Here is a 113,848-nt window from a genome sequence, read left to right on the forward strand (position 1 = left end):
GCCTTGCATGGGACCGGACTAAGCGCTAAAGCGCTAACTCCGGTCGACCGCCTTGCATGGGACCGGACTAAGCGCTAAAGCGCTAACTCCGGTCGACCGCCTTGCATGGGACCGGACTAAGCGCTAAAGCGCTAACTCCGGTCGACACAGGAGAATTGCTTGAGCCGCTATTGGAGTGACATCGTTCACCGTCTGACGCCATATGTGCCGGGCGAACAGCCCGCGGTCGCGCATCCGGTGAAGCTGAATACCAACGAGAATCCGTATCCGCCGTCGCCGCGCGTACTCGAGGCGATCCGGCAGGAACTGGGCGACGCCGCCGAATCGCTGCGGCGCTATCCTGATCCGACCGCGCAAAAGCTCCGCGAAACGGTTGCCGCGTATCACGGCATCCGCGCTGAACAGGTGTTCGCGGGCAACGGCTCGGACGAAGTGCTCGCGCTCACGTTCCAGGCATTGCTCAAGCACGACAAACCGTTGCTGTTCCCGGACATCACCTACAGCTTCTACCCGACGTATGCGCGACTTTTTGAAGTCGACTACCGGACCATCCCGCTCGACGACAGCTTTGCGATCAACGTCGACGATTACGCGTCGCCGAATGGCGGCATTCTGTTTCCGAACCCGAACGCGCCGACCGGACGTCCGCTGCCGCTCGCCGATATCGAGCGCCTGGTGGCGAGCAACCCCGATTCCGTGGTGGTGATCGACGAGGCCTACGTGGATTTCGGCGCCGAATCGGCTATCAGTCTGATCGACCGCTATCCGAATCTGCTGGTCGTTCAGACTGTGTCGAAATCGCGTTCGCTGGCGGGAATGCGCGTCGGCTTTGCGTTCGGCAACCCGGAATTGATCGGCGCGCTGAACCGCGTGAAGGACAGTTTCAACTCGTACCCGCTGGACCGCCTGGCGCAAGTCGCGGCCACGGCGGCATACGAAGACGACGCGTGGTTTCGCGACACCCGCGCCAAGGTCATTGCAAGCCGCGAGCGACTGGCCGCGGGGTTGACGGCGCTGGGCTTCGAGGTGGTGCCGTCGGCGGCGAATCTGCTGTTCGCTCGTCACGAAGGCTACGACGCCGCAACGCTTGTGCTGCGACTGAGGCAAAAGGAGATTTTCGTGCGCCATTTCAAGGCGCCGCGCATCGACCAGCATCTGCGCATCTCGGTCGGCACCGACGCCGAATGCGACATTCTGCTGGACGCATTGCGCGAGATCTTCAGCGCATACGTCGGATAGCACGGCGCAAAGCGTTCCCGCAAAAAAACGGCGAGGCCAAAAGCCTCGCCGTTTTTTTAGACTCCGTACTTCACGCGCCCTTCGCAGCCTGCAGCGCGTGGTACTTCGCCATCAAGCCATCGGGCGTCTCCAGATGGTCCGGGTCGCGCGGAATGCACTCGACCGGACACACCTGAATACACTGCGGCTCGTCGAAATGCCCGACACACTCGGTACATTTCTTCGGGTCGATCACGTAGATTTCCGGGCCCATCGAAATTGCGTCGTTCGGGCACTCGGGCTCGCACACGTCGCAATTGATGCACTCGTCGGTAATCATCAAGGCCATACTTCTCTCACTTCACGCCGGCCGCAGCCAGCTTTGATCCGTCAAACCGACAGTTTACGCCGGTTACGGCTGTCCCGCCGACGCGCCGCTAGCCGGATCCATCGCGGCGACCTTTTCCGTCAGCCATTTTTCGACCGACGGGAACACGAACTTGCTGACATCGCCGCCGAGTTGCGCGATTTCACGCACGATCGTGCCGGAGATGAACTGGTATTGATCGGACGGCGTCATGAACATGGTTTCGACGTCGGGCAGCAAATAGCGATTCATGCCGGCCATCTGGAACTCATATTCGAAGTCCGATACGGCGCGCAGCCCGCGCACGATCACCCGCGCGTTATTGGTGCGCACGAAATCCTTCAGCAGCCCCTTGAAGCTCATCACCTGAACGTTCGGGTAGTGCCCGAGCACTTCGTGAGCGATGTCGAGGCGCTCTTCGAGGGTGAAAAACGGCTTCTTGTTGCGGCTGTCGGCAACGCCGACCACCAGCGTGTCGAAAATGCTCGACGCGCGCCGAACGAGGTCTTCGTGACCGCGCGTCAGCGGGTCGAACGTGCCCGGGTACACGGCGACTACCATGAGACTTCTCCTCTCTTCAGACAAAGGGGCACGTCAAAGCGTCCACGCGACGCATTTGGCACCGACCGCGCCCGTGACGGCAAACCGCCCGGCGCTTGTTTTGGAACGCGCATTATTCCTTATTTTCGCGCTGCAGCAAATGAAAGTGGACAGCGCCCGCTTTACCTTGCCGCACGATTTCCCACCCGGCGAGCGTCTCGTTCTCATCGAGTTCGAGCGCCTCGCCAGCTTCCACGTACAGAAATCCGTCCGCGCTCACGAGCGGCACCGCCAGCGCAAGCGCTTTGCCGAGCAGATCGTCGCCGAACGGCGGGTCGAGAAATACGACGTCGAACGAACCGGGCGCGAGACTCGCGGCGAGGCGCAAACCGTCAGCTTCAGCGATTTCGATTGTGCGCGCCGACAGGCGTTCCTGATTCGCGCGCAACTGGCTGGCGGCCCGCGCATTGCGCTCCACCATCAAGACTCGTGCCGCGCCGCGCGACGCCGCCTCGAAGCCCAGCGCGCCGCTGCCAGCGAACAGATCGAGGCAGCGCTGGCCGTCCAGATTCTGGCCGAGCCAGTTGAACAGCGTCTCGCGCACGCGATCGGGCGTGGGGCGCAGGCCGTCGAGGTCGAGCACGGGCAACGGCGTGCGCTTCCAGTCGCCGCCGATGATACGGATGGCGTGCGGCTTGCCGCCTTTGGACGAAGCGCCATGGGCGCGTGAAGGTGCTGAACGGGGCATGCAGTTTCGATTACGTGATGAAGGCGCCCGCAACGTCGATACGTGCGGGCCGGAGCGCCAACGTTACCACAGCGACGCCCCGCGTCCAGCCTGGCCGTTCGGCCGATACGACGGGCGGCGGCGCGCCTGATAAAATGTGCGGCTTCCAGCGCCTTGCATCCCGCATCGCAACGCTGCCTGCCGCTCCCGCCGGTCTTATGCCGGCTGCGCGCATCGGCGCGCGCTCTCACCACGCCAGATCATGTTCAGCTTTTTCAAACGATTCAAGGGTTCGAAAGAGTCCGATAACGCGCCAGAAGAGTCGCAAACAGCGCCAGAAGCTTCGACGCTAGACGCCGTGGAGGCGCCTGCGCCCGTCGCGCCCGCTGCCCCGCGCCCAGCCGCTGCGCCGGTTCGCGTCGAGACGCCACCCGTGGCCGCTCCGTCCGCGATCGAGCCCGAACCCGAGCCGGAAGCATTCGCCTTCGAGGAAACCGTCGAAATCGTGCCGCCGCCGCTGCCGGACGCAGGCGCGAAACGCTCCTGGCTGACGCGTCTGAAGACCGGCTTGTCGAAGACGAGTTCGAATCTGACCGGCATTTTCGTCGGCACGAAGATCGACGAAGACCTGTACGAAGAACTCGAAACCGCGCTGCTGATGTCGGACGCGGGCGTCGACGCCACCGAATTCCTGCTCGAAGCGCTGCGCGAAAAAGTGCGCACCGAGCGCCTCGCCGATCCCCAGCAGGTCAAAGCGGCGCTGCGCACGCTGCTGGTCGACCTGCTCAAGCCGCTGGAAAAATCGCTCATGCTCGGCCGCGCGCAGCCGCTCGTGATGATGATCGCCGGCGTCAACGGCGCGGGTAAAACCACCAGCATCGGCAAGCTCGCCAAGCATCTGCAGAGTTTCGACCAGTCGGTGCTGCTGGCCGCGGGCGACACGTTCCGCGCCGCCGCGCGCGAGCAACTGGCCATCTGGGGTCAGCGCAACAACGTGACCGTGGTGTCGCAGGAAAGCGGCGACCCGGCGGCGGTGATCTTCGACGCGGTCGGCGCCGCGCGCGCGCGCAAGATCGACGTGATGATGGCGGACACGGCCGGCCGCCTGCCGACCCAACTGCATCTGATGGAAGAACTGCGCAAGGTGAAGCGCGTGATCGGCAAGGCGCAAGACGGCGCGCCGCACGAACTGCTGCTGGTGATCGACGCGAACACCGGCCAGAACGCGCTCGCACAAGTGAAGGCTTTCGACGACGCGCTCGGCCTCACCGGCCTGATCGTCACCAAACTCGACGGCACGGCGAAGGGCGGCATTCTGGCCGCGATCGCGCGGCAGCGTCCGATTCCCGTGTATTTCATCGGTGTCGGTGAGAAGGTCGAGGACTTGCAGCCGTTCAGCGCGGAAGAGTTTTCCGACGCACTGCTGGGCGGCTGAACGCCAAACAGCGTCCGCGGCTAAAGCAGCAAAAAGGGCACTCCGAGGAGTGCCCTTTTTTCATCCTGCCTGCCGGATCAGGACAGGTCACTCAGCGTCCGGTTGCGCGCCGGGCGCCGCGCGGGCAAACGCGTCGAGTTGCATCGCGTGATCGTAGATGCGCTGAATGGTCGGAAACTTCGCCGTGTCGACCTTGAAGCGCTGCGCGTTGAACACCTGCGGAATCAGACAGGTATCGGCGACGGTCGGCGTATCGCCGAAGCACAGCTTGCCCGTGCGCGAATCGCCCGCCAGATGCGTTTCGAACGTCGCGAAACCCGCTTCCACCCAGTGACGGTACCAGGCGTCCTTGGCATCGTCGTCGAGACACAAGGTGTGCTTCAGATACTTCAGCACGCGCAGATTGTTCAGTGGATGGATCTCGCATGCCACCTGCAACGCCAGCGCACGTACATATGCGCGATCGGCCGGCGTCGCGGGCAGGAGCGGCGGCTCGGGATGCGTCTCTTCCAGATACTCGATGATCGCGAGCGACTGCGGCATCACGTCATTGCCGTCGACGAAGGTCGGCACGATCCCGTCCGCATTCACCTTGCGGTATTCGGGCTTCAACTGCTCGCCGCCGTCGCGCACAAGGTGCACCGGCACGTAGTCGTACGGCAGATTCTTCACGTTCAGCGCGATGCGCACGCGATAGGACGCCGAGCTACGGAAATAGCTGTAGAGCTTCATGTTGTCTGTCTCCCCCAACTGGCCGTCAGACGACGCGCACGCTGAGCTCGCCGAGCCCGTCCACGCCACCCTTCATCAGATCGCCCTGCACTACCGCGCCGACGCCTTCCGGCGTGCCGGTGAAAATCAGATCGCCGGGTTGCAGTTCGAACAGTGTCGACAGATAAGCGATCGTCTCGGCCACCGACCAGATCAGTTGCGACACGTCCGAGTTTTGCTTTTCGTCGCCGTTCACCGACAACCAGATCGCGCCCTTGTCGACATGGCCGACGGTCGTGACCGGATGAATCGGACCAAGCGGCGCCGAGTGATCGAAGCCCTTCGCGGTATCCCAGGGACGGCCCAGCTTCTTCGCTTCGGCCTGCAGATCGCGGCGCGTCATGTCGAGACCGAGCGCGTAACCGTAGACGTGGTCGAGCGCGCTCTCGGCCGGAATGTTCTTGCCGCCCTTGCCGATCGCCGCGACCATTTCCATCTCGAAGTGGACGTTTTTCGACTGCGACGGATAGGGAAACTCGCCGGTGGCGCCGGGCGCGACGTACAACACGGCATCGGCCGGCTTGGCGAAGAAGAACGGCGGTTCGCGGTCGGGATCGTGTCCCATCTCGCGCGCATGCGCCTCGTAGTTGCGGCCCACACAGTAGATGCGACGCACCGCGAACTGCTCGCTGGACCCCACAACCGGCACCGCGACCACCGGTGCGGGTGCAAATACGTAACTCATCCCGTTCTCCGTTTCTTGATGTGTGCCGCCAGCGCGACAATAAAACATCGAGTGTAACGCGCGACAAAGCGCCGCGCGCGCCAGTTCGGCATGGACCGGCAAGGCCCGCACCGCGGGCGTGCTGTCTCGCGGGATCGCCATAGATGCGATACTCACACTCAATAGCGTCTCCTGAATACCGCGGCCGACCGCTCCGAGGCGGCACGCCAACACGTCCCACTGCGCCCGATGACCGACTCCGCCGACACCGTCAATCCCTTCCCCTGCGCCCGCTTCATCAAGGAAATCGGCCGCGGCCCGAACGGCGCCCGCGCGCTGACCGCCGACGATACACGCACGCTCTACACCGCCATGCTCGACGGCCGCGTGGCCGAGCTCGAACTCGGCGCGGTGCTGCTCGCGTACCGCGTGAAGGGCGAAACCGCCGACGAACTCGCCGCAATGCTGGCCGGCGCGCATGCGTCGTTCGAGCCGGTTCATCTGCCGCACGGCACGTTTCGGCCCGTCTCGATACCCAGCTACAACGGCGCGCGCAAGCAGCCGAATCTGGTGCCGCTGCTCGCCCTGCTGCTGGCGCGCGAAGGCGTGCCGGTGCTGGTGCATGGCGTCACCGAAGATCCGGGCCGCGTGACGAGCGCGGAGATCTTCACGCATCTGCAAATTCCGCACGCGCGATCGCACGCCGATATCGAAGACGGTCTCGCTGAGCACCGCCTTGCGTTTGCGCCGATCGGCGTGCTCGCGCCGAAGCTCGCGCGCCTGCTTGCGCTGCGCCGGCGCATGGGCGTGCGTAATTCGACGCACACGCTGGTGAAAATCCTGCAGCCGTTCGCGCCCGCGGGTTTGCGCCTCGTCAACTACACCCACCCGCCGTATCGCGACAGCCTCACGCAACTGTTCAACACGCATCCGGACGCGGCCGCCGGCGGCGCGCTGCTTGCGCGCGGCACAGAAGGCGAAGCGGTGGCCGATACGCGGCGCCAGGTGCAAGTCGACTGGTTGCACGACGGCGTCTGCGAAACGCGCGTGCCGCATGAACGCTCGTCGCCGGATGCGCCGGAAGTGGACTTGCCCGAGGCTAAAGATGCGCCGACGACAGCGGCCTGGATCAGCGCCGTATTGCGTGGCGAAGCGCCCGTGCCGAGCGCGATCGAACGGCAGGTCGAACTGATCGTGGACGTCGCAAGAATGCCGGTGTAACCGCCTCGGCGTAAGCGCTGCGGCGCGCTTGCCGTCGCCCGCTGCGACCTGCGCGGGTTGACACGCCGCGACGCGCCGTCATACATTAGACCCATGCGTTCCCTTCCGAACACCCTCCGAATTACCTCCGGCCGCCTAGCGCGGCCCCTATCGCTACGCCTAGCGTAAGTCAGGCGTAGCGCCGCGCGTTGGCAGCTCAGGTTGCTCGAAGCGCGGTCTCTCCAGCAGTTCCGTTGTTCCGTTTCACCCCCTAAGCGTAGTTCTTCACAACCTGTAGTCGTTTGCATTCGTCCGTTTACCGCGCGGACGAAGCGCGAGGATCAAATGCACGCCGCATGGGCTTTATCCACGTCCGTTTTCGCCGTCACGATGACGCTGTTCGTTCGCGCCCGTTCGTTGTTGCCGCTAGCCCCCGGCTGGCGGCCCGTGCACCCGTGGCAGTCCGCCAACCGCTCGACGCCACATCCTTTCGCATGCGACACAACGAACGAGGCTCACCATGTTGCAAAATCCCGCTGAAAAATATCGCCCCTTCCCCACCGTGCGGCTGACCGGCCGCAAATGGCCGAGCCGCACGATCGACCAGGCGCCGGTCTGGATGAGCACCGATCTGCGAGACGGCAATCAGGCGCTGATCGAGCCGATGAACGCGGCGCAAAAGCTCGAGTTCTTCGAGATGCTGGTCGCGATCGGCTTCAAGGAAATCGAGGTCGGCTATCCGTCGGCGTCGCAAACGGATTTCGATTTCGTCCGCAGGCTGATCGAAGAAAGGCGCATTCCCGACGACGTGACCATCGAGGTATTCATGCCGTCGCGCGCGGAACTGATCGCGCGCACGTTCGAGGCGCTGGAAGGCGCGCCGCGCGCCATCGTGCACTTGTACAACGCGATCTGCCCGTCGTTTCGCCGGATCGTGTTCAACCAGTCGAAGGCCGAAATCAAAGCGCTGGCCGTGGCAGGCACGCAAATCATCAAGGAGCATGCGCAGGCGCGGCCGGACACGCATTGGACCTTCCAGTACTCGCCGGAAACGTTCAACGCGGCCGAACTGCCGTTTGCACGCGAGGTGTGCGACGCGGTGGCGCAGACGTGGCGGCCCACGCGCGATCACAAAATGATCATCAACCTGCCCGCGAGCGTGGAAGCGGCGACACCGAACGTATTCGCCGACCAGATCGAATGGATGCACCGCAATCTCGGCTATCGCGACAGCATCGTGCTGTCGGTGCATCCGCATAACGATCGCGGCACCGCGGTGGCCGCCGCGGAACTGGCGCTGCTGGCGGGCGCGGACCGCGTCGAAGGCTGTTTGTTCGGCAACGGCGAGCGCACCGGCAACGTCGATCTCGTGACGCTGGCGATGAATCTGGCTGCGCAAGGCGTCGATACCGGGCTCGATTTCTCGGATATCGAGGCGGTCCGGCGCGTCGTGGAGCGCTGCAATCAGTTGCCGGTGCATCCGCGGCATCCGTATGCGGGCGATGCGGTGATTCGAGCGAAAAGCGGGGAGCGACAAGGCGTCGCGGCGCATGAGCCGGAAGTGGCCGAAGCCGGTGCGGCCGATCGTCGCGAGTGGAGCGGTGTGGATGACGAAAGCGTCGCTGCCTGAGAATCAGGGCGAGTGACGCAAGAACCGACGCACAAGCGCGCTACCCGCGTGCCCGCGTCAGCCGGAGCAACCCGCTCACAAGGCGCGGCCAGCCCGGAAACAGTGAGCTCAAAAGGCTCACTCGATTGCGCAACGCGTTGCCTGCCAGGCAATCAGGCGCCATCGCCCGTCTTCCTGCGTATGGATCGCCGTGTAGGCGATCGGAAACAGCAGCGCTCCGTTATTGGCTTCCATTTCGATCAGCGCCCGGCCGGTCACGACGCAGGTCTCGCGCCCGACCGGCAGCACCTCTTGCGACTGAATCTCGATCTGCCGATAGCGGCGGCGGCCCGCGGTAATCCCGTCGATGAACTGCCGTTTCGTTTCCCGCTTGCCGTTCGTGTGAACGTAGCTCACGTTGTCCGCGAGCAGCGTGTCGAGCGATTGCCCGTCGCCGTCGACCATCGCGCGAAAACGCTCTCGCTCGAGCTCGCGAACCGCTTCGATTATCTTTGCCGCCATCGCTCAGCCCCTCGCACCGGTGAGCCGAACGTGGCCACGGTCGTCAGAAGTTATATTGCAGATATAGCTGGTGGAAATTTATACCAGGATTCGGCTCTTTGATACCGCCGTTGGAAATATGCTGGAAGCGATAGCCTGCCTGGTACTGCTGGTGGCTGCCGAACTGCATGCCCACGCCGGCCATGTCGGCGAACTGGAACGCAGTGCCCAATGTGAAGGTCGAAGAAATCCGGGGACTCGACAGCAGCCGGATGCCCGCGCCCAGTTCGGCGTACGGGCGGATCACGCCCGATCCCTTGATGAAGCGGATGATCGGCGTCACGCCGATTTCGCCGATGTTGTCGTGCACATTGCCTTCGTTGGTGTGCCACCAGGCCACGTGCGCTTCGCCGATTAGCGAGAAATGCCAATCACCGATCTGCCACCAGGTCAGATCCGGGTCCCAGACGAAACCGAGGTCGAGTTTCTTGACGTGGCGATCGCCGAGGCCACCCGCCACCTGCACGCCAAACTGGTCCGCCGAAGCCCATCCTGAAGTTCCCACCAGCACGGCGCCAGCCGTGATATTTAGAGCCAGACCACGCAAAGCATTCTTTTTGTTGTTCATCTAACACCCGAGCTCCGCCGAACGTTGAACAATCCTTAACCGTTTTGCGTATTGTAAAGACAATCTCAATTCAGTGGATCGTATGAAGAAACCCGACTTTCCGCAATTAGTCACGTCAAAACTAGCAAAAGTCGGTCACTTATAACAATGAAGGCGATCTGTTAGGTAAGTTCTACGTTCCGAGCAAAGAAGCCGAAGGAGGCGTACCATGGCTATTGAATCGTGAATTTCAATAGGAATTTACGGAACTTGGATGCCCCTACAGCCTCTAAGTATTAGCACTCGGCAATTCAGAGTGCTAACATCCAACGCTGGAGTCGTTACCTGAATAAGCTTTTGTCTGATTCCAAAGGAGTTTCCTACGTGAGCCATGCAATGACCCTTCCGAGTACTTTGAGCCCGTCGTCGGCTAAGGCCGCTTCGGCAGGTGCACTGGCGCTCTCGCATTCCTCGCTGCTGCCCGGTCAATTGGGCAATATCGACGCCTACATCCAGGCCGTAAATCGGATTCCGATGCTGACGCCGGCGGAAGAACGCCAGTTCGCCACCGAATTTCGCGAGCAGGACAACCTAGAGTCCGCGCGCCGTCTCGTCCTGTCGCACCTGCGGCTGGTCGTATCGATCGCGCGCAACTATCTGGGCTATGGACTGCCGCACGCCGACCTGATCCAGGAAGGCAATATCGGCCTGATGAAGGCCGTGAAGCGCTTCGACCCGGAGCAGAACGTGCGCCTAGTGTCGTACGCCATGCACTGGATCAAGGCTGAGATCCACGAATACATTCTGCGCAACTGGCGGATGGTGAAAGTCGCCACGACCAAGGCGCAGCGCAAGCTGTTCTTCAACCTGCGCAGCCACAAGCAAGGGCTGGGCGCGTTCACGCCGGACGAGATCGAAGGTCTCGCCAAAGAGCTGAATGTGAAGCGCGAAGAAGTGTCCGAAATGGAAACGCGCCTCTCAGGCGGCGATATCGCGCTGGAAGGGCAGGTCGAGGACGGCGAAGAGTCGTACGCGCCGATCGCCTATCTGGCCGACTCGCATAGCGAGCCGACCGCCGTGCTGGCTTCGCGTCAGCGCGACAAGCTGCAAAGCGACGGTATCGCGAGCGCGCTGGACGCACTGGACGCCCGCAGCCGCCGCATCATCGAGGCACGCTGGCTGAAAGTGGAAGACGACGGTTCGGGCGGTTCGACGCTGCACGAACTGGCCGACGAATTCGGTGTGTCCGCCGAACGTATTCGCCAGATCGAGGCAAGCGCTATGAAGAAGATGCGCGGTGCGTTGACCGAATACGCGTAAAGCTTGAAGATTGTCAGCATGCCGGTTCGCCCGGCGCGCGGTATCCAGCCGCCAAGCCCCGCCCTCGCAAGACGGCGGGGCTTTTTTTCGCCGACGCCGCGGCGTTTTCGCGCACGCGCACACTGACGCAAGAACATCACCGCGCAACACGCGTTTCTTGACGTATCACAAACCAGATAGCAATACTGCTTGAACGGGGCAAGTCTCGCGACCCAATGCCGCAGCGCCGAACTGTTGCGCGCGAGGTTCTACTCCTAGAATCGGGATGCACTCGCCAAACCGCCCAAGCGGCCTGGCGCCAGCCGGATTCACCGGTGTGAAGTTGCCTTCTACCGATCATGACCACAGCCCTCAATCGCAGCACCACCCACCGCCCGAGCCTGCGCAAACGGTTCCACGGCTGGGTGCGCGGTCCGACGCTGGCGCGGGATATCGCCATCGTCCTCGCCATCAAATTCGTACTGCTGATGGCGCTCAAGTACACGTTCTTCAATCATCCACAGGCGGAGCACATGTCGCTGCCGCCTGAGCAAGTCGCGCAGGCGCTGTTGTCCGTGCCTGCCTCGCATCCGTCCCAAGGTGATCAACATGCCCGTTAGCGAAGTCGTAGAACTGTCGCGCCTCCAGTTCGCCATCACCGCGCTTTACCACTTTCTGTTCGTCCCGCTCACGCTCGGCCTGTCCTGGTTGCTCGTCATCATGGAGTCGGTCTATGTGATGACCGGCAAGCAGATCTACAAGGACATGACCCAGTTCTGGGGCAAGCTGTTCGGCATCAACTTTGCGATGGGTGTCACCACCGGCCTCACGCTGGAATTTCAGTTCGGCACAAACTGGTCGTATTACTCGCACTATGTCGGCGATATTTTCGGCGTGCCGCTCGCGGTTGAAGGGTTGATGGCGTTCTTCCTCGAGTCGACCTTCGTCGGCCTGTTCTTCTTCGGCTGGAACCGGCTCTCGAAGACCCAGCATGTGTTCGTCACGTTCCTCGTGGCGCTCGGCTCGAACCTGTCGGCGCTGTGGATTCTGGTGGCCAATGGCTGGATGAACAATCCGGTCGGCGCTACCTTCAACTATCAGACCATGCGCATGGAGCTCGACAGCATCTTCTCCGTGCTGTTCAATCCGGTCGCGCAAGTCAAGTTCGTGCATACCGTGTCGGCCGGTTATGTGACGGCGTCGATGTTCGTGCTTGGCGTGTCGTCGTGGTATCTGCTGAAGCGCCGCGACACTGAATTCGCATTGCGTTCGTTCGCGATTGCCGCCGGCTTCGGTTTGGCGTCTACGTTATGCGTGATCGTGCTCGGCGACGAATCCGGCTACCGCACCGGCGAAGTCCAACAGGTCAAACTGGCCGCGATCGAATCCGAATGGGAAACCGCGCCCGCGCCGGCTCCGTTTACGATCATCGGGATTCCGAATCAGAAGGAAGAGCGCACTGACTACGCTATCCGGATTCCCTACGCGCTCGGCCTGATCGCCACACGTTCGCTCGATGAACCCGTGGTCGGCCTGAAAGATTTGATGGCGCGCAACGAAGAGCGCATCAAAAACGGCATGCTCGCCTACGCCGCGCTACAGAAGCTGAAGCAAGGCGACATCACCGACGAAGCCAAAGCCGACTTCGACGCGCACAAGCAGGATCTCGGCTACGGCCTGATGCTCAAGCAGTTCACCGCGAACGTCACCGACGCCACGCCGGATCAGATCGCCCAGGCCGCGAAGAAAACGATCCCGCCTGTGGCACCCGTGTTCTTCTCGTTCCGCTTGATGGTGGGCCTCGGCATTCTGTTCCTCGCCACTTTCGTGCTGGCGTTCTGGTTCTGCGCGCAGCGCTCGTTGTTGCTGGAGAAGCGCCGCTGGTTCCTGCGCTGGGCCGTGTGGGCGATTCCGCTGCCCTGGCTCGCGGCGGAGTTCGGCTGGATTGTCGCTGAAGTGGGCCGTCAACCGTGGACCATCGCGGGCATTCTGCCGACCAACCTGTCGGCCTCGAGCCTGACACCGAATGACCTGTATCTGAGTATCGCAGGCTTCGTGGTGTTCTACACGGTGCTGTTCATCATCGAAATCATGCTGATGTTCAAGTACGCGCGGCTCGGGCCCTCGTCGCTGCATACGGGCCGCTATCACCACGAACAACAGCCGCTGAATCAGCCGCTGCCGACCAACACGGCCGCCTGATTCGCCGCCACTGAGCTTCAAGGGAAAAGATCATCATGGATTACGCAACCCTCAAACTGATCTGGTGGGTGCTGATCGGCGTGCTGCTGATCGGCTTCGCGCTCACCGACGGCTTCGACATGGGCGCGGCGATTCTGCTGCCGTTCATCGGCAAGACCGACGCCGAGCGGCGCATCGTCGTGAACACGGTGGGCGCGACGTGGGAAGGCAATCAGGTCTGGCTCATCACGGCGGGCGGCGCGATGTTCGCCGCGTGGCCGCTGGTGTACGCGGCATCGTTCTCCGGTTTCTATTTCGCGATGCTGCTGGTGTTGTTCTCGCTGTTCTTCCGGCCGGTCGGCTTCGACTACCGCAGCAAACGCGAAGACCCGCGCTGGCGCACGGCGTGGGACTGGGCGCTGTTCGTCGGCGGCTTCGTGCCGGCGCTGGTGTTCGGCGTCGCGTTCGGCAACCTGCTGCAAGGCGTGCCGTTCTCGTTCGATACCGACCTGCGCGTCACCTATCACGGCGGCTTCTTCGCGCTGCTCAACCCGTTCGCCGTGTTGTGCGGCCTCGTCAGCGTCTCGATGCTGACCGCGCACGGCGCCGCCTTCGTCAAGATGAAAGCGGACGACATCGTCGCCGAGCGCGCTTCGCTGGCGCTGCGGATCGCTTCGCTCTCTTGCGTGGCGCTGTTCCTGATCGCCGGCGCGCTGATCTCCACGATGATCGGCGGCTATCAGGTGATCGACGCCCCGCCGCTCGACACGGTCGCCAATCCGTTGATGAAGAACGTGATCGGCGCACCGGGGCTGTGGCTCACCAACTACGCGAACTATCCGTGGATGGTGAGCGCGCCGGTGGCCGGTCTCGCAGGCGGCGTGCTGGCCACGTTGCTCGCGCGCTCGCGCTTCGAAAAGAGCGCCTTCCTGTCGACTTCGCTGATGATCATCGGCGTGATTCTGACGGCGGGCTTCTCGATGTTCCCGTTCATCATGCCCTCCTCGCTCGACGGCCGCAGCAGTCTCACCGTGTGGGATTCGACCTCGAGTCGCATGACGCTGCAGATCATGCTGATCGCCGTGATCATTTTCCTGCCGATCATCCTGATCTATACGAGCTGGGTGTATCGCGTGATGCGCGGCAAGGTGACCGCCGCCGCGCTCGAAGAAAATCACCATACGATGTATTGATCCGCAACACGCTTAACAGGAGTTTGCGATGTGGTATTTCAGTTGGATTCTCGGGATCGGCGTGGCGTTGGCGTTCGGCATCATCAATGTGATGTGGCTGGAATCGCATCGGCCGTCGGAAGCCGGCGCACAGAAGAGACGCTAAAACTGCATGTGCCGGCCACGGGCCGGTAAACGGAAAAGCGGCACCTTGAATGATTCAAGGTGCCGCTTTTTTATTGCTGCATGACTACTGGAGGTGAAGCAGCGCGAGCCGCTCCTGCTTCAGCACTGCGTCATGCCGGCAAAGGCGTTGCACCGCCGCTTTGCGTCGTGCGCGTTGTCAGCTTTTCAGCGTAGCGCTGCGCCGCATCGCCGACGACGATATGGAACGTGTCCGCAGAAATCCACGCCGTATCGAGCGTCGCCAGACGTTGACGATCAACCGCCGACGGATCCCGCACGACGATACGCAGACGCGTGGCCGCCACCGCATCAAGCGACACCACGTTGCCCGCGCCGCCGAACACGGCCAGCCAGCGCAGCGGATCGGGATCGAGCGGACCGCTACTTTGAGCACCCGAAGCTGCAACCGGCGCAGCCGCCACTGCCGGAGCCGCAGCGGCAGCCACCGGCTTCACCACCTCACCACCACCCTGCGCGATCACCGTGCGAATTTCGTCCGCGATGATGTCCGCTTCCGGTCCGATGATCACCTGCACGTTGGTCGAGCCGCGCTTGAGCACACCACGCGCACCGATCGTCTTCAGTTCGTTTTCAGAGACCTTGTTCGAATCGACCACCGACAGACGCAGTCGCGTCGTGCAGGCATCCACCACCGACAGATTCGACGCACCACCGAGTGCAGCGATATAACGCTGCGCACGCGGCACAGCCGCACCGGCGACCGGCGAAACGAAACCACCAGCAGCAAACGAGTCGACTTGTTCATCGGCTGTAGCGGGTTCACGGCCCGGCGTCGCCATGTTGAATTTGCGGATGAAGAAGCGGAACAACCCGTAGTACACCACCATGTAGACGAGACCGATCGGAATCGCCCACCAGCCACGAGTCGACAGGCCGTAGTTCAGCACGTAATCGATCGCGCCAGCGGAGAACGTGAAGCCGAGGTGAATGCCGAGCGCCGAACAGATGGCGAGCGAGAGGCCCGTCAACAGTGCGTGGATCACGTACAGCACCGGTGCGAGGAACATGAAGCTGAATTCGATCGGCTCGGTCACGCCCGTCAGGAACGACGTGAGCGCCATCGAGAACAGCAGGCCGCCGACCAGCGCGCGGCGCTCCTTCGGTGCTTCATGGAACATTGCCAGACAGGCAGCCGGCAAGCCGAACATCATGACCGGGAAGAAGCCCGTCATGAAAGTGCCGGCAGTCGGATCGCCCGCGAAGAAGCGATGCAGGTCGCCCGTCACGGCGGCGCCGCCCGGCGGCGTGAACGTGCCGAACACGAACCACGTCAGCGAATTGAGGATGTGATGCAAACCCGTGACGAGCAGCAAGCGGTTCAGCACGCCGAACACGAACGCGCCGAGCGCGCCCGCGGTGGTCAGCCAGTGGCCGGCCGTATCGATCACGGCTTGCACCGGTTGCCACACGTAGCCGAACACTATGCCGAGCACGAGGCAGACCACCCCCGTCACAATCGGAACGAAACGTTTCCCTCCGAAGAACGCGAGGTAATCGGGCAGCTTGATGTCTTTGTATCTGTTGTACAGCAAGCCCGCGACGATACCCGCCACGATCCCGGACAACACGCCCATGTTGAGCTTGTCGTTGATGTCCTTCATCACCGCGACTTCGACCAGATAACCGATCGCGCCGGCCAGACCCGCCACGCCGTTATTGTCTTTCGCGAAGCCGACCGCCACGCCGATCGCGAACAGCAGCGGCAGGTTGTCGAAGATCGCGCCGCCGGCGTCGGCGATCATCTTGATGTTGAACACATCGGGTTGACCGAGGCGCAGCAGCAGGCCGGCAACCGGCAGCACCGCAATCGGCAGCATCAGCGCGCGTCCCAGCCGCTGAATCTTCAGAAACGGATTCCCATCCATTGATACCTCCAATCCTTGTCTCTTTGTTGAACGCCGTGATTAAACGGCGTCGTTGAGTTTTGTAGCTATGAGTAATGACTGAGCGAAGCTGGCTGCGGACCGTATGGGGTTCAGTCCAAAGGCCAGGTTTCGCGGCTTGCTGCTCTTACCGCCTGCGCCGATTCGAGCGCCAGGGCATCCTGGGCGCGTTGACGGCACAGCTGATAATCGAGGTTGCGCACCCGCGCCTTGATGCCCGGCACCGACACCGGGTCCACCGAAAGCTCGGTCACGCCAAGGCCGACCAGCAGCGGCACGGCGAGCGGGTCGCCCGCCAGCGCGCCGCACACGCCGACCCATTTGCCGTGCTTGTTCGCGCCTTGCACGGTGGCCGCGATCAACCGCAGCACAGCCGGATGCAAGCCGTCCGCCTGGGCGGCGAGGTCGGCCTGGCAACGGTCCATGGCGAGCGTGTATTGCGTCAGATCGTTGGTGCCGATCGAGAGGAAATCCGCGTGTTGCGACAGTTGATCGGCAAGCAGCGCCGCCGACGGCACTTCGATCATCACGCCGACTTCGATCGGCTCCGTGCGGCCCGACTCGCGCGCGAATTCGTCGATACGCTTGCGGATACGGATCAATTCGCCGACGTCGGTCACCATCGGCAGCAGGATGCGCACGGCGCCGAGCGGCTGCACCGCCAACAGGCCGCGCAACTGATCGTCGAGCAGATCCGGGCGCACTTGCGCGAGTCGGATGCCGCGCAAGCCGAGCGCGGGATTCGGTTCGGGCGGCAGCGTCAGATAGTCGACTTCCTTGTCCGCGCCGACATCCAGCGTGCGGATGATCGCGGTGCGGCCGCTCAATGCGTCGACGATTCCCTGGTAGCTCTGACGATGTTCGTCCGTGGTCGGCGCAGCGGCGCGGTGAATGAACAGCAGTTCGGTGCGCAACAGGCCGACGGAATCGGCGCCGTTTTCGACGGCGGTCTTCGCGTCGTCGAGCGTGGCGATGTTCGCGGCCACTTCGATCGCGCGGCCATCGGACGTGGCCGCCGCTTGCTGCGAGGTGCGGCGATTTGCTTCGCGCACATCGGCGAGGCGAGTGCGCTCGGTGCGTGCGCGTTCGACATCGAGTTCGGTCGGCGCGAATTCGAGGCGGCCGGTCGTGGCGTTCACTACCACTTGCGTGCCTTCGGGAATCGCATGCAACGCGTCGCCGACTGCCACCAGCGCGGGAATACCGGCCTGACGCGCGAGAATCGCCGCATGCGAGGTCGCGCCACCGCGCGCCATCACCAAGGCGGTAACACGTGAGCGATCCAGCGTGGACAGATCCGACGGCGTGAACTCTTCAGCCGCCAGCACGGCCTCTTCCGGCAACGTGCGCGCTGCGGCGTTTGTGTAACCCAGCGCGCGCAGCACGCGCTTTTCAATGTCCCGCAGATCGGCGGCGCGTTCCGCGAGCAACGCGTCTTCGATATTCGTCAAGATTGCGATCTGTGCGCGGATCGCTTCGCGCCACGCAAAACCGGCGCTCTTGCCGAGGCTGATCAGATCGCGCGCGGCGTCGAGCAGCGTCGGATCTTCGAGCAGCACGCGATGCACCGCGAAAATGCCCGCTTCGCCAACCGCGCCGCGTTGCGAGGCGTCGCGTACGGTCGTGCCGAGGTCCGCATCGACCGTGGCAATCGCCTTGTCGAGCAGACGGCTCTCCGCAGCCGACGTGCCGTTCGCTTTTTCGGGCGGATCGATGTCCGCGTCGTCCCAGCGCACCAGCTTGCCGACCGCGACGCCCGGCGCCGCGCAGACGCCGGCGAGTGTATTCGGCGCGAGCGGCTCGCCCGCCGGACGCGCGACGGCCTGCGGCGCCGGCGAGCTTTGGCGCGCCGGTTTTTCTTCGACTTCGCCGTGCGCTTCGCGCGTCAGTTCATGCGCGATCGCCTCGATTGCGGCCTTTGCTTGCGGGCCAACGCCGAGCAACTCGATGGTCGCGCCTTCACCTGCGCCAAGGCCCAGCAAACCGACCACGCTTTCGATCGCCGCCTTGCGTCCTTCGTAACGCACTTCGACGCGTGCGTCGAAGCCGCGTGCCGCTTCACGTGCACGCGCCGCCGGGCGTGCATGCAGACCGCCTGCGTGAACCAGCGTGACCTGCTGACGCGCTTCTTCCGTCACGTTCGTTGCACTCGCCTCGCGCGAGGCTTCGGCCGCGGCGCCGCCGCGCGCACGCAGCACCAGCAACGGCGTTTCACCCGCCTTCAGCAAGCCGCCTTGCACACGTTCGACGATCTCGAACGCATCCGAATTGGCGATCGCGATCACCGACACGAGGCTCGGCGCATTCAACGCGACCTGATCCTGATCGAATTCGATCAGCACATCGCCAGCGCGCACGTGAGCGCCTTGAGCGACCATCGGCGCAAAGCCCTTGCCGTTCAGTTCGACCGTATCGATACCGATATGCAGCAGAATTTCGGCGCCTTCGGCCGTGGCCAGCGTCACGGCATGACCGGTGCGCGCGAGATGGGTGACGGTACCGTCGCACGGCGCGACGAGTCGGCCCTCGAGCGGATCGATGCCGATGCCGTCGCCGAACATGCCGCCCGAAAACACAGGGTCGGGCACATTCGCGAGCGGCACGACCGGACCGGTCATGGGCGCGAGTAAAACAATATGGCCTTCAGAATGGCTCATCAAGCGGGACTCCTCGACACGTCGCATCTGATTTCTCGTCAGTGAGTTTCGGTGACTTTGTTGAGATGGCGCGGCGCATCGGGATTGCGCCCGCGCGCGGCGGCAAGGCCGGCGGCCATCACGTAAAAGGACAGGATTGCGGCGATCGGATCGAGCGCCGCATGAGCGGTGGGGGCAAGCGGCAGCGTGGCTTCCGGCACGTCGGCCGGCGCTGCGAGCAGAACGCGGGCGCCGCGCGCCTTCATATCGCGCGCGAGTTGCAGCAAGCCGGCCTGCTCGGGCCCGCGCGGTGCGAAGACCAGCAGCGGATAGTCGCGATCGATCAGTTCCATCGGACCGTGACGCACTTCCGCGCTCGAAAACGCTTCGCCCTGAATGCCGGAGGTTTCCTTCAGTTTCAGCGCGGCTTCCTGCGCAATGGCAAGACCCAGACCGCGGCCGATCACGATCATCCGCTCGACGCCGCGCAATTCCTCCACGGCTGCCGACCAGTCGAGTTCACCGGCGGCACGCAGTGCTTCGGGCAGCGTCTTCAACGCAGCGAGCAATTCGGCGTCCTGCTGCCAATGCGCGACGAGCTGCGCGGAAATCGACAGCATCGCGATATAGCTCTTGGTGGCCGCGACGCTCAGTTCCGGACCGGCTTCGAGCGGCAGCTCGAATTCGCACGCGTCGGCCAAGGGTGAGCCCGACACGTTCACGGCGGCAACGGTCAGCGCGCCGGCTTGGCGCAGCGCTTCCATGGTGCCGACCAGGTCAGGGCTCTTACCCGATTGCGAGAACGCCAGCGCGAGTTGATCGCGCACCTGCAGCGGCGCCTGTTGCAGCGTGGCGACCGACATCGGCAGCGAGGCGACCGGCACGCCGAGGCGGCTCATCGTCAGGCTGGCGAAGTAGCTCGCCGCATGGTCGGAGCTGCCGCGCGCGACCGTCAGCGCGACATGGCGCGGCTGCTGGGCGAGCTTCGCCGCCAGCGCCTCGACGCGCGAGGTGTCCGTGAGTTGCGCGGCGACCGTTTCAGCGGACGCCAGCGCCTCTTTAAGCATATTCGACAATTGCTTCTCCTTCGACGTAAGTCGCGGTCAACGCCAGTTCACGATCGAACACGACCACATCGGCCCATGCACCGCGCGCGATGCGGCCGCGGTCTTCAATGCCCAGGTAGTCGGCGGCGTAGCGCGACAAACGGTTCGATACATCGGCGATCGGCAAGCCGATCGACACAAGATTGCGCAGCGCCTGATCCATGGTCAGGGTGCTGCCGGCGAGCGTGCCGTCGGCGAGACGCACGCCGCCGAGGCACTTCGTCACATGCTGGCTGCCGAGGCGGTATTCGCCGTCGGGCATGCCGGTGGCCGAGGTGCTGTCCGTGACCACATAGAGACGCGGAATCGCGCGCAAGGCCGCGCGGATCGCCCCAGGATGGACGTGCAGCAGATCGGGAATGATTTCGGCGAACTCGGCGTGCGCGAGCGCCGCGCCGACGAGGCCTGGATTGCGATGGTGCAGCGGCGACATGGCGTTGAACAGATGCGTGAAGCCGCAGGCGCCGTGCTTGAGCGCGGCGACGGCATCGTCGTAAGTGCCGAGCGAATGGCCCAGTTGCACGCGCACGCCGCGCGCCGCCATTTCGGAGATGATCTCCATATGGCCGGCAATTTCCGGCGCCAGCGTGACCACGCGAATCGGCGCGATGGACAGATACTTCAGCACTTCGTCCATCACCGCGGAGACCGCCGCGTCTGGTTGCGCGCCGAGCTTGCCGGGGTTGATGTACGGCCCTTCCAGATGCACGCCGAGCACGCGCGCGCCGCCGGGCGTGCGAATCCGCGCGTTGTTGCCCAACTCAGCGACGACGCTCATCAGTTCGTCGCGCGGCGCGGTCATGGTGGTGGCGAGCAGGCTGGTCGTGCCGTAACGCGCATGCGTGCGCGTGATGGTTTCGATCGCGTTGCCGCCTTCCATCACGTCGGACCCGCCGCCGCCATGCACGTGCAGATCGATGAAGCCGGGCAGAATGTACGGCGCGTCGTTCGTCGACGGATCGACGCGTTCGCCGGTGAGCGCCGTGATGCGGCCGTTTTCGTATTCGAGCGTGCCGTGAATCCACCCATCGGTGGTGAGTATGTTTCCGGTCAGCATGAGTCTCTCTGGTGAGGCGTGATACGGGGCGTGACTGAATGGCGCCTGACGGCGGCGCCGCACCTGAACTTGCGGGCTTCGCGCTCTGCCCGGTCGAGCAGTTCAGGTGCGCAATTCAGCGACAAAGTCGTAGTAATCGTCGCGGCAATAGGTGTCGGTCAGTTCGATTGCGCGCTGGTCGGCGCTATAGCCGATACGGGTAATGACCAGCAGCGCCGAGCGCGGTTCGATGTCCATCAACGAAGCGATCTCGCTCGAAGCGTTGACCGCGCGGAAGTGTTGCAAGGCGCGCACGACGGCGGCGCCACGGCGTTCGAGATAGCTGTAAAGCGAGTCGCCGATGGCGTGCGGATCGGGCACGATCGCCGCCGGCAAGGCCGAATGCTCGACCGCCATGACGATGCCGTCCGCGCGCCGCAGGCGCCGCAGACTCGTCACCGCCGCGCCGGGCGACAGGCCGAGGTGCACCAGTTCGTCACGGTTGGCGGCGCGGATATCGCGCTCGAGCCACACCGAATCCGGCCGGAAACCGCGCTGCTGCATCTTCTTCGTGAAGCCGGTGAGCCGCGAAAGCGGGTCTTCGACGCGCGGCGTAATGAAGCTGCCTGCGCCGCGAGCGCGCCGGATCAACCCTTGCTCGACCAGCAACTCGATCGCCTTGCGCGCCGTGATGCGCGACACGCCGATCGCGTCCGAGAGCGTGCGCTCCGAGGGCAGCGCCTCACCGGCCGACCACACGCCGCAGTGAATCGCTGTCGCAAGATTGCGCGCGAGCTGCAAATAGAGCGGCGTGACGTTGCGGGCGTCAGGCATCAGTGCGGACCAGCGAGTTTCCATGGGGCTCCGGCGGCCTTCGCGAAAAGGTAGGCCTACGAAAAATGAGAGCCCATTATATAACCAACATAATACCAGTCAATCAACTGGTTCCATGCTGGTATGATTTGGCGCAAAGCCTTGCTGAATAAGGCTTAGAGGGGCATTCGCAGGCGCTGGAGAGGGTTTTTTGGAGCCCAGGATTTACCCGTATTGGGCTTCAGGAAGGCATCTGACCGGCTTTAAGCGGGGTTTCAGTACGCTGACACGCCGCCGCGATCGATACCTTTTTAATACCAGTGCCGATCAAGCCTTTGCCGGCGTGGCTTTTGTAATGGGGTGCGTTCCAATATAGTGCTGAGTAGCAAGCTATAACAATCCCCTGGGAGCAGCATTTGACAGATTCCGAGGCGCTGAGGCGCGCTCAGGCCGTCCGCCATTTCAACCGCTTCTATACCCGACACATTGGCGCACTGCATGAGCATTTGGCAAAGAGCGCGTTCTCATTGACCGAGGTGCGCGTACTGCACGAGCTCTCCCGCGGACGTCCTCAAACGGCCTCGGTGCTCGGGCGTTCCCTCGGTCTCGACAGCGGTTATCTCAGCCGTCTGCTGACCAGCTTCGAACGACGCGATCTGATCACGCGCCGCCCGTCCGAGACGGACGCGCGCCAGTCGCTGATCGCGCTCACGGACAGCGGCCACGCCGCGTACGCACCGCTCGATAACGCGGCGATCGAAGAAGTGTCGATACTGCTTTCCGGCCTCACGGCTCTCTCCCAGGATCAGTTGATCACCGCGATGAAGACCATCGAGCGGCTGCTCGGCGACAAGCCGAGGCACGAACTCGTGGTGCTCCGCCAGCCGCGCCCAGGTGAATGCGGCTGGCTCGTGCATCGGCAGGCGCAATGGTTCGCCGCGCAATACGACTGGGATCCATCGTTCGAGGGATTGCTCGCGCGGGTCGTCGCCGATTACACGCAACGCAACGATCCGGTGCGGGAGATGTGCTGGGTCGCCGATCAGGAAGGCATGGTGGTCGGGTCGGTCTGCATCGTCGGCGTGTCGACGACAGTGGCCGGCGTGCGGCTGCTGTGGGTCGAGCCAGATGTGCAGCGGCTGGGGATCGGCACGCAGTTGCTGAGCGAATGCGTGCGCTTTGCGAGGCGCGCGGGCTATACGAAGCTCACGCTGACAACGGCCGCCTCGCTCGAACAACCACGGCGCCTGTGCGAGCGCACCGGGTTCAGGCTCGCCGGCACGGCGGCTGAGCGCCGTTTCGGCAAGGACCTGATGATCGAGCGATGGGAATTAGGCTTGTAGCAAGCGTCGCCGCTTAGAACGACGGCACCACCGAACCCTTGAACTGCGTCTTGATGAACTGGCGCACGTCTTCCGACTGGTAAGCGGCCACCAGCTTCTTGACCCACGGCTTGTCCTTGTCCTGCGTGCGCACGGCGATCAGGTTCGCGTACGGGCTATGCACGTCTTCGAGCGCGATCGCATCTTTGGTCGGCTGCAGGCCGGCGGCCAACGCGAAGTTCGTGTTGATCGCGGCGGCGTCGACGTCCGACAGCGAGCGCGGCAATTGCGCGGCGTCGAGTTCGACCAGTTTGATTTTCTTCGGATTGTCGGCGACGTCGAGCGGCGTCGCGTTATTGCCGTTCGTGCCCGCGCCGGTCTTCAGCTTGAGCACGCCTTGCGCTTGCAGCAACAGCAGCGCGCGGTTTTCGTTCGACGGATCGTTCGGCACCGCGACCTTCGCGCCTTGCGGCAGATCCTTCAGCGACTTCAGCTTCTTCGAGTAGATGCCGAGCGGCGAGATGTACGTGAGACCGGCATTGACGATCTTGTAGCCGCGCTGCTTGATCTGGCTATCGAGGTACGGCTGATGCTGGAAGCTGTTTGCGTCGAGGTCGCCGGCGTCGAGCGCGGCGTTCGGCTGCACGTAGTCGTTGAATTCGACGACCTTCACGTTCAGGCCTTCGCGCTTCGCCACTTTGGCGACGACTTCCCAGATCTGCGCGTCCGGGCCGCCGATGGTGCCGACCTTGATGACTTTGTCGTCGGCGTGCGCGCCGAAGCTGGTGAAGATCGCCGTGCTGGCGACGACTGCCGAGAGGGCTTTGAGGATGTTTCTGCGCTGCATGTGATTCTCGCTTGTTTCTAATCGACGGCTTGATCGGTGACGTGATCGATGGCTCATCGACTTCTGATCGGTGTCAGATTCGGGTGGAAGCCGACGGCGGACATTGCTTTTGACAATGCGCCGCCGACTGGACCTGAAATGGTCTCATAGTCCCGGCGAGATGGGAAATATCACGATCGCATATGGTTATGCGCGTTGAACGGCGCGGGACCGCGTGCTCATGAGAGGCACGCGGTCGCTGCAGCGGAGAATCAGAAGGTGGTCCAGTCGTCGCCGGGCGGAGTGGCTTTCACTGCCACGGTTGATGCGCGTGGCGCGGTCGAGGCGGCAGGCTTGGCGCTCGTCACATGCGCGGGCGATGCCGAGGTCGGCGCGGCGGACGCTCTGGCGGGAGCCGACAGCTTCGGCTCCGCGCGCGACGATGCCGACGCAGAGTGCAGTGCCGTGCCGATTTCGCGCATTGCCGCCGCCGTTGCGGCTGCTTGCGGCGCCGCAGCCGTCGCCGTAGCCGTCACTCTCCGCGCCGCCACCGCAGCCGAATTCTGCACGGCAACGTCCGCACTATTCACGCGAAACGCGCTCACTGTGTCACGCAGACGCCCCGCCTGATCCTGCAACGAAGCCGCCGCGGCGGCCGCCTGCTCGACCAGCGCCGCGTTCTGCTGCGTCACCTCATCCATTTGCGTGACGGCGCGCCCGACTTGCGAAATGCCGCTGCTCTGCTCTTCGGATGCCGCCGCGATCTCGCCCATGATGTCGGTGACACGCTGCACGGCTTGCAAAATCTCGCCCATCGTCGTGCCGGCCTGCTGCACCAGCGTCGAGCCGTTATGCACGCGTTCCACCGACGCGCTGATCAACTGCTTGATCTCCTTCGCCGCCGTTCCCGAGCGCTGCGCGAGGCTGCGCACCTCGCCCGCGACGACCGCGAAACCACGGCCCTGCTCACCGGCGCGCGCCGCTTCCACGGCCGCGTTCAACGCAAGAATGTTGGTCTGAAAAGCAATGCCTTCGATCACGCCGATGATGTCCGCGATCTGCCGCGAGCTGTCGTTGATCTCGCCCATCGTACCGATCACGCGGCTCACCACGTCGTTGCCGCGCGTCGCGATTTCGGACGCGTTATGTGCGAGTCCGCTCGCCTGCCGCGCGTTGTCGGCGTTCTGCTTGACCGTCGCGGTGAGTTCTTCCATGCTCGCCGCGGTCTCCTGCAACGAAGCCGCCTGCTGCTCGGTGCGCTGCGACAGATCGCCATTGCCGGCGGCGATCTGCTGCGTCGCCGACGCAATGGATTCGGCCGAGCGACGAATCTCGCCGATGGTCCGCTGCAAACGGTTCTGCATTTCATGCATGGCCGCCATCATGCTGGTCTTGTCCTGCGGACGAACGTCGACCACCTGCGTCAGATCGCCTTGCGCGATACTTGCCGCGAGCCGCGCCGCCTGGTCAGGTTCGCCGCCGAGGCTCGCACGCACGTTGCGGATGATCAGCACCATCGCCAGCGAGATGATCGCGCCGATCACCAGCACCACGGCCAGGTGGCCGAGCAGCGTCTCGTAGTACACCGTGTCGATGTCCTTAATGAACACGCCGCTCGTGATGTTCCAGTCCCACGGCGCGAAACGCACCACGTAGCTGATCTTCGGCACGGCCGTTTCGCTGTGCGGCAGGCGTCCGCGATACTCCGCGAAACCACGGCCGCTTGCCTTGGCCGCGTCGACGATCGCCACGTACAGGAGCTTGCCGTCCGGGTCCTTGAAGTCGCCGACCGGCTTGCCGGTCATTTGCGGCAATGTGGGATGCATCAGCACGACGGGCTTCGAATCCATCACGAACAGGTAGCCGGATTCGCCGTAGCGCATGGTCGAGAGACGGGCGAGCGCTTCGCGCTGCGCATCGGCCTCGCTCAGCTTGCCGCTTTGCGAAAGCGCGTAATAACCGTTCACGATGCCCTGCGCGGCATCGACCAGATTCACCATGCCCGCCTTGCGCTCGGCCAGCATCGTGCTGCGCGTTTCGACCGCGCTCCACAGCCCGACGCCCAGCAGCCCCAGCCAGACGAGCGCGAGCGACAGCCATAGTTTGCGATTCAAACTCATCCTGCTCATTGTTGTGGTCTCTCTCGTGTGATTCGTGTTCCGTTCGCAGTCGCAGGCACGCGACTGCGTATCGCGCGCAAACGATTGCTATAGATATAACGGCAAGACAAACGGGCAACTTGAGAGACGCTGCAAGGAAACCAACCACCTGGCGAAAGCGGCGTGCGTGCAGCCAGATCACACGCGCTGAATCATTCTCTGACCGATAATCCGAGGCTGCGGCCGCACCTTTTAGCGGCACATTCCATTGCGGAGAGAACGCCCATGTACGTCATCGACCTTACCTACACCGCACCGCTCGAACGCGTCGACGACGCGCTGGAAGCCCATCGCGCGTTTCTGACGCAGCAGTTCGAAGCAGGCGTGTTCGTCGCCGCCGGGCCGAAAGTGCCGCGCGACGGCGGCATCATTCTGGCGGTGCGCATCGAGCGCGACAGGCTGGACGAGATTCTCGCCAGCGACCCGTTCGCGCAGCAGAACCTTGCGCGTTACGAGGTGACGGAGTTCAAGGCGACGCGGCTAGCGCCCGGATTGAATTTGCCGATGCCAGCTTGAGTCTTGAAGCGCAGGGAAATTTGAAAACGGGCGCGTGATACGACACGCGCCCTTATGGCTGCGCGTGTCAGTCGAGCAGCAGCTTGATGTCGTGCACCCACGGCGTTGCGCCTTGGCCGTCGCGCGCGAACAGACGTAGCTTGCCGTCCGTGTCGAACACATAGCTCGCGGCCGTGTGATCCATCGTGTAGCTGTCAGGCGTCTTGCCCGGCACCTTCGCGTAGTAGACGCGGAAGTCCTTCGTGATCTTGGTGAGCTGCGCCTGATCGGCCGGACGCAAGCCGACGAACGTCGGGTTGAACGCCGGCACGTATTGCGCGAGCAAAGCCGGCGTATCACGATCCGGATCGACGGTGACGAACAGCACCTGCACGCGCTTCGCGTCTTCCGGGCCGAGTTGCTGCAACGCTTGCGAGAGCTCGGCCATCGTGGTCGGGCAAACGTCCGGGCAATGCGTGTAGCCGAAGAACAGCACCACGACCTTGCCTTTGTAGTCCGCCATGCTGCGGAGGTGGCCGGCCGTGTCGGGCAGCGAGAAGTTGCTGCCGAACTGGGTATTGCCCGTGATATCGAGATTCTGGAACGCCGGCGGCTGCTTGCCGCAGCCTGCGACCAGCAAGGCGCCACCGAGCGCGCAAGCGATCACGGCAGCACGCGCCATGCGCGCGAAGCGGTTATTGAGCATGGTATTACGCGCCGATCAGGACGCGCGCATAGTGGTCGATCAGCAGCGCGGCGAATAGCAGCGAGAGATAGACGATCGAATAACGAAAGGTCTTGCGCGCCAGATCGTCCGAATACTCGCGATAGATCTTCCACGCATAGGCAAGGAATACGGCGCCCAACAGCACGGCCGACGCGAGGTACACCACCCCGCTCATGCCGGAAATGAAGGGCATCATGGTGACCGCGAACAGGATCACCGTGTACAACAGAATATGCAGACGCGTGTACTTCTCGCCGTGCGTGTTCGGCAGCATCGGCAGGCCGGCGTTTTCGTAGTCTTTGCGGCGATACAGCGCGAGCGCCCAGAAATGCGGCGGCGTCCACACGAAGATGATCAGCACCAGGATCCAGGCGTCGCCGGGCACGTGGCCGGTGACCGCGGCCCAGCCGAGCGCCGGCGGCATGGCGCCCGAGGCGCCGCCGATCACGATGTTCTGCGGCGTGGCAGGCTTGAGCAGCAGCGTATAGATAACGGCATAGCCGACGAACGTGGCCAGCGTGAGCCACATGGTGAGCGGATTGGCGAACGTATAGAGCGTCCACATGCCGAGGCCGCCGAGCACGGCCGAGAACAGCAGAATCTGCGTGGTGGTGATTTCGCCGCGCGCGGACGGGCGCCACGAGGTGCGGCGCATCTTGGCGTCGATTTTCTGCTCGACGAGGCAATTGATGGCGAACGCCGCGCCGGCCAGCAGCCAGATGCCGACGGTGCCGCCGATCAGGGGCGTCCACGGCACCATGCCAGGCGTCGACAGAAACATGCCGATGACGGCGCAGAACACGGCGAGTTGCGTGACGCGCGGCTTCGTCAGGGCGATGTACTGGGAGACCCGGCTACCGGGCGTTTGGGAGAGTGTTGTGCTGTCCATGTGGAGTCACGCTGGCGCGGCATCGCGCGCAGGGAGCACGGCGCGGCCGGGACGGCTATAAGCGATCCGAAAGTTTAACATAACGAGCAGAAGCAGCAGGATCGCGGCCCCGCCGTTATGCGCGACCGCAATGGGCAACGGCCATTGCAGAACGATGTTCGACAGCCCGGTGATGAACTGGATCAGCACGACCAGCAGCACGCCGTTTGCGGGCCGCCGCAGCGACTCGAAGCGGCGCAGTTTGAGCGTGAACCACGCCAGATACGCGACCACGACGATGGCGAACGTGCGGTGCGTCCAGTGGATCGCCACCAGCGCATCCTGCGTGATCATGTCGCCGTCGCCGGTCATGCCGAGCGCGCGCCACAGATGGAAGCCGTGCGCGAAATCCATCGGCGGGACCCATTGGCCGTTGCAGGTCGGGAAATCCGTGCACGCGAGCACCGCGTAGTTCGTGCTGACCCAGCCGCCCAGCGCGATCTGCGCGATCAGCAGCACGAGACCCGCGATCGCCGCCGCACGCCAGCGCGCGGCCTCGGGCTCGTAAGCGGGCAACGGCGTTTGCCGCGCGGCCAGCCAGCCGAGTGTGCCCAGTAGCGCGAGTCCGAGCAGCAAGTGTGTCGTCACGATGATCGGTTGCAGCTTCATCGTCACGGTCCAGGCGCCGAACGCGCCTTGCACCAGAATCAGCAGCAACAGCGAGGTCGGCCACCACGGCGATACATGCAGCGGGCGTCGCTTGATACGCGCCGTCCACGCGATGAGGGTCTGCGCGATGATCAGCACGCCGATCGCCATCGCGAAGTAACGGTGGATCATTTCGATCCAGGCCTTCGTCATGCTGACCGGTCCGGTGGGCATCGCCTGATGTGCGGCCGTAATCGCCGCATGCGCGATGAACGGCGATGATGTGCCGTAACAGCCCGGCCAGTCCGGACAGCCAAGCCCGGAATCGGTGAGCCGCGTAAAGCCGCCGAACATCACCAGATCGAGCGTGAGGAAGGTGGTGAGCCAGACCAGCTTGCGAAATTTGTTGTCGTCGGCCTTGACCCACACGTAGGACAGCGGCAACAACGCGATACACAAGCCGATCAGAGCCAGTTGCAGTACGAACATCTCTCTTACCTATATTGCGGCGTCAGCCGATGCGCGACCATTTGAGCAGCTTGGTCAGGTCGCCTTTGATCTTGCCGGGGTTCGGATCTTTCGGGAAACGCATCATCAGATTGCCGTTCGGATCGACCAGGTAAATGTGGTCAGTGACTTTGGTGCCGCTATCCGTTGGCAGCCACGCGGACACCTGCGCCGGATCGGCGATCATCATGTCGGTGTCGGGGTAGGCCTTTTGTATCACGTCCGCGACGTTGCCTGCATCGGTGCGCAGCCATACTTCCACGACGCGCTCGCGTTCCGGGCCCTGAGCTGCGCGGATTTGTCGCATGAAGTAGAGCTTGGTGACGCACGCTTTGTCGCACGCGCTGTTGTCGACGGAAATCATCAGCCAGTGGCCGCGCAGCGTGGCGAACTTGATGGGCTTGCCATCCTCGCCGGTGACCGTGAGCGAATCGGGAATCGGGCGTTGCGGTTCGACCAGCGTGCCGTAGCTCGTGGTGCCGCCGGTCGGCCGGATCACGTAGTACGTGAAATACGACACGGCGATCGGTGCGGCGCAGATGATCGCCACTAGCAGCAGCATCCAGCGGCCGCGTTGCCACGAGCCTTTGCCGTTGGGTTGGCCGGGCGTGGCTTGAGACGTTGAGGGTTTGCCGGCTTGCGGCGAACGGGGAGATTGCGTCGACACTACTGGACCTCTATCAATGATTTGCGCGGCTTGTGACTCGAACCCTGGCCACAAACCGCATGTGCTGCGTTACACGCCCGGCGCGTGCTCTTTCTTCGCGGCGCGGCGTGCGGCATACAGGCCGAAGACCAGCGCCGCGGCCGCCATGCCCCACCACTGGAACATGTAGCCATAGTTGCGTTCGACGCCGCTAGTCGGCGCGGGCCAATCGCGCACCAGCTTGTCGCCGTCGTCGCTCAATTGCTGAATCACGAACGATTGCAGCGGCAAGCCGGTTTCCGCGGCGTACGCGGCGACATCCAGATTCTGACGGATCAGTTGATGCTCGGCCGAACCGCCCTGCCCCAACTCGTAAGCGCGCGACGCGTCGGCCCGCGCAATGCCTTCGATTTCGATGTCGCCTTGCGGCGTGGTGTACGGCGCGATGGTCTCGCGGTTGTTCATATTGCGCGGCAACCAGCCGCGATTGACCAGCACGTAACCGCCGTCGGCCAGTTTAAAAGGCATCACGACGTAAAAGCCCGGCTGATCGTTATACGGACGATTATCGAGGTAGACGACCTTGTCCGCGACGAAACTGCCACGCGCTTTCACGCGATGAAACTCGATGTCCTTCAACTGAACCGGCGCGGCGCTCACCGTTTGCGCGGGCGCGTTCTCGAACTGCGTGATGTGCGCTTCGAGCGCTTCCTTCTGATGCGCGCGGTCGCGCTGCCAGAAACCTAGCCGCACCGTCACCACGATCACCAGCAGAATCAACAGCGCGGGAACGAGGCGGAACTTCATCGCGCACGCTCCAACGTCGCCCGCGACGTCACGGGGAACGCACGGCAAACGCAGGCTCGCGGTGCGATAATAAACGTCTTGCCTCTGCGCTTCCTGGTTTCAGCCGGTTCCATGCACATTCTCGTTCCCATCGCCTTCGTCCTGATCATCGCCAGCATGGTGTCGGCGCTGTACTTCATGATGCATGACAAGGGCAAAACCAAGCGGATGGTCTGGTCGCTCGCCACGCGGGTGGGCCTGTCGATCTCGCTGTTCCTGTTCATCCTGTTCGCTCACTGGATGGGCTGGATTCAGTCGACCGGTATTCCTTACGGGCGCTGAGCCCAGCGGAAAAATCTCCACGCCGCCAAACAAAACGCCGCCCTGACAGGGTCGAGGGCGGCGCTGCATAGGTCTTGCATACTGCTCGCGCGCCGCGCCCCGAAGGGCGTGGCGCACATGGCCTGCACACATTCCGGCTTGCCGGTCGGCGCAGGCCGGATTGCGTTACAGCCAGTACACGACGACGTACAGCCCGAGCCACACGACGTCCACAAAGTGCCAATACCAGGCCGCGCCTTCGAACGCGAAGTGATGCTCCGCCGTGAAGTGACCGCGAATCATACGCGCCAGCACGACCGCCAGCATCGTGCCGCCGAGGAACACGTGGAAGCCGTGGAAGCCGGTCAGCAGGAAGAACGTCGAACCATACACGCCCGACGACAGCGTCAGATTCAGTTCGTTGTACGCGTGGAAATATTCAAAGCCTTGCAGGAACAGGAAGCAGACGCCGAGCACGAGCGTTGCAGCCAGCCAGATGATCGCTTTCTTGCGATGATCTTCACGCAACGCGTGGTGCGAGACCGTCAGCGTCGCGCCCGAGGACAGCAGCAGCGCCGTGTTGATGGTCGGCACCGGCCACGGCTGCATCGACTTAAAGGTCGAAACCAGCGCTGCCGGACCGTTGTTCGGCCACACCGCCGAGAAATCCGGCCAGATCAGCTTGTAATCGAGGCTGCCCAATTGATGCAGCGCGATCTCACGCGCATAGAACAGCGCGCCGAAGAACGCACCGAAGAACATCACTTCGGAGAAGATGAACCAGCTCATGCTCCAGCGGTACGACTTGTCGACGTTCTTGCCGTACATGCCGCCTTCCGACTCGGCGATCGCGTCGCCGAACCAGTGCCACAGCGTAAAGAGCAGCCACAACAAACCGGCGACGACGCCGATCGGCGCCCAGTCATGTTCGTTGATCCAGGCCGCAAGCGATCCGAGCATGACCAGCAACCCAACGGCGGCGCTAATCGGATGCCGCGACGGATGCGGTACGAAATAGTACGGGCTCTCGTTTTGACCGCTCATTCTTGATTCTCCACTTCAGTCCAGTTGTTCCGGAATCTCCGGCTGTATCTTCGGCGGCGCGTCGATACCGCACCGCTTCGCTCTAATTCGTGGGCGCTGTTCGCCCGATTCTACGTGTGCGCCTGGCGCTTCACCCTACTACGGCCCGTACGATCAGAATCAGCACCACGATAAAAATTGCCGCGCAGATCAACGCTGCCGCGATCACGTGCAGCGGGTTCAACTGCGTGGCGTCCGCCTCCAGATCGCGACGCTTGCGCACCCCGAAAAACGACCAGAGCACCGCACGCATCGACTGACCAAAACTGCTCTTGCGCGGGCTGCCGCCGTTATCGCTCATCTCTTTTCTTCTTCCTTCGCCTGCGGCGCGAGCCGTCAGGCGGGATTGGCGGCGGTGGCCGCCGCGCGTGTATCCGTATTGGCCGTGGGTGCTGCGCTTCCGGCCGTCGCCGCTGCCGGCGTACTCAATTCAAAGAACGTGTACGACAACGTGATCGTTTTCACGTCTTTCGGCAACTTCGGATCGACCACGAACACCACCGGCAGGCGCTTCGTCTGATTGGCCGTCAACGTCTGCTGCGTAAAGCAAAAACACTCGATCTTCTTGAAGTACTCGGTGGCCTGCTTCGGCGCGTAGCTTGGAATGGCTTGCGCCTGAATCGTGCGCGCCTGTTCGTTGCTCACCTCGTACATCACCGTCGTCACTTCGCCCGGATGCACGTCGAGACTGCGCTGCTCCGGCTTGAAACCCAGCGGGCCGCGCGCGTTCGCATCGAATTCGATCGAAATCGTGCGGCTCATGTCGACCTGCGTATTCTTCGCCTCGCGCACCGTGGCGTCACGCTGTACGAGGTTGTTGATGCCGGTGATCTGGCAGATTGCGCGGTACATCGGCACCAGCGCGAAACCGAAACCGAACATCATCAACGCGACGATGAACAGCTTGATCAGCATCGAACGGTTAAAAGAGCGGTCGGCCTGAGCCGGCGGTTGCGTCGACATCTCAATCCTCAACAAACCTGCACACAGACTTGGATCAGTCCGTCAGGAAAACCACTTCTGATGGATGATGACGCTCGCGAAAAAGACCGCGGCGATCACGAACATCACAAATCCGATACGCCGGTTGCCTGCGCGAATCTGTTCCGGCGTACGTCTTTCCAGTGAATTGCGCGTCATGCTCGACTTTCTGAATACCTGCTTTCGTGACTACCGGTCGACAGCCACCGCTTAGGCGGCTGTCAGGTTCTGGTGGCGATATAACTTGCGGCACCAGAACCCGCTACCTCACCAACTACCGATTATTCGACGGTCGGCGGGTTTTCGAACGTGTGGAACGGAGCCGGGCTCGGCACGGTCCATTCGAGGCCCGTTGCGCCGTCCCACGGCTTGTCGCCCGCCTTTTCGAGTTCGCCGCCGCCACGGTAGGCCGGCAGTGCAACCGCGAACAGGAAGTAGACCTGCGCCAGACCGAAGCCGAACGCGCCGATCGAGATGACCTGGTTCCAGTCCGTGAACTGTGCCGGGTAGTCAGCATAACGACGCGGCATACCTGCGAGACCAACGAAGTGCATCGGCAGGAACGCGAGGTTGAAGAAGAACAGCGATGCCCAGAAGTGGATCTTGCCGCGCGTTTCGTTGTACATCCAGCCGGTCCACTTCGGCGCCCAGTAGTACCAGCCGGAGAACAGCGCGAAGAGCGAGCCCGCCACCAGCACGTAGTGGAAGTGCGCGACGACGAAATAAGTACCGTGATACTGGATGTCGAGCGGGGCCATTGCCAGCATGAGACCCGACAGACCGCCGAACGTGAACACGATCAGGAAGCCGACCGCGAACAACATCGGCGTTTCGAAGCTCAGCGAACCGCGCCACATCGTCGCGACCCAGTTGAACACCTTCACGCCCGTCGGCACGGCGATCAGCATGGTCGCGTACATGAAGAACAGCTGGCCCGTCACCGGCATGCCGGTCGCGAACATGTGGTGCGCCCACACCATGAACGACAGAATCGCGATCGACGAGGTTGCGTACACCATCGAGCTATAGCCGAACAGCGGCTTGCGCGAGAACGCCGGAATCACCTGCGAGACGATCCCGAACGCCGGCAAGATCATGATGTACACCTCGGGGTGCCCGAAGAACCAGAAGATGTGCTGGTACATGACCGGGTCGCCGCCGCCTGCCGCGTTGAAGAACGACGTGCCGAAGTGGCGGTCGAACAGCACCATGGTGATCGCGCCTGCCAGAACCGGCATCACGGCGATCAGCAGGTAGGCGGTGATCAGCCACGTCCACACGAACATCGGCATCTTCATCAGCGTGAGGCCGGGTGCGCGCATGTTCAGGATCGTCACGACGATGTTGATCCCGCCCATGATCGACGAAGCACCCATCAAGTGAACCGCGAAAATCGCGAAGTCCATACCCGGGCCCATCTGCGTGGAAAGCGGCGCATAGAGCGTCCAGCCCGCGGCGGTCGCGCCGCCCGGCGAGAAGAACGAGCCGACCAGCAGGACAGCCGCCACCGGCAGAAGCCAGAAGCTGAAGTTGTTCATGCGGGCAAAAGCCATGTCCGATGCGCCGATCTGCAGCGGCACCATCCAGTTCGCGAAGCCGACGAAAGCCGGCATGATCGCGCCGAACACCATGATCAGGCCGTGCATGGTGGTCAACTGGTTGAAGAACTCGGGACGCATGATCTGCAGGCCCGGTTCGAACAGTTCGGCACGGATCATCAGCGCCATCACGCCCCCGGAGAGGAACATGGTGAACGAGAAGATCAGGTACAGCGTACCGATGTCCTTGTGATTGGTTGCGAACAGCCAACGACGCCAGCCATGCGGCGTTTCGTGAGCATGGTCGCCGTGCACGTGTTCGTGGCCTGCGACTACATCGTGTCCGATGCTAGACATGACAATCTCCTAAAGCGAATACTGCGGTGCTGACCATGAACACGTCAGGCAGCCGGGCTGATCTGAACACGCCGGGCTTCTTTCGCGTCGCTGCCGCCCGTGATCGTTTCCGGCTTCTTCAAAATAATATGGTCTTCGGCAATGCCGGCTGCTTTCAACGCGTCGCGCACGGCTTCGGCGCGGCTCTTCGCGAGCTTCGCGTTGAGGTCGGCGGAGCCGGTGGCGTCGGTGAAGCCCGACAGCGTGAATTTCGCGTCCGGATGCGCCTTCGCGTAGGCCGCAGCCGCGTCGACCGCCGCTTTCGCGTCGGCCGGCAACGTGCTCTTGCCGGTTTCGAAGTAGATGCTCGCCGGCAGTGCCGCTTGCGTTGCCGCGCTGTCCGAAGCTGCCGGTGCCGCCGCTGCCGCGCCCGAGGCGCCGGATGCTGCCGCCGCCCCCGAAGCCGCTTCTGCGCCGCTCGCCGCTGCGCCTGCATCGGCCAGATGGTTGCCGCCTTCCGGCAGCTTGCCGTTACGGGCGTCCGCAACCTGCTTCGGCTGGAGAATGTCGCCGGTGTGGTTGCCCCACGAGTTACGTTCGTACGTGACCACCGAAGCGATTTCGACGTCGTTCAGCGTAGGCGCCCACGACGGCATCGCGTTCTTGCCCTTCAGCACCAGGCTGACGTGCTCGGCGATCGCGCCGTTGGCGATCTTGCTGCCGTCGAGCGCCGGGAATGCGCCCGCGCCCTTGCCGGTCGGCTGGTGGCAGACCGCGCAGTTCGCCGCGTAGACCTTGCCGCCGCGCTCCATCAGCTCGGCCATGGTGTAGGTCTTGTTCGGATCGTCCTGGCCGGCGGCCATTTTCTTCTTCTGCGTGTCGACCCACTTCGCGTAGTCGTCGGCGGACAGCACTTCGACCACCACCGGCATGAACGCGTGTTCCTTGCCGCACAGTTCGGTACAGAAGCCGCGGAACGTGCCGACCTTCTCAGCCTTGAACCACGTGTCGCGCACGAAGCCCGGAATCGCGTCCTGCTTCACGCCGAAAGCCGGCACGTACCAGGAGTGGACCACGTCGTTCGCGGTGGTGATGATGCGGATTTTCTTGTCGACCGGGACGACCAGCGGATTGTCGACTTCCTGCAGATACGTGGTGGAAATCGGCTGGCGGCCATCGGTTTCCGCACGCGGCGTGGCCAGCGTGGACAGGAAGTTGATGCCTTCGCCCGGGCCCTTCACGTAGTCGTAGCCCCATTTCCACTGATAGCCGGTGACCTTGATGGTGACGTCGGCGTTGGTGGTGTCTTTCATCGCGACCACCGTCTTGGTGGCGGGCAGCGCCATCAGCACGACGATGATGAACGGCACGATCGTCCAGATGATTTCGACGGTGGTGCTTTCGTGGAAGTTGGAAGCTTTGTGGCCTTTCGATTTGCGGTGCGCAAAGATCGAATAGAACATCACGCCGAACACGCCGACGAAGATGACCAGGCAAAGAACCAGCATGAACATGTGGAGGCTGAAAAGCTCCTCAGCGATTTTCGTCGCAGGCGGCTGGAGATTGATCTCGTTGACGGCAGGGCCGCCCGGAACATCGCCCACTGCCAGGGCCGCGCCGGCGAAAAGCAGTCCGCTCATCGCCAGCACGCCCATGAGGGCTCGCTTGATTGTTTTCATAGCTTCCTTACCCAAAATTTCCATTCAAACCCTCGACCCCGCTGGCAGGTTGCCTCGCGCTCCCCGTGAACGCCGCGCGACTCCACGCGTCTAAGAAAACGTCTGGGTCGCCCCAGGTTTTCTTCCCCCTTGGAGGGCCCGGCGCCAAGCGCCAGGTTTGGGGGCCCCTAACAACGCGTGAGCCACATACGCAATTCGCCTGCGAACTGCGCGCGCCGATACTGCGCGAGATGTTGCCCGATCATGATCGTCTGCCCGCGCGAGACCAGTTTGATCCGGTCACGCGGTGTTGCGCCCGCCTCGATCCGCACCCAGCGCGGATTGAACTCGAACTGCGTAAGCTGCTCGGCGCTGACCTGCTCGATGACGAGCCGGTTCTGAAACAACCGGATACGCTCGTAATCCACAGCATGACGCGCATATATGGCAAACGCGATGCCCACCGCCAGCAATTCGACACCGGTGAACGGCAACACCAGCCAGGCGCCGACCAGAACCAGCATGAAAGCAATTGCCAACGAGAACAACGCAAGCGACACGTAGAAACATACGAACTGCCGCGGCGATATCGAACAGTTGCGTTTCATCGTCCAGTCTTTGAGAACTGGTTCTGAATCCGCCAGCAGATCTGATGCTCCCATCGCTGCCTCCCGCCGATTGTCTCCAATCGCCGCCCGCGGCCATTGCTCGCAACCATTATTCCGGCCGCTCGATCACCGCTGCGCCATCTTATCTTGCTGCCCTGTGCCTCGGGCCTGCCGCCCCAAATGTGGGAACTCCGGGCGACAAACTGACGCATTATAGGCGCGATCCATAGCATCCACAAGCAAGCCTCTATTGGCCCACAAGCCAGGCGCGACAAGCCTCCGCGCCGTTTTGACGCACCTTTTGCGCGTCTTTTGAAGCGGTAATTTCAGACATAACAGATGTCCTCTTTACCGCCTCGTCGATTCCTCAACGATTCCTCGACGAACCGCGTCCGATGTCCTCGATTCGGACGATCCCATGACCTTCCGCCGTGGTGCGCGGCGCGGCTTTCCATGCGTGTCCGTAGATCACTTCGAAGGTCAGCGCGATCGTGCCGTCGGCACGCCGACGGGCTTCGAGGGCCGCCAGCAAAGCCTTGTGCAGCCGGCGCGCGGCGGCGCTCGACGACGCTTCGCGCTCGAACGGATAGGCGCCCCAGCGGCGCACGTCGGCGAGCAGCGACTGCGGCGACTTATAAGTAATGGTGAGCACTTCCTGGTCCATCACGGGAATCTCGAAGCCGCTTTCGACCAGCATGTCGCCGAGATCGTGCATGTCGACAAAGTCGATCACGTGCTTGCGCGAGGCAACGCCGTGCGCGGCCTCGACTTCGGCGTAAGCGCCACGCAATTCCTTGAGCGAGTCTGGACCGAGCGTGCTGAACATCAGCAGGCCGTTGACTTTGAGCACGCGCTGCCACTCGGGAAACACCAGATCGGGCCGCGAGTGCCAATGGAGCGCCAGGTTGGACCAGATGAATTCGAAGGCGCCGGCCGCGAACGGCAGCGCCGAAAAGTCGGCTTGCGCGAAACGCGGACCGCGGGCGCCGAGCGCTTTGCCGAGCGAGGCCGGCAGAAAGCGCCGCCAGCTCGTGTCGCCGGAATCGTGTTGCAGCGCGCGCGTGAGCATGCCTTGCGACAGGTCGGAGCCGAACACCGGCGCTTCGGGAAAGCGCTCGCGCAAAGCGGGGATGTCTTCGCCCGCACCGCAGCCGGCGTCGAGCACGCTCGCCGGCGTGACCTTGATGTAGTCGAGCCGCTCGCGCATGCGTTGCGCGATTTCACGAGGCAGGAACGCGACGTCGCTGAACGTCGCTGCGCGGCGGTCGAAGATCCGCCGGAGACGCCGGGAATCATAGGCCGGACGGCCTGATTGAGCGGGAGTTGGGGACATGGGTGTCGTGCTGGCGTGGAGCAGGAAGTATACTCGCTCGCTTCCTTCCATTCAGCGTGAGAGGCTTCGCGGGCGGTCCAATCATGCCATTCCGACCCAATTCGTCATTTTCCGGCGGCAGATTCGCGCGTTTCGCGCGCACCTTGCAATCGGCCTGGCCGCGCGCGATGCACGCCGCGTTGCCGAACTTCTGCGCGTTATGCGGCAATTTGTCGCATACCACGCTGTGCGCCGGTTGCGACGAAGCCTACTGGAACGAAAGCCGGTTGCGCTGCACCGTCTGCGCGGTGCCCTTATCCAGCTCGCGATGGGCGGCGCGCACGCAATATCGCTGTGCGGATTGCATCGGCGAGCCGCCGCCGTTCGACGCGACCTTTGCCCTCGCCGACTATCGGGCGCCGCTCGACACGTTGGCGCTCGGCCTGAAATTCCGCGCCCGGCTGATGCTGGCGCGCGAGTTCGCACAACGGCTCGCACGTCTTGCACAGGACTCCTGGCAAGACCTTGCTGAATGGCCGGATGTGATCGCGCCCGTGCCGCTTGCAAGCAAACGTCTCACCGAGCGCGGCTACAACCAGGCTTGGCAAATCGCGGTGCCGCTGGCCCGCGCGCTGGATGTACGCAGCGACGCGACCTTGCTGAATCGCGTGATTCACACCGCGCCGCAATCGCGGCTCGATCTCGACGCCCGCCGCCTGAACGTGGGCCGCGCTTTCAAGGTCGCCGGGTCCGTGCAAGGGCTGCACGTCGGCATCGTCGACGATGTGATGACGACCGGCGCCACGCTCGAAGCGCTGGCGCGCACGCTCAAGGCAGCCGGCGCGCGGCGGGTCACCAACTTCGTCGCGTTGCGCACACCGAAAAACTAGTCTCCACCTGAGTTCACCATGTTCAATGTCGTTCTCGTAGAACCGGAAATCCCGCCGAACACCGGCAACGTGATCCGCCTGTGCGCCAACACCGGCGCCCGGCTGCATCTGATCGAGCCGCTCGGCTTTCCGCTCGACGACGCCAAGTTGCGCCGCGCCGGCCTCGACTATCACGAGTACGCGCAGATGAACGTGCACGCTGACTGGGCGGCGTTCATCGCCAAGGAATCGCCGGACCCGGCGCGCATGTTCGCCTTCACCACGCGCGGCTCGGGCCGCTTTCACGAGCACGCGTTTCAATCCGGCGACTGGTTCGTGTTCGGCGCCGAAACGCGCGGCCTGCCCGACTCGGTGCTCGACCAGTTCGCCAACGAGCAACGCGTGCGCCTGCCCATGCGTCCGGGCAACCGCAGCCTGAATCTATCGAATACCGTCGCGGTCGTGGTGTTCGAAGCGTGGCGTCAGACCGGCTTCGAAGGCGGCGCCTGACCGCGTTTCAATTCGGCCTCGTAGCGCGCCAACATGGCGTCGTCGAAACAGGCGAACACCACCTGTTCGATTTGCGGCATGCGCGGCAAAGTGTCGAGCACCGTGCCGACCGCAATTCGCACGGCCTCGTCAGCGGGAAAATGGTAGATGCCGCAACTAATCGCGGGGAACGCGATGCTTTTGCACTGCGCCTCGCGCGCCACCTCGAGCGAGCGCTGATAGCAGGACGCGAGCAAGTCGGCCTCACCATGCGTCCCGCCACGCCAGACCGGGCCGACGGCATGAATCACATGTTTAGCCGGCAGACGGTAGGCGCCGGTCAGCTTCGCGTCGCCGGTCGCGCAACCGCCCAACGTTTCACATTCGCGCAGCAAATCCTTGCCGGCCGCGCGATGAATCGCGCCGTCCACGCCGCCTCCGCCCAATAGCGACGTATTCGCGGCGTTGACAATCGCATCCACGGCGAGCGTGGTGATGTCGACCACGCGTGCTTCCAGCGTGCAACGATTGAATCTGAGCATGGGAACCTCGCTGATCCGAAGCGTCGATAAAAACGTGGACAGCGATAGCGGGCAGCCGTTCAGCGCTTTTGCGCGCCAAACGGCTGAAAGACAAGGCTTATTCAGCTTTGGAGTCGCGCCGCAGCAGGGCGCTGACGGCGTCGCGCGGCGCCACGCCGTCGAACAGCACGGCACAGACCGCCTGCGTGATCGGCATCTCGATGGCATGCGCGCGAGCAATCGCCAGGACCGCTTGCGCGCAACGCACGCCTTCGGCCACGTGACCGAGGGCGCCGAGAATATCGTCGAGCGTGCGGCCCGCGGCGAGTTGCAGGCCGACCGTGCGATTGCGCGACAGATCGCCGGTTGCGGTCAGGATCAGATCGCCCAGGCCGGTCAAACCGGTGAACGTTTCCGCCCGTCCGCCGAGCGTCACGCCGAGGCGCGACATTTCAGCGAGGCCGCGCGTGATCAGGGCCGCGCGTGCGTTCAGACCGAGGCCGAGGCCGTCGGCGATGCCCGTTGCAATGGCCAGCACGTTTTTCACCGCGCCGCCCACTTCCACGCCGACGACGTCGTCGCCGGTATAGATGCGCACGGCGCCATGATGAAACGCGGCGACCGTACGCTCGCGGCACGCCGCCGACGCGCTCGCGATGGTCAGCGCGACCGGCAAGCCCTGCCCGACTTCGCGCGCAAAGCTCGGACCGGACAACACGCCGTTACTGCCGTGCTCCGGCAATTCGGCCGCGACCACCTGATGCGGCATCAACTGTGAATCGGCTTCAAAACCTTTGCACAACCACACCACATGCGCCGGCACTTTACCCGCATCGCGCATGGCCTGAAACAAACCGCGCAGTCCGGCGACGGGCGTCGCCACGACGCATAACGCATCGTCGGCGAGCGCGTGGTCGAGCGCCGCGTTCAGATCGGCTTCATAGCGAAGCGCCGGCGGCAAAGCAACGCCCGCCAGATAGCGGGCGTTTTCGTGCGAAGCGGAGAGATCGGCAATGAGCGCAGGCTCGCGCGCCCACAACACCGTGTCGTGCCGTACGGCCAGATGGCCGGCGAGGGCTGTGCCCCACGCGCCGGCGCCAAGGACAGCAACCTTCATAGCCGGCACTGCCTGCGGCACTTTAGTGCGTGACGCCGTTTTGCGCCGCGCCGTCCTGGCCACCCATCTGCGCGAGGCGTTGCTCGTACAGCGCCTGGAAATTGATCTCGGCGAGGTGGATCGGCGGGAAACCGGCGCGAGTGATCGCGTCGGCGATGTTCGAGCGCAGGTACGGGAACAGGATGGTCGGGCAGGCAATGCCGACCAGCGGATCGATCTGCTCAGCCGGAATGTTGCGGATGTCGAAAATGCCGGCTTGCTTGGCTTCGATCAGGAACGCAACCTTGTCCGACACCTTGGCCGTGACCGTGCCCGTGACGAGGATTTCGAACACGGTGTCGGCGAGGCGCTCGGCCTTCACGTCGACTTCGACTTCGACCGAGGGCATTTCCTGCTCGAGGAAGATGCCCGGCGAATTCGGCTGCTCGAGCGACATGTCCTTCAGGTAGATGCGCTGGATGTTGAAGAACGGCTGGTTATTCTCGTCGGACATGATGAAGTGATTCCCTGATAGGTATGCATGGCGGCGGCCCATGCTTGCATGGGCCGCCAGATCGTTGCGGCGCGCCGCCCGCCCTGAAGAGGCGAGGCCGCGCCGGCTTGGTGTTCATCCGCCCTGCTCACGCGCCCGCGGGCGCGCGAATTCAGGCGGTTGCTTCGAGCAGCGGCATCAAACCGCCCGCGCGATCGAGCGCTGAGAGGTCATCGTACCCGCCCACATGCGTCTCGCCGATGAATACCTGCGGCACCGTGCGGCGACCGGTCCGGGTCATCATTTCCTCACGACGGGCCGGGTCTTTGTCGATCAGTACCTTTTCAACGTGCTCGACGCCGCGCGACTTTAAAAGACGTTCGGCCATCTGGCAATACGGGCACACCTGGGTGCTGTACATGATCACTTTGTTCACTTCGCTGCTCCTTGTTTCACAACCGGCATGCCGGCTTTCTGCCAGGCGTCGACACCGCCTTCGAGAACATGGACTTCCGCATAACCTGCATCCTGCACGATACGCGCTGCCTTGTTCGACTGCTGGCCGGTCTGGCATACCAGCAGCACCGGGTTGCTCTTGTTTTTCACGAGTTGCGCGACTTTCGCCTGCAACTCTGCAAATTCAAGGTGCCGTGCCGCGGGCAAATGCCCTTTGGCGTAGTCGGCGGACGGACGCAGATCGATGACCGCCGCATTGCGCCGGTTGATCAGTTGCGTGGCTTCAGCGGCCGAGAGGCCGCCACGGCCGCGCCGGCTGATCGTCGGCCACAGCAGCAACCCACCGGAGATGAGGACGATCGCGATCAGTACAAGGTTTGTGTAATCAGTGAAAAACTTCACGGAAAATCCGCCGAAAAAGGGAGAAATCGGAAAGGGCAATCCAGCCATTATAAAATAACCATCTGACGCGATGGCGGCGCTCCTCTAGAGGACCTCCGCGGCGCTTGACGGCTTCTTCACTACCGACCGGCAATCTCATGTACAAACTCGTTCTCATCCGCCACGGCGAATCGACGTGGAACAAGGAAAACCGCTTCACGGGCTGGGTCGACGTCGACCTTACCGAGCAGGGCAACAATGAGGCGCAGCAAGCGGGCGTGCTGCTGAAGGAATCGGGCTACACGTTCGATATCGCCTACACATCGGTGCTCAAGCGCGCGATCCGCACCTTGTGGCACGTGCAGGACAAAATGGATCTGATGTACCTGCCGGTGGTGCATTCGTGGCGTCTGAATGAACGCCACTACGGCGCGCTGTCGGGGCTGAACAAGGCGGAAACGGCCGCCAAGTTCGGCGACGAGCAGGTGCTGGTCTGGCGCCGCAGCTACGACACGCCGCCGCCGGCGCTCGAACCGACGGACGAGCGCGCACCGTACGACGATCCGCGCTACGCCAAGGTGCCGCGCGAGCAACTGCCGCTCACCGAATGCCTGAAAGACACGGTCGCGCGCGTTCTGCCCCTGTGGAACGAGTCGATTGCGCCGGCCATCAAGTCGGGCCGCAAGCTCGTGATCGCGGCCCACGGCAACTCGATCCGCGCACTGGTGAAATACCTGGACAATATTTCGGACGACGACATCGTCGGCCTGAATATTCCGAACGGCGTGCCGCTCGTCTATGAACTCGACGAAAACCTGAAGCCTATCAAGCACTACTATCTGGGCGACCAGGAAGCGATCGCCAAAGCGCAGGCCGCCGTCGCCAAGCAGGGTAAGGCGGCGGGCTGATCTGCCATCTTGCCGCCATGCTGCTGTCAGAAATGCAGCGCAATGGCGGCAAAAGGGCCGCGCCGCCCGGCAAGACACACCGGTCAGCGCGGCTCACGTCATTTGCGAGCGCCCTTCTGGCCGCCATCAGTCCGTTACGGCACATTACTTCATCGTTGTGCGCGCAATCCCACGAACCGGGCCCGGCGCGTGCTGTCGAATCACGATTGGCTGCGCCGCGCCCTGAGTTGGCGGGTGTGCAGTTATACTTGTCCGTCCCCATCTCTATCGACGCTGCCACGCGCTTCCGACCGCAACAGACTCTATGCGAAAGAACCTGAAAAATATCGGCCTGATTGCCGCGGGCCTTGCTACCGGTGTATTTGCCACCCTGCAACTCTCGGCTTCGGCCCAGCAACCCGCCAGCGCAGCGTCGAACGCTGTTGCACCGCTGCCGCTGGACCAGCTCAGGCTCTTTGCCGAAGTCTTCGGGCAAATCAAGCACGAGTACGTCGAACCGGTCGACGATAAAAAGCTTCTCACCGCCGCCATCAAGGGCATGGTGTCGAGCCTCGACCCGCACTCGTCGTATCTCGACAAGACCGATTACGAAGAACTGCAGGAGCAGACCAAGGGTCGCTTCGCCGGTCTCGGCATCGAAATTTCGTCAGAAGACGGATTGATCAAGGTGATTTCGCCAATCGAGGATACGCCCGCGTTCCGCGCCGGCATCCGTCCGGGTGACCTGATCACGCGTATCAACGACAAACCCGTGCGCGGCATGACGCTCGACCAGGCGGTCAAGCAGATGCGCGGCGACCCGGGCACCAAGGTCACGCTCACGATCTTCCGCAAGACCGACGACCGCACGTTCCCGCTCACCGTCACGCGCGCAATCATCAAGGTCCAGTCGGTCAAGATGAAGATCCTCGCGCCGGGCTACGCCTATGTGCGGGTAACCAGCTTCCAGGAGCGCACCACGCCTGATCTGGCCGCGAAACTGCAAGACATCGCGCGTCAGCAGCCGAATCTGAAGGGCCTCGTGCTCGACCTGCGCAACAACGGCGGCGGTCTGCTGCAAAGCGCAGTCGGCGTGGCCGGCGCGTTCCTGCCGCCGAATTCGGTTGTGGTGTCCACCAACGGCCAGATTCCGGATTCGAAACAGGTCTATCGCGACACCTACGACAACTACCGCCTGCAATCCTTCGACAGCGATCCGCTGAAAGACGAAGCGCCGATCTTCAAGACCGTGCCGATGATCGTACTGACCAACGCGTACTCCGCGTCGGCGTCGGAAATCGTCGCGGGCGCGCTGCAGGATCAGCATCGTGCGCTGATCGTCGGCAAGACTACGTTCGGCAAGGGTTCGGTGCAGACCGTGCGCCCCATGACGGCCGACACCGCGCTACGTCTGACCACGGCGTACTACTACACGCCGAGCGGCCGTTCGATCCAGAACAAGGGCATCCGTCCTGACATCGCGGTCGATCAATACGCAGAAGGCGATCCGGACGACGCACTCGTCACCCGCGAAGTCGACTACTCGAATCACCTTGCGAACACGCAAGACCCGAACGAGAAGAAGGAAGCGGAACAGCGCGAACAGGAACGCATGGACCAGTTGCGCCAGCTCGAAGAGCAGAACGATAAGAAGACGCCGGAACAGCGTCAGAAGGATCGTGAGCGCAAGCCGGTGGAATTCGGTTCGACCGACGACTTCATGCTGCAACAGGCTCTGAACAAGCTGGAGGGCAAGCAGGTGCAGGAATCGAAGTCGCTGACCGAGCGCCGTCTCGCGCAGAACAAGCCGGCCACGTCGGCGTCCGCGCCGGTCGCGGTGAAGCCGACGCAACCGGTGCCGGGCGCATCGGGCCCGGTGCCGGCGCCTGCTTCGCAAAGCAACTAAGCAGCAAAACCTGACGTGTCTTCGCAGCGGAACATGCTGCGAAGACACGCTGTCATACCCGGCACCAGCAAGAACACCCGCTCCCGGCGCGATTAAAATATCGAAAACGCGCACGGCAGGCCCATCGGTCCTGCATCTCAGCGCGCGACACATTCACGCGCCCCGCCATGAACGACGATCAACTCCTTCGCTATTCCCGCCACATCCTCGTCGATGAAATCGGTATCGAGGCGCAGCAGCGCTTTATCGACGCGCACGCGATCATCGTCGGCGCTGGCGGCCTGGGTTCGCCCGCTGCGATGTATCTGGCGGCGGCCGGCGTCGGCCGCTTGACACTCGTCGATGCCGATACGGTCGACCTGACCAACCTGCAGCGGCAGATCCTGCACGTGACGGCGTCCGTCGGACGCAAGAAGGTGGAGTCCGGGCGCGACACGATCGCACAGATCAATCCCGAGGTCGTGGTGAACGCGGTGGCCGAGCGCGTCGACGACGCGTGGCTCGACGCGCACGTGCCGAATGCGACCGTCGTGCTCGATTGCACCGACAACTTCGCGACGCGCCATGCGATCAACCGCGCCTGTGTTAAGCACGGCGTGCCGCTGGTGTCGGGCGCGGCGTTGCGCTTCGACGGCCAGATCAGCACCTTCGATTTCCGCGACCAAGCTTCGCCCTGCTATGCCTGCGTATTTCCCGAGGACCAGCCGTTCGAGGAAGTCGCGTGCTCGACCATGGGCGTGTTCGCGCCAACGGTCGGCATCGTCGGTTCGATGCAGGCCGCCGAAGCGCTCAAGGTGATCGGCGCAATCGGCACGCCGTTGCTTGGCCGCCTGATGATGCTCGATTCGCTGCGGATGGAGTGGACCACGATGCGCGTCGCGCGCCAGCCGGATTGCCCGGTATGCGGGCAGACGCACACGGCTTGACGCCAGCGCCTCAACCGCACGCTAAAACAGAAACGCCGCACAACGTGCGGCGTTTCTTTATCTGACGGAGCGAACGCGGCGACTCAGGCCAGCATCACGCGCTTGAGGGCAGCCTGCACTTCTTCCGGTTCGAACGAAGCCAGCACATCCGCCACCGGCTTCTCCAGCGTCTTCAGATGCGAGCGCAGCACTTCCTGCTTGACCACCAGCAACTGGCTCGGATGCATCGAAAATTCGGTGAGGCCCATGCCGAGCAATAGACGCGTCAACGCCGGATCCCCCGCCATCTCACCACACACCGAAACCGGCACGCCGGCCCGCTTCGCTTCGCGCAGCGTGAACGCGATCAGATGCAGCACGGCCGGATGCAGCGGGTCGTACAGATGCGCGACCGAGTTGTCCGCGCGATCGATCGCGAGCGTGTACTGGATCAGATCGTTGGTGCCGATCGACAGAAAATCGAGCCGCTTCAGGAAGAGCGGCAACGCGATCGCGGCGGCTGGGATCTCGATCATCGCGCCGACCTGCACGTTCGGATCGTAGGCCATGCCCGCGTCGTCGAGCTGGCGCTTGGCTTCGCGAATCAGATCGAGCGTCTGGTCGATTTCCTGCGCATGCGCGAGCATCGGAATCAGAATCTTCACCGAGCCGAACGCCGACGCGCGCAGAATCGCGCGCAACTGCGTGAGGAACATCTGCGGCTCGGAGAGGCTCCAGCGAATCGCTCTCAGCCCCAAGGCCGGGTTCGCTGCGGTTTCGTAGCCGTCGCCCCCGCTCATCGAATCGAGCGGCTTGTCGGCGCCCACGTCGATCGTGCGGATGGTGACCGGCAGGCCGTTCATCAACTCGACCGCGCGACGGTACGCGCCGAACTGCTCTTCCTCTTCCGGCAAACGGTCCTTGTGATTCATGAACAGGAACTCGGTGCGGAACAGGCCGACGCCCGTCGCACCCGCGTCGATCGCGGCGAGCGCGTCGTCCGGCAACTCGATGTTCGCGCACAGTTCGATGCGGGTGCCGCACAGCGTCTGCGTGGGCGAAAACTTCAGCCGCTGCAGCTTGCGCTGTTCGAGCGCTTTCTCGCTCTGCCGATATGAGTACTCTTCCAGCACGATCGGCGCGGGGTCGACGATCACAATGCCGTGATCGCCGTCGACGATGATCAGGTCGTCCTGACGAATCAGCGCGCTCGCGTGCTGCACGCCGACCGCGGCCGGAATGCCCAGGCTGCGCGCGACGATCGCCGTATGCGACGTGCGGCCACCGAGGTCCGTGACGAAACCCTGAAACGTCTGGGTCTTGAACTGCATCATGTCGGCCGGCGCGATGTCGTGGGCGACCACGATCATCTCGTCGCAGGCGCCGTGCACGCCAGCGCCCAGCGCCACCGACGCACCGGCAAGCGCCTTCAGCACGCGCTCCACCACCTGTTCGATGTCGGCTTTGCGCTCGCGCAGGTACTCGTCTTCGATATCGTCGAAATGACGCGACAGGCGCTCGAGTTGTTCGGTCAGCGCCCACTCCACGTTGTAGCGGCGCGTGCGGATCAGGTCGAAGGTTTCCTGCACGAGCATCGCATCGTTCAGGATCATTGAATGAACGGTGATGAACGCGCCCATTTCACTGGGCGCGTCCGCGGCGAGATCGGCGCGCAGCGTGTCGAGCTCTTGATGCACGTGTTGCTGGGCCGCGCGAAAGCGTTCGATCTCGCTCTCGATCTGGGCGGGTTCGATCAGATAGTGGTCTACGTCAAGTGCAGCCGGGGCGATCAGATAAGCCCGCCCGATGGCGATACCGCGTGACACGGGAATTCCATGCAGCGTGAAGGACACGCGCACCTCCTCTAGTTGTGTAATGCCGCGGCAAACCGCTGCAATGCTCTCAGACACTGGTCGTCATTATAAATTCCGCGCCCTTTGCAGGTGCGCTGGGGCTGTGTGCAGTGCAGCACGAAATACCGTAAGCAGCCGTAGTGATGCGCCTTCATCCGTCTCGCGTTTCGGCAATGCGAATCCTGCATGTGCGTCTCGACGCGCGCGCCCTCACGCGCGTTTCGTCTAGCCATTGTCACGCGCTAAAAAAAACGCCGCGGACAACCGCGGCGTTTTTGCTCATCGCAACGTGGACGCGTTAGCTCACTGCCCTTCGCCGAATTTATCGGCAATCAGTTTCAACAATGCGTCCATCGCTTCTTTTTCGTCGGAGCCTTCCGTTTCGATCAGCACCGTGCTGCCGATGCCCGCGGCCAACATCATCACACCCATGATGCTCTTGGCATTGATGCGGCGGCCATTGCGGCTCATCCAGATTTCCGCCTGGTAGTTGCCCGCGAGTTGCGTCAACTTGGCCGACGCGCGCGCGTGCAGCCCCAGCTTGTTCACAATAGTCGTTTCCTGTTGCAGCATGTGATGGTCCGAAGCGCGGGTAAGTGTTGTGAAAAGTGAAACTGCTAAGCGGTTGCAATGCGTTTGACACCCTGACACGCCGGCCGAGCTACTTACAAGCCAGCCGAGTCGGCTTTCTGCGTCAGGTCCGCGTCGGCCGGCAAGGCCGGCAAGCACGCGCCACCGCACGCCGCATCGGGCGGCAGAGCCGGCAAACAGTCGCCGGACTCCGCAGTCGGCGCGACGGGCGCCGGGGTCGCCGGTCCGATCGCATGCACGCCCTTGGTAGCGCCGGCGAGTGCCTTGTCGACCAGCGTGTCGAGCGGCGTGGCGCGATAACAGACTGCGCGCACCAGCATCGGCAAGTTGACGCCGCACAGTACGCGCACGTCCGGCAGCGACGCGAGCCGGCCGGCGATATTCGCCGGAGTGGCGCCGAACATATCCGTGAGGACGAGCGCGCCGTTTTCTTCCTTGAGGCGCTCGATTTCCGAGTTCGCAAACGCAACCTGCTGTGCGGGATCACAATCCGGCGATACGTCGATTACGCCGATGCGAGCCGGCAAGCCACCATAGATGTGCGAAATACAATCGCGCAACGCGGTGGCGAACGGAGCGTGCGCAATGATCAGAATGCCTGCCATGTCAGCCTTACTGCAAAAGAACGGCCCCGAACCGTGGACCGGGCCCAAGCCCGGTTCGTCAGCGCCCTCTGCCGGCCGTGGGCCATGAGGGCCGGAACGCATCGTTTGACGAGCGGCCCGCCGCGCATGGCCTCGTGCCTGCGCCAGCGAAACACTGCTCGCCTACAGTCCGCAAACCATGCCTGTGACACCCGTCAGGTGCCAGCGACTGCGCCTGGCGCGGAGGAGCGGGCATTGTATCAGGCTCATTTTCGCGCCAAATCCGGCGTGCTGCGTGATGCGGATTTACTACACAGTTTGGGGGACATGGCGGGCATTCAAGTGCCGCCAATCGGCCGCGCCATCAAGCCGCCGCGCGCTCCAAGGCGTCGATGAACATGGCGGCGACGTCGAAGCCGGTTTGATCCATGATCTCGCGGAAACACGTCGGGCTCGTCACGTTCACTTCGGTCAGCCAGTCGCCGATCGCGTCCAGCCCCACCAGCACCAAACCGCGCGCGGCCAGCACCGGCGCCAGCGTATCGGCGATCTTGCGGTCATGCTCGGTCAGCGGACGCGCCACGCCGAGGCCACCGGCCGCGAGATTGCCGCGCACTTCATTGCCCTGAGGAATACGCGCGAGCGAATACGGCACGGCTTCACCACCGATCAGCAGGATGCGCTTGTCGCCCTCCTTGATCTCGGGGATGAATTTTTGCGCCATCACCGAACGCGCGCCATCGTGACTCAGCATTTCGATGATCGAACCGAGGTTCATGCCGTCGGCCTTCACGCGAAACACGCCCATGCCGCCCATGCCGTCGAGCGGCTTCAGGATCACGTCGCCGTGCTCCTCATGGAAGGCGCGCAAACGGGTTGCGTCGCGCGTAACCAGCGTGGGCGCCACGAACTCCGCGAACTCGCCGATCGCGAGCTTTTCCGAGTGATCGCGAATCGCCTGCGGTTTGTTGAAGATGCGCGCGCCGCCGCGTTCGGCCATTTCGAGCAGCCAAGTCGACGTGACGTATTCCATGTCGAACGGCGGGTCTTTGCGCATCACCACGGCGCTGAAGCTCTTGAGCGTGCGCGGTGCGGCCGGTTCGGCGTCGTACCAGACTTCGCGATGCAGATCGGTGACGTCGCCGACAATCGCAAAGCGCTGCACGTTCGCCTCGACGTCGCCCCCCGTCCACGCCAGATGCTTCGGCTCACACGTGTACACCACGTGACCGCGGCGCGCCGCTTCGGCCATCATCGCGTAGGTCGAGTCTTTGTAGATCTTGAATTGCGTGAGCGGATCGGCGATGAAAAGAATGTCCATGAAGGTCCCGGTGCGCCCTGACGGGCTTGGCATTGATCGTAAATATAGTCGTTGAAAATGGCGATGGCGGCACGCATGCCGCCATCGACCACTCAAGGTGGGCTTAGACCTGAATCGCTTCCGGATCGGTCTTTTCCAGTTCCACCGATGCGGCCAGCAGTCCGAGCCGCGCCACCACGCCGTACATATAGAAGCGGTTCGGCGGCGCCGCGCCGGGCTTGGCGTGCGCGTCGGGCAGCGCCGTATGCTCGAAGCCGAGCGGCACGAAGTGCATGCCCGGCGCGTTCAGATTCTGATCGCGCTCGCGGCTGCCGTGCACGCGATAGAAGCCGCCCACCACATAGCGGTCGATCATGTACACGACCGGCTCGGCCACTTCTTCCCCGATGCGCTCGAAGGTGTACACGCCTTCCTGCACGATCACGTCATGCACTTCGAGGCCGTCTTTGGTCGCGGCCATCTTGGCGCGTTCGCGCTTGGTAAGCGCGGCGACTTCCGACGCGTCGTGCACGGTCATCACACCCATGCCGTACGTGCCCGCATCCGACTTGATGACGACATACGGTTTTTCGGAGATGCCGTACTCGCGATACTTCTTGGCGATCTTCTTCAGCACCCCGTCGATCGCGTCCGTCAGCGCTTCCTCGCCGGTGCGCTCCTGGAAGTCGACGCCTTCCACGTGCGCGAAGTACGGATTGATCATCCACGGATCGATCTCGACCATCTTCGCGAACTTTTTCGCGACGTCGTCGTAGCAGGAAAAATGCGTCGATTTACGGCGCACGGCCCAGCCCGCATGCAGCGGCGGCAGCAGATACTGCTCGTGCAGATTTTCGAGCACGGGCGGAATGCCGCCCGACAGATCGTTATTCAGCAGAATCGAGCACGGGTCGAAATTCTTCAGGCCGAGGCGCCGCTGCGAGCGCTCGAGCGGTTCGAGCACGAGCTTCTGGCCGTCGGAGAGGGCGATCGTGACCGGCCCGTTGATGGTTTCGTCGAGCGTGCCGAAACGCACGTTCAAGCCGGCCTGGCGCATGATCGCGGCCAGACGGGCGACATTCTCGAGATAAAAGGCGTTGCGCGTGTGGCGTTCGGGAATCACCAGCAGGTTCTTGGCGTCCGGGCAGATCTTCTCGATCGATGCCATCGCGGCCTGCACGGCGAGCGGCAACACTTCCTGCGGCAGATTGTTGAATGCGCCGGGAAACAGATTGGTGTCGACCGGCGCGAGCTTGAAGCCCGCGTTGCGCAGATCGACGGAACAGTAGAACGGCGGCGTGTGCTCCTGCCATTCGAGCCGGAACCAGCGTTCGATGGCGGGGGTAGCGTCGAGGATCTTCCGCTCAAGATCGAGCAGCGGGCCGTTTAACGCCGTAACTAGGTGCGGAACCATTGATCACTCGCAGACTGGAGAAAAAAGATTGTAGAGCAAATGCTTTGTCCATTTGGGGACGGTTTCTCCATTCGCAAGCGGACGCGAATGCATTCTCGCTATCGCCATGATAGGCGGGGAAAACTACCGTTTACAAGATAGCCCGCAAGAAAAAAGCCCGCCATGAAGGCGGGCCAAAATCGCTGCGCTTATTCGTGATCCAGCGAGCCCGGGAGCGCGGGCTCGCCGTGCGTTGCTTATTCGACGTGTTCGCCGTGCAGCGTCACGTCCAGACCTTCGCGTTCCTGTTCTTCGGTCACTCGCAGGCCCATCACCATGTCGATCACCTTCAGCAGGATGTAGCTCACCACACCGCTGTAGATCAGCGTCGTCAGCACGCCCTTGGCTTGCAGGATCACGCTGCCGTCCGCGCCGCCGATGTCCTTCACCGCGAACACACCGGTCAGCAGCGCACCCACGATACCGCCGATGCAGTGCACGCCGAACGCGTCGAGCGAGTCGTCGTAACCGAGCTTGTGCTTGAGCCACGTTGCCGACCAGAAGCAGACCACGCCTGCCACGATACCGATCACCAGCGAACCCGCCATACCGACGAAGCCCGAAGCCGGCGTGATCGCCACGAGACCCGCCACTGCGCCCGACACGATACCGAGCACCGACGGCTTACCCTTGGCTGCCCATTCGGCGAACATCCATGCGAGTGCTGCTGCCGCCGTTGCCACTTGCGTGGCGAACATCGCGAAACCGGCACGGCCGTCAGCCGCCACTGCCGAACCCGCGTTGAAGCCGAACCAGCCTACCCACAGCATGGCGCCACCGATCAGCGTGAGCGTCAGGTTGTGCGGCGCCATCGCTTCCTTGCCGTAGCCGACACGCTTGCCGAGCACCAGAGCGCAGACCAGCGCTGCGATACCGGCGTTGATGTGCACCACCGTGCCGCCTGCGAAGTCGAGGATGCCCGCGCTAGCCAGCCAGCCGGTCGGTTCCCACACCATGTGAGCGATCGGCGAGTAGACGATGATCGACCACAGCGTCATGAACACCAGCATGGCCGAGAACTTCATACGGTCGGCAAACGCGCCCGTGATCAGCGCCGGGGTAATGATCGCGAACGTCATCTGATAGACGACGTAGACCGTTTCCGGGATCGTCGGCGCGAGGTGGCTGACGGTCAGTGTCGTGGCCTTGTCGCCCTTGATGTAGTTCATGCCCGACATGAAGAAGCGCGAGAAGCCGCCAATGAACGATCCGCCAGGCGTGAAGGCGAGGCTGTAGCCCACCACGACCCAGATGATCGACACGAGGCAGGTGATCGCGAAGCTTTGCATCAGGATCGCGAGCACGCTCTTCTTGCGGACCATGCCGCCGTAAAACAGCGCCAGACCCGGAATCGTCATGAACAGCACGAGCGCGGTGGAGGTCAGCATCCAGGCCGTGTCGCCCGAATTGATCTTCGACGAATCGACCGAGAACGGCGCGGTCGGGGCAGCCGGCGCAGCGTCCGATGCTGCGGGTGCGGCGGCAGCCGCGCTGGCAGCCGGTGCGGCGGATGCGTCAGCGGCCGGTGCCGAGGCCGCGGCGGCAGCAGGTGCTGCCGAAGCGTCCGGCGCCGGCGCGCTCGCCGTCGTATCGGAAGCAGCGGCCGAGGCGGCTGCGGGGGCGGAAGCGTCGTCCGCGAGGGCGGCGCCGATACCGCCCGCGAGCAGCGAACCGGCCATCAGCAAGGACATCATTAATTTGCGCATCTTTCGTTTCCTCTTGTCGCTATCTGTGTCGCTATCTTTTGGTATTACAGAGCGTCCGCGCCGGTCTCCCCGGTACGGATCCGAATCACTTGTTCGATCGGCGTGACGAAGATCTTGCCGTCGCCGATCTTGCCGGTGCGTGCCGCGCGTTCGAGCGCCTCGATCGCCTGGTCGACGATGTCGTCCGAGACAGCGGCCTCGATCTTCACCTTCGGGAGAAAATCGACGACGTATTCAGCGCCGCGATACAGCTCCGTATGGCCCTTCTGGCGACCGAAGCCTTTGACTTCTGTCACCGTGATGCCCGAGACGCCGATGGCCGACAAGGCTTCGCGCGCCTCATCGAGCTTGAACGGCTTGATGATTGCGGTAATGAGTTTCATGAAATCCCTCGCTTAGTTGCGTAACCCGTTTGCGTAACCCGTGTTGCCTGACTTTCGTTGCGTAACTCTCGTGCGTTCCCGTAGCACGTTCGCGTGGTCTCGTTCCGCTGCCGGTAAAAAGGCGCCGGCAGTGCGCGCGGGGCAGTAACAGCAACTCGCATGCCATGTTGTGTCAGACTGCGCACCGTGGCTGTGGCAAAAGGGGCGCAAGCCGCCCTGGCCGGACGGCCAACGTTGGCGGGGGCACGCTGGCGCGGCGTATGGATCGTTGCTAGAGTGTTCGAAGGTTTTGAACGCACGGGCGCGCACCAAAGGGGCTCATGCGGCAACGGCACGCAACGGGCCATGCACCAACACCGCCCATTTGCCGTCACAAGGCACAGGCGTAACGAAACATGCACAGTTTTTGTGCACCTAGGGGAACACCATGAAACAACCGAACGATGTTTTTAACGACTTTCAGGCCCGCATGAGCGAGCTGTTCAAGAACTCGCCGGCCAAAGATGTCGAGCGCAACGTCAAAGCCATGCTGTCGCAGGGTTTCTCGAAGCTCGATCTGGTCACGCGTGAGGAATTCGATACCCAGACCCAGGTGCTGGTGCGCACGCGCGCTCGCCTGGAAGAACTGGAACGCCGCGTCGCCGAGCTCGAACAGAAGCTGCCGGTCACGCAAACGCCGTAACGCTTTGCTCGCGGCGGAGTCGCCGCGCAGTGCTGCACATCACAGGCAAGCGAGCCGTGACGTCATCAGCGTTTTAGGGGACTTGCGCGCGCCCTCGGCGCGCCGTCCGACGGGAGAAAACATGTCGCTTGCCGTGGTGCGCAGTCGCGCGCCGGCCTCTGGCCGCGCGCCGGAAGTAACCGTCGAGGTCCACCTCGCGAACGGGTTACCCTCTTTCTCGATCGTCGGGCTGCCTGATCTGGAAGTGCGCGAAAGCCGCGAGCGCGTGCGCGCGGCGCTGCAGAACTGCAATTTTGACTTCCCCGTCCGACGCATCACCGTCAATCTCGCGCCCGCCGATCTGCCCAAGGAATCCGGCCGCTTCGATCTGCCAATCGCGTTGGGCATCCTCGCCGCGAGCGGCCAGATTCCCGCCGAGTCCTTGCTGCATCGTGAATTCGCGGGCGAACTGTCGTTGACCGGCGCGCTCAGGCCGATGCGCGGCGCTTTCGCCATGGCGTGCGGAACGGCGCGCAGCGCCGTGGCTCAAGGCGGCGGTGCGCCGCAGTCCGTCGGGATTGCGAGCGCGCTTGCCGCATGCGAGTCGCCCGCTCATTCCACGCCTCAGCTCTATCTGCCCGCTTCGAGCGCGGCGGAAGCGGCGCTCGTACCCGGCGTCGATGTCTACGGCGCAGCCGATCTGCCTTTGCTGTGCGCCCATCTCGCGGGAGCGCCAGACGCGCGGCTCTATCCAATCGCCGTGCCGGACCTCGCCGAAAGCCCAGCCGCCGTCGTACCGGATATGGGCGATGTCATCGGGCAACGCGGCGCGCGCCGGGCGCTTGAAGTCGCCGCGGCCGGCGGCCATCACGTCTTGCTGGTCGGGCCGCCGGGCGCGGGCAAATCGATGCTCGCCGCCCGTCTGCCGGGCCTGCTGCCGCCCATGACCGACGACGAAGCGCTCGCCTCCGCTGCCCTGCTGTCCGCCAGCCGGGCCGGTTTCACGCCCTCGGAATGGCGTCGACGGCCGTTTCGCGCCCCGCATCATTCGTCGAGCGCCGTGGCGCTGGTCGGCGGGCGCAATCCGCCGCAGCCCGGTGAAATCACGCTGGCGCATCTAGGCGTGCTCTTTCTCGACGAACCGCTGACTCCGCGCTTAGTCACATTGTTGCTCAAGCAAAAATCGTGTTCCAAACAACCGCTTACGTCGATTTTGCGCAATCGCTCGGCTGAACAACTTTTTGCGACCATCCATTCAGCCCCGTTCCTTACAATCGGAGGCTGACTACGTGCAGACCCCGAGCTCGCTATCGGAAAGCTCGAATAGGAAAGAGGGATGCGGCGCGACGCGTGAGACGCAACGTCCTACCCACGCAATATGGCAATGTCGCAACCGGCACAGAAAAGATGCTTGACTTGCAAAAGGGGCAATTGCCTGCAGGCGGGGAAGTTCGACGCACAGGGGGCGCCCACCGCCGCATCGCGAGAATCACAGACTCGACGGCAGCAGGATGGAGCTTTGAATCGCCCCTAGCTCATTTGGCCCAAGATGTCGTCGATGGTTTGAGCACCAGCAGCGTCCTTTGCAGCGGTGTCCACCTGATTAATTTCAGCAATAACGGCTTGTAGAATCAACAGTACTTCGTCGCCGAATTCTTTATCAGAAAGTATCTTGCGCTTCGCCTCGAGAACAGATTTGGCGCTGACCGCACTTTTAAGCAACTCGCCAAGGTCGACCTCTTTGCGCGCGCCGGAGGAAGTCCTTAACAGCACAAAAGCCCAGTCAATATATGTTTCCAGAGAGGCAATGCTTGTGTGCCCGGTTGATTCGGCAACTTCCCGCGCAAACGCAGGTATCTTGAAATTTGCCTTGAACCCGGTCTTATCGGTCAAGTTGTGCGCCTTGATAAGTTCAAGGAGTTTCAGGGTGACGTAGCGGTGGCGGAAAAGATGCGGATGCGCCTTACCCTTGATTCCGGCAGCGACCCGAAGCCGACGCAGGTCCGCCGTCAAAGTACCCGCAGCTAAGGGGCGGCCGGTTCTCCAACTAACTAGCATAAAACCGTGGTCTGCTTCTGCCCCGAGCTTCTTCCTGACCAGAGGAGCTCGATAGATTGAGATATAAGTTTTAAAGAACTGCAAATCACTTGCGCTAATTTTTACGAATCTAGTTCTATCAACTTCGCTTCCAGTTCTCCTTTTTGCATTGAAAATTCTCACGTACCTCGTTTTATCCTCAATTGCCGCCAAAATGTCTTTCGTCTTTAAACGAACGAGCTCAACATTTCGCGCACCAAAGGACTCGAGAAGTTGAATGGTGACGAGCAATCTCTGTTTCACGAACGGCTTGGCTTTGAGCTTTGCTGCCGCACGCCTAAGCTTGTTTATGTAGTCCAAGCTAATAAGAAAACGCTTTTTCTTTCCCGATTTTTTGGGGAAGGAAGCGTGATACCAGTAGGCACGCGCTAGGCCCGGCGCCTGATGCTTGCCCTTCGCGACTGAAACTCGGCGCTCGGCCCTGATATTCGGACCGCGTTCGGAGACCATGTCAACTCGATGCAGTTTCCCGACAAACTCCAAAAAATTCAAAGTCAGCTTGCCAATCTTCTGGCATTGGGAACCGCCTCGCTTTTCTTGCAGTTCACCTTGCACATAGACCTTTTCCACACTTAGCGATTCCATGAATTTCGTGAAGACATCGTTGTCGAACTTAACTAAGGAGATTTTATTGACCCATGAGAATCGGATGACGTGACTAAGCAAAGACGCAAGCGTTCCTAGCGTCCCTCCGCGTTCCAATACTGATAGGTTTTTTGCTGCCGCTTCTCTAATAAATAGCGCAACCTCTCCACACCAGTGACCATCCGGCCAGGTGGGAAGCGGCAACGCCTCGGCTGAAACAGTGAGGACACGACCGGTGACTCGTTCCACGCTGGAACATATCAGGCTGCCCTTGGGAGCGAGTCGAAACAGTTTCCGCCGCAGATTCATAGTTCCCTCACTCGTTGGGCCCAAACCTCAACATCCGTCCCTCTCACAACCACCAGTTTTTTTACGAGGCTCAGCATTGCAAGGACGTCTTTCTCCTCGCGGCGCCAGTACTCCAACTGCACAGGTTCTTCGACATGCTTGGCCAACTCCCGACCAGCCTCGAGTGCTTTGTAGAGCGCCGTGGTCAGGTTCATGCAATCCATCAGTCCCAATTGCACGGTGTCGTCAAGGTCATGCGTCTTCGTTTTGTAATAGTCACGGGTGCGCCGTTTCGGTCGATTTAGCCGGGACCGAGCCTCGCGAAGCCGTTCCAAGGCAGTCACGCGTAGCCCATCAAATGTTCGAAAGCCTCCCTTGAGCAACTTATTACAAACTCGCTCGACGCTGCTACGAGATGTCCTCGCCACCTTGTACTTCTCATTTTCGAATGCCGCCAAGCGGTCTTGACGCTTGAGCGCAACGAACAACTTTGCGTCGGACGCGTAATCGTCCGGCCTCTCATTGATTGCCCCCAAGAGGTCGTGTAACGCCGAGACCGACTTTTCCAGTTTGCTACACGCATTCTCAATCATAGCGACGCTCCTTTTTCCACAGTGATAGCTATCCGAAAAGTTTGAACTCCATCGATATCAAAGAAGTGCGGAGCGACTTTCAGACCTCTTGCCTGCGCATAAAGCAGGTATTCTTCGAGCGCATCTCCATCGACCAAAGAGAAGTCGCGGGTACCAAACCACGATTCCACACTATCGGCCAGCCTGATTGCCACATCGTCACTCACTTCGATGTCTGAATCAGAGTGAGGAAAATGCTTCAGCTTTTCTCGTAACACATAGGCGTGCACTTCACGCATCATGGCGTTTGGCACTTCCTTAGTGAGATAGTTGTAGAGAGCTGACTTGTCAGAGTGCGCAAGCATAAACTTGACCGTCTCTTCATCTGAATAGTCAGTCAAGAAGTAAAAGACGACGATGAGGAACTTGCGATTTTGATGTTGACGAACGTACCAGCGTCGGCCCAATTCATCCGTAGTACCGCTGAAATAATCGAAAAAGGTATCGAGGGCGAAGTTGAACGCTACATGCGAAGCAGGCCTCAATCCATAAACACCGGGCACGTCAAATAGCCCCGCATGAGCCTGATAGCCACCAATCCCATCAATACCTTCGTGCAAACGCGAACTTAGCTCGACGAAGTCGGCGCACGATTTGGGTATGGGCCTTATTTCCTTTTGCTTAATGTCTAGCACTCCCGATTTACCTCTCCAGAAGACTATGTATCTTCCTACCTCATCTAATGCATCGCGATATGAAAGTCCAAGCAACTCCTGTTGACGGCGCTGAGACATTGCCCCAACGTGTTCTATCCCGGCACCAAGAAGTACGCGACCGAGTTCAACGAGGTATCTATTTTCGCGAACTCCACGAAAGTATTGTTCGGTAACCACGTCGTCAAAAACCTGGCGAAGCTTTGCCCGACCTCGACGCGCCACGACGCCGCCCGAAAACTGCTCCACGCCCAGCGCGAGGGTCTTTTCACAAATAACGCTACGGATATCGAATCGGACAGAGAAGGTGTGAGGGTCGACCCCCTCCGCATGTGCTGCCCGCAAGACCGCTACGTACGAGTCGACAACATGTTCCCCGTGTTCGTACATGAATTCGGTCGAATTGCGCAAGGCGCTAAACATTACAGGCAAAGGAACCGTATGATATCTGCCTAGAATACGGGTCGAGTCCTTCGACACAATACCTTGGTCAAGCGCGCTTTGCAGGCGACCGGAGGGCACTTTCAATCCAAATCGTCCTAAAGCGCATAACGCTCGAAGCTTTGCCCGTCGCAGCCCCAATTGCACATTCGTCGGCTTTTCGCCGCTAGCTCGTACAGGAACGGCAGGTTTCTCACGTCGGCAACGCTCAATGGGACGCAGCCCCATCTCGGGAAACAACGGCTTTGACCCGGTGCCTGCAATCGTATTGCGGAAGACCTTGCCTGCTACTTTCACCGTATTTATCGTTAGGCGAAAGTCCGCATTTCCTATTGATTGGTAGTCCCCATCAATCCAGCAGGCGGCGCGCCATCGGACAAGAGTGTCTTTATTGACTTTTAAGGACCAATCCTCCTCGGGAATATCGACCTCCGAGAGAAATTCGTTGGTGTCTATGGTCTCTTCAATTCCACGCCCATGGACTACGCACAAGGATTCTGCATAGTTCGCAAAATGGCGTTCCCATTCGTAAAGCGCCGAAATGTCGCTCGCCGCTGATTCTTGAGCGTACATTATTTGGCGGAAGTCGAAGTCGGTCATCGCACCGAAACCAAACTCCGCAATCGGCAATATGTCAGGGTTGAGAAGGAGGTAGTCAATCTGTGCCAAGGTTTGGCGAACGAGCTTCTTGGCCGACTCATCGGATTGAACAGTTTGGCCTTTTACTATCGGATGTGACTGTATGGTCAGCCAGCACTTGAAGATATTAAGCGTGTCTGCGTGCGACTCGGAGGTCAGCAGACCAGTTCCAAACTGCTTACGCCAGTCCAATTCCATCTCTTCATCAGCAAATTTTAGGCGCCAGCGTGGCGCTTCGAATGGGCTGGTTAGCCATGGAGCAGTCATGAGCGCATTTCCGGTCCTGTTGCCAGCCCGCTTAAGCGTCTCGATTACCTGTTGAGCAAACGAGTCAGCCATGGATTATGTCCTTGAAGATATCGGCACTTGCCTTGGCTTTGGCTTCTTCAAGGATGACACGAAGGTCCTCACGCACGGGCCGCACACCCTCGATGTACGCAGATAGTCGTTCACCAAAGTCAGCCCATGCCAATGCAAGCGGAGACGCTTGCCGGTCCGCAGCAGCGACAGCTAACCTAAGGCTCTCCAACACGGTCAGCATGTGCACATCCACGGCGATGATTGCCTCTGTCGTCTCCGTTTTGACTGACTTAGCCCGTTCCTCCAGATTATCGACATAGTTCAACCCGTATTCCTTTAGGAATACGTGACACTGGTCCATCGAGGAAAAGCCCGTTGCCCGAAGAAGGAAACGGCTACCCTTCAATGCAACTGCAAGCGTGACTATCTGCAGCCTTCTGACCCAGACTTGCTCGAAGTGCCGGACGATTGCGGGCGGGACGTAGGGTTCAACGTCCTTACCCGTAAATCGCTTGTGGCCGGCTCGGATGGATGCCTTCAGCAAGTCATTGTCATGAACGAATTCCCATGTGATTACCGTTGAGCGTAGCGATACCAGACTAAACCTTCTGGCCAATTGTTTCGCATCATCAGCCTGTAAGGCCGACGCGGTCATGAACTCCTTCGCCAGCATCGGTATTCGGTCATGCTCTCCAACGACGTCCTTCGAGAACCTGACCGGTCGTGGTGTGGCAAACGCTCTGCCACACGAGAGAAATAGCTTCTTCCAGTTTGGGTCGCCAGCCTTCCACAGGAACTCACGTAGAGGCGCAGTCAAGAGAAGTACCTGTCGGACAACTTCCTTCGCACGTTCTGAAAGCCCGAAGAACTGTTGGGCGTTCTCTACCCCTCGCCTGAGCTTGTGCCCATCTAATACCCATTGGTTATCGACGTCAACCAGACTCGCCACGCTATGGTCGTCGTCGAATAGCTCGATTCCGGTGAGGAGCGCTGGAGTGATGCCAGGGCAATCCATCACGAGTAGGGCCGCATGCGGCAGCAGAGCCCCCCGGCCGGGGAGAGCAAGGAAGCGCGAAGCTTCAGTCAAACAGTTTCGGCCGTAACGCAAGTTCAAATGCTTGTCAGTTGCGGTGGTTTGGAAGCCTTGCTCAACGAACGTTGCTGCGACGTTCTGCTTCCAGTCGGGACGATTGATATCAGTCCACCCTTCGGTCAATCTTCCGGAAGGCTCCACAATCCTTCTCGGTCTTCCTTGCATAGCAAGGGCTCGGGACTCTTCGAACCTACGCCACGAATTGGCGGTGGCGCCATCTGCCCAGCTCCGTATTGTGGCGATGTCCGCGTCGAGAATTTTGAACGTCTGCAGCGCCTCCTCATCGCTTTGGAACTCCGTTGCAACCGGGGACAGCAACTTGTCAAATACTTCCCCTTCTGACGTTAAGCGATGATAGGGACGCTTACTTGTCTTCACGGGAAGCAGTGGCACATCAAAGTCAGGAGTAGCGAAAGCGCCGTGCACTGTAAAGCACTGCTTGACGACATTGCAGAACTTGGTCCAATTCGCCTGTATTGCTGGATATGACCAAGAGTCCGCACGAGACTCGACGTAATGGATGGCGTATTGGTTGAAGAGCTCATAGACGTCGAAAGGCCGTTTGAAATGCTCTCGCGTCCAATCCGGCGGCAGACCGGCGAGGTATTGGAGAAAGTCGTTGATACCGTGGACGTTTTCTTGATTTCTTTGCCGCAGAAACGTCTGCAACGATTGCTGCATCGCGAACGCAAATTCGCGACCATATCGTTTCAGAATTTCACTCAAGTCAAACCATCGGACTCCGCCCTGAGAATTTGATACCGGCCAGCCGCGCAGGAGTTCGACTTGCTCCGGGTCAACGTTCCTCCCCTCAAACTCTTTCCTGCTCGCGTCCCAAAATGGCGTTGGACCCTTCGTGCTGACGGAGCCGAACGCCTCTTGCGACATAGTGTTTGTCTCAACCGCGATAGCCCGCAATCGGGTCAGAAGGTTGGCGCGCATCTTGTCTGTCGCAAAAACGAACTTCTCTGAATACAGGGCTCCGCCGCAGTCCTGGAGTACGTACCGGGGACTTAGCTTTCCGGCACGAACCCTTAGTCGTTGCCCCGTAATCGCGAGATACCCATCAAGAAGGCGAAGAACTGTACGTCCCAAACTTTGGTAAGGGCGGTCCCAAGCACCGATAACTTCAGACATTAGCTGTAGTGCGGCTGGCCCGATATAACTTAAAGGTCGGTCGCTGTACCAGCGGACATCGCGGAAAATTGCCGGCGAGCGGAGCATTCTCTCACCGCGCGAAATATGAACCGCCTGATGCGGCAACTCCGAGGTTTCTACGAGATGCATTTCGTGCGCTCCTTTTTCAACGCAGCTCGCTATTGGCTAGCAAGCCACTGGAGGCCCCATGGACCTGGAGGAATGAGAGCACACATTTCTTCAAAAACTAATATTATTGGTTTTTTACACTACATTTTGGCGTAAACGTTGAACAAATATACAGTAGGTGTATTGGAATCAACACACTGTAGATTTGCCTTGCTTACTCGTCACGGAAACGACCGCACGGCCCGTTCGTCCGCAGGGAGAACCTCGACTTTCAGCCCAACCACGCGGAAGCTCGGGGGTGCGGCTTACCTTTTGCCGAGACCCCAGGCCGAGAATTATTTTGAGCCGGACGACAGCCAATGAGTAAAAAGGCGTCAAACGTCCCTCGCTAAGAAGAGGAATGTTGTCTCCGCGAACCCCGGTATTTGGCGCGGCTACTTCCGCTTCCCCGACTGCATCGGCCGGCAGAATCGACGACAGTTCACAGCCCTGCGCTCGATGTGAGTGGACGCAACTTGCGTTCCGAAGCATGTAGGTCGATGTTCGTGGAATTCATCGCCCGAAACGCGACATCATTTAAATGCCGGCGCCCCAGTTCGGGGCTGACCGGTCTGTAGCGGCCGGAGTGACGCATCCGGGCCGGTCGTCTTTTACTGCAAAGCGCCAATGACCTTAGATGTATGTCAGGCGGATGCTGTTTCCGTCGCAGATGACGAACTCACTTCGAAGTGACCTACGAGCAAAGGCAGCGGCAGCAAAGGAGGGCAGACAGGTAGCGGGCAGTCCGTCGGAGGTGGTTCGAAGGCAGGCAGCCCCGGCCGAGGTCGGGCAGGTACCGGGTTTGTCGGCGGTAATCGGCCGAGCACGACAGGCGCAAAGTCCGGTGGCAACCGAGGCAACGCGACGCCGGCTGGCGGCAAAAGTAACAACCCATGGGGGCAGCCCTCGACGCGAAAGCGGACTCGCCCCTGAAAGAGCGAAGACAGAGACCAACGCCGTTCGCTCGCGCGATACCCCGTCGGCGCGTGCTGGATGGCGCAACCTCCAAACAACCCATTGCGCAATCACGGGCGAGGCCCTGCCTCGCCCGCCTGCCGTCGTACGACGACCCAATGAACTTCCACCCTTCCTATGCGGCGCGCCGCTTTCCGCTGCTCATCAACGCGTCGAGCTCGTCAAACCAGCTCCTCGTGTGACTCAACCGTGCACGATGGATGCCGACCGCGAGGATTTCTGCCTTCGTGAACTGGGAGACCGTTAGCCTGCCGCATCGTCTTCGTGTTGCTATGAACGTGTGTCGGGTTCCGTGAGCCAACATGGCCGATATAAATTGTCTCGCCTCATCGCCGGGCGCTCAGTCGAACATCGCGGCAGCATCGGGTGAACTCGTCTGTTTCGGCTCTCAGTGACTTTGGTTGCCCAAGCGTCCGAAGCGTAGCCCGGCCCGGTAGTAGACAATCATATCTCCCAAACTACTGTATAAATATACAGTAATCATTCTATACTACGAAGGCAAAACTGCGAGGAGTCGTGTGTCGTCGCTCACGAGCATCGAGAAAACGGGAGCACATGACAGAAGCATGGCTATTTCGTAGCGCCCGCAGGAAGCCCGATAAAATCGCAACCAAATAGAGAGGTCGAATAATGAGCGGTGGGCAAAGCAAGATTGAGTGGACCGAGCGCACGTGGAACCCAACGGTGGGCTGCACGAAAATCTCCAAGGGCTGCAAGAACTGTTATGCAGAAAGCATGGCGAAGCGCCTGCACGCCATGGGCACGCCTGGCTATGAGAACGGATTCAAGCTGAATATTCTGCCTGGTCGCCTCGACGAGCCGTTGAAGCGCAAAAGCCCGACGGTGTACTTCGTCAACTCGATGTCCGACCTGTTTCACCGCTCCGTCCCGGACGCCTACATCACGCGGGTGTTCGACTCTATTCGAGCATGTCCGCAACACACCTTCCAGATTCTCACGAAGCGTGCAGAACGCCTGGCGAGCTACTGCAGTCGTCGAGACATTCCGGCGAATGCTTGGCTCGGTGTGACCGTTGAGGACCGCAAGTATGGGGTACCCCGTATCGATGAGTTGCGCGAGGTTGAAGGCGGCGTACGCTTCCTGTCAGTCGAGCCTCTCCTCGAGGACCTTGGCACCTTGAATCTTGAGAACATCGACTGGGTTATCGTCGGTGGGGAATCTGGTCCAAAGGCTCGTCCGATGCGCGAAGAGTGGGTGCAAAACGTCAAGGTCCAGTGTGAGGAGCAAGGCGTGAAGTTCTTCTTCAAGCAATGGGGCACGTGGGGCCGCGATGGCGTGCGCCGCTCGAAGGGCGCGAATGGCCGGCTCCTCGAAGGTCGGACTTGGGACGACATGCCCGAGCGCGTACTGCTTACCTGAAGAAGCGCCGCTGGGGCGAGTATTCGATGACGTCGGATGCGTTGTAGTGCTTTGACGGCCGCCGCTTTCTGTCTTCCTTGTTCGACACCACGATATTGCCCGCGGCGTGCAAACCCCGGATGACCATTTGCAGTCGCGTTTCGTCGGCGATAGTGTTCGAGATATGTTCGGTCAACAATTGCCGCACGGTGAGCGGTTCCTGTCGGCCCGACAATACCCGGCCGAGGTCGTCCTTCAACGTCTCGATGCAGAGCTCTGCGCCCCCGGCGTCGAAGAGGATGGACTGACCGGTATGTTGCTCATCCCGTTTCGGGTCATAGCCGAGCATGAAGAGCCCGGGCTCGAGCTCGTGTCCGAACTCGCTCGAATGCTCCCAGTGTAGCGACTTCATCACGTCGTGAGCTTTGTACTGCCGCGACAGATGCACAAGCCAGTAGCTCCAGGGATTCGCCGAGTCTGGTCGGACAAAGAACAACGTCATGAACGGCGCGCCTGTTTCCGCTTTGATGCCGTGCGCAACGTAGCGCTGGAGCGCTGCCCGGCCATGCTCCGCCTTGATTTGGCCTAGCTGGGCCCAAGGGATGTACTGCTCGATGCCGATGCCCCGGACAGCCTTGCGATTCGCCTCTCTATCACTGATGTACGTAAGGAGCGAGTCGACATTGAAGGTCATGATGACCTCGGCGTTCGGCAGCTCCGTCATCAGCCATCGAAGCTTGTCCATCGGAACGGCGTTGTAGCTGTACTGGTCGAGCAGAAAAATCGCCCGGTTACCGCCTTTGCGCTCTTTGATGCGCCTGACGATTCCCTGCAGTTGTTCCAGAAAGCCACCTTTCAGCACTTTGGACCGCGCGAAGTCCTGTTGCGAGACGGCGCCTCCGGCGCGCCGTTTCTCCAGATGTTGAACCAGATACTCCGCGGATTCCGGCTTCTTCTCCACGAAGAAAAACTCGGCATCGACCTCGCGCGGCGTACGCCGCCCAACATTCACGTTGGCACGTGCCAAGTATGCGCCGCGCATCATAAGTAATGGCGTGCCGTCGACGGACTCGGCTTTGTCGTTAAGGTATTCCCCCCCACCAGCGAACCCGTCCACTAACGTCAAAGTTAGTTTTGGCATGGTCGGCATACTCATTAGAGTTTCGATGTACTGTTGAACGTACTGTTCGACAATCGAATGCTTGACGGCACTGTGCTGGTCGAGAATCGGCGGAGGATGCCCAACCTGCCAGAAATATTTGTCTTCTGTCTTCGCCATTTTTGGTGTTATGTGGCCTTTTGGTCTCGCTAAAGATTATCAGGTTTTAGTAAATTTTTCGAAATAACGGCATACTGTTTGGCCTCTCCACTGAGCCCCCAAAACGAGAAAAAGCGTGGCCATGAAACACGACGACGAGATTGTCATCGACCCGGCTGACGGTCTGCCGGTCATGAAGGTTGGTCCCTGGTCGGAAGACAAGCATGTTGCACTGTCACGTTATGTCGACGCGGCTCGGAAGGCTCGGGCGAAGTGGCCTTATGCCTCGTTTATAGACCTTTTTGCTGGTCCCGGGCGGGTTCTGAATCGTGAGTCTGGGGTTATATCTGATGGCGGCGTGCTGTCTGCGTGGCGCATGTCAGAACGCGGTGGCGCGCCGTTCAACCAGATATTCATCGCCGATGCCAATGCGGAAAGCGTGGAGGCATGTTCGGCGCGACTTCGCGGCGCAGGCGCCAAGGTGCAGGCGTATGTGGGTAGCGCGTCCAAGACCGTCGACCTTGTGCTCGGAAAGCTTCCGCGGGGACTGCATTTCGCATTCCTCGACCCATTCAACATCGAGCACCTCGACTTCGAGATTATTCGCAAGCTTGCTGCGCGGCCGAACATCGACCTGCTGATTCACTTCAGCGTGATGGACGTTCAGCGAAACATCGGCGGCGACTTCAATCTGGCCAGCTCGAGGTTGGATGCAGCCGCGCCGGGTTGGCGCAGCAAACTGCGGTTGCAAGATGTCCCCAAGCGCGAACAGGTAGGTGCGTATCTGGAATATTGGGAATCGCTCGTCACAGACCTGACCAAGATGCAGATTGCCCAGTCCAAGCCGCTATTCGTCAACATGAACAAGGGGCCGCTGTATCGCCTCATCCATCTTGCCCGTCATCCGCTCGCCACGAAGCTTTGGAATGACGCTGCGTTGCCGACGTCGCGCCAACAATCCCTTCCGGGGTTCTGACTTACATCGGCCCCTCTAATCACAGATGCCCGCCGAGCCATAGCCGCGCTTGAGGAGCATGGTGCGTCCTTTGCTTTAACTGACTCGAGCAGATTTGCGACTTGGCGCGACCCGCCGATGCCGAGAAATGAAAGGGCTCCGCACACTACGCAGAGCCCTTTGCTATTTGTCGTTCGGGACGCCTTGCTATGTTGGCCGCTGAGTTCCGTTTGGAGGTCGCGTGCGACTATGCTTCAGTCGTTTTCTTCCGTGACTTTTTCGGAGTTTGTGGTGCTGCTACTGCTGCTGCGGCAGTGGCCCGTTCCTGCGCAGGGAACAAGTTCAAAAAATTGACGGTGGGAAGCATCATTGGTCCTTGAGGGAAACGTCCCGTAAGGGTCAACAACTGCTCCCTGATTGCTCCATAGAGCACCGCCGAGCCATTTATGACGGCAAGCTTGTGTGCTTTCTTCTCGTCGTCCGCTGTTGCCTCGAAGAAACCTTCGGCTTCGACTTCGAAGGAATACGGGAAGGGCGTCTTTGCCTTCTTGGGCTTACACGTCAGACCAAGCTTCAATGCGAACCTGAAAGGGGAAGACTGCTCGGAAGGAGCCGAAACCTGAACGTTAGCGGAGAAGTCAACGCCATCAAAGCTTGGATATGGTCCGACTCCCGAGCTGGGCTGCGGGCGACCACCGTCGCCGGTCGCTTGAATCTCAAGCTTGTTGAAATGATAGTGTTGCAGGTCAAGAGGCGAGCGCTGCATCGTAGTAGTCCGTGTTTGCTGCCGTGAAGTCGACTTTGTAGAAGTTTTTCTGGGTATCGGAGAACCATGCTGGCCAAGCGTCTTCCGGACGGCAGCCTTGCGATGCAACGGTAGGCACTTCCTCAAGCTTCATGCCTCTGGAAACCACGTGTTTTTTGTCAAAGGAGAAGCGTTGCCAAGGTTGCATCGGTGCTCGCTCTGACTCAACCCGCGGTACTACGTCGAAGGTGTATCCCAAAGCCTTGAAAACAGCGTAAAGCGTGCGTAGCGTCAGGTTCTCTTTGCCCCCGAGCACTTTGCTCACGCGCGCTGGCTTCCAGTCCAGGTTTCGGGCGAGGTCGGCCCTTGTCCATCCGGCATGCATCATCAACGAGGAAAGATTTACCGCTACTTCTTGCGCCTTCAGTTCAAAGTCGAAATCCTCAGCCTGTGCTGCCTCAGCCAGCAACGATGCAAGGTCTCTACGTATGCTGGTGGATGATTTCGCTGCGCTCATGTCTATGGCTCCGTAACAAATCTGAACTGCTCGGCCTCTTCGGCGTCGATGAATTCTTTGACGGCTCGCTCCAAGTCGCGCTCCTGCGCTTTGGTGAGCCTGTCCTTATATTTCGGAAATGCATGGGTTAGCAAAATCAGCTTGTCCTGCCCATAGTAAAAGGTGACCCGCACGTCCCCTCTTCTTACTCGCCATACATCCCGCGTCTTGCCGTTGTAGTCGAACGAATGAGTCTTGTGACACTGCTTTTCGTCGTAAAACTCCGCAACGGGTTGACCCGATGCCGCAACCTGAATCAACTTCGCAAGCTCCAGAAGCGCGGCTTTGCGAGGCGCCTGTTCGAGCTGGACGACTTGGAGAAGCAATTCGCAGGTTGAGGCGTCGTCCTTTGCGCACCAAGCCACAAGCTTCCTCGGGCTCTTCCCGGGAGTCGGTTCCGGCCCCGATATCCCGATGGAGCGACGCTGCAGAATGCGCAGATGGTACGCCATGTTAACTTAAAAGTGAAGGTTGTGCAGTGTTCGGCAAGCCACGGGCAACCGAAGAAAGGTTACAGATTCTACATACGTTTTGTCCGTCTCGACGCAATGCGTTGTGATATTTCCATTCGGCCGGTAAGGTTGAAGTTACCCCGCTTTGTGCCGATATCTAGACTTGAAATCGTCACAAGGAGAGGACACTACAATGAAGGCATATAACGCTTGTCCGACCGCTTTGCTGGCACGGACCGTCGAGTATGAATTGGACGATTTGGAGTTTCAGCGGGAGTTGTATGCAGACGAGCTTGAAGTGATTACAAAGCGCATCCAGGCAAGCGTAGACGGGGGTTCACGGTATCTGACGACTCTTCGGCGCCGGTCGGCAGTGCTAGCGCAGGCGCTGCAGGCCCTCGGTTGAGACCAATGTTGGCGCCATCTCGGGCGCCGCGGACATTATGAAGCTTTCGCGAGCCGTCTTTTTGGCGGCTGAGCCGAGCTATCCGATATTGACAAGGCGAGCCCCCATAAGCTCGCCTTTTTATTTCCGGAACCGTGACAACACCAATGTTGGACGGCCATACCATCCCAGCGAGACATTAACGCTATCCGACAAAAATTGGGCATGCGCGCGGGCTTCGCGCTGACATCCGGCATCCGACATCGGACCGCCATGCTGTGGAGCCCGCTGCGCGAGCTTCGACCTCCCCTTCCAGAGACGCTACCCGACAAAATTAGCAATTCCGGGGACGCTACGGTCCGAGTTCGTCTCGGCCAACTTCGCCGCATTTCGTAGCATCGATTGCGACATATCCAGCACCAGAAAGACGACATGTACGTCTTCGGTGTCCGTTCAATAATGAGCCACCAAGCCGCTCGGACCAGAACTTGCGGCCGCAATTGCTTTGCTATTCGTGGACGTGAAGGCTATTCAGCAGATACCGCACCGCTCACATCCTGCAATTGCCCACGTAGTCCCGGATTTTCGCTTTGACTACCTGGATATCGGCGGGCGCCGTATATCCAACTGCCCCATCCGCGCCGACCCACATGGTCATCGTCTTAGAGGTAAGCAGAATCGCAATGTCATCGCGAGAAAGATTCCGTGTGACCCACAGAGTCGAATCGCTCGCAATCAGGCTTGGCTCATTAGGACGCTTGGGCATTTCCTGAATGGTGCGCGCGTCAAAAGTGAAAAACGACTTTGTCGCCCAATCATATTTTTGCTTCGCGTCTTGCGGGTTTGTAACGAGACCGCCCATGAGCCGCATCTTCCCACCGGTGCACGTAAATAAGAATCGCGAGCTAAAACCCGTGTACTTCTGCTCGACCTTAAGGTATGTCTGACCTTCCGCCTGCTTCAGGTCAGCAGTTGTGGCTTCAGTGCCATCGTTGGCGAAGTGCAGTTCCTTTGCTTCTTCCTTTGTGAGCCACAGGATATCGTTTGGACCAACCGACGCGGATGCCGTCAATGCCAACGCGTCTACTCCCATCTTTTGCAGGTACGCCACGATTAGCCCGCTCATGGCCTGGCTCGTCTGGTTGTTGATATCTTTATCTTCAGCGTAGAACTGGTGAACACCGAGCTTCGCGCTACCTCCGGAATAATATCGGCCACGTCCGCCGGCAAACGCATATGCGCATGCGCTCGCGCAGATGCCACGCGTGACCATGGAGCCTTGAGAGTAGGTTCCGATACCGGTGTCGAAATTCAACTTCCTAATCAGCGTTCCGAGCCGGATGCCGCCTAGCAGAGAGCCGCCGGGAGAATTGAACAGGACCTCGCCGCTATCAATGCGGTTTACCCTCACGAAGCTGTCTAACTCCTGCGCACTGGATTCAGTTATCTCTCCCTCGGCGTAGATTCGCGTCGTATCTCCGTGCCAGCTGAACCATGTCATCACATCTTCGATACTGTGCTTCGGCGCGGAAAACGTCATCGCCTTACCACTATTTGCGAACGACATAGCGAGCAGGATTGCCGTCAATTTGAGAGCAATCTTCATTGTCCTTCCTAGTAACCTGTTGTTCGTCTCAACGTCTGCGAAGTATCGAACTGTTGAACCTCGCCAAAGCGAGGTCGCATTTCAGCAGCGTCCGCAGAGCAACCTGTCTCGTGAGTCCACAACTTGACGTCGCGCCGCTTGTATGCGGCGACCGCACGGCCCGTGGATACTCTTCAGAGTGGCAGGCCCCTACTCGGCCGACCCGATGCTGCTGCCATCAGCGAAGACAACCATTGTCGGACGAATTTCCGCTGTGTAGCTGCCTTCCTGTAAGTTCATAAGCTTCTTGTCGGAGTCCTTGAACTCGTTGAGCTCATGTCCACCTTCCCAGGTGGCCTTTGCGCCAGGCTGAATGGATTGCTCAATGGTGAGGCCGCTGGTGTAAATTGTCTCGCCGAACGTGTTCTTAAAAACTAGGTCTGCCTTCACGCCTTTGATGGGCTTCTGGCTCGCGTTCTGGACCGCGACGTCAATGAGGAACTCGTCACTGTAACGATGTGCGTACATATCCTTCGGCATGATGTGCTGCGACAGGAATGCCAGCACCACGCTCTTGGAAAGCTCTGCGGCAGCAGCGGCTTTTTGTACCTCGACTTCTTTCTTCAGGCGCCCCTGCTCGGCCTTTTGCGCCTCTTGTTTCGCAAGCCAGTCCTTCTGACGTTCAATTCCTTGTCCTACAGTCGTCCCGACCGGCATGGGCGTACCGCCGAAGGCCTCGCCCATCTTTGCTCGCACGAGATAGCCTGTTAGCAACTGCTTATCGCCGTCGCTTAGCTTCTTCACTTCGGGCGCGAGTTGCGTGTCCCAATTTTTTGAGTCACTCGGAATGACAGTATCTTCAGGTTTGGAGCATGCCGCCAGGGTGAACGCAGCAACTGCAACAACAACCAACGCTTTCTTCATTTTTCTCTCAGGTTTAGCCGCCGAATTCGCGGCGTATACAATTTCTTTTAGCCCGCCGGGCGTTGCGGGAATACTCGACCGTTGCAGGGTGGTTGGATTTCAGGGCGATTGCCGGCAGGCATGGCACGACCTGCCTGCCAGCCTTTTACCCTAGTCGAGGGCTAGCGTAGCGTTTGCCAAAGCGCTGTGCGAAGCGTCGTCAATCGGTCGTCAGTAAATGCATAGGGCTTGTCTTGGATTTCAACGATGCGCCAGAAACTGGTGCCATGTCGTACGATAGAGACATGGACACGGAGCGACTCTTTCAGCAACTCACCGTCGACCTGCCAAAAATTCCCGTCGTCAGCGAACGAGCCGTATCCGTTAAGCCGCATTGTGTCCGCGACGCTTTGGCGATAAAGGTTCACGTACTCTCGTAGGTCAGTCCGCGGAAAATTTTCTTGGGCAAAGTAAGCTGCAGCGTGCTGGGTCTTTTCCGTAAACGAGTAGACCGGTGTCCCTTCGTGCGACTGCTGAGCGAAGGTCCAAATCGGCTCAACCATCGCGCTTCTCCCCGTCACTGGGTTCGTCCATGCCACACTCGGAGCACCGACTGGAACGCGAGGGGTCGCATTTGAGAGTTCGGCGGCTCGATTCGCGATGGACAGACTGCCAACAACAAGAACATATGCCACGGCAAAGAGCAGCTTTCTTAAGATTCCACTCTTGCTGACGCGTACCCTGTTGCCACTGGACTCGTCATAGCTCGCCTGTTCTGCGTTGCCTAGTCGGGACGACTGCCGAATCATCGTCCCCAAATTGAACAGTGGCAGACCGACTGCTAGGCCGCTCACCCAAAGGGCGAAGTTCCGCCGCAGGTAGGCATCAAACGTCAAGCGGCTTCCATCAATTGTCGTTACTTTCAAGCCTAGCAACGCTTTTCCTGGTGTATTTCGAAATATCCGATAAACGAAGGCGTCTAGGACTAGCGCGAGTGGGAGAAAGAGTACCGAAGCATACAACTTCGCACTGGGTCCATTCATAGTTTCGACGTACCAAGCTGAATTCTGGGCGAGCCAATAGCCCCCGATGAACGCTACAGCCGCGATTTCCCACCACAGGTCGAAACTGCGAGCGAAGAACCTTGACCAACGCCCCGCCATCGGCATTAAAGCAGGGTGACCAGCATCTACAGTGGCACCGGTTGGCGGATGGTCCGACGGAGGAGTGGTGTCCTCATGGTTAGCTCGAAATGAGGGCTCCGCACGGCCTTGTTCGGTAAAACCCGTTGACGGTGTCTCGGGTTGCGGAGTAGCACGCGACTGACGAGCATCTCTTTCAATGCTCTCATCATACTGACGCCGCTTCTCGGAATCGCTGAGAACCTCATACGCTTCGTTCAGAATTTTCATTATGCGGGTCGCGTCGGGACTGTGGCTTTTGTCCGGATGGTAGCGTTGTGTCAACGCCTTATACGCGGCCCGAATGACTTCCGGCGGTGCGTTTCGGGACACTCTCAGATTGTCGTAGTGCGTGTGAGTAGTCGCCATGTGCGTAGCTCAATTTTGTCTATCCCTGGTTATCGGCGGAACGAAAGAAAACCGTAGGCTTAATTTCGACTGTGAAAGAATCTATCGGCGCGTCAATCCCATAGATGACAATAGCGACTCGATTTTGGTGGCGCGGAGGGGTTTGGCCGTAGGGCTTCCGCGTTGAGAAAACGTAACGTTGCGCTGGTGCCGTGTGGGCAGGATGCGCTCGATGTTTCTGAAGGCTCACGCGCCTTGGAGCGGCAGTCGGTGGTCATCACCGACCGGAGCAACGGGGTATAAAGCGCTGCCAGTATTGCCGATAACCGTCAAAGGACCACAAAAGTTAATAGCGCCCGTCACCACTGCAGCAGCCATGGCGAGCGCGAGAAAGGAGCCACGCATGCCTTCCTTTGTCGAGCTGCTCACAGTCGCCCAGCAAAATGAATTGGTTGTAACTGTCATATATAACGGCGGGAGCAACCCTGGAATACCCCGGCCCCTCATCCCGTTTCGGATTCTGAGCGACGCGGTGTTCGCGCGGGTGCCAGGGCTTGACCAGGAGAAGACCTTCAAACTGGACAAAATCGCGAAAGTAGCCACAAAGTCGTGGGCTCGACTATGTGGTCTGCAGATAGCCATTCACCCGTTAGTTGCTTCGCCAGCAGGTGCGACGAGACAAGGTAAGCGAGTAGCTCAGCACGCGCTCGTAGGTCATGGTTGAGCGGATGGGTCACTTGTGAGGCCAGCCATAATCAAGTGGAAGGCTATTGCTTATGCCGCCAGTCGGTGTTCATAGAAAGGCCGGTCCCTGTCATCAAGAATCGCATACTGCGCCGCCAAGTCCGATGCATCCGGGTTGAGCCAAGCGTCTATATTTTCCGGCATATAGGGATGATGCACCGGTCGTGACAGCGGCTGCGACCTCCGGCGGCGGCTCGTCCATATTGCAATCCAGAGGTGACAGCGTTGAGCTCGACCTTAATTGCCCACAAGTTCTCGCGTCCTCGGCAGTCGCCTTACCCCCCGGAAGATTGTCACGTTCTCTTGACTAGGTGCCAGGTCACCCAATGCACTTTCCTCTCGCCCAGGTTATCTGTGACCATCAGGTCCGGCATCACCGCTCCTGCGACTATGTGAATAGACGAGTCCGCGTATTTTTCTGCACGCCACACCCCAGAAACCGGACACATGTCCCCAGTCTTGACGTCTGGAACGTCAGCAAGCTCAGCGGGCGCATCTTCGCGCTTCGCAGCGAGGAAATACTGTGACTCGTCCGCAATCACCCCATCCTTGTATCGCGTGTCTTCCCACAATAGACGCCAGTGGGTACTCGTGACGGCAGACCGCAAAGTGAGTGGGTCAGGCCGCCCTTTGATATTCGGCGCATGAGTCCCTTTGACCAAATAGTTGAAGCAGCCATTGTTTTGTTCCGTCTTCTCACCGACCGATAGCAGTCCTAGCACCTTACCGCGGCTAATTTTTACGGGCTCCCAGATGCCGTCGGCGGTGACCTCGTCACCGGACTCGACTACCGGACCGAGGGAGGCAGGGATTTCCGGAAGTGACGGTGGGAAAACGGGGTAATCCAATTCGTAGAACTGGTACTTATAGCGGTCCGGGTCCAGAAGTAATGTCGCCGACTGCAACTGAGCAAAATTGTCGTTTGAGGCCGCAACCTCGAAAGGCGCTTGCTCCATCTGGAACTCGGATGCACGCATCAATCGGGCAAGTCTATCCACCTTGGCTGGATATGGAGCCAACTGAGCGCCTCGCTCCCAATACGACGGGTGGGGAAAGAAGTACTGGCAAAGGTGATAGTAGCGATTGACCGCGAGCTTCAATGGTTGACCATCTTTCCAAATGAAACGATATCCACGCGCTAGCTGCTCCAGGCCCTTGTCGTATAGACCCAGAATCTCGTAGATGGTCGACAGGTTGTCAGCCGGCATGTACTCTGGGTCGCCCTCTGGCCACGTCTTGACGGCGATTTCGTACTCGTCTGCAAAGATGGCGAACGCGTCACGCTTCTTTTTCCAGAGCGCATAGCTTGTCAGCCTCTGAAGCAACCAGAAAACTTGACGGCTAGTTAGGTTATCCTGCATGTCGTACTGCTTCATCGTATATGTCACCGTTGCGTCTCGAGATTGGCGCCAGTTCGCACTGCAGCCGTCTTCACACTGTTCGTCTGCGTGACCTTGCTCTGCACTTCGTCGGTCGCAAGCCGGCGTGTTTTTGCCGCGTAGCCAATATCGTCCTCAAACCGACTGTATCCGTAAACTTTTTCGACGTTTTCCCACTTCGTTTCGAAGAAATCAACTCGAATACCGTCGACAATCATTGGCCCACTGGCGGCTAATTCGCCAGCTTTGATTTTTTCACCTACCTTTGTTATCTCTTCCGCCAGTTTGCCGAGGTCAATCACGACTTGCTCGCCTCCACCCTCCAGATACTGCACTGGCGTGGAACTTCCGAACTGCTCCGCAATTTTGCCTTGCCACGCCTTAGCCTGTGGCATGCGCATCGCGAAATCATCCGGTAGATGCAGAACAGCCAGATAACCATTGCCATTCCATGTGTCCAGCACGGCGGAACGTGTGCGCCATTCTTCAGCGCTCTTGGGAGCGTCCCCGACGCCCCAGTATGCCGGGCTACGTCCACCTGCCGAACTTCCGGGTTCGTATGTCGCCAGCTCTGACTTCTTGCCAAACGCCCGATATAGTTTTTTACCAGCAAGTTGCTGAGCGTCCAGCGCCTTGATTTCGCCGTGGAATGAAGCGACGTCCAGAAACACAGTTTCGTCACCAAACACAGGCATTTTGCCTGTTTTTCCGAAGAGATTCGGCCAACCCTCGTCTATCTTGGGCTGGTATTTGGCTCGAACCAGTGCCTCTGCCTCAGTCCCATCTGCAGCGCATGCAGCGGAAGGAAATCGACCTCTTCGGATTTGCCTTGCGAGCTTGCGCTCGTCGAGATAGGCCTCCGCTTCACGCCGGATTTTTGGCATGCCGCCCGTGGCAATTTCGTGCATCTCGCCACGATAGACGAGTTGCTGCAACACTTTCAATCTTGCGATGAGCTCTTTGAATGCTTCCGGAACCATCTTATCCGCTAGGTCGAACACGGACTGAATTCCACCCGAGATAGCCTGGAGTTTCGCTCGCCAGACATCAGGTAGAAGCTTGCCGACACGCGACTCAAGGGACTTCTGTATTGCGCGCCGCATGGTCACGCAGAAATCCTTCAGCTTCGAAAGAACGTCGGGTTGGTATTTGCTAAGGTCCAAGCCTTTCAACCACTTCGTAGCGTCACCGTGTCCCACGCGGTTTAGAAACTGAACTGTTTCACCAAGTAGCGCCGTATCTTTGGCTGCGTCGCCGGCAACGCGAAGGGTTAGCCGCCCGACGCCTTTTATTACTCCTCCGACGACCGGTATTAGCGCGAATACCAGGACGACGAGCAGGACCCATTGCAAAATTTCGGTCCGCTTTTTTGGGTCGGAACCCATGCCAATAGATACGGATAACAAATCACGTACCGCGGTGACATCTCCAACCAGCGGTATCATGCCGATTGCGGCGTCAGTAATGACCTGACTGATGGTTTGCTTCTCGTTGAACGCTCCCTGCATCGTCCCCCAGCACCATTGACCGACCTCCATTGAGGTCGCCTTGAAGTCTTCTATGCTCCAGTCCACTCTCACGCTCCCCCGTGCTTTTGAATCAGCGAATCAATGTCGGCGTCAGACAGTTGCTCACCCTTGAAGTCCGGATTGTTGGTGTGGTCCTTGCGTACGTATGAGCGCGCATCCGGGCCGAGTTCAACCTTGACCGGCCCCACCGGGACATCCTTGAGACTCATCCGTCCCTGTGCGTCGAGAGTGCCCTGGCGCGTGCTGCCGTCAGATAGCGTGGCCGTGTATTTCGCACCTTGAACCGGTTCATTGTCGTGATACAGGTACTGCATCGCGGTGTCGTATCTGGACGTCGGCAGTGCTGGCAGAGGATAGGTGGCGCTGGCGGGCCCGTTGAACGAATGCTGGCTGCCTTTTATGTCGATGTTGCCAGGCGCATGAATTTCAATGTTGCCGCCCGCTATACGAATGTATGCGCCGCCCGAGGTCAACAGGATTTCCTGGTTCGCTGCTGCCTCGATTTTCTCCGTGGCGGACAGTAATCGAAGTGTCTTCTGTGCTGTCAGTTCGATGTTGTCGGAATGCGCCTGAATCTCAACCTTGCCCTTCGCCGCAAACAGTTTCATGCCGGCGTTCTGGACGAAGAGGCTGATACGTTGCGCGACGCTTGCGACCAGCGATTTGCCTGTCGCTATATGCGTGTTTTGCCCGCTGACGATATTCACCTGCTGGTCGGCCGCAATATGCGTAGAGCGTGGGGTCGACAGCGCAATGCCTGCCGGGCTCCCGAACAGCATCACAGGCTCCTTGAAGGCATTGGCGTTGCCAGTGCCCCCGCCAGCGGTGTTTCCTCCTGACGACGTTCCGGAAACGCTGTTTTGTGTCGCATCGGTGAACGCTTTCAGCGAATCGCGCCCATCCGTCAGGCTTTCAGCCTGATGCGTCTCGCTGGCGCCTGACAACGCCTCCATGACGCTCTCGGAATTGATGAGTTGCTGCTGGGTGTCACGAACGTCGAGCGGCTGGCTCGACGAACCGTTCGCCGGGTGCGTTGAAACATACAAACCCTGAGCCGCGCGAACGGCGCCGTAAGCGTCGGACTTCAGGTCAAACCCGCTTCCCAGATACGACCCACGGTTGTTGCCCGCCTGGTCTATGAGGTAGCCGAGATGCAGATGCGCGTTCGTACTGGTCGAATACAACTGGACCCGGTTCTGGCCGGTTGCATCGTCCATCACCATCTGGTTGTATCCAGCGCCGCCGTACTCCTTCGACTTGTACCCAGATAACAGTCCGTTTGAATGCCAGTGCGGTGACTTGTCAGAATTGAAAACCCTACCCGTAACGATGGGCCGGTCGCAATCACCGTCGAGGAATGAAACGATGACCTCTTCACCGATTCGCGGTACATGAACACCGCCGTAAGCACCGCCCGTGTCGGAGTAGGCCACACGGACCCAGCATGAAGCGTTTTCATCACCGCTATTCAGACGGTCCCAGTGAAACTGGACCTTTATGCGATTCAGCTCATCCGTGAAGACTTCGGCGTTGGCTGGTCCAGCGACCGTAGCGGTCTGGAGGGTCATCACCGGCTTGACGTGCTCAAGAGGGCTGCGGAATGGAACTGTCCGGCGCTGGGTTTCGACCTCAACTAGATAGAAACCTTCGCTCCCATCGTCGTGAGCCACAACGAATGCCGATGCGGCGCATGCATGCGCAGTGCGCACCTGCCCGATTTCTGTCTTGAGACTGTGCGGCAAATCGGCAGTTGTCGAGACCGGCAGGTTGTTCTGTATGTACCAGCGAGCCTCAATAACCGCGAACTGCCGCTGCTGTTCGGCGTCCCAGTCGTGTTCGGGATGGCCCTGAAGTTCGAACCACTTGCCGGCGTCGATGTTTCGTACCCCGCCGACGGCCGCAAAGCGCTTCGCCCGCGACTCCCATTCCTCCATCCGGATTCTGGACAGATGGTCGCCGCGGTCCTGGGTCAGATGCGTGTACGCACCGGTGTATTCATATACTTCAGCCTGGGCAGGCAGATTTCCATGTGTCGGCAAAGTGGGCACATTGGTCGACTTGTCATCACCCGGAGATTTGTAATCGAACGTCCTCGTAGACAGCGACGAGCTATGCAGCGTGCGCGAACCTGACCACTGGACCCAGGCTTCAGATGAAGAATTCGTGCCTGCGCGAGAGAATTGCAGGACTCGAGGTTCGCTCGGCCTCAACGAATACACATCGTCGGTGACAACCAGCATGTGCGATTTGCCATCGTCGCCTTGTTCTACATAACCAAACAGGCCCTCAGACTCCATCAAACGGCGGCAGAAATTCCAGTCGTCTTCGTATTGAACGCAAAACGACCGCTGGGGGAGCGGTTTTTGTAGTTCAAAGCGGAATGCACCTTGAGCTTGAGGATGGCCGTTGAAGACGGTGGTGAGAATTTCGTCGACCGTTTGGTCCTGAAAAACGCGAGCGTCCTTGCGGAATTTCAGGAAGTGCATCCATGACGAAAAGCCAATCTGATAGCTGGTCAGGCCGCCATCTGAGCCGAGACGGCGGCCGGTATGAATATATCCGTGGTGCGGCAGATAAGACGTATTGCTCTGCTGCAGCCATAAGGTGACCGGCTGCGCAATCAGCTTCTTGAGTTCAATATCCGTGGACGTTGAAACGACATCCACTGTGAATTCGTACTGGCGACCGAGCCGCGAGCGAGCAACAACACGCTGTGGCAACAGGACATTGTCGCCCAACGGAGTGTCCAGCTTTAAAAGCCGACCTTGTTGAACCAGCCCCCCGGAAATTGCCGTGATTATGTCCTGCGCACCCATACCGCCTCTTCTTATGGATTAACAGCGCGAACGCGCTCCGCGCGATTTTACAAAATATCAGATGAAATTCACAGCGCAAGAAAGTTAAATATTGTAGTTTTCGACATTCACTACCGGGAGAAGCTTCCAGATGAATGTTTAACGTCGTCCTCGGCATTTTTTATAAAAAATAAATCGTGAAACGGGGTTGAGACATATAAAATCGCGCCGAAATCAGAACACTGCGTTTTATGCAATATGAATAAAAAGAAATCGAATCGGCACGCATCCGGAAGAATGACTGCGAACAAAGCCGTGCTGCTGCCACCAATGGCAAAATCCGCTCGGGCACGAGGCGCAGATTCTTTCATGTACACATCGAAACAGCGGGGCCCATCAAACCTGCACCTTCGGGGCAACGCCGCTCAAATGGGCCTCGAATGTAGTCACCCTCGCGTGCTGAAAATTGAAATCCCGCCTCAAGCCAGCTAGAAGTTCGCTATGTCATGTACAAGCATATGTTTCAGGGCGAGGAATATCTGCGACGGGGTGTCGCGAGGCGGACCACTTGAGATAAGCGCATCATTCGTAGACACGCAGTCAAAAACGAACAACGAATCGATGTCTTTCGCGGTTAGTCCCCAAACGGGTTGCCGGTGTCTTTCACTTCGGTACTAAGGTTGTATTCCGCACGCACGGCCTTGAGCACGCCCTCGATGTCGCGCTCGAAGCCGACTACGTTGCCGAAGTGGGTCATGTTCCAGTTGCAGCCTGTCTTGTCAGGCTCCTGCATCTGCGGCCGCGGCACACGAATCTTCACGCCATCCTCGACGATTTCCTGCACTCGATGGATTCGTCGGTTGACCTCCTGCTGAAGCTGCGAGGCATTGAGCGTCTTCCGTATCATCCAGGTCTCCTTCCGGCTGCTCAAGCCAGTCTAGCGCAAGTAAGGCGTTCCGCGACCTGGCGCTGAAATGCAAACTGCCCGAGAGAGCGGGCGTCTTGGTTCGTCGCAGCGAGTCAGTAAGTCAGTACGCGCCATCACGACGAGGCTGCTGCCAATGCCACGACCACCGATGCGCGTAGCCCCGCTTCGGTTCGGCAGCATCAGCCACACTAAAACGGTCGAATATGAACACTGTACTTGTGCTGCACCGCAGACGAAAAGAAGCCGCCACATTCATGCTTTCGCGTACAGGGCGCGCAAGCGTTAATGTATTCGTTCTTCCAGTCCGAGATGGACTTCCGATAGGCGCGCTTGATGTCTTCATTCACAAGGCAGAGCTGATGGTTGTACACAGAAACATGCATTCCGTGGTCTTCCAGGGTTCGGACCGCTCGGCTCAGGACCTGCTTGTAGTCAAACTGGTCAACCCACAGCTCATCCAGATTTGCGCGAGTAAATCCCGTAATTTCGAGCCCCATGAGCGCAACATGGTCGACAAAAAGCAGGTTTCGCGTGATGTACGTTGCAAGTTGCTCAAGTCTGCCGACACTCAATGCGTGCAGGACAACGCGAATCTCGACCTTCTGCCCCAGCTCCTTGAGGTTGAGAATGCCCCGAACCGTCTCGTCGAATGCCCCTTTTGCCTGCACGATGTGGTCATGAATAGCCGCGTCATCTGAATACAGAGGGATTCCGACAGTTATGTCCGGATGCCCAATCGCCGCATACCTCTTGGCGAAGGAACGGTCGGCAAAAGTACGGCCGTTGGAGAGGATATGAATCTTCGTACGCGGCAATAGAGTTTTCGTCAGGCGTAACGTCTCGAGGAACCGGTCGCCAAAAAGCGTCGGTTCTCCACCGGTGAAGCCGAGCACCTCGGTCGAGCGCGGCATGAGCCGAATCAGCTCTTTCGCCTCGTCATCCAACCAACTGTCGTCAACGTTCTTCGGCGGCTGCGAACACATCAGGCAGTAATGCTGGCACTGCTCTGTCACCAAGATTGTGTTATGCGGGCTATTGCGCCGATACAGGACTCGCACGTCACCTCGCTCGACGTTGATTCGCACAATGTCGCCATCGTCGAGATAGTCGAATTCATCAGGGAGCACGGTGAGCGGGACATCGGATTCCACGGACTGCACGGCATGAGCGTCTCGCATCAAGGCGAAATAGTGAGCGTACCCGGTTGGTGCCGAACCGTCGCGCAACAGATACGCGCTTTTCCGGCGGACCGCTTCGGTGACAGGCCGGGAACCCGCAACAACCGGAAGGAGGACGTTGCCCCGGACGCGGCGAGGCATCGGCGGGTCGCTCGTTGCCAGTCCCTCGACAGGCACAATCGAAATTACCTTCCCGCCAAGTTTCAGCATCGCGCCCCCCAGTTCCGGAAAATCTCCTTCGTGGCCGAATTGGATTCCATCATCGTAATCAGTCGTCGAAAAATTGCCATGTTGCGACGGCAAAAATCTGATGATGGCTTGCGCCCGACCACATCGCCATGAATAGCATGCGCATAGACAGGGTCTGCGCCGCAGAACGGCTCGAAAGCACATTCTGAACACATAGGGGCAGACAACGTAAATGAGTCTTCGAGCGCTTGGAGCAAGTGCTCCGAGAGGAAGATGTCCTCATAGGTGTTTTCCAGCACGTTTCCGAGTTTGAACGTCATATCACCCATTTCCGCCAACATCCGTGCTTCGTCTGACGCGAAGACGCCCCCGTCGTAATTGAAGACCACTGCGGCGGTGCCGGTGCCAGCAGGATTCATCAAGTCAACATACCCGGGGTCGTTGGACGTCAGCATTTTTTGAAGCACGAGCGCCGCATAGTGCTCACGGAACGGAACGCCAGCGAGATTCAATTCAAGAATGTATTCGAGCCCTTCGAAATAGAATTCAAGCCAGCGTGTAAGGTCGTAAGCGTCGATAGCTTTAGTTTTCACCGCAAATCCATAAGGCGACAGCGGGCGCAAAAAGATTCCATCGAAGCCATTTGTAACGTATTCGTCAATGATTTCGCGAACGCGCGGCAGACTGTGCTGCGTCGTTGTCATCAATGCCGAGACACGGTCGAAACCTACAATTTCACGCGCTTTTTGTAGTCCTTGCATGTAGCGTTCGTAGCTATCGCGCCCGGGCCGGGGACGATTGCGGTTATGCAGGTCCGCCGGGCCATCGAGCGACGTCGACAGCAGAATGCGATGGTCACGACAATATTCGAGGATTTCCTGCGTCGCGAGCGATAGCGTCGTCGCGATAACGATTTCCAGTTCGCGCGATTCCAGCTTTGCGCGCGATTCGGCTTTCTCGACAACGTAACGTACCAGGTCGAAATTCAACAGTGGCTCGCCGCCCTGGAACTCGAGTTTCAGCGCGGGCGATGGTGAGCGGAACATCAGGTCGAGCGAGCGGTCTGCGATTTCGCTCGACATGTCGAACGCCGCTCTGTCCTCAGACTGCCTGGAAACCTGACAGTATGGGCAGCTATGGTCGCAGCGGAGCGTGGCTACGAAGATGTGAAGGTTCGTAAAATTCGGCAGTCGCTGGTATCGAGTCCGCGTCTTGAGCGCGAGCAGCTCGCGCGGCGAGCGGTCACCCTGTACTTCGATGAAGTGCTTCGCACGTAGGTCGCGGAACAGGGTCTCGTCGGGACGCACCTCATGCCTCACGAGCCGCTCTAGATTACGCGGGTCAAGGGTTAGGTATTCGCCAGCCATGTTGGTAGCGACGTAACGCTCGCCGTCCAGTCGTGTGAAGTTAAACGGCAATAGCGAATACGCACCGCCCGCTGCAAATTCGGACGGCGGGAGAAACTTGCTCACAGCCTGCTCCTACGTCAGCCCGGTCCTTGAGAACGCATGGGCAAGGATGAGATGCCTGATTGACTCGGTCTCGGACGCGATTTTCAGACGGAGATGCTGGTCGAGCACTTCCTTCTGGAACTCTCGAATCACGTCATCGGGCGTGCGAACTTCCGGGTCGACGAATATCATGCAACGAATCTGCGTATCGGTGACCTGGAGGTTCACGGCCATCCGGTCGACGAACCGGTACGCAGCTTTTTGAACTGCTTCCGTTGCGTAGACCTGCCGGTCGAAAAGGACTTCGTGCCCTTCGGTGCCGGTATTCACGACGACGAGGAGCGGTGCGAGTAGTGCGAGCTATGCGACGAGTGTGAGCTGTGATAAGCCATCAGTTGACCGCTCTCGGCACGCTTCAAAACAAACCCGTATGCGTCCTCGCCGGCACGAACCGTTAAGTCTTGCGGCTCTAACGCGGGAATGACGTTGGAGGCGGTCAAGTCGGCAGATTGGCGCGGTTCGATGACTGAATCCGGCGGTGCAACCGACGCACTGGCGTGCTCGGCCGCCATTGCGGCAACCAGCGTTCCTACTGGAACGAGGAATTTGGCTTTCATGGTCTCTGTCTCTTCTCGATTATGGGGTTCGAATGTTGGTCTTGTTAAGCGCCATCCCGTTGGCACGTAGGAAAGATTAGACGAAACGCTTGCATTTTGAAAGCACATTTCGCGTAACCCGACAGACTCACAAACAGCTCCCTCTTACGACCCGCCGCCTGCTTCGCGCTAACTCAGTCAACTGAAAATCGCCTGCGCTACCTGACCAGCCTCGCAAGGGCAGGACGGAGCCATCGACTCAAGCCTGCGACGGTTCCGCCTCGCCATGGGTGGGACATCAGACGACACTAGCGGTGAGGTATCATCGTCCTTATCGCTCACCACAGGACGCATAGCTGATGTCTGTAGATTCCAGCTGGTTGGGCCAAATTGAACGCGAGTGGGCACAACTTCGCCAGGGCGACCCGGGACTCGACGTAGAAAAGTTCTTCCGGCACGTCGTGTCGGCACACAAGGTCGGATTTCTTTCACTTGAATCTATCGCGGCCATTGCGAATGGCCTGCTCACAAGCCCATTGTTCGGCGCGCCCTACCTCGGTCGGCGGCTGCTTAAACTGGTTGGCCCTGACCGGCACCCATCCCTCCGGGTCGCGCTTGCATTGTCTCTTGTCACGGAGACAGGTGGACCTGCGGATTACGAAGGCGGGCACGTCATTCTGGGCGACGTGCTGAAGGACGATACGGCGAGCGAGCCGCTGCGCGGCATGGCGGCAGCAGCTATTGCGGACAGTGCGCGGCTTGGTCGTGGCATGGACGCCGACCTTGAGATGGCCAAGGACATGTATGCCACGGCCTTGGAGCTTGGACACCGGTCAGCCGCGTACAACCTTGGTTTGTACTGGGAGGGGCACTGGGACAGAAGTGCTCCCGGCGACGTTGTCCCCGACAGCTCAAAGGCCGCACAGGCCTACAAGCGCGGTGGTTCGAACGCCAAATGCGCGGCCCGTCTGGACGCATTGCGGACCCATTCACGGTAAATCACGCCAATCGCGCAGGCCGACGCAAGGAAAACCGAGCTCTGTGAACTCGCTTGCACGGTCATGCATCACTCAATGTCACCCGTTACTATTACCACGCGTTCTATTCAACGCCCAATGCCGAGGATAGTAGATGGACCGATTCCGTTCTTCCAGCAGCTTTTCGAAATCCATAGGCTTCGGACCCGATGGATGAACCTTCACGAGTCTCCGTGGCAGGTGGTGGACCGCCGTGCGAAAATGAATATCCGGACGAGAGTCGCAAGGCAGAGGATTGGCGAAATCAAAGTGTGAGTAGAAACAGAACAGACTCATCCATTTGCCCATTTTCTCGTCTTGCATCAGGTCACCCAGCAGGTCCCTCTCGTCAATGTCGAACGGAAATTGCATCGTGAAGCTTCCTTCGTACGTCTCGACGTGCAGGCTGTACCCCTCCATCGCGAAGATGGCTGCGGCAATCGTTGCGGGATGTGTCGTCGCGAGAAGTCGCGTTTCGTTGTCGAACAGTTCGCCGACCCAATCGCCGCGCAAATTCGCGTAAAACGTCAGTATTAGCATTTCGTCCACCTCTTACTTGACGGAGCAAGGACTACTATCTATAGCGACGACTTTACGCGTCGTGTGGTAAGAATAAGTGTGACACCTTTGTGCCGTGCCAATACGCGGCGAAAAGTGGCTGGACACGATGTAGGCTGGCTCGCCTTCATCGTCGAAGTTCGGCCTCGCTGTATAGTCGCCCGGCTCTCGCATCGTTGAGTACAGAAATGGCATCCGCGAGCAGTAGCCCTGTCGCCCGCTGCCGATTCAGCTCACGTCTTTGCATGCGTCTCGTTGCGAACGATTTGACACGACCGCACACGTTCATGATTTCGGCCCGCTTTGGTTCGGTCTGAACTGAGCCTAGTATGCTACCCGGTGAAACCAGAAAATCGTTGCTCCACCGGGCACCTGACAACTACGTTTAGGTCGTCAACTCGGCGCCAGACTCGACTGTGGCCACCGGAGCGGGCACGGCCACGCTCTTGCGCGGCGCCTTCTTAACCGGCACCTTCGCGTTCGCGGCCTTCTTGGCGGCAGTTTTCTTCGCCGTCTGGACCTTCTTCGCAACAGCGTTCGTGACCGTGGATTTCGCGTCGGCCGCCGTGCTACTGCCACCAATCAAAAACCTCGACCGGTCTTTGGCACCAGCCAGCCACGCCGGAGCACGACCGCGTCCGCTCCAAGTTGCGCCGGATTTCGCGTCGCGATACTTAGCCGACTGCGGGTCTTTGGGCTGACCCTTGGTAGAGGTCGCACCAACTGCCTTCGAGGCCTTTTTCAACGCAGCTTTCGTCTTGCTCACAACACCCGCGGTCGCCGCAACGGTCCCTTCTTTACGACCTGCAATCAGAAATTTACTGCGGTCTTTGGCTTCAGCAATCCACGTCGGCGCCCGCCCACGCCCGCTCCAAGTCGCGTCACTCTTTGGGTCACGATAAAGCGCAGGCTGCGGCCCGCGAACGTAGTTTCCCGCGGCCTTCACCTTGCCAGCAGGTGCCGGCTTCGCCGTCGCCGTCCCGCGGTCAACCAAGAACCTGTCGCGGTTTTTTGCGTTCCCAATCCAACTCGGGGCGCGGCCGTGTCCGGTCCATGTCGCGCCACTCTTGGGGTCGCGATACTTGACCGCAGCAGCACTCTTATTGCCGACAGTCTTCGCTCCGACCTTCTTCGCGCGACCAACGAGGCCACCGATGTCTACAGTCGTGAGGCCGTGCTCTGCCATCAGCTTCCGAATCTTGTCGATGACATCCGACGACTTTTTCACAACTAGCGCTTCAGCTTGCTGTTCCAGCTTCTTGATTTTTGCTTGCAGTGATTCCAGCGTGGACATCTCTCTCTCCCGTTGACTATGCAGCAATATGCCATGCGCTCGCCGCGGTCGTCACCGCTCCGGCCACGCAACTGAATGATTCGTTACCGGCTTCAGCCATCCTAACTAGCATGACCGGCAACAACGCGCCCCGCCTATCCTCGTGATAGGCCTCGGGACAAGTCGACAACCAGCCCGACGATATGCCCCACATATTCGGCAGGTATGAGTGCACTCATCATTTCTGCCAACTGTTGGGCCGATTTCGGTTTTCGGCCATCCGGTCCCACCTTCGTTTTGTGGCCGAACCATAGAATTACGAAGACGCCTACGCCTTCCGCGCTCGGGTTGCGCATATATCGGGGTTCTAGTTGGTCACGCCATGCGTACCACAGTTCTTTGTGGTTATCTTTCTTTATCTCGACGGGCAAGATTCGCCGGCCGCTCTGGGCGAAGATGGTTGCCTGCATATCAGCACGCTTTTCGGCGGCTGCGAGACTTTCCTTCTCTATCTGTACAGACCTCAACGCCAGCGAGTCGCGCAGCAAGCCAAGGAGCACGTCGCGGCAAGAGTTCTCGCTCTTTGGTGTCAGTACACCCTTCTCGTCCCGGTCATAGAACAGGTCCAGAAGATTCGTCTCCTCGAAATGTATTCGTTGAGCAACATGACTGAGGTGGTCCCTCAATAATTCAGCCATGTCTCTGGAGTTTGCGGGCGCTTTGTTGGCGAGGACATTCAGCACCTCAACCGGCATCGGCGGCACATATTGCTGATTCTTGACCTTCCGGTCCCGCTGAAAATAGAGAGCGCCGAGCCACGAACGCCACAATTCCAGCGCGGGGTCCTGTCGGAGCTCTCGCAGCGCCTGTTCCGCATCAGGCGACAAGGATGCGGCCAAAAGATGAGCGATTCGTTGCAATACCGCGCTCTGATGGTTGTACGGAGAGTCATAGCTCTCATCGTCGGAGGGGGTCCGGATACTAGGTGCCGACGCGAGTACCCGAATCATGCGAGCGGCGATGGCTGGATGCAACGCCAAGGCGTCGTAAGCACCTTGCCCTCTTTGCTCGAAAGCCTTCGCAAGGAGGTACGTACCGTCTGGTCGCTTCGACGCGTCAGTTTCAATCGCGTCAATCTGGCTTTGCGGGTCGGTCACGAAGAGCCCCATGCGCAACGCCAATTGGAACTTGTCGCTTGTGCCAGACCTGGAAAGGAGATGCTTCAGGGCACCTGAAATGGCATCGGGTCGTAGATGCCTTTCCGCTCCTGTCAGCAGGACGGCGTTAAAGAAATGCAGTATGCGTTCGTCCGGGTCGGCCGCAATAGTGTTGAGAACGCGCGGCAGCAGGTCCTCAACCAAACCTTTTGGCGCATCCTCATCTCTCAAAAATTGAAGCGCATCGACGTTGGGAGCGCGACCATCATTCAGTTGCGCTTCCCAACAAGTGAGCATCAGGTTCGAAAGTGAGCCTGGATTGTCCTCGGCAATTGCTCGCATCCAGTCGGGCATCGGCGCGCCGGCATCCACCATGTAGAAGCCGAGCAATGCTTCAACCACGCTTGGCTTCCAAGATTTCACGTCATCGCCGCCAGCGAAACAAAGTCTCGCGGCGAGCAACGCCGGATAGGACAAAGTGTAGGTTTGGCCTGCCTTCCGGCCCACCGAAATGATGCTGCTTAGCAATGGAAGGTAGTCGGCAGTGACAAGCCGCTTCACCGCGTCTATCGCCTGCTTTGCGACGTCATCGTCCACGACGAGCAGTTCGGCTACTCGCTGCAACGGCGTTTCGCCTTCAATGTTAGAAAACATCTTGTCGTAGGCCAACGCGATTTGCTGGACGAGCCAGTCATCTCGTGCGCCCGTCAAAAGACCGCGAAGACGCTCCCCAAAATTGTTTTGTCTTTCCGCGCGCTCCTGCTGGCGCCGACTTTCGACCTGATGTTTGTGTTCGAACTGGCGTCGCTGCCAAGAGTCAAGCCGCCACGCCGTGTTCCGTTCCACCCATTGTTGCGCTTGAGGCCAACGCTGCTGGTTGGCCTCTATCCAGTTCTCGAGCGCTTCTAAAGTAATGTCGAACCGCTCGGTCAGGTTGACCGCAGCGAATGCTGCCCGGTCAACGCAGTATTGAACAAATACTTCGTCAGAGGATGCGCTGGCGAGCTCAAGGAGCCAGCGATACCAGTCTGCAGGGCGACTCGCGTCGTATAGGCGGTTTTCGACATTGTGAATATCCATCGTCGTCGCGTTATCTGACATTCGCCTAACGCCTTCCGAGACAAGCCGTCGTTGCATCTCGGGACGATGGCTCAACCAGTCACTAAGGAATTGAATGGTCGACGATTCAAGCCCTGCGGAACCATACTTATCTAGTCCCAACGAAAACCACTCCCACAACTGAGCTGCAGCAATCGCCTCGCCCTCTACCTCTACCGCGCGCATCAGTACCTTCGCGGCGACCTCGCGTGTCATGTCATAGGCGCGAGTTGGTGTATCGATGTCGTTGCGCGCTGCTGGTGCCATGAGAATCTCGTCGAGCGTCTCTAGTGCCGCCGTCAAATCCTTGTTCGGAAGAATACGATTGAACTCGACCGCCCAGAACATCCTGAATTGACCGATTAGGTTCGGTCGCTTCGGTGGCCTGCAACACGCGAAAACTTCTCTCACTGACAAATGCGTCGGATAAAGACAATCCAGTAACTTCCCAAGAACTTCGTCGTCCGGGTCCTTTACCGCTCCCGACGAAACATCGCTTAGTAAGCGTCGAGCGGGGTCAAGTTCGAAGGAGCCGTCGCGGAGCCACGCCGCGACGGCGCCGAACCGTACTCGTTGCGCTCGAGTTTCGTCCCGAGCAATTTCCTCAAAGATACCTGCAAGACCTGGAATCGTATCGCCGAAGCGAATCGCATCGAGGATGCAAACGACGAGGGCTTCATGCCCCATGTCCCGAGACGCATTTTGGAGGAATCGCGCGAACGTCGGCCCCATGTCGGCCGTACCGAGCGCTCCAAATGGATGGGCTTCCCAGTTTTCGTTGCGAAACCATGGATTTTCCGTTGCCGCGCGTTGCAACTCGAAGAGCAATTTCGTCTTTTGTCCAACGGAAAACGGCTTGACGTCACCATACAATACAAGCCCTAAAGGGTCGTTCGCGATAAGTACGTCTGTGTCCTTAACGCAGAAGAGCGTCAACCAAGCATGTACGCCTCGTAGCACATCGACTGTCTGAGTACCTGCCAGACTCATAATTGCGAGCACGCGTTGCAAAGGCAGGCCATGATTCGATACCAAATCCCCAATTGCCCGCCCAGCCAGGTATTCGCCGACCGTTCGATGCACCGGAACTCGCGAATCCCCTTCAGCGGAGAATAGCTTGGTATCAAGTGCAGCCATAGCAATTGCCTTGTCGACATTAAGGTCCGACGGCAAATCGTCAATATGGAACGCATCAGCAGCAGCCGTATCGACCGCTCCGATATGGATTTCCGAACAGTTTGAAAGGAGCATCACCGCGGCTAGCTTTCCAGCTGCGGATAAGAGACGTTCGGAATTTATTGAATTTCGAATGGGGCGGCTCACCTGGTGGGCGCGATTGTGCTCACGCACCAAGAGCTTGCAGGCCGCCGCATATGTGTCGCTGCGACTTTCTGGCCAGTCGTCCTTCTGGACCACGTCAGCCAGGAGCTTCAAAAAGAGAGGATTCGAGAGAAGTGGGTCCAGTTTTCGGACCTTCGCTTCCTGCAGGAATGCAACTGGTTCAATCGCCTTGGACGAAGGCATGCGTCCAAGAACCTCGAGAATCTCGGCCTCGTTTAGAGGATTCAACCAAAGTGTTTCGACCTTTTTGGAGGGCGACACTTTTCCCAAATCACTGTCCCCCTTCTGTACCCAGTCCGCTTCTCGGCAAGAGAGCCGGAAGCGAGGACATCCAGCCTCCTGCAGAGCCTTACGAATCTCGTCCAGTGCCGTAAATGGCGAAACCGAGTCGGTCCGGCGTTCATCCAACGAATCGATGAACATCGTTTTTCCCCGCGCATCGACAGGTAATTTCAGTACCGCAAAGTCGCGTGCGGTGACGTAATACGCCGCCTCTCCCATGCGTTCGGCTTCGGCTTTGAAGGCGGTGGTCTTCCCAGCCCCCGGCTCGCCAAGCAAAACATAGGCATCTAAAAATTCCCAGTCCGAAAGAAGACGTGAGTCACTTCCAGAATCGGATTTCTTGAGAGTTGCGCTGCGTTGGATAAAAATATCTTCTGTCACTTTCGTCGCGACGACCTCGCAGTCGTTATCTCCATTTATAGCCTGTATGTATTATAAAATCGAATCGTTACATCCACAAAGAGAAAGACATGCCAAACCGCGAAGACTTCGCCCCGGCAGAAGTAGAAGTCGCCTACGATATTGCGAAGCAGGTCTACGAGGAGCGAATGAGCAAGAAGGACGCTCGTAACGACCTGGTTGCTCGACTGCGCACAAAGCCAGGCACGGTCGACGCGTTTTTTGCTGGCTACAAGGCGATGCGGACAGGGTCGGAGTACAACCGCGCGTTGGGGAACCCTGCGGTTGAGTGTTTCGTCAATGGCATTACTCGGGACGAAGGACAAGCAGGACGAGCACTGGCCCTTCGGGCGGTCATGCTGAACATCGAGTATTACGAGCGCTCAAATAAAGCTGCGGAAGGGCGCCGTGTCTTTCGAAGAGACCAACGAGCACTGCATGCGCGTCTCGTTTCTGAGACTGCTGAACTGCCGCCTATCTTCCCCGACGAGGTCGACGAACACGATTCGGTACTCATCGAAGGTGCGCTTCGTACCGTGCTAGTCAACCAGTATGAACGAAATGCGGAAGCGAGGCGTAAATCTATTGCTCACTACGGATGCAAGTGCTTCGTTTGCGGATTCGATTTCGAGCAGCGCTACGGAGCCCTTGGACGCGGCTTCATCCACGTCCACCACATGCTCGACATTGCCTCTATTGGTGCCGAATACGAAGTGGACCCGATTAAAGATTTGCGCCCTGTCTGCCCCAACTGCCACGCGATGCTTCACTCCGAAAGGCCAGCAATGGACATTGACAGGCTACGAACGCTGATTTCGTAAAGGCGCTGCTGACGGCATTTGATGAACGCCCAATTGCGTGTTCGTGGGTACGGACACGCGTGGCCTCACCCTAGAAACCCCGTTCGCAAGACGTCCAAACCGCTGGGGGAAAGACACACGTTTGCAACGGAGGGGAATTCTCCGGACGTCTCACGGCTTAGTCTTTACTCTTTCGCCGAACCGTCATCGCAGTTTGAACGCGAGGCTTTCGAGCTGCGCTTGGTGCAGCTTTTTTCGCTGCACCCCTAAGGTCGTCCTGTTGCATGTCTAGAACAAGGAACACAACGACAATCTCTTCCACATCAGCCTTGTATCGAGCCCGGAAACCACCGGGCTTTGAGTCCCGTGACGGAATTGCCTTTCGGTCGATGAACTTGCAGTGGTCAGCCGCATTTTGCTCCGCCATCACTTCCAACTCGGCGACGACGGCACTAATTGGGCTGTGGTACGCGTAGGTGAGATGGAAGAACAACTTACACTTCGAGTATTCGAAAAGCTTTTGAAAGTGATGCCTGAGGTCCGCGTTCATGAACTTCGTGGTCGGCGATTGCCTGCAGACCACTGCTTCAACAACCGCGAGCTCGGCGGTAGCTGAACACTCCGACGAAGTCATTATTCAACTCGCTTCGAACGGCGAGTTCCAGTATGTATCTCCCCGCGTAAGACATACCCTTGGATACGAACCCCACGACCTGGTTGGATGCAAAATAGAACGGATGGTCCATCAGGATGACTGGCACCGCCTCAAGCAGGCGATGACAGCTGCGAGCACGGAGCACATGGAGGAGTCTGTCGAATACCGATTACGGCGCGGAGACCAGTCTTTCATATGGGTCCGGAGTTTCATTGCCGCGATGCCCGCCGAACCGACCGACGGACATGCAGCGATGGCGTTTACCGTCAGGGACATTAATACCCGCGTATTGTCCGAACAACGTCGAAACGCGGAAGAAGAGAAGTTGAAGCAGCTGGCCTACGTCGATAGTCTGACCGGGCTTGGGAACAGACGCTTCTTCGATGCCGAGTTCAACTCATATTGTGTACCGGCACCGGGAACTGCGGCAGTTCCGGAGACGGCCGTACTATTTATTGACGTAGATTTTTTTAAGAAATACAACGACAGGTATGGCCATTCGGCCGGCGACGAGTGTCTAAAGACCGTTGGCAAATGCATCAAGGCAGCGATACGGGAAGCCGACCTGCTTGCTCGATATGGCGGCGAAGAGTTCGTTGTCGCGCTCAGTAGCTGTTCATATGCCGAAGCAGTCGAAGCGGCCGAACGGATTCGAGCCAATATTGAGGGACTAGCGGTCGCACACGAAGAAAGTCCTCTTGGCGCTCTTACGCTAAGCATAGGCGTCGCACACATGAGCGAAGCCGACGCTACCAACCCCAGCGAATTGCTGGAGTTAGCTGACTCAGCGTTGTATGACGCAAAACGTCTTGGACGAAACCGGGTTTTTCATCGGCGTACTTTAGAGGCAACTTGACGCGCCGACGCACTCGGCGGCAGGCCGTTAGTGCGCGTAATCAGCTTATGTTGATTAACGAGGAAATGACGCCGGTCCAGAAGTCTAAGATTGCCGCTGACAGCGACAGTATTAACAAACAACCCTATCGTCGCAGATTGAATTCGAGCGCTGGCGGACCGTGACTAAAAGAATGATGCGAGATGCATCAAGTCGCAGTTTAATGCAATGCATCGAGTCCGATGCAATGATATTTTTCGGGCGAAGAGCTAGAGCATAATCTCACGCTGATGCTCTTTTCTCGAAGGATTACGACGATGCCGACCACAGAGACGGATGGTCCAAGCTCAATGCAGGTGGTCTATTCGACCATCGGGGGCGACGAAATTCGCAGAGTGCTTGAACGAGATTTCGGAATCGGAACAATCGATGCTTGCACGTTGTTGCAGTCGGGCTTTAACGACATCTACGACGTTGCTCTGACAGACGGTCGGCGCTGCGCCGCCCGGTTGAGTTCTCGCCTGGAAAGAGGTGTGCCGAATGTCGACTACGAGACGGCTTTGCTCCAGCATCTGAAACGCGCCGGAGCGGCGGTCGCCGCTCCCTGGATAGCCAAAGATGGGGCACACAGTATAGAGGTCGCCGCGCCCGAAGGGCCGCGTTCTTTGGTAGTCTTCGATTTTCTTTCGGGCAAACCGCCGGGAAATGAGCCAATTGACATTGCGGCGATGGGCGCTGAGCTGGCGCGTATTCACGTGCTGTCCCGAGACTATGCGGGGCCCGAGAGCAACTACCGGCTTGATTTTGACCATCTCCTGCGCCGCCCGCTAGCCCGTCTGTTGGCGCTTAGGGATTTGAGCGAAGACGTTCGCGACCTGTTGAATTCGATTGCGCAAAGCCTTGAAGCACGAATAGCGACGCTCACCAACCTCACACGTGTTGCGTGCCATGGCGATTGCCATGGAGGAAACACGCTGATGAGCGAGGGCCCCGGTGGGGCGCGCGTAGCCTCGTTCTTCGACTTCGACGACGGTGGCCCTGGCTACGTTGCCTACGACCTTGCTGTCTATCTCTGGAGCAATTTGCTCGGACGGCAACTCGCCAAACCGGACGAAAAGGTTGAGGCCAACTGGGGGCATTTTGTGGATGGCTATTGCAGCGTTGAGCCGGTCACTTCGACCGACTTCCAGGCAATCACGACGTTCGTCGCAATCCGGCATTTCTGGCTGATGGGTGAGTACGCGAGCCGTCTGAATCGAATGGGCCTGAGGGTATTCCGCGGTCCATGGTTTCGCAAGAACTTTGAGCTCGTCAAAGAATGGCAATGCCTTACAACTCCGGGTGCCTAAAGCCCTCGCCATTCTCGATAACCTTTTCTGCGTAACCCATTGATGTCGCGGAAGGGACACCACCTCGACGAAGCAGTCCCGTTGACGTCAAACCATGTTGATTTCCCGAGGACCTTGGCAATCACAGCCTTCACAGCCGGGGCTGCCATCGGATGGTCTAAGAATCATCGTGCAGCGAATGCAGGTGCCGAACTTTGTCAAACAGCCACTGAAATAGCGAATGACCTTTTTCCTGCTCGATTGAGGTCTGGGTCGTCAACTTACCCAGCGCGTCCTGCCGGTAGGCTAGTTGCTGACATAGCTGCTTTGCGACCTCCGGATGGTCTTTGAGAACGCCGTCATGTCGTCCTTGCCTAGCTGATACAGCACGGAAGGCGTGAGCGTCGAAATCGACACGTGCATCGGTAGCCCCCGGCCACGATTGCGGCCAGAAATACCACGGCCCCGAACACGTCCGAGAATAGCCGTTGCCTTCGCCAGGCGCTTGGCAACAGCAGTGTGTCCAGTGAGAGAGTCAGCAGACGAGCGCCCATCAACCACCAGATTATCTCGAGCACCTGCCCTAACCAGTGCAACCGGGCCGCGCTCTCGGGACTCGTTTGGGTGATTGGGCTTAGACCGGAGGAGAAAAGCACCCAGCTCAGCGCAGAAAAAAATGCCAGTCGGATGAAGAGCCGTACGAGCTCATTTGCAGGCATACGGAAGCGCCATACGATGACGTCTAAAACGACGATGCCGAATCCGAGAATCAACGGGTATTCCACAGGCGCTCCTCCTTCCTATCAGGCGACTGTAAGAGGATACGCATCTGAACGCGGAGGGTCGTCGCCCTCTCATTGCATCCATACCTTGCTTGGGAACTTAAGAGGGCTTCGGTGGGAAGCGTGCGCAGTTAATGATATGTCACGAGGGAAAGGGAAATGGCTAGGACATCGATTTCAAGTGCGAGCAACTGTGCGATGCGACTCGACACCGTCCCGTCGCGAGCTATGAACCTACCAAGACACTCGAGCCTGATTGCGGACAACGGGCTGACAGGTGGTCGAGCCGTCTCGGCTCGCGTCAGGTGAATGGACCATATCGTTAAGTGCTGCCGTCAATGGCTCGAGAAAAATGGGCCGAAGATGGACTGGCGGGACAGGGCCCGTATCGGCCAGCTCGCCCTCAAGATTGCCAGTAAGGACGAAGTGATTCGCAGACCTGCGAAAAGGCAGTGTCCTCTTGCCCCGACCTGCCCACAATGTTAATCCGCCTTCATGACGTGCTGCAGGGCGACCACGGGGATGCAAGTCTTGCCTTTTCAAGGCAGTGAATCGCCCCCGCCTTGACTTCCCCTGCAAAAACACTATCACTGACCTGTGCTGCATTCGGACGGGTGACATGCTATCTGCGCAAAGTCGACGAGCAAGTCCATCTGTGCCCCTCCGTGCCGCACAGTACATACGTATGTCGACCGACCGACAGGAATACTCCCCGGTTTTTCAAAGACAGGCTATTGCAGACTATGCAGTAGCTCATCACTTTCGTATTGTGCGCGAATACGAAGATGCCGGCATTAGTGGCTTGACCCTCCGGGAGCGGCCGGCCCTCATGCAGTTGTTATTGGACGTTGATAATCCAAAGCGCAAATTTACCACCGTGCTTGTGTACGACGTCAGCCGGTGGGGCCGATTTCAAGATGTCGACGAGGCCGCGTTTTATGAATATGCCTGTCGGCGCGCTGGGGTCAATGTAGTTTACGTTGCGGAGCCCTTTGATAACGACGGAAGCCCGGCGACATCAGTGTTAAAGGCGTTGAAACGAGCCATGGCTGCGGAGTTTAGTCGTGAAATGTCCCGCAAGGTTTTCCTGGGACACTGTCTCAATGTTCAGCGCGGATTCCATGCGGGCGGCCCGCCCGGGTACGGATTACGTCGCATCCTTCTTGACTCAGACCACCGCATCAAGCAGTCGCTCGACCGCTACGAATACAAAAGCGTTCAAACCGACCGCGTCATCATCGCGCCGGCACCCGACGGCGAAGCCGCGTTGATTCGAAAAATTTACGAATGGTACGCAACGGAAACGATTACCGGGACCGCGATAGCAAGGCGCCTCAATGATTTCGGCATTAGCAACGGTTTCGGACGGCCGTGGCAAGGTCAAAACATCCTGAACATCCTCCGCAACGAGGCATACATTGGCACCAACGTCTATAGCCGCACCACTTCGAAATTGACCAATCCGTGGGAGCGGGTTCCACACCAGGACTGGATTCGTGTGCACGGAGCGTTTGAGCCTGTGGTCGACAAACGCATCTTCACTGTCGTTCAACAGAAAATGGAGCGAGGCCGGCGGAGGCCAACGAGAGACGAGATTGCAGACGGTCTGCACAAAGTCATAAAAAGAGCCGGCAAACTCAGTCAGGCTACTTTGAGGCACTACCGAAGCGCACCTTCCGTTGAGCAGGTCATGCGCGAATTTGGGAGCCTAAACGAGGCATACAAGGCGATAGGCTACACACCGAACCTCGACCCCGCTCGCTCCGAAAACCGTTCTATCGAGCGTTGCATGGAAAAGCGGGTCGTTGATGTCACCATTGAAATGCTGGAAGGTCGCGGCCATGACGTGCGGTACGCAAAGCACACAGATACTCTTTGTCTCGACGGCTGTTTGAGATTGAAGCTTGTTGTTCGCAGCCCATGGCTTATCGGTGGACACGTGCCTTACTGGGTTGCGCGTTGGCCTGACTGTTTCCCGGTAGATTTCCTTGTCTATGGGCGCATCGAGCGCGCAGACGCAGAACTGCTCGACTTTCACATATTTCCACGTGGGAGCCTTATTCCGGGCGCATACACCGTGGTCCACCGGCACGGCCAATCGCACTTCAAGGCATACCAGCATCCGGATTTGAGATATCTGCTTGAAATCGCCCAGGACAGTCCGCTGGCAGTGTTGGCGCCCCCGACATCTCGATGGAGTTCGAAGTGACGCCCCCAAGTCGTCAACTGAGCTCATCGAGAGCAGAGCCTAACGACCAACAACAGATGCGCAAGCATGGTAGCCGCGAAGGACGCGCGACGCCGGAAACCAAGGCGAAAGAGGTTCTGAAGGTTGAATGCGCACGGCAGCGGACTGCAATCAGCCGCATGGATGGAACGCGCGGGGAGGCGGCGTTGACTGCAAATGTCTTGAGGGAACTGCTTGCGGACCCGGCGTTCGTGGCGCTTTTGCGGGCAGAAGGATTCACCTCGATACCGGAGCTCGTTCGTCAACGTCTCATGGAGCGACCTAGATGACGCATGCTCGGGCTGCCAGGTTCGTACGTCGCTCGACTGAGGAGCGAGCCGGTGGCGAAAGGCCACCTGACATTTGCGAGCGAGCGTTTGCTCTGGTTATCGGGCAAACGCTCCCGAAGAGGACAGTCGCTGCGCTCGCGAGGATGGTCCCGGCGCGTCAGATTTCAGCGACCCGGACTATGGTAGCGGTAGACAATCTGAGCGGAGATTTCGCTCGGGCGCTGTTGGCAGCGACGACCTCCACTGGGAGAGCCGATGATGCACGCGGGCGACAGTCTCACGCAGATTGCGCGGCTCGGCTGGCCAAGATGGAGCAAGGGCTTCTTCAAATGCGGCGAGACTGCGCAGAACTGCGGTCGCACTACGACGACGACTTGATTTATCTAGCGCTTGCAGCCAGTTTTGTCCGCAAGTGGATGCGGAATGAGGTCGTCGCCAGCTGGCTTCACTTGCACCATCCGAAGTTCGCCATCGTACTGGATGCCTTGGTCACGGCGGCGGACGTCGCAATTGAGCCCGGACGCCCGATGAAACTTCCTTATGCTCCGACTGCAAGCGCCGCGGGCGCTCGCAAAAGAAACCGAGGCAAACGTGCGGCACCTGGTATCAAAGCCAGCTAGAACCACCGAGTAGCGACAAGCTGGTTTAGACAGTGCTGATATATGGCCCTCGCGGTTTCCGACCTGAAATCAAGCCGCAAATTTTCGGCGAACAATGTGATGACCATGTCAGGTGTGAATGCGGGTAATTGTGCCGCCTCCAACACTTGTGCTACCTCAAGAGCCCGGCTCGAAAGCATGACTCGCTGCATAACGTCAGCGCCGGCGCCGTTGCGGCGCATCCACAAAGTGGTGGACTCAACGACGTGGTCGGGCGAAAGCCAGTCACCTGTCAATTGCCTCGCCAGCAGGTGCCCCGAAACAAGGTAGGCGAGCAGTTCGGCGCGGGCCCGAAGGTCCATATTGAGCAGATTGTTCACTTTGTAACACCAGCAGCAATCGAGTCCCGTGCTGGCAGTCAGGCAGCCAGTCGGTGCTCGTAGTATGGACGGTCCCTGTCATCAAGTATCGCGTACATTGTCGCCAAGTCGGATGCGTCCGGGTTGAGCCAAGCGTCTATGTTCTCCGGCTTGATAGGAATAATGCACCGGTCATGACCCGCGGCGGCGACCTCAGGTGGCGGCTCGTCCGTAATGGCCGCAAATGAGAGCAAGTCTGGCTCGCCGGGTGCACTCCATCGAGACCAAAGGCAAGCGACATGCATCAACTCGCCGTTGCTCGGGCGAAACTCCAGAACCACATTCTCGTCTCGCTCGTGAGTCTCGAGTAACGTCCCCTCCATCCTGGCCTTGCTGACATTCTCGTAAAAAACGTCGACAAGCATCACACCGTGGGTGTACCCGAACAGCGGTTTCCAGAAGCCCTTTAGGCTATCTCTTCGGGCGTTGTACGTTCCTGGATACTTTGCATCGAAAAAAGCCGGTGTGCCGGCAATGCGGCACTGATAACGCATCGGCTTCACAACGCGCCGACCGCCTTCGATGACCATCACGGATGCGTAGTGGCCGGGGAAAATGCGCGAGTCACGCGGCTGAGGCTCGGTGCGCTGGATGTCGTCAAGCTTGCCGCGCGTCCATAGAATTTTATCGTTGGCGATTCGCTGGCTTTCGGTGGCAGCTTTCGTTACCTTTGTCTGCAGTGACCGTTCGGCGTCCGCTAGCCGCTTACGCTGCTTAAACAGGTCCTGTTCAAGTTTGGTCACTTGGCCAGCATTGAAACGGTCGATGAGTGCTTTGATTTCGCGCTCGGCGTCAGTCTGCGGCTCGGCAAAAGAGTCTTCAATCGCCTTCGGTATCTTTGCCTTGCTAACGCCTTCCGCGCGCTCAAAAAACAAGCGCGCGAACTCGTCGATGTCCATCACGGCGCCGAATGTGCGCACGAATTTCCGATAGTCAGCCTGTATTTGAGCCGAGTAGCACATAAATGCCTCCGTTCCTGTTGTGGAGGAGAAGGTTGTCACCGTTGCCAGCGTGCAGCCGTCCTCTCATTGCAGATTTTTGAACAGCTGCCCGCGCAAGGTTGATGCTATCTGCTCAAGGATATCGGGCAAGAGGACTTGTGCGTCAAGCGGTCCTACGACGGAGTACCCCGAGCCTGCATCGCCGTCGATGATGACGACTGCAGCGCAACGCGCACCCGTCGTCTGCCTGACGTAAGCGCAGGCTTTATCGAACTGACCCGCTGCTTCACCGCCCGCCACAACCCTGGCGCCCGCATTGTCTGTCATCGCAACCCTCCGAGACGTAAGTAACTCACGACCATTCTATGCTGACAGGCTCATGTCCAGAGCATGGAAGCCAGTTCCGCAAATTTTCCCGTAGGCGGATGGAAACAATGCTAGCAGTACAAGACCGCCGTGGGCTCAAATCTGCGGGGCAAACCGGCCAATGCGTGCCGCTGGCATTGAACTACCTTGTTGCCGCGTGATAAAGGGGGAAGCTGCCGTCAGCAGAAGTTTCTGCTCGCAGTAATCAAACCGCCGAGCAGATACGACATGTCAACGAGCCGCTGCGCGACCAGATGCCGAACCTCGCCCTGGCATTGCCAGGTTCCGTACACGGCAAGCAACGACGCTCCAAGGGCCTCCTTCCTTTGTTTTTCAAAAAGGCTTGGCCAAATGATGACATTCACGTTCCCCGTCTCATCTTCCAGCGTCACGAACAAGACGCCTTTTGCGGTGCCCGGCCGCTGTCGCACCGTAACAAGTCCACAGCCTCGCGCGAGTCGTCCATCACGGTATGTGCGCAAAGTTGACGCTGGCATCAGGCGGTTTGCTAGCAACTGCGGCCGCAGCAATTCAAGCGGATGTCGACCGAGCGTTAGACCGACGGACCGATAGTCGGACACGATGTCATGGGCCTCCGTCGGCGCACCAAGCTCGGGTGTCTCGTCGTCAACTGAGGCAACTGCAAGCATATCTTTATCCGGCACAGCGGCAACAGACTGCCAGAGCGCTTCGCGACGATTGCCGGCAAGCGACGCCAACGCGTTGGCATCGGCTAGAACGTGAAGGTCCTTTCGGTCCAATTGCGCCCTGCGAGCAAGGTCCTTCACAGTTTCGAAGGGTCGAACTGCCCGGGCATTCTCGATACGCCCGGCAGCGCCATCTTTCATGCCTCGGAGTAACGATAGGCCGAGACGCACTGCCGGTCGCTCCGCAGAAGGGATTGTCGCCAGCACTGAGTGCCAACCGCTAACAGTCACATCGACAGGAAGCACTTTGACGCCATGGCGCTGGGCATCCTGGACGAGCTGTGATGGAGAGTAAAACCCCATTGGTTGCGAGTTGAGCATGGCAGCAAGAAATGCCTCTGGCTCGTGGCACTTCAGCCAGCTGCTTGCATATACCAGCAACGCGAAGCTTGCCGCATGACTCTCCGGGAAGCCGTACTCGCCGAACCCTTTGATTTGCTCAAAGATGCCTTCAGCGAAGCCCTGGTCGTAGCCGCGTTCGAGCATCCCGTTAACGATACGGTCATAATATTTCTCAAGCCCACCTTTACGTTTCCACGCGGCCATCGCGCGCCTCAACTGGTCGGCCTCGCCGGCGGTAAACCCTGCAGCCAGGATAGCCACTTGCATGACCTGTTCCTGAAAAATTGGTACGCCGAGCGTACGGCCGAGTGCCGTCTTTAGAGCATCGCTAGGATACGTCACCGGCTCGAAGCCCTGGCGGCGCTGCAAGTAAGGATGGACGGCGCCGCCTTGGATTGGACCTGGCCGCACGATGGCGACTTCAATGACGAGGTCATAGAAGGTACGCGGCTGCATTCGTGGCAGCATGCTCATCTGGGCGCGGGATTCAATCTGAAACACACCGACAGTGTCGGCGGCGGAAATCATGTCATATGTCGCCGGGTCTTCAGACGGAATGTCCTGCATCTCGAACCGCTCGCCGCGCTGCTCCGACACGATGTCGAGAGCCCGACGTATTGCCGACAGCATGCCCAAAGCAAGAACGTCGATTTTTAGAAGCCCAAGCGCCTCGAGGTCGTCCTTGTCCCATTCGATGACGGACCGGTCCGCCATGGCCGCATTCTCGACAGGGACAAGCCGTGTGAGCTTCCCGCGACTGATAACAAAACCGCCAGAGTGCTGCGACAGGTGACGCGGAAAGCCAAGGAGCTGGGACGCGAGTCGCGCCCACGCCTGTATAAGCGGCTTCTCCGGGTCGAGTCCCGATTCAGCGAAGCGCTTCAGGAGGTCCTGGCTCGTGTCGAACCAGTGATGGCTCTTTGCCACCTGGTCGACAATCTGCGGGTCGACGCCAAGCGCCTTGCCGGTTTCACGCAGCGCGCCCCGAGGCCGGTAGGTTGAAACCGCTGCGGCGATTGCTGCGCGGTCGCGGCCGTACTTGCGATAGATGTACTGGATGACTTCTTCGCGTCGCTGATGCTCGAAATCCACATCGATGTCTGGCGGCTCACCGCGCTCTTTTGAGATGAAGCGCTCGAACAACATACTACCGCGTGCCGGGTCGACCTCTGTGATGCCGAGGCAGTAACACACTGCGGAGTTGGCGGCAGAGCCGCGGCCCTGACACAGGATGTGCTGGCTGCGTGCGAAGCGAACAATGTCGTATACCGTGAGAAAGTACGGCTCATATTTCAACTCCGCTATCAGCTCCAGTTCGTGCTCAATCTGTTCCTGTACCTTGTGCGGAATACCCGAGGGGAAACGTCGCTGCGCGCCGATGTAGGTCTCCTGCCGCAGATACGCGGCAGGAGCGAAACCGGCGGGCACCAGTTCGTCCGGGTACTCATAGCGCAACTCGTCAAGCGAGAACGTGCAACGGCTCGCGATGTCCACGGTCGCCGCCAGCGCATCATCGGGATAGAGATTCGCGAGTCGCAATCTGGAACGCAGATGCTGCTCAGCGTTAGGCGCGAGGTCATAACCGCACTCGTGCACGGGCCTGCCGACGCGGATAGCGGTCATTGTGTCTTGCAGCGGCTTCCGCGAACGCACATGCATTACCACGTTGCCCAGTGCAACCACCGGCACATCCAGATTGCGGGCAACAAACTCCACTGCGCCTCGATGAATATCGTCCATTGCGCGCTGGTGTAGTACGAGGCCTGCCCAGGCTCTTCCCGTGAACGTGTCATCAAGCCACTCGAGCTGTGCCGCCAGCGGGTCCTCTTTCGCCGGGAAGTCGGGGACAAGTATGGCAAGGCAGTCCGGCATGCCGAGCAGATGTCGATACTCCTTGTCAGGCCGCGACAGGTCCTGAGGCGTGAGCCGATATTCGCCTTTTGGCGCACGCGTTCGAGCAAGCGTAATCAGTTCAGAGAGGTTGCCGTAACCCTCGCGGTTTTTAGCTAGGAGAATCAGCCCGAACGCTGGGGACCCGTCAGCTTTGACCAAGCGAAAGTACGAACCAACTATAAACGGCAGCTTTGCTTCCTTTGCAGCGACATGCGCACGCACAACGCCGGCGAGCGAGCACTCGTCAGTGACTGCAAGGGCTGAGTACCCTAGCTGCGCCGCTCGCTCAGAGAGCTCTTCCGAGTGGGAAGCACCGTGCAAGAACGTGAAATTTGAAAAGCAGAACAGCTCTGCGTAGTCCGGCAGCGTGGAAAACGTGGAATCCATGACGGTCATCCAAACAGGCCATGAAGGAACCAACGCTGGTCTTCTTCTGCGTCGCGACTGCTTATGCGTTCACGATAAATCCAGTAGCAGCTCTGGTCCTCCGCCTGCGCGACAAAATAATCCCGCGTGACCAACTCCCCATCAAACCAACCGCTTTCGATGCGTTCGCCTGGCGATACCATGCGGAGCGGTGAGCCATAAAACGGACGGTGCTGGCGCGTCAATAAGCGGACCGGGTTGTCCAGCATCCAGGTCGGTCTTGGAAGGCCGAGCGGAAGTGCTTCCTGCTTCGACTTGAGTGTCACCGGCACCCAACGGTTTGCGACCTCCGGGCGATGGTCGGCAGTCGGTGCGGGGCGAAGAACGTTGTCCTCTCCGAGCCGCGCAACAAGTAACTCGAGAAGCCGCGCATGGTCTTCCTTCGAACCTCCCGGCTCCGGGAATAGCGTGTCAGATGCCGGCGCTGCGGATTCCACTCTGGAGGCATCGAGTCGCAGCGCGATGACGGGTGCAGCCAGCTCAATGCGATGCAGCCGCTCCTTGAGCAGCCTGACCAGATGCTCCTCTTTCCACGTCGGCTCGCCCAACGCAATTTCAATCACCGCCGGTTCGATGGCGTCGCGCCCACGTTCATGCTCGAGCAGCAGCTTAATCGCCGTGACCGCCAACTGCTTGGCGCAAAGCCAGCCGCACAATTGCACGATGAGTCGATGCGCACCGAACACCGCACCGTCGGCATGCTCGAGGCGGTCCGGCATTTCAATGCGTGCGGAAAAAGTGGGCGGCAGTTCGAGCCAGTCAAACAGCTCGGGAGCCGTGCCGAACGCGCGGTCGAGCGAATCAAGCAGATGTTCGCCACATCGCCGCTGCAGGCCAGCGCGTGGCAGGCGTCTTACGTCGGCAATGGTTTCGCATCCGAGTCCGGAGAACCAGTCTCCGAACGGACGAACCTCAGGAACGGCCATCATCGGCAAAGCGGCCAGCCGTTGCTCAAGCGATGCCAGCTTGAGCACGCGCCGGTTCCCGAACTTTGCGAGCAGCCAGCCACCCTGGCCGGTGGGTGCAGCGCTGATGCGTGCGGTAAGTCCGAGCGTCCCAAGGACCGCTTTCGCTTCCCTGCACAATGCAAGCAGTCCGCCGAAAAGTCGCAGACTCGCGCCGACCTCAACCACGACGGTCGCTTCGTCAAGCAAGGCGACCTCAGGTGAAAAGCGCATCAGGGCGATGCCCACCTCGCGCTGTGCTGCTGCCTCCCTGGCGACATCGCGCTCATGCATCTCCGTTTCCGGCGACAGTGTCAGCACTCCGCCGCGCTTCATACCGAGGCGGACGCCGGCTGCACGAGCCGCGCTGTCGGTAATGACCACTTTGTCTTTCTCCAGGACTGCACTTCCGTGCGCGGGCTCAGATGACCACTTCGGTCGGAACACCTCGAGCGGCAACTTCGGCAAGTGGACGGCGAGAAAGACGCGCATGTCGGGAAAGCAATACAGGAGTGGGTTGAAGGGGAATCGACAGTGGCTCTGCGCGCGCTGGCCCTCGTCGTTTCACAATGTCGACGGTTAGACCGTCGGCGGATGGTCTTAAAGCGAGCCGCAAAAGCGCGGGCGATGAGTCCTGTGCCGCTGCCAGGGGCCTGACCATCACGAAAAGTGTTTCGGATGACTGCGCCGCCAGATGCAAGCGCCGCAGCGATGAGGCCTGCGCGTATTGCGCCCAGAAGATGAGCGCACCGCAACTGCCTGCCCGCAGAATCTGCTCAGCCGACCAAAGCGCATCTGCGGTCTTCTGCGCTTTCACCCGCAAGACCTGGTCAATGGGAAGTCCGATGTAACTGAGTCCAAGTCCGTCCGGGGTGTGCGGCGGCTGCACAAACGCCACAGGGCGATTGCCCGAGCCACTGAGCGCCGGGCGCAACAGTCGCAATTCACCAACCCCGGCCTGCTGCACCATCAGGTCGATGAGCGCACCGACCGGCCAGCCCCCGCCGGGAAGCTCGGCCGACAGCGCGGGATAGCCGGTCTCAACGACCCGCCCACGGCCACGGGCGAGCTGGGACGCACGCCACAAGGACGGGTGTATCTCTTCGGCCGTGACGGTAGCGCTGGACATGTGGCAACAAAAAACCTGTATATTTATACAGTATCGTACACGCAAATTCGTAGGCGTGAACTGTCACTTTTATTTGAGGTAAGGGGGCTGCGCGGCATCCGTCGCTCGGCTTCATACCCTGCTTCCGTGTTCAGAGGAGGTCCATCATGAGAGCAGATGAATGGGTTCGGGAGGCCGAACGCGAATCGAAACTTGTGGATGCCTTGTACAAGGCACGTAGTCTGATTTCGATGCACAACGGCATGACCGTGCGGTGCGACGGCGAGGAATGGCCGCTCGATTTCGGCCAGGAGCTGAAGATGATTGACGCCACATTGAAGATGGCCGGCGTCGAGACTCAACGCCTTAAGCAGTAGCTGCTTGCCGAGTCGCGCGAACTCGGGCAATCATCGAGAAGAATCGGTTCAGAGGTCCTTCGAGGTCAACAGATGCAAACTGAGAAATACCGTGGATACACGCTGTGGGGTCATGCCATCTTGCAGCAGGAAGGAATCCCACAGCCGGCGAAATTCGCAGGAAGCGCCACGGTCACCCGCGACACCAAGGTCGTCGAGGTATCCGGGGTACTCGGCGCTTACGATACTGACGAAGAAGCAGAGCTGGTAGGCCTTTCGTGGTGTCGGGCGTGGGTAGATAGCCACGGCTAGCGCGCAGGCTGCTGCTGCGACTGTTGCGTACTGAACAGCTGTAGCCTTGGTATCAAGAAGTTTCATCAAATTTGATACTTCTCAAGACTGTGAAACTCGTGTCAGTTGGCGGCACCGCCATCGGACTGCCGTAGAACGCACTGGCACGAAACATTGTCAGTTGTAGCTTAGCTCTTATCTGACGGTAAGCTCGCTGGCAACGAGTTTTTTACAGCAGTCGAGCGAATCCGAATCACTCTATCAGCCGACCAGCCGCCGATAAGCGCTGAGGTGCCGAACGAGGCCTTGTTTGTCACCGCGAATCTCACTTAGGCGAGCGAGGTTGAAGTGAGCATCGGCATGCGTCGGGTCAATTTCTATGCATCGCTGGTAGGCCGCCTCTGCCGGGTCATAGCGCTTCAGTTCCTCGAGGACGACTGCCCGGTTGAAGTGAAGTAACGCGTCGTCGGGAAAGTGCTCTAGCGCGCCATCGAAAATGGACAACGCTTCTTCGCATCGTGTTTCCGCTTCGCACAGCAACACGCCCAGGTTGGTGTATGCGTCGTAGTGCGGAGATGGCGACAGCTCGAGCACTTTCCGGTAGGCCTGCTCCGCGCCGACCGCGTCAGTCTCGCTAAGCTGCTCGGCAAGTGCAAACCATTCGTCTGCCTGCTCTTCCCGATTCGCAAGGTTTCGCGGCGCAGAGTCGAGGAACGCGACATCGCCGCGAAGTGGCGCGACCTCGAAATCAAGCAGATGCTGCCCCGAGGCTGCGTCCCATTGCGCCTGTCCTGACCTGACAGCGACAGTCTCGCCGACAGATGTGATTCGTATTCCAGACAGCGGAAGCTCGTCAGGGAGTTCGGCTTTCAGCTTGGCCAGCGCCTTCAGAATTTTCCGCGAAGAAACTTTCGCTGATTGCAATTGAAATGCGGTGCGAAGGACCACGACATCCTGGAAAGAGAACCGGAGTTCGTTCCGCCGGCCGCGCGAGGGATGAACAAATCCCGCGTCAATTAGCCCGGATAGAACTCTGCGCGAGACGCCCAGTAGCGACTGGAGGCTTCGCAACGAATAGTCGTGCGACAGATTTCTTCTGTTCACTTGCGAACTCTAACCTTTGCCGGCGGCGCTTCTTTCACGTCGGCTCTCGGTGCGGCTCGTTTGACAGGCCGCCGTGGTTTGGCTGATAGCGCTTGGACGTCGTCATCGGGCGAAGCCTTCTTCGGAGCAGTTGTCTTTGCGGCCGTTTTGGCAGGAGCGGCCCGTTTTGTCTTGTTGGCGCTTAGACTTGCACGCAGCGCTTCCATCAGGTCAATCACTTGGCCGCCAGATTCCTCTGCAGGTCCCTCCGGTGACACAATCTGTTTGCCGGCAATTTTCTGGTCGATGGCTTCGAGAATCCGCTTCTTTTCTTCGTCTTCATACGCCGTCGGGTCGTATGCATCTTCCGAAACCTGGTCAATGATTTGAAGCGCGAGCTTCAGTTCCGTGGCGCTGACCGTCACCGGCTCAATATGCAAATCGCTCAGCGCCCGTACCTCGTCGGCAAACAGTAGCTGCTGGAAGACCATCCCGTCCTCCGCTGGCCTTATCTGAACGATTCGGGTCTTTCCCTTGTACGACCATTTGGCCAGCGCGCAGCGTTCACTTTCTCGCATGGCCTGTTGCAGCAGGCTGTAGGGTTTGCCGCCGCGCTTGTCGGGAGCGATGAAGTACGCCTTGTCGTAGTACAGCGGGTCCACCGACTTTTCCGGAACAAAGGAAACAATCTCGACTACGTGGCTCGCACCTTCTTCAAGCGCCTTCAGTTCGTCAGGGGCGAATACGACAAACTGCCCCTTTTCGAATTCGTAGCCCTTCTTCATGTCGGCGCGGGCGACAACGGCACCGGTAGCCTCGGATATGTACTGCTGCTTGACCCGGCCGCCTTCCGGCGTCAGGAGATTGAAGCCAACGCCGGCAGCGCTGTCCGTAGCCGAATATAGCTTTACCGGTATGGAAACCAGACCGAAGGATAGCGTCAGCGATGCAATGGAACGCGCTGCCATATGATTCTCCTGATAGCGGCTCGTGGGTGTCGCCGCAGCTGACTAGAAACCATCCCTTCGAGAGGTCCAACCTTCGCCACCCGAAGCACGCCGTGTGCCTACGGACCGCCGCCTCGGTCCATGCAAATTTTCTAGGCTGCGTGTCTACGTTCGTAGCCAGTCGCTACCGCACGAGATACGTCATCCCAAACGTTTTATGGCTGACGCCAGCGACTGTTTTGTCGACCAGTATGCTTCCCAAGGGTCCTGCGTTTGAAAGCTAAGATACTCTCTCGCCGTCTGCACCGTCCAGTGCGCGCCACTTTTAAGTTCGGACAGTTGCCCCCATGAAATCGGCATGGAAACCCCCATGCCGGGCCGCGCGCGGGCAGAAAACGCGGTGGCGGTCGTCTGCCCCTTTCCGTTGCGCAGATAGTCAACATACACCTTGCCGATTCTGTTGGCTGCCCCCGACGTCGCTGAAAAGCGGTCCGGGATAGTTTTCGCCATGTGCCGGACAAACGTCTGTGAGAAGGCCTTCACAGATTTGTAGTCAAGTCTCGGCGTAAGCGGCACGACGACATGGAGGCCCTTGCCGCCGCTCGTTTTCAACCAGGCTTGCAAATCCAGCTCCGTGAGCAACGCATGGACAAGGACGGCCGCCTCCTGAATGTGCTTCCACTTCACGCCTTCGCCCGGGTCAAGGTCAAAGATGACCCTGTCGGGCTGGTCGATTCGCAGCACCGTCGAATTCCAGGTGTGAAACTCAACGACGTTCATCTGGGCGGCTGACATCAGCGCATCCAGGGTGTCGATGGTCAACAGAGGCGGGTGATTCAGCCACAAGCCACGGTCGTGTTCCTTGAGGCCGGGCATGCCTGTCTTTTCCGCGTGCTTTTGGAAAAACAGTTCGCCGGAGATGCCTGTTGGTGCGCGGACCATCGCAAGCGGCCGGGCCGCCAGGTGGGGCAGTATCCATTGGGCAACGCTTTCGTAGTACCGGACCAGGTCGAGCTTGGTCACGCCGCTCGACGGGTCCACGATGCGCTCCGGGTGAGTGATTTTGACCTGGGAGACGGGCGCAGGTGCTAGCGCTACGCCGGACTCTCGAACGACGTGTCGCGCAGGTTTATCAACGCGCAATCCTTTGAACGACGCCTGGCGCACCACACCTTCCGCGGTCCACTCGGCGAACTCAACTTCTGCAACGAGCTCAGGGCGGACCCAGCGCTCGCTGCCGGCCGCACGCCTTGACCAGCGGCTCGGCTTGGACACAGCGACATCAAACGGGGTGGTGTCGACTTCGAGCGGTGTCAGGCGGGTCCACAGGTCGCGGCCAGTGCGGGCATCCCAGCCAGTGCCTACGCTGCCAGCATCATGAAGCTTATTACCTATGTAGTGGCCGAGCAACAAGCTGCCAACCTCGCCGTCCTTGCCGCCTCGAGCCGTAAAGCCACAGACGACCAGTTCCTGCCGTAGCCGGCACTTTGCCTTCAGCCAGGTTTGTGTTCTTCCCGACTCGTATTTCGCGTCCCGGCGTTTTAACATCAAGCCTTCAAGACCCAGCCCTGCAGCGGCCTCGAATATCTGGGCGACCGGAGCGTCGAAATCCTGACTGAACCGTATGCGGTCGTCCTCGTTCTTCAGCAGTTGAGAAAGCAATGAGCGCCTCGACCACAGTGGGACGTTCCTGAGGTCCTTTCCGTCGAAAAAAGGCAGGTCGAACAAGAAATAGATGATTTCCTGATTGCCAGCACCGTCAATAGCATTTTGAAGAGCGCCGAAATCGGGCAAGCCCTCCTTGAGCACGACGATTTCACCATCGAGCCATCCGGCGGAGACATGGAGCTGCTCGACCGCCATCGCCAGACCATTGAGCTTCTTCGTCCAGTCGTGGCCGCCGCTCGTGAAAAGGCGTGCGCGCCCTTTGTCAACGCGTGCGAGGATTCTGTACCCGTCCAGCTTCGATTCAATTATCCAGTCGCCGCCCGTCGGGAGTGATGACGCGAGCGTCGCGCGCTGTGGTTCGAGTTTGGCTGGAAGCGGAGCGTCTAATGCAGCAGTGAGGTCCATCTCAACCACACTACCGCGCACCGGTCGTACGATTTTCGGTTCGCGTTCTTCAACAAGTCCGAGGGGCTTGGTGATGACGCTGTCGGGAAGCGCCCTGATGACATCGTATTTCGCCAGTGCTCGCGCCCACTCGTCGCGCTTCTTGAACAGCATCCACTGGTCTTGCTTGTCTTCAGGCTTTGAAATCCTGACCAGTTCCCACAAACCAGCCAGCTTTTCGCCATGGAGCCGGAAGACCAGCTTGCCTGCCATCATCGCCATTCGCGGGTCACCGACCGGCTCCCATGTCCCTCGGTCCCACACTATGACGATGCCGGCGCCGTAATGCTTCTTTGGAATCGTACCTTCGAACGTTGCGTACTCCAGCGGATGGTCCTCCACGTGGACCGCAATCCTCTTTTCCTTCGGGTCGTAGGAGAGCCCTTTGGGTAATGCCCACGAAACCAACACGCCGTCGAGTTCGAGCCGGAAATCGTAGTGGAGCCGGCTTGCCCAGTGCTTCTGCACGACGAAACCCAGATGTGCGAGACCGACGGATGCGTACGCAGCCGACGGCGCGGGTTCGGGCGTGACCCGGAAGTCCCGCATTTTCCTGTAGCGGGAAAGAGGTGGAGATGTCGGGTCGCGCGCTGAGACCATGAATGTAGTCAAGGAGGAGCTGTCGTCCGGCCGCATTGCGAACGACATGGTTGAAAAGGAGTTCTTAGAGCACCATGATGCAGGAAGGTAGCGGCCAACAGTTGAACTGCCGAACATCCATTTCGTCTCGAAAGCAGAACCGGCATTGACTGCAGCGGCACTGAGGTTGGCTCGCGGCAGGACCACGCCGCTTCACTATGTCGGCAATTAATCCGCCGGCCGACGGGCGCAGCGAGAGCCTAAGCACCGCCGGCGCGTCATGCGCGATGGCCAATAGCCGCACCATGACGAACAGTGTTCGAACGACTGTGCGGCAAGGTGCAAGCGCCTAATGTGACGACGATTGCACTAATCGCGCCCAGAAATCAATGCTCCGCAGCTTCCAGTTCCGAAAAATTGTTCATTGTCACCGTTGCACCGGTAGCGGTACTGCGATGGCTGCCGGAGCGTAGGCTGCTTGAATAATCGGGAGACGACCATGAGGCTTGCTGGAAAGACCCCCTTTATATCCGACGGCAGTCGCGGCATCAGACTCCTGCGGCAAAGAAATCAAACCTTCGAAGCGATGAGTGCGCTATTCCCTGGTCATGTTTGGACTGCTTACCCTGACGGCTCGCCCGAATATCTCACCCAGAGCATCCGTGAATACACGGGAATCCAGATAAGTAACAATTACGCTAATTATGACGACGTCATCCACCCCGACGACGTCGCAGCAAACGAACATTACTGGGAGGCGCCGTCGGCAGGCCGGGACCCCGACGAACTCGAACTCCGGATTCGCCACGCAGACGGCACCTACCGATGGTTCCTGTGCCGGAGGCGGGCCGTCCGAGGTATGAACGGCGCGCTTGTTCGTTGGGTGTGTCTGAACTGGGACATTCACGACCGCAAGATTGCGGAGTCGCGTCTTCGGAGCGAAGGGCAAAACTACAAAACGAAAGAGGTCGTCCATGAGCGTGAAGCGCAACTCGACTGGCTCATCGACGCAGTGCCAGGCTTCATATGGACCACTGATGCGGCGGGTTCAATAGAGTATGTGAGCAAACAAGCTGAAGCCTACACCGGCAGAAGCCTGCATGAACTGACCAACAACGGCTGGTTTGACCTCGTTCATCCGGATGACTACGCGACAGTTACTGAAACATGGGACCAGTCGGTGAAAAGCGGGACGACGTACGATACGGTACATCGCCTACGCGCCGCTGACGGGACCTATCGATGGTTCCAGTGCAGGGCGAATGCAATGCGTAACGCCCGAGGCGACATTACCAACTGGTACGGCCTTCTCACCGACATTCACGAGCGCAAAATTGCGGAAGAACGATTGAGACGCGAGGAGTTATATCTTCGCAGACTCGTAGATGCAATGCCTGCCATGATTTGGCGCGCCACCCCAGGCGGGGAAATCGACCGATGGAATCGCCGCATGCTTTCGTTCATCGGAAAGACCGGGGAGGAAATCGACGGAAAGACCTTACTCAGTCTCGTTGCCCCTGACGAGCGGGAGCGTGTCCACAGACATTGGCAGCAATGCGTTCTCGAGGGCTTATCTTACCAGGACACTTATCAGTTTGCGGGAGCTGACGGGAAACTACACTGGTATCTCGTCCGCGGTGAACCCTTCCGCGATGAGACGGGTGAAATCCTTCACTGGTATGGCGTGTGCACGGACATTGACGACCTGAAAGAAACAGAAGTCGCGCTCCAGCAGCGCGAGCACCAGCTGCGGGAGATTACCGAAACAATCCCAGCGATGATTTGGTGTACCGATGCTGACGGGCAACCGACCTACTTCAACCGGAGAATGATAGAAGACGTC

General features: G+C 59.7%; 100 protein-coding genes and 3 pseudogenes (1 of these 103 cut by a window edge). 30 read left to right on the forward strand and 73 right to left on the reverse strand.

Annotated features, from left to right (window positions below):
* Positions 1–159 precede the first annotated feature (159 nt).
* Positions 160–1,239: a histidinol-phosphate transaminase gene (hisC, locus tag ACQKRQ_RS08955; protein ID WP_427476438.1), complete on the forward strand. Its 1,080-nt coding sequence runs from the start codon at positions 160–162 to the stop codon at positions 1,237–1,239.
* A 70-nt stretch (positions 1,240–1,309) separates the two neighbouring features.
* On the opposite strand, the gene ACQKRQ_RS08960 is transcribed toward hisC, so the two are convergent.
* The 3 genes from ACQKRQ_RS08960 to rsmD form a co-directional block, all read right to left on the reverse strand.
* Entirely contained in the window at positions 1,310–1,567 is a 258-nt protein-coding gene (locus ACQKRQ_RS08960; protein WP_012431644.1) for a YfhL family 4Fe-4S dicluster ferredoxin, read from the reverse strand.
* A gap of 63 nt (positions 1,568–1,630) precedes the next feature.
* Positions 1,631–2,146 carry a pantetheine-phosphate adenylyltransferase gene (gene coaD / locus ACQKRQ_RS08965; RefSeq protein ID WP_012431643.1) on the reverse strand — a complete coding sequence of 172 codons (516 nt, stop codon included), beginning with the start codon at positions 2,144–2,146 and terminating at the stop codon, positions 1,631–1,633.
* Between the two features lie 112 nt (positions 2,147–2,258).
* Positions 2,259–2,873, reverse strand: a complete 615-nt coding sequence (gene rsmD / locus ACQKRQ_RS08970; protein ID WP_132376128.1) for a 16S rRNA (guanine(966)-N(2))-methyltransferase RsmD — start codon at positions 2,871–2,873, stop codon at positions 2,259–2,261.
* A gap of 241 nt (positions 2,874–3,114) precedes the next feature.
* On the opposite strand from rsmD, the gene ftsY reads away from it, so the two are divergent.
* Complete coding sequence (ftsY, locus tag ACQKRQ_RS08975) at positions 3,115–4,287, forward strand: signal recognition particle-docking protein FtsY (RefSeq protein ID WP_427476440.1); 1,173 nt, start codon at positions 3,115–3,117, stop codon at positions 4,285–4,287.
* Between the two features lie 87 nt (positions 4,288–4,374).
* Here ftsY and maiA read toward each other — a convergent pair whose 3' ends face one another.
* Both maiA and ACQKRQ_RS08985 read right to left on the reverse strand, forming a co-directional pair.
* Positions 4,375–5,019, reverse strand: coding sequence for a maleylacetoacetate isomerase (maiA, locus tag ACQKRQ_RS08980; RefSeq protein WP_132376130.1), 645 nt, complete (start codon positions 5,017–5,019; stop codon positions 4,375–4,377).
* Between the two features lie 25 nt (positions 5,020–5,044).
* The gene (locus ACQKRQ_RS08985) at positions 5,045–5,743 is read right to left on the reverse strand and encodes a fumarylacetoacetate hydrolase family protein (protein ID WP_342960137.1); all 699 of its coding nucleotides are present in this window, start codon (positions 5,741–5,743) and stop codon (positions 5,045–5,047) included.
* Between the two features lie 228 nt (positions 5,744–5,971).
* Between ACQKRQ_RS08985 and ybiB the strand changes: the two genes are divergently transcribed.
* A complete protein-coding gene (ybiB, locus tag ACQKRQ_RS08990; protein ID WP_132376131.1) occupies positions 5,972–6,943 on the forward strand; it encodes a DNA-binding protein YbiB in 972 nt (323 codons plus the stop codon).
* A gap of 499 nt (positions 6,944–7,442) precedes the next feature.
* Positions 7,443–8,483, forward strand: a pseudogene (locus ACQKRQ_RS08995) (2-isopropylmalate synthase); the annotation flags it as partial.
* A 186-nt stretch (positions 8,484–8,669) separates the two neighbouring features.
* On the opposite strand, the gene ACQKRQ_RS09000 reads toward ACQKRQ_RS08995, so the two are convergent.
* Positions 8,670–9,053: a nuclear transport factor 2 family protein gene (locus tag ACQKRQ_RS09000; RefSeq protein WP_132376133.1), complete on the reverse strand. Its 384-nt coding sequence runs from the start codon at positions 9,051–9,053 to the stop codon at positions 8,670–8,672.
* 43 nt (positions 9,054–9,096) lie between these two features.
* Entirely contained in the window at positions 9,097–9,660 is a 564-nt protein-coding gene (locus ACQKRQ_RS09005; protein ID WP_427476443.1) for an acyloxyacyl hydrolase, read from the reverse strand.
* Positions 9,661–10,023: 363 nt separating this feature from the next.
* On the opposite strand from ACQKRQ_RS09005, the gene rpoH reads away from it, so the two are divergent.
* The 5 genes from rpoH to cydX all read left to right on the forward strand — a co-directional run bounded on the left by rpoH (position 10,024) and on the right by cydX (position 14,457).
* A complete protein-coding gene (gene rpoH, locus ACQKRQ_RS09010) occupies positions 10,024–10,959 on the forward strand; it encodes an RNA polymerase sigma factor RpoH (protein ID WP_007179432.1) in 936 nt (311 codons plus the stop codon).
* A gap of 338 nt (positions 10,960–11,297) precedes the next feature.
* Positions 11,298–11,558, forward strand: coding sequence for a cytochrome oxidase putative small subunit CydP (cydP, locus tag ACQKRQ_RS09015; RefSeq protein ID WP_427476446.1), 261 nt, complete (start codon positions 11,298–11,300; stop codon positions 11,556–11,558).
* On the forward strand, positions 11,548–13,140 hold the full coding sequence (locus ACQKRQ_RS09020) for a cytochrome ubiquinol oxidase subunit I (protein ID WP_408178269.1): 1,593 nt from the start codon (positions 11,548–11,550) through the stop codon (positions 13,138–13,140). Before cydP ends, ACQKRQ_RS09020 begins: the two co-directional genes overlap by 11 nt.
* Before the next feature lie 35 nt (positions 13,141–13,175).
* On the forward strand, positions 13,176–14,312 hold the full coding sequence (gene cydB / locus ACQKRQ_RS09025; protein ID WP_427476448.1) for a cytochrome d ubiquinol oxidase subunit II: 1,137 nt from the start codon (positions 13,176–13,178) through the stop codon (positions 14,310–14,312).
* Between the two features lie 28 nt (positions 14,313–14,340).
* Positions 14,341–14,457 (forward strand): cytochrome bd-I oxidase subunit CydX, encoded by a 117-nt coding sequence (gene cydX / locus ACQKRQ_RS09030; RefSeq protein ID WP_132376138.1) that lies wholly within the window; start codon positions 14,341–14,343, stop codon positions 14,455–14,457.
* 130 nt (positions 14,458–14,587) lie between these two features.
* Here the strand turns inward: cydX and nagE are convergent, their stop codons facing one another.
* The 5 genes from nagE to ACQKRQ_RS09055 all read right to left on the reverse strand — a co-directional run bounded on the left by nagE (position 14,588) and on the right by ACQKRQ_RS09055 (position 22,017).
* Positions 14,588–16,363, reverse strand: a complete 1,776-nt coding sequence (gene nagE, locus ACQKRQ_RS09035) for an N-acetylglucosamine-specific PTS transporter subunit IIBC (RefSeq protein ID WP_427476450.1) — start codon at positions 16,361–16,363, stop codon at positions 14,588–14,590.
* A gap of 110 nt (positions 16,364–16,473) precedes the next feature.
* On the reverse strand, positions 16,474–19,038 hold the full coding sequence (ptsP, locus tag ACQKRQ_RS09040; RefSeq protein WP_207915658.1) for a phosphoenolpyruvate--protein phosphotransferase: 2,565 nt from the start codon (positions 19,036–19,038) through the stop codon (positions 16,474–16,476).
* 38 nt (positions 19,039–19,076) lie between these two features.
* On the reverse strand, positions 19,077–20,084 hold the full coding sequence (locus tag ACQKRQ_RS09045; protein WP_427477154.1) for an SIS domain-containing protein: 1,008 nt from the start codon (positions 20,082–20,084) through the stop codon (positions 19,077–19,079).
* The gene (nagA, locus tag ACQKRQ_RS09050) at positions 20,077–21,180 is read right to left on the reverse strand and encodes an N-acetylglucosamine-6-phosphate deacetylase (RefSeq protein WP_132376141.1); all 1,104 of its coding nucleotides are present in this window, start codon (positions 21,178–21,180) and stop codon (positions 20,077–20,079) included. Before nagA ends, ACQKRQ_RS09045 begins: the two co-directional genes overlap by 8 nt.
* Before the next feature lie 102 nt (positions 21,181–21,282).
* Positions 21,283–22,017: a GntR family transcriptional regulator gene (locus ACQKRQ_RS09055; RefSeq protein WP_132376142.1), complete on the reverse strand. Its 735-nt coding sequence runs from the start codon at positions 22,015–22,017 to the stop codon at positions 21,283–21,285.
* A 371-nt stretch (positions 22,018–22,388) separates the two neighbouring features.
* Here ACQKRQ_RS09055 and ACQKRQ_RS09060 point away from each other — a divergent pair, with 371 nt between their 5' ends.
* Positions 22,389–23,315 (forward strand): bifunctional helix-turn-helix transcriptional regulator/GNAT family N-acetyltransferase, encoded by a 927-nt coding sequence (locus ACQKRQ_RS09060; protein WP_408178264.1) that lies wholly within the window; start codon positions 22,389–22,391, stop codon positions 23,313–23,315.
* A gap of 13 nt (positions 23,316–23,328) precedes the next feature.
* On the opposite strand, the gene ACQKRQ_RS09065 is transcribed toward ACQKRQ_RS09060, so the two are convergent.
* Together ACQKRQ_RS09065 and ACQKRQ_RS09070 are read right to left on the reverse strand one after the other, a co-directional pair.
* Positions 23,329–24,141 (reverse strand): MetQ/NlpA family ABC transporter substrate-binding protein, encoded by an 813-nt coding sequence (locus ACQKRQ_RS09065; protein WP_427476454.1) that lies wholly within the window; start codon positions 24,139–24,141, stop codon positions 23,329–23,331.
* 251 nt (positions 24,142–24,392) lie between these two features.
* The gene (locus ACQKRQ_RS09070) at positions 24,393–26,249 is read right to left on the reverse strand and encodes a methyl-accepting chemotaxis protein (protein ID WP_427476456.1); all 1,857 of its coding nucleotides are present in this window, start codon (positions 26,247–26,249) and stop codon (positions 24,393–24,395) included.
* Positions 26,250–26,504: 255 nt separating this feature from the next.
* On the opposite strand from ACQKRQ_RS09070, the gene ACQKRQ_RS09075 reads away from it, so the two are divergent.
* Positions 26,505–26,795, forward strand: a complete 291-nt coding sequence (locus ACQKRQ_RS09075; protein ID WP_408178262.1) for a YciI family protein — start codon at positions 26,505–26,507, stop codon at positions 26,793–26,795.
* A gap of 67 nt (positions 26,796–26,862) precedes the next feature.
* On the opposite strand, the gene ACQKRQ_RS09080 is transcribed toward ACQKRQ_RS09075, so the two are convergent.
* From ACQKRQ_RS09080 to ACQKRQ_RS09100, 5 genes are all read right to left on the reverse strand, one after another.
* On the reverse strand, positions 26,863–27,480 hold the full coding sequence (locus tag ACQKRQ_RS09080) for an SCO family protein (RefSeq protein WP_132376147.1): 618 nt from the start codon (positions 27,478–27,480) through the stop codon (positions 26,863–26,865).
* Positions 27,481–27,484: 4 nt separating this feature from the next.
* Positions 27,485–28,390 carry a heme o synthase gene (gene cyoE / locus ACQKRQ_RS09085; protein ID WP_132376148.1) on the reverse strand — a complete coding sequence of 302 codons (906 nt, stop codon included), beginning with the start codon at positions 28,388–28,390 and terminating at the stop codon, positions 27,485–27,487.
* A 6-nt stretch (positions 28,391–28,396) separates the two neighbouring features.
* Positions 28,397–29,506 carry a COX15/CtaA family protein gene (locus tag ACQKRQ_RS09090; RefSeq protein WP_427476459.1) on the reverse strand — a complete coding sequence of 370 codons (1,110 nt, stop codon included), beginning with the start codon at positions 29,504–29,506 and terminating at the stop codon, positions 28,397–28,399.
* A gap of 22 nt (positions 29,507–29,528) precedes the next feature.
* Positions 29,529–30,191, reverse strand: coding sequence for an SCO family protein (locus ACQKRQ_RS09095; RefSeq protein WP_408178259.1), 663 nt, complete (start codon positions 30,189–30,191; stop codon positions 29,529–29,531).
* A 69-nt stretch (positions 30,192–30,260) separates the two neighbouring features.
* A complete protein-coding gene (locus tag ACQKRQ_RS09100) occupies positions 30,261–30,977 on the reverse strand; it encodes an SURF1 family protein (RefSeq protein WP_427476461.1) in 717 nt (238 codons plus the stop codon).
* Between the two features lie 111 nt (positions 30,978–31,088).
* On the opposite strand from ACQKRQ_RS09100, the gene ACQKRQ_RS09105 reads away from it, so the two are divergent.
* Positions 31,089–31,298, forward strand: coding sequence for a twin transmembrane helix small protein (locus ACQKRQ_RS09105; protein ID WP_007179452.1), 210 nt, complete (start codon positions 31,089–31,091; stop codon positions 31,296–31,298).
* 165 nt (positions 31,299–31,463) lie between these two features.
* Here the strand turns inward: ACQKRQ_RS09105 and ACQKRQ_RS09110 are convergent, their stop codons facing one another.
* From ACQKRQ_RS09110 to ACQKRQ_RS09145, 8 genes are all read right to left on the reverse strand, one after another.
* A complete protein-coding gene (locus tag ACQKRQ_RS09110; protein WP_132376152.1) occupies positions 31,464–32,321 on the reverse strand; it encodes a cytochrome c oxidase subunit 3 in 858 nt (285 codons plus the stop codon).
* Positions 32,322–32,451: 130 nt separating this feature from the next.
* Positions 32,452–32,661, reverse strand: a complete 210-nt coding sequence (locus tag ACQKRQ_RS09115) for a DUF2970 domain-containing protein (protein WP_132376153.1) — start codon at positions 32,659–32,661, stop codon at positions 32,452–32,454.
* A gap of 35 nt (positions 32,662–32,696) precedes the next feature.
* On the reverse strand, positions 32,697–33,323 hold the full coding sequence (locus tag ACQKRQ_RS09120) for a cytochrome c oxidase assembly protein (RefSeq protein ID WP_132376154.1): 627 nt from the start codon (positions 33,321–33,323) through the stop codon (positions 32,697–32,699).
* 42 nt (positions 33,324–33,365) lie between these two features.
* Positions 33,366–33,500: a cytochrome oxidase small assembly protein gene (locus ACQKRQ_RS09125; protein WP_243658215.1), complete on the reverse strand. Its 135-nt coding sequence runs from the start codon at positions 33,498–33,500 to the stop codon at positions 33,366–33,368.
* A 122-nt stretch (positions 33,501–33,622) separates the two neighbouring features.
* Positions 33,623–35,236, reverse strand: coding sequence for a cytochrome c oxidase subunit I (gene ctaD, locus ACQKRQ_RS09130; RefSeq protein ID WP_106282189.1), 1,614 nt, complete (start codon positions 35,234–35,236; stop codon positions 33,623–33,625).
* A gap of 44 nt (positions 35,237–35,280) precedes the next feature.
* Positions 35,281–36,918 carry a cytochrome c oxidase subunit II gene (gene coxB / locus ACQKRQ_RS09135; RefSeq protein ID WP_427476465.1) on the reverse strand — a complete coding sequence of 546 codons (1,638 nt, stop codon included), beginning with the start codon at positions 36,916–36,918 and terminating at the stop codon, positions 35,281–35,283.
* Between the two features lie 143 nt (positions 36,919–37,061).
* Complete coding sequence (locus ACQKRQ_RS09140) at positions 37,062–37,535, reverse strand: DUF2244 domain-containing protein (protein ID WP_132376156.1); 474 nt, start codon at positions 37,533–37,535, stop codon at positions 37,062–37,064.
* 313 nt (positions 37,536–37,848) lie between these two features.
* On the reverse strand, positions 37,849–38,814 hold the full coding sequence (locus tag ACQKRQ_RS09145; protein WP_427476467.1) for a methyltransferase domain-containing protein: 966 nt from the start codon (positions 38,812–38,814) through the stop codon (positions 37,849–37,851).
* 83 nt (positions 38,815–38,897) lie between these two features.
* On the opposite strand from ACQKRQ_RS09145, the gene ACQKRQ_RS09150 reads away from it, so the two are divergent.
* Positions 38,898–39,683 (forward strand): phosphoribosyltransferase family protein, encoded by a 786-nt coding sequence (locus ACQKRQ_RS09150; protein WP_427476468.1) that lies wholly within the window; start codon positions 38,898–38,900, stop codon positions 39,681–39,683.
* 18 nt (positions 39,684–39,701) lie between these two features.
* Complete coding sequence (trmL, locus tag ACQKRQ_RS09155) at positions 39,702–40,172, forward strand: tRNA (uridine(34)/cytosine(34)/5-carboxymethylaminomethyluridine(34)-2'-O)-methyltransferase TrmL (protein ID WP_132376159.1); 471 nt, start codon at positions 39,702–39,704, stop codon at positions 40,170–40,172.
* On the opposite strand, the gene ACQKRQ_RS09160 is transcribed toward trmL, so the two are convergent.
* The 5 genes from ACQKRQ_RS09160 to ACQKRQ_RS09180 all read right to left on the reverse strand — a co-directional run bounded on the left by ACQKRQ_RS09160 (position 40,145) and on the right by ACQKRQ_RS09180 (position 43,119).
* Entirely contained in the window at positions 40,145–40,693 is a 549-nt protein-coding gene (locus ACQKRQ_RS09160) for an O-acetyl-ADP-ribose deacetylase (RefSeq protein WP_427476470.1), read from the reverse strand. The two genes, trmL and ACQKRQ_RS09160, sit on opposite strands and share 28 nt — an antisense overlap.
* Positions 40,694–40,790: 97 nt before the next feature.
* A complete protein-coding gene (locus ACQKRQ_RS09165; protein ID WP_427476472.1) occupies positions 40,791–41,789 on the reverse strand; it encodes an NAD(P)H-dependent glycerol-3-phosphate dehydrogenase in 999 nt (332 codons plus the stop codon).
* 22 nt (positions 41,790–41,811) lie between these two features.
* The gene (secB, locus tag ACQKRQ_RS09170; RefSeq protein WP_007179465.1) at positions 41,812–42,282 is read right to left on the reverse strand and encodes a protein-export chaperone SecB; all 471 of its coding nucleotides are present in this window, start codon (positions 42,280–42,282) and stop codon (positions 41,812–41,814) included.
* 151 nt (positions 42,283–42,433) lie between these two features.
* Positions 42,434–42,697 (reverse strand): glutaredoxin 3, encoded by a 264-nt coding sequence (grxC, locus tag ACQKRQ_RS09175; protein ID WP_007179466.1) that lies wholly within the window; start codon positions 42,695–42,697, stop codon positions 42,434–42,436.
* Positions 42,694–43,119: a rhodanese-like domain-containing protein gene (locus ACQKRQ_RS09180; protein ID WP_012431601.1), complete on the reverse strand. Its 426-nt coding sequence runs from the start codon at positions 43,117–43,119 to the stop codon at positions 42,694–42,696. Before ACQKRQ_RS09180 ends, grxC begins: the two co-directional genes overlap by 4 nt.
* A gap of 137 nt (positions 43,120–43,256) precedes the next feature.
* Here ACQKRQ_RS09180 and gpmA point away from each other — a divergent pair, with 137 nt between their 5' ends.
* The 3 genes from gpmA (at position 43,257) to ACQKRQ_RS09195 (ending at position 46,817) form a co-directional block, all read left to right on the forward strand.
* A complete protein-coding gene (gene gpmA / locus ACQKRQ_RS09185; protein ID WP_132376162.1) occupies positions 43,257–44,006 on the forward strand; it encodes a 2,3-diphosphoglycerate-dependent phosphoglycerate mutase in 750 nt (249 codons plus the stop codon).
* Between the two features lie 304 nt (positions 44,007–44,310).
* Entirely contained in the window at positions 44,311–45,891 is a 1,581-nt protein-coding gene (locus ACQKRQ_RS09190; RefSeq protein ID WP_132376163.1) for a S41 family peptidase, read from the forward strand.
* 167 nt (positions 45,892–46,058) lie between these two features.
* Positions 46,059–46,817 carry a HesA/MoeB/ThiF family protein gene (locus tag ACQKRQ_RS09195; protein WP_427476476.1) on the forward strand — a complete coding sequence of 253 codons (759 nt, stop codon included), beginning with the start codon at positions 46,059–46,061 and terminating at the stop codon, positions 46,815–46,817.
* Between the two features lie 83 nt (positions 46,818–46,900).
* Here the strand turns inward: ACQKRQ_RS09195 and ptsP (ACQKRQ_RS09200) are convergent, their stop codons facing one another.
* The 7 genes from ptsP (ACQKRQ_RS09200) to ACQKRQ_RS09230 form a co-directional block, all read right to left on the reverse strand.
* A complete protein-coding gene (gene ptsP / locus ACQKRQ_RS09200; protein ID WP_132376165.1) occupies positions 46,901–48,649 on the reverse strand; it encodes a phosphoenolpyruvate--protein phosphotransferase in 1,749 nt (582 codons plus the stop codon).
* A 303-nt stretch (positions 48,650–48,952) separates the two neighbouring features.
* Positions 48,953–49,222 (reverse strand): HPr family phosphocarrier protein, encoded by a 270-nt coding sequence (locus ACQKRQ_RS09205; RefSeq protein WP_012431596.1) that lies wholly within the window; start codon positions 49,220–49,222, stop codon positions 48,953–48,955.
* Between the two features lie 92 nt (positions 49,223–49,314).
* On the reverse strand, positions 49,315–49,845 hold the full coding sequence (locus tag ACQKRQ_RS09210) for a PTS sugar transporter subunit IIA (RefSeq protein WP_408248855.1): 531 nt from the start codon (positions 49,843–49,845) through the stop codon (positions 49,315–49,317).
* Positions 49,846–50,188: 343 nt separating this feature from the next.
* Positions 50,189–51,145 carry a glutathione synthase gene (gshB, locus tag ACQKRQ_RS09215; protein ID WP_132376167.1) on the reverse strand — a complete coding sequence of 319 codons (957 nt, stop codon included), beginning with the start codon at positions 51,143–51,145 and terminating at the stop codon, positions 50,189–50,191.
* Between the two features lie 103 nt (positions 51,146–51,248).
* On the reverse strand, positions 51,249–52,538 hold the full coding sequence (gene gshA / locus ACQKRQ_RS09220) for a glutamate--cysteine ligase (protein ID WP_012431593.1): 1,290 nt from the start codon (positions 52,536–52,538) through the stop codon (positions 51,249–51,251).
* Between the two features lie 236 nt (positions 52,539–52,774).
* Positions 52,775–54,283, reverse strand: a complete 1,509-nt coding sequence (locus tag ACQKRQ_RS09225; RefSeq protein ID WP_408178249.1) for an ammonium transporter — start codon at positions 54,281–54,283, stop codon at positions 52,775–52,777.
* Positions 54,284–54,327: 44 nt separating this feature from the next.
* Positions 54,328–54,666 carry a P-II family nitrogen regulator gene (locus ACQKRQ_RS09230; RefSeq protein ID WP_006048089.1) on the reverse strand — a complete coding sequence of 113 codons (339 nt, stop codon included), beginning with the start codon at positions 54,664–54,666 and terminating at the stop codon, positions 54,328–54,330.
* A gap of 427 nt (positions 54,667–55,093) precedes the next feature.
* Here ACQKRQ_RS09230 and ACQKRQ_RS09235 point away from each other — a divergent pair, with 427 nt between their 5' ends.
* Together ACQKRQ_RS09235 and ACQKRQ_RS09240 are read left to right on the forward strand one after the other, a co-directional pair.
* Positions 55,094–55,348: an accessory factor UbiK family protein gene (locus ACQKRQ_RS09235; protein WP_012431591.1), complete on the forward strand. Its 255-nt coding sequence runs from the start codon at positions 55,094–55,096 to the stop codon at positions 55,346–55,348.
* 121 nt (positions 55,349–55,469) lie between these two features.
* Positions 55,470–56,468 (forward strand): annotated as a pseudogene (locus ACQKRQ_RS09240) (YifB family Mg chelatase-like AAA ATPase); the annotation flags it as partial.
* 389 nt (positions 56,469–56,857) lie between these two features.
* On the opposite strand, the gene ACQKRQ_RS09245 reads toward ACQKRQ_RS09240, so the two are convergent.
* The 4 genes from ACQKRQ_RS09245 to ACQKRQ_RS09260 are packed head-to-tail and all read right to left on the reverse strand — an operon-like array spanning position 56,858 to position 63,342.
* On the reverse strand, positions 56,858–58,258 hold the full coding sequence (locus ACQKRQ_RS09245; protein WP_427476482.1) for a tyrosine-type recombinase/integrase: 1,401 nt from the start codon (positions 58,256–58,258) through the stop codon (positions 56,858–56,860).
* Between the two features lie 56 nt (positions 58,259–58,314).
* Positions 58,315–58,890: a hypothetical protein gene (locus ACQKRQ_RS09250; protein ID WP_427476484.1), complete on the reverse strand. Its 576-nt coding sequence runs from the start codon at positions 58,888–58,890 to the stop codon at positions 58,315–58,317.
* Positions 58,887–61,001: a hypothetical protein gene (locus tag ACQKRQ_RS09255; protein ID WP_427476486.1), complete on the reverse strand. Its 2,115-nt coding sequence runs from the start codon at positions 60,999–61,001 to the stop codon at positions 58,887–58,889. Before ACQKRQ_RS09255 ends, ACQKRQ_RS09250 begins: the two co-directional genes overlap by 4 nt.
* Positions 60,994–63,342 (reverse strand): hypothetical protein, encoded by a 2,349-nt coding sequence (locus ACQKRQ_RS09260; RefSeq protein ID WP_427476487.1) that lies wholly within the window; start codon positions 63,340–63,342, stop codon positions 60,994–60,996. The genes ACQKRQ_RS09255 and ACQKRQ_RS09260 overlap by 8 nt, the downstream gene beginning before the upstream one ends.
* Positions 63,343–64,965: 1,623 nt before the next feature.
* Between ACQKRQ_RS09260 and ACQKRQ_RS09265 the strand changes: the two genes are divergently transcribed.
* Positions 64,966–65,715, forward strand: a complete 750-nt coding sequence (locus tag ACQKRQ_RS09265; RefSeq protein ID WP_427476489.1) for a DUF5131 family protein — start codon at positions 64,966–64,968, stop codon at positions 65,713–65,715.
* Here ACQKRQ_RS09265 and ACQKRQ_RS09270 read toward each other — a convergent pair.
* Positions 65,708–66,973, reverse strand: a complete 1,266-nt coding sequence (locus ACQKRQ_RS09270) for a three-Cys-motif partner protein TcmP (RefSeq protein ID WP_427476491.1) — start codon at positions 66,971–66,973, stop codon at positions 65,708–65,710. The genes ACQKRQ_RS09265 and ACQKRQ_RS09270 overlap by 8 nt on opposite strands.
* 121 nt (positions 66,974–67,094) lie before the next feature.
* Here ACQKRQ_RS09270 and tcmP point away from each other — a divergent pair, with 121 nt between their 5' ends.
* Entirely contained in the window at positions 67,095–67,928 is an 834-nt protein-coding gene (gene tcmP / locus ACQKRQ_RS09275; protein ID WP_427476493.1) for a three-Cys-motif partner protein TcmP, read from the forward strand.
* A 226-nt stretch (positions 67,929–68,154) separates the two neighbouring features.
* Here the strand turns inward: tcmP and ACQKRQ_RS09280 are convergent, their stop codons facing one another.
* From ACQKRQ_RS09280 to hxsA2, 16 genes and pseudogenes are all read right to left on the reverse strand, one after another.
* Positions 68,155–68,673 (reverse strand): protein-export chaperone SecB, encoded by a 519-nt coding sequence (locus tag ACQKRQ_RS09280; protein ID WP_427476495.1) that lies wholly within the window; start codon positions 68,671–68,673, stop codon positions 68,155–68,157.
* A complete protein-coding gene (locus ACQKRQ_RS09285; protein ID WP_427476497.1) occupies positions 68,654–69,169 on the reverse strand; it encodes a helix-turn-helix domain-containing protein in 516 nt (171 codons plus the stop codon). The genes ACQKRQ_RS09280 and ACQKRQ_RS09285 overlap by 20 nt, the downstream gene beginning before the upstream one ends.
* Positions 69,170–69,171: 2 nt before the next feature.
* Entirely contained in the window at positions 69,172–69,660 is a 489-nt protein-coding gene (locus ACQKRQ_RS09290; protein ID WP_427476499.1) for a hypothetical protein, read from the reverse strand.
* Between the two features lie 935 nt (positions 69,661–70,595).
* Positions 70,596–71,651: a hypothetical protein gene (locus tag ACQKRQ_RS09295; protein ID WP_427476501.1), complete on the reverse strand. Its 1,056-nt coding sequence runs from the start codon at positions 71,649–71,651 to the stop codon at positions 70,596–70,598.
* A 189-nt stretch (positions 71,652–71,840) separates the two neighbouring features.
* Entirely contained in the window at positions 71,841–72,554 is a 714-nt protein-coding gene (locus tag ACQKRQ_RS09300) for a hypothetical protein (protein ID WP_427476502.1), read from the reverse strand.
* Between the two features lie 161 nt (positions 72,555–72,715).
* On the reverse strand, positions 72,716–74,083 hold the full coding sequence (locus tag ACQKRQ_RS09305) for a DnaJ domain-containing protein (RefSeq protein ID WP_427476504.1): 1,368 nt from the start codon (positions 74,081–74,083) through the stop codon (positions 72,716–72,718).
* Positions 74,084–74,836: 753 nt separating this feature from the next.
* Positions 74,837–75,005: pseudogene (locus ACQKRQ_RS09310) on the reverse strand (SOS response-associated peptidase family protein); the annotation flags it as partial.
* Between the two features lie 94 nt (positions 75,006–75,099).
* Positions 75,100–76,194, reverse strand: a complete 1,095-nt coding sequence (locus ACQKRQ_RS09315; protein WP_427476506.1) for an Imm72 family immunity protein — start codon at positions 76,192–76,194, stop codon at positions 75,100–75,102.
* Positions 76,191–77,759 (reverse strand): hypothetical protein, encoded by a 1,569-nt coding sequence (locus ACQKRQ_RS09320; protein WP_427476508.1) that lies wholly within the window; start codon positions 77,757–77,759, stop codon positions 76,191–76,193. The genes ACQKRQ_RS09315 and ACQKRQ_RS09320 overlap by 4 nt, the downstream gene beginning before the upstream one ends.
* Positions 77,760–77,761: 2 nt before the next feature.
* On the reverse strand, positions 77,762–80,530 hold the full coding sequence (locus ACQKRQ_RS09325) for a type VI secretion system Vgr family protein (RefSeq protein WP_427476509.1): 2,769 nt from the start codon (positions 80,528–80,530) through the stop codon (positions 77,762–77,764).
* A gap of 110 nt (positions 80,531–80,640) precedes the next feature.
* Positions 80,641–80,880 (reverse strand): hypothetical protein, encoded by a 240-nt coding sequence (locus ACQKRQ_RS09330; protein WP_427476511.1) that lies wholly within the window; start codon positions 80,878–80,880, stop codon positions 80,641–80,643.
* Between the two features lie 263 nt (positions 80,881–81,143).
* On the reverse strand, positions 81,144–81,416 hold the full coding sequence (locus tag ACQKRQ_RS09335) for a hypothetical protein (protein ID WP_427476513.1): 273 nt from the start codon (positions 81,414–81,416) through the stop codon (positions 81,144–81,146).
* 209 nt (positions 81,417–81,625) lie between these two features.
* Positions 81,626–82,825, reverse strand: a complete 1,200-nt coding sequence (gene hxsC / locus ACQKRQ_RS09340; protein WP_427476515.1) for a His-Xaa-Ser system radical SAM maturase HxsC — start codon at positions 82,823–82,825, stop codon at positions 81,626–81,628.
* Positions 82,819–84,276 carry a His-Xaa-Ser system radical SAM maturase HxsB gene (gene hxsB / locus ACQKRQ_RS09345; RefSeq protein ID WP_427476517.1) on the reverse strand — a complete coding sequence of 486 codons (1,458 nt, stop codon included), beginning with the start codon at positions 84,274–84,276 and terminating at the stop codon, positions 82,819–82,821. Before hxsB ends, hxsC begins: the two co-directional genes overlap by 7 nt.
* A gap of 9 nt (positions 84,277–84,285) precedes the next feature.
* Entirely contained in the window at positions 84,286–84,585 is a 300-nt protein-coding gene (gene hxsD / locus ACQKRQ_RS09350) for a His-Xaa-Ser system protein HxsD (RefSeq protein WP_427476519.1), read from the reverse strand.
* Positions 84,582–84,872 carry a His-Xaa-Ser repeat protein HxsA2 gene (gene hxsA2 / locus ACQKRQ_RS09355; protein WP_427476520.1) on the reverse strand — a complete coding sequence of 97 codons (291 nt, stop codon included), beginning with the start codon at positions 84,870–84,872 and terminating at the stop codon, positions 84,582–84,584. The genes hxsD and hxsA2 overlap by 4 nt, the downstream gene beginning before the upstream one ends.
* 338 nt (positions 84,873–85,210) lie before the next feature.
* Here hxsA2 and ACQKRQ_RS09360 point away from each other — a divergent pair, with 338 nt between their 5' ends.
* The gene (locus ACQKRQ_RS09360; protein WP_427476522.1) at positions 85,211–85,849 is read left to right on the forward strand and encodes a sel1 repeat family protein; all 639 of its coding nucleotides are present in this window, start codon (positions 85,211–85,213) and stop codon (positions 85,847–85,849) included.
* A 78-nt stretch (positions 85,850–85,927) separates the two neighbouring features.
* Here the strand turns inward: ACQKRQ_RS09360 and ACQKRQ_RS09365 are convergent, their stop codons facing one another.
* From ACQKRQ_RS09365 to ACQKRQ_RS09375, 3 genes are all read right to left on the reverse strand, one after another.
* Positions 85,928–86,407, reverse strand: coding sequence for a hypothetical protein (locus ACQKRQ_RS09365; RefSeq protein WP_427476523.1), 480 nt, complete (start codon positions 86,405–86,407; stop codon positions 85,928–85,930).
* A 403-nt stretch (positions 86,408–86,810) separates the two neighbouring features.
* Positions 86,811–87,719, reverse strand: a complete 909-nt coding sequence (locus tag ACQKRQ_RS09370) for an H-NS family nucleoid-associated regulatory protein (RefSeq protein WP_427476525.1) — start codon at positions 87,717–87,719, stop codon at positions 86,811–86,813.
* A gap of 134 nt (positions 87,720–87,853) precedes the next feature.
* Positions 87,854–91,957 carry an NACHT domain-containing protein gene (locus ACQKRQ_RS09375; RefSeq protein ID WP_427476527.1) on the reverse strand — a complete coding sequence of 1,368 codons (4,104 nt, stop codon included), beginning with the start codon at positions 91,955–91,957 and terminating at the stop codon, positions 87,854–87,856.
* Between the two features lie 89 nt (positions 91,958–92,046).
* On the opposite strand from ACQKRQ_RS09375, the gene ACQKRQ_RS09380 reads away from it, so the two are divergent.
* A complete protein-coding gene (locus ACQKRQ_RS09380; protein ID WP_427476529.1) occupies positions 92,047–92,796 on the forward strand; it encodes an HNH endonuclease in 750 nt (249 codons plus the stop codon).
* Positions 92,797–92,953: 157 nt separating this feature from the next.
* On the opposite strand, the gene ACQKRQ_RS09385 is transcribed toward ACQKRQ_RS09380, so the two are convergent.
* Positions 92,954–93,325, reverse strand: coding sequence for a hypothetical protein (locus tag ACQKRQ_RS09385; RefSeq protein WP_427476531.1), 372 nt, complete (start codon positions 93,323–93,325; stop codon positions 92,954–92,956).
* Here ACQKRQ_RS09385 and ACQKRQ_RS09390 point away from each other — a divergent pair.
* From ACQKRQ_RS09390 to ACQKRQ_RS09405, 4 genes are all read left to right on the forward strand, one after another.
* Positions 93,324–94,286, forward strand: a complete 963-nt coding sequence (locus tag ACQKRQ_RS09390; RefSeq protein ID WP_427476532.1) for a diguanylate cyclase — start codon at positions 93,324–93,326, stop codon at positions 94,284–94,286. The two genes, ACQKRQ_RS09385 and ACQKRQ_RS09390, sit on opposite strands and share 2 nt — an antisense overlap.
* Before the next feature lie 296 nt (positions 94,287–94,582).
* Complete coding sequence (locus ACQKRQ_RS09395) at positions 94,583–95,614, forward strand: phosphotransferase enzyme family protein (protein ID WP_427476534.1); 1,032 nt, start codon at positions 94,583–94,585, stop codon at positions 95,612–95,614.
* A gap of 1,380 nt (positions 95,615–96,994) precedes the next feature.
* The gene (locus tag ACQKRQ_RS09400; RefSeq protein ID WP_427476536.1) at positions 96,995–98,584 is read left to right on the forward strand and encodes a recombinase family protein; all 1,590 of its coding nucleotides are present in this window, start codon (positions 96,995–96,997) and stop codon (positions 98,582–98,584) included.
* Positions 98,569–98,892 (forward strand): hypothetical protein, encoded by a 324-nt coding sequence (locus tag ACQKRQ_RS09405; RefSeq protein ID WP_427476538.1) that lies wholly within the window; start codon positions 98,569–98,571, stop codon positions 98,890–98,892. Before ACQKRQ_RS09400 ends, ACQKRQ_RS09405 begins: the two co-directional genes overlap by 16 nt.
* Before the next feature lie 616 nt (positions 98,893–99,508).
* Here the strand turns inward: ACQKRQ_RS09405 and ACQKRQ_RS09410 are convergent.
* The 6 genes from ACQKRQ_RS09410 to imuA all read right to left on the reverse strand — a co-directional run bounded on the left by ACQKRQ_RS09410 (position 99,509) and on the right by imuA (position 106,658).
* Positions 99,509–99,871 (reverse strand): hypothetical protein, encoded by a 363-nt coding sequence (locus ACQKRQ_RS09410; protein WP_427476540.1) that lies wholly within the window; start codon positions 99,869–99,871, stop codon positions 99,509–99,511.
* A 38-nt stretch (positions 99,872–99,909) separates the two neighbouring features.
* On the reverse strand, positions 99,910–100,872 hold the full coding sequence (locus ACQKRQ_RS09415) for an SOS response-associated peptidase family protein (RefSeq protein ID WP_427477156.1): 963 nt from the start codon (positions 100,870–100,872) through the stop codon (positions 99,910–99,912).
* A gap of 63 nt (positions 100,873–100,935) precedes the next feature.
* Complete coding sequence (locus ACQKRQ_RS09420; protein ID WP_427476542.1) at positions 100,936–101,178, reverse strand: hypothetical protein; 243 nt, start codon at positions 101,176–101,178, stop codon at positions 100,936–100,938.
* A gap of 218 nt (positions 101,179–101,396) precedes the next feature.
* Positions 101,397–104,546, reverse strand: coding sequence for an error-prone DNA polymerase (locus ACQKRQ_RS09425; protein WP_427476543.1), 3,150 nt, complete (start codon positions 104,544–104,546; stop codon positions 101,397–101,399).
* A gap of 5 nt (positions 104,547–104,551) precedes the next feature.
* Positions 104,552–106,021 carry a Y-family DNA polymerase gene (locus ACQKRQ_RS09430; RefSeq protein WP_427476545.1) on the reverse strand — a complete coding sequence of 490 codons (1,470 nt, stop codon included), beginning with the start codon at positions 106,019–106,021 and terminating at the stop codon, positions 104,552–104,554.
* Complete coding sequence (gene imuA / locus ACQKRQ_RS09435) at positions 105,951–106,658, reverse strand: translesion DNA synthesis-associated protein ImuA (RefSeq protein ID WP_408376762.1); 708 nt, start codon at positions 106,656–106,658, stop codon at positions 105,951–105,953. The genes ACQKRQ_RS09430 and imuA overlap by 71 nt, the downstream gene beginning before the upstream one ends.
* Before the next feature lie 146 nt (positions 106,659–106,804).
* Between imuA and ACQKRQ_RS09440 the strand changes: the two genes are divergently transcribed.
* The gene (locus ACQKRQ_RS09440) at positions 106,805–107,014 is read left to right on the forward strand and encodes a hypothetical protein (RefSeq protein WP_408284315.1); all 210 of its coding nucleotides are present in this window, start codon (positions 106,805–106,807) and stop codon (positions 107,012–107,014) included.
* A 72-nt stretch (positions 107,015–107,086) separates the two neighbouring features.
* On the forward strand, positions 107,087–107,305 hold the full coding sequence (locus ACQKRQ_RS09445) for a hypothetical protein (RefSeq protein ID WP_427476548.1): 219 nt from the start codon (positions 107,087–107,089) through the stop codon (positions 107,303–107,305).
* A gap of 240 nt (positions 107,306–107,545) precedes the next feature.
* Here the strand turns inward: ACQKRQ_RS09445 and ACQKRQ_RS09450 are convergent, their stop codons facing one another.
* The 3 genes from ACQKRQ_RS09450 to ligD all read right to left on the reverse strand — a co-directional run bounded on the left by ACQKRQ_RS09450 (position 107,546) and on the right by ligD (position 112,026).
* A complete protein-coding gene (locus ACQKRQ_RS09450) occupies positions 107,546–108,388 on the reverse strand; it encodes a tetratricopeptide repeat protein (RefSeq protein ID WP_427476549.1) in 843 nt (280 codons plus the stop codon).
* Entirely contained in the window at positions 108,385–109,335 is a 951-nt protein-coding gene (locus ACQKRQ_RS09455; protein ID WP_427476551.1) for a Ku protein, read from the reverse strand. Before ACQKRQ_RS09455 ends, ACQKRQ_RS09450 begins: the two co-directional genes overlap by 4 nt.
* A 180-nt stretch (positions 109,336–109,515) precedes the next feature.
* Positions 109,516–112,026: a DNA ligase D gene (gene ligD / locus ACQKRQ_RS09460; RefSeq protein ID WP_427477158.1), complete on the reverse strand. Its 2,511-nt coding sequence runs from the start codon at positions 112,024–112,026 to the stop codon at positions 109,516–109,518.
* A gap of 478 nt (positions 112,027–112,504) precedes the next feature.
* Between ligD and ACQKRQ_RS09465 the strand changes: the two genes are divergently transcribed.
* Positions 112,505–113,848, forward strand: partial view of a PAS domain-containing sensor histidine kinase gene (locus tag ACQKRQ_RS09465; protein WP_427476553.1) — the 5' portion only. The gene runs 1,017 nt beyond the window's last position; the window shows 1,344 of its 2,361 coding nt (coding positions 1–1,344); its start codon is at positions 112,505–112,507; its stop codon lies beyond the right edge, outside the window.

This window comes from Paraburkholderia sp. NPDC080076, assembly GCF_050281145.1.
Lineage (GTDB): Bacteria > Pseudomonadota > Gammaproteobacteria > Burkholderiales > Burkholderiaceae > Paraburkholderia.

What these genes read in the sequence shown, in the direction of transcription:
- ACQKRQ_RS09165 (WP_427476472.1), bottom strand. Translation starts at nt 41,789, where the DNA reads ATGAAGGTTGCTGTCCTTGGCGCCGGCGCGTGGGGCACAGCCCTCGCC.
- nagA (WP_132376141.1), bottom strand. Translation starts at nt 21,180, where the DNA reads ATGCTGACCGGAAACATACTCACCACCGATGGGTGGATTCACGGCACG.
- ACQKRQ_RS09440 (WP_408284315.1), top strand. Translation starts at nt 106,805, where the DNA reads ATGAGAGCAGATGAATGGGTTCGGGAGGCCGAACGCGAATCGAAACTT.
- gshB (WP_132376167.1), bottom strand. Translation starts at nt 51,145, where the DNA reads ATGGACATTCTTTTCATCGCCGATCCGCTCACGCAATTCAAGATCTAC.
- tcmP (WP_427476493.1), top strand. Translation starts at nt 67,095, where the DNA reads ATGAAACACGACGACGAGATTGTCATCGACCCGGCTGACGGTCTGCCG.
- hxsC (WP_427476515.1), bottom strand. Translation starts at nt 82,825, where the DNA reads ATGCTGAAACTTGGCGGGAAGGTAATTTCGATTGTGCCTGTCGAGGGA.
- ACQKRQ_RS09445 (WP_427476548.1), top strand. Translation starts at nt 107,087, where the DNA reads ATGCAAACTGAGAAATACCGTGGATACACGCTGTGGGGTCATGCCATC.
- ACQKRQ_RS09390 (WP_427476532.1), top strand. Translation starts at nt 93,324, where the DNA reads ATGAACTTCGTGGTCGGCGATTGCCTGCAGACCACTGCTTCAACAACC.
- nagE (WP_427476450.1), bottom strand. Translation starts at nt 16,363, where the DNA reads ATGGATGGGAATCCGTTTCTGAAGATTCAGCGGCTGGGACGCGCGCTG.
- coaD (WP_012431643.1), bottom strand. Translation starts at nt 2,146, where the DNA reads ATGGTAGTCGCCGTGTACCCGGGCACGTTCGACCCGCTGACGCGCGGT.
- ACQKRQ_RS09380 (WP_427476529.1), top strand. Translation starts at nt 92,047, where the DNA reads ATGCCAAACCGCGAAGACTTCGCCCCGGCAGAAGTAGAAGTCGCCTAC.
- secB (WP_007179465.1), bottom strand. Translation starts at nt 42,282, where the DNA reads ATGTCCGACGAGAATAACCAGCCGTTCTTCAACATCCAGCGCATCTAC.
- ACQKRQ_RS09070 (WP_427476456.1), bottom strand. Translation starts at nt 26,249, where the DNA reads ATGAGCAGGATGAGTTTGAATCGCAAACTATGGCTGTCGCTCGCGCTC.
- ACQKRQ_RS09045 (WP_427477154.1), bottom strand. Translation starts at nt 20,084, where the DNA reads ATGCTTAAAGAGGCGCTGGCGTCCGCTGAAACGGTCGCCGCGCAACTC.
- hxsA2 (WP_427476520.1), bottom strand. Translation starts at nt 84,872, where the DNA reads ATGAAAGCCAAATTCCTCGTTCCAGTAGGAACGCTGGTTGCCGCAATG.
- ptsP (WP_207915658.1), bottom strand. Translation starts at nt 19,038, where the DNA reads ATGAGCCATTCTGAAGGCCATATTGTTTTACTCGCGCCCATGACCGGT.
- ACQKRQ_RS09425 (WP_427476543.1), bottom strand. Translation starts at nt 104,546, where the DNA reads ATGGATTCCACGTTTTCCACGCTGCCGGACTACGCAGAGCTGTTCTGC.
- ACQKRQ_RS09360 (WP_427476522.1), top strand. Translation starts at nt 85,211, where the DNA reads ATGTCTGTAGATTCCAGCTGGTTGGGCCAAATTGAACGCGAGTGGGCA.
- coxB (WP_427476465.1), bottom strand. Translation starts at nt 36,918, where the DNA reads ATGGAAATTTTGGGTAAGGAAGCTATGAAAACAATCAAGCGAGCCCTC.
- ACQKRQ_RS09385 (WP_427476531.1), bottom strand. Translation starts at nt 93,325, where the DNA reads ATGAACGCGGACCTCAGGCATCACTTTCAAAAGCTTTTCGAATACTCG.
- ACQKRQ_RS09395 (WP_427476534.1), top strand. Translation starts at nt 94,583, where the DNA reads ATGCCGACCACAGAGACGGATGGTCCAAGCTCAATGCAGGTGGTCTAT.
- ACQKRQ_RS09115 (WP_132376153.1), bottom strand. Translation starts at nt 32,661, where the DNA reads ATGAGCGATAACGGCGGCAGCCCGCGCAAGAGCAGTTTTGGTCAGTCG.
- ACQKRQ_RS09005 (WP_427476443.1), bottom strand. Translation starts at nt 9,660, where the DNA reads ATGAACAACAAAAAGAATGCTTTGCGTGGTCTGGCTCTAAATATCACG.
- ACQKRQ_RS09210 (WP_408248855.1), bottom strand. Translation starts at nt 49,845, where the DNA reads ATGGCAGGCATTCTGATCATTGCGCACGCTCCGTTCGCCACCGCGTTG.
- ACQKRQ_RS09105 (WP_007179452.1), top strand. Translation starts at nt 31,089, where the DNA reads ATGCACATTCTCGTTCCCATCGCCTTCGTCCTGATCATCGCCAGCATG.
- ACQKRQ_RS09000 (WP_132376133.1), bottom strand. Translation starts at nt 9,053, where the DNA reads ATGGCGGCAAAGATAATCGAAGCGGTTCGCGAGCTCGAGCGAGAGCGT.
- ACQKRQ_RS09190 (WP_132376163.1), top strand. Translation starts at nt 44,311, where the DNA reads ATGCGAAAGAACCTGAAAAATATCGGCCTGATTGCCGCGGGCCTTGCT.
- ACQKRQ_RS09250 (WP_427476484.1), bottom strand. Translation starts at nt 58,890, where the DNA reads ATGATTGAGAATGCGTGTAGCAAACTGGAAAAGTCGGTCTCGGCGTTA.
- ACQKRQ_RS09120 (WP_132376154.1), bottom strand. Translation starts at nt 33,323, where the DNA reads ATGTCGACGCAACCGCCGGCTCAGGCCGACCGCTCTTTTAACCGTTCG.
- ACQKRQ_RS09285 (WP_427476497.1), bottom strand. Translation starts at nt 69,169, where the DNA reads ATGAGCGCAGCGAAATCATCCACCAGCATACGTAGAGACCTTGCATCG.
- ctaD (WP_106282189.1), bottom strand. Translation starts at nt 35,236, where the DNA reads ATGTCTAGCATCGGACACGATGTAGTCGCAGGCCACGAACACGTGCAC.
- ACQKRQ_RS09075 (WP_408178262.1), top strand. Translation starts at nt 26,505, where the DNA reads ATGTACGTCATCGACCTTACCTACACCGCACCGCTCGAACGCGTCGAC.
- ACQKRQ_RS09430 (WP_427476545.1), bottom strand. Translation starts at nt 106,021, where the DNA reads ATGCGCGTCTTTCTCGCCGTCCACTTGCCGAAGTTGCCGCTCGAGGTG.
- ACQKRQ_RS09370 (WP_427476525.1), bottom strand. Translation starts at nt 87,719, where the DNA reads ATGTCCACGCTGGAATCACTGCAAGCAAAAATCAAGAAGCTGGAACAG.
- ACQKRQ_RS09205 (WP_012431596.1), bottom strand. Translation starts at nt 49,222, where the DNA reads ATGCTGCAACAGGAAACGACTATTGTGAACAAGCTGGGGCTGCACGCG.
- ACQKRQ_RS09330 (WP_427476511.1), bottom strand. Translation starts at nt 80,880, where the DNA reads ATGAAAGAATCTGCGCCTCGTGCCCGAGCGGATTTTGCCATTGGTGGC.
- ACQKRQ_RS09295 (WP_427476501.1), bottom strand. Translation starts at nt 71,651, where the DNA reads ATGAAGATTGCTCTCAAATTGACGGCAATCCTGCTCGCTATGTCGTTC.
- ACQKRQ_RS09300 (WP_427476502.1), bottom strand. Translation starts at nt 72,554, where the DNA reads ATGAAGAAAGCGTTGGTTGTTGTTGCAGTTGCTGCGTTCACCCTGGCG.
- ACQKRQ_RS08985 (WP_342960137.1), bottom strand. Translation starts at nt 5,743, where the DNA reads ATGAGTTACGTATTTGCACCCGCACCGGTGGTCGCGGTGCCGGTTGTG.
- imuA (WP_408376762.1), bottom strand. Translation starts at nt 106,658, where the DNA reads ATGTCCAGCGCTACCGTCACGGCCGAAGAGATACACCCGTCCTTGTGG.
- cydB (WP_427476448.1), top strand. Translation starts at nt 13,176, where the DNA reads ATGGATTACGCAACCCTCAAACTGATCTGGTGGGTGCTGATCGGCGTG.
- ACQKRQ_RS09080 (WP_132376147.1), bottom strand. Translation starts at nt 27,480, where the DNA reads ATGCTCAATAACCGCTTCGCGCGCATGGCGCGTGCTGCCGTGATCGCT.
- ACQKRQ_RS09400 (WP_427476536.1), top strand. Translation starts at nt 96,995, where the DNA reads ATGCTATCTGCGCAAAGTCGACGAGCAAGTCCATCTGTGCCCCTCCGT.
- ACQKRQ_RS09290 (WP_427476499.1), bottom strand. Translation starts at nt 69,660, where the DNA reads ATGGCGTACCATCTGCGCATTCTGCAGCGTCGCTCCATCGGGATATCG.
- ftsY (WP_427476440.1), top strand. Translation starts at nt 3,115, where the DNA reads ATGTTCAGCTTTTTCAAACGATTCAAGGGTTCGAAAGAGTCCGATAAC.
- ACQKRQ_RS09305 (WP_427476504.1), bottom strand. Translation starts at nt 74,083, where the DNA reads ATGGCGACTACTCACACGCACTACGACAATCTGAGAGTGTCCCGAAAC.
- trmL (WP_132376159.1), top strand. Translation starts at nt 39,702, where the DNA reads ATGTTCAATGTCGTTCTCGTAGAACCGGAAATCCCGCCGAACACCGGC.
- ACQKRQ_RS09265 (WP_427476489.1), top strand. Translation starts at nt 64,966, where the DNA reads ATGAGCGGTGGGCAAAGCAAGATTGAGTGGACCGAGCGCACGTGGAAC.
- ACQKRQ_RS09235 (WP_012431591.1), top strand. Translation starts at nt 55,094, where the DNA reads ATGAAACAACCGAACGATGTTTTTAACGACTTTCAGGCCCGCATGAGC.
- ACQKRQ_RS08960 (WP_012431644.1), bottom strand. Translation starts at nt 1,567, where the DNA reads ATGGCCTTGATGATTACCGACGAGTGCATCAATTGCGACGTGTGCGAG.
- ACQKRQ_RS09110 (WP_132376152.1), bottom strand. Translation starts at nt 32,321, where the DNA reads ATGAGCGGTCAAAACGAGAGCCCGTACTATTTCGTACCGCATCCGTCG.
- ACQKRQ_RS09160 (WP_427476470.1), bottom strand. Translation starts at nt 40,693, where the DNA reads ATGCTCAGATTCAATCGTTGCACGCTGGAAGCACGCGTGGTCGACATC.
- gpmA (WP_132376162.1), top strand. Translation starts at nt 43,257, where the DNA reads ATGTACAAACTCGTTCTCATCCGCCACGGCGAATCGACGTGGAACAAG.
- cydP (WP_427476446.1), top strand. Translation starts at nt 11,298, where the DNA reads ATGACCACAGCCCTCAATCGCAGCACCACCCACCGCCCGAGCCTGCGC.
- ACQKRQ_RS09225 (WP_408178249.1), bottom strand. Translation starts at nt 54,283, where the DNA reads ATGCGCAAATTAATGATGTCCTTGCTGATGGCCGGTTCGCTGCTCGCG.
- gshA (WP_012431593.1), bottom strand. Translation starts at nt 52,538, where the DNA reads ATGGTTCCGCACCTAGTTACGGCGTTAAACGGCCCGCTGCTCGATCTT.
- ACQKRQ_RS09455 (WP_427476551.1), bottom strand. Translation starts at nt 109,335, where the DNA reads ATGGCAGCGCGTTCCATTGCATCGCTGACGCTATCCTTCGGTCTGGTT.
- ACQKRQ_RS09230 (WP_006048089.1), bottom strand. Translation starts at nt 54,666, where the DNA reads ATGAAACTCATTACCGCAATCATCAAGCCGTTCAAGCTCGATGAGGCG.
- ACQKRQ_RS09145 (WP_427476467.1), bottom strand. Translation starts at nt 38,814, where the DNA reads ATGTCCCCAACTCCCGCTCAATCAGGCCGTCCGGCCTATGATTCCCGG.
- ligD (WP_427477158.1), bottom strand. Translation starts at nt 112,026, where the DNA reads ATGGTCTCAGCGCGCGACCCGACATCTCCACCTCTTTCCCGCTACAGG.
- ACQKRQ_RS09100 (WP_427476461.1), bottom strand. Translation starts at nt 30,977, where the DNA reads ATGAAGTTCCGCCTCGTTCCCGCGCTGTTGATTCTGCTGGTGATCGTG.
- ACQKRQ_RS09150 (WP_427476468.1), top strand. Translation starts at nt 38,898, where the DNA reads ATGCCATTCCGACCCAATTCGTCATTTTCCGGCGGCAGATTCGCGCGT.
- ACQKRQ_RS09420 (WP_427476542.1), bottom strand. Translation starts at nt 101,178, where the DNA reads ATGACAGACAATGCGGGCGCCAGGGTTGTGGCGGGCGGTGAAGCAGCG.
- ybiB (WP_132376131.1), top strand. Translation starts at nt 5,972, where the DNA reads ATGACCGACTCCGCCGACACCGTCAATCCCTTCCCCTGCGCCCGCTTC.
- ACQKRQ_RS09325 (WP_427476509.1), bottom strand. Translation starts at nt 80,530, where the DNA reads ATGGGTGCGCAGGACATAATCACGGCAATTTCCGGGGGGCTGGTTCAA.
- ACQKRQ_RS09270 (WP_427476491.1), bottom strand. Translation starts at nt 66,973, where the DNA reads ATGGCGAAGACAGAAGACAAATATTTCTGGCAGGTTGGGCATCCTCCG.
- ACQKRQ_RS09020 (WP_408178269.1), top strand. Translation starts at nt 11,548, where the DNA reads ATGCCCGTTAGCGAAGTCGTAGAACTGTCGCGCCTCCAGTTCGCCATC.
- ACQKRQ_RS09280 (WP_427476495.1), bottom strand. Translation starts at nt 68,673, where the DNA reads ATGCAGCGCTCGCCTCTTGACCTGCAACACTATCATTTCAACAAGCTT.
- ACQKRQ_RS09195 (WP_427476476.1), top strand. Translation starts at nt 46,059, where the DNA reads ATGAACGACGATCAACTCCTTCGCTATTCCCGCCACATCCTCGTCGAT.
- ACQKRQ_RS09065 (WP_427476454.1), bottom strand. Translation starts at nt 24,141, where the DNA reads ATGCAGCGCAGAAACATCCTCAAAGCCCTCTCGGCAGTCGTCGCCAGC.
- ACQKRQ_RS09260 (WP_427476487.1), bottom strand. Translation starts at nt 63,342, where the DNA reads ATGCATCTCGTAGAAACCTCGGAGTTGCCGCATCAGGCGGTTCATATT.
- ACQKRQ_RS09405 (WP_427476538.1), top strand. Translation starts at nt 98,569, where the DNA reads ATGGAGTTCGAAGTGACGCCCCCAAGTCGTCAACTGAGCTCATCGAGA.
- rsmD (WP_132376128.1), bottom strand. Translation starts at nt 2,873, where the DNA reads ATGCCCCGTTCAGCACCTTCACGCGCCCATGGCGCTTCGTCCAAAGGC.
- ACQKRQ_RS09255 (WP_427476486.1), bottom strand. Translation starts at nt 61,001, where the DNA reads ATGGCTGACTCGTTTGCTCAACAGGTAATCGAGACGCTTAAGCGGGCT.
- ACQKRQ_RS09365 (WP_427476523.1), bottom strand. Translation starts at nt 86,407, where the DNA reads ATGCTAATACTGACGTTTTACGCGAATTTGCGCGGCGATTGGGTCGGC.
- ACQKRQ_RS09055 (WP_132376142.1), bottom strand. Translation starts at nt 22,017, where the DNA reads ATGGAAACTCGCTGGTCCGCACTGATGCCTGACGCCCGCAACGTCACG.
- cyoE (WP_132376148.1), bottom strand. Translation starts at nt 28,390, where the DNA reads ATGGACAGCACAACACTCTCCCAAACGCCCGGTAGCCGGGTCTCCCAG.
- cydX (WP_132376138.1), top strand. Translation starts at nt 14,341, where the DNA reads ATGTGGTATTTCAGTTGGATTCTCGGGATCGGCGTGGCGTTGGCGTTC.
- ACQKRQ_RS09415 (WP_427477156.1), bottom strand. Translation starts at nt 100,872, where the DNA reads ATGTGCTACTCGGCTCAAATACAGGCTGACTATCGGAAATTCGTGCGC.
- ACQKRQ_RS09140 (WP_132376156.1), bottom strand. Translation starts at nt 37,535, where the DNA reads ATGGGAGCATCAGATCTGCTGGCGGATTCAGAACCAGTTCTCAAAGAC.
- ACQKRQ_RS09335 (WP_427476513.1), bottom strand. Translation starts at nt 81,416, where the DNA reads ATGATACGGAAGACGCTCAATGCCTCGCAGCTTCAGCAGGAGGTCAAC.
- ACQKRQ_RS09090 (WP_427476459.1), bottom strand. Translation starts at nt 29,506, where the DNA reads ATGTTCGTACTGCAACTGGCTCTGATCGGCTTGTGTATCGCGTTGTTG.
- ACQKRQ_RS09125 (WP_243658215.1), bottom strand. Translation starts at nt 33,500, where the DNA reads ATGACGCGCAATTCACTGGAAAGACGTACGCCGGAACAGATTCGCGCA.
- maiA (WP_132376130.1), bottom strand. Translation starts at nt 5,019, where the DNA reads ATGAAGCTCTACAGCTATTTCCGTAGCTCGGCGTCCTATCGCGTGCGC.